Annotated in this window: 100 protein-coding genes, 1 tRNA gene and 1 pseudogene (1 of these 102 running past the window's edge); 54 read left to right on the forward strand and 48 right to left on the reverse strand. The window is 43.8% G+C overall.

All coding sequences use genetic code 11. The features are described 5' to 3' along the window. Window positions 1–362: 362 nt before the first annotated feature. On the reverse strand, window positions 363–749 hold the full coding sequence (gene apaG, locus AC1DU2_RS16525) for a Co2+/Mg2+ efflux protein ApaG (protein WP_147054231.1): 387 nt from the start codon (window positions 747–749) through the stop codon (window positions 363–365). A gap of 47 nt (window positions 750–796) precedes the next feature. Further along, window positions 797–1,789 (reverse strand): tRNA dihydrouridine synthase DusB, encoded by a 993-nt coding sequence (gene dusB, locus AC1DU2_RS16530; protein ID WP_477385352.1) that lies wholly within the window; start codon window positions 1,787–1,789, stop codon window positions 797–799. Between the two features lie 40 nt (window positions 1,790–1,829). On the opposite strand from dusB, the gene AC1DU2_RS16535 reads away from it, so the two are divergent. From AC1DU2_RS16535 to AC1DU2_RS16550, 4 genes and pseudogenes are all read left to right on the forward strand, one after another. Continuing rightward, window positions 1,830–2,777 (forward strand): lysostaphin resistance A-like protein, encoded by a 948-nt coding sequence (locus tag AC1DU2_RS16535; protein ID WP_477385353.1) that lies wholly within the window; start codon window positions 1,830–1,832, stop codon window positions 2,775–2,777. Then, the gene (locus AC1DU2_RS16540; protein WP_090651382.1) at window positions 2,777–2,989 is read left to right on the forward strand and encodes a hypothetical protein; all 213 of its coding nucleotides are present in this window, start codon (window positions 2,777–2,779) and stop codon (window positions 2,987–2,989) included. The genes AC1DU2_RS16535 and AC1DU2_RS16540 overlap by 1 nt, the downstream gene beginning before the upstream one ends. Then, a complete protein-coding gene (locus AC1DU2_RS16545; RefSeq protein WP_477355379.1) occupies window positions 2,986–3,792 on the forward strand; it encodes a phosphatidate cytidylyltransferase in 807 nt (268 codons plus the stop codon). The genes AC1DU2_RS16540 and AC1DU2_RS16545 overlap by 4 nt, the downstream gene beginning before the upstream one ends. A gap of 26 nt (window positions 3,793–3,818) precedes the next feature. After that, a pseudogene (locus tag AC1DU2_RS16550) lies at window positions 3,819–4,472 on the forward strand (phosphatidylserine decarboxylase family protein); the annotation flags it as partial. Window positions 4,473–4,750: 278 nt separating this feature from the next. Here the strand turns inward: AC1DU2_RS16550 and AC1DU2_RS16555 are convergent. Further along, the gene (locus AC1DU2_RS16555; protein WP_477385354.1) at window positions 4,751–5,845 is read right to left on the reverse strand and encodes an SGNH/GDSL hydrolase family protein; all 1,095 of its coding nucleotides are present in this window, start codon (window positions 5,843–5,845) and stop codon (window positions 4,751–4,753) included. Between the two features lie 38 nt (window positions 5,846–5,883). Here AC1DU2_RS16555 and AC1DU2_RS16560 point away from each other — a divergent pair, with 38 nt between their 5' ends. Further along, the gene (locus tag AC1DU2_RS16560) at window positions 5,884–6,102 is read left to right on the forward strand and encodes a hypothetical protein (RefSeq protein ID WP_477385355.1); all 219 of its coding nucleotides are present in this window, start codon (window positions 5,884–5,886) and stop codon (window positions 6,100–6,102) included. 97 nt (window positions 6,103–6,199) lie between these two features. Here AC1DU2_RS16560 and nadB read toward each other — a convergent pair whose 3' ends face one another. After that, window positions 6,200–7,792 (reverse strand): L-aspartate oxidase, encoded by a 1,593-nt coding sequence (gene nadB / locus AC1DU2_RS16565; RefSeq protein WP_477355370.1) that lies wholly within the window; start codon window positions 7,790–7,792, stop codon window positions 6,200–6,202. Window positions 7,793–8,199: 407 nt separating this feature from the next. On the opposite strand from nadB, the gene nadA reads away from it, so the two are divergent. Together nadA and AC1DU2_RS16575 are read left to right on the forward strand one after the other, a co-directional pair. After that, complete coding sequence (gene nadA / locus AC1DU2_RS16570; RefSeq protein WP_477355367.1) at window positions 8,200–9,192, forward strand: quinolinate synthase NadA; 993 nt, start codon at window positions 8,200–8,202, stop codon at window positions 9,190–9,192. A 230-nt stretch (window positions 9,193–9,422) separates the two neighbouring features. Continuing rightward, entirely contained in the window at window positions 9,423–10,049 is a 627-nt protein-coding gene (locus tag AC1DU2_RS16575) for a hypothetical protein (RefSeq protein WP_477385356.1), read from the forward strand. 95 nt (window positions 10,050–10,144) lie between these two features. On the opposite strand, the gene AC1DU2_RS16580 is transcribed toward AC1DU2_RS16575, so the two are convergent. Then, a tRNA-Gly gene (locus AC1DU2_RS16580) sits at window positions 10,145–10,217 on the reverse strand. 129 nt (window positions 10,218–10,346) lie between these two features. Here AC1DU2_RS16580 and AC1DU2_RS16585 point away from each other — a divergent pair. Together AC1DU2_RS16585 and AC1DU2_RS16590 are read left to right on the forward strand one after the other, a co-directional pair. Further along, the gene (locus AC1DU2_RS16585) at window positions 10,347–10,724 is read left to right on the forward strand and encodes a four helix bundle protein (RefSeq protein ID WP_477385357.1); all 378 of its coding nucleotides are present in this window, start codon (window positions 10,347–10,349) and stop codon (window positions 10,722–10,724) included. 199 nt (window positions 10,725–10,923) lie between these two features. Then, complete coding sequence (locus AC1DU2_RS16590) at window positions 10,924–11,433, forward strand: gamma carbonic anhydrase family protein (RefSeq protein ID WP_477385358.1); 510 nt, start codon at window positions 10,924–10,926, stop codon at window positions 11,431–11,433. On the opposite strand, the gene AC1DU2_RS16595 is transcribed toward AC1DU2_RS16590, so the two are convergent. The 5 genes from AC1DU2_RS16595 to AC1DU2_RS16615 form a co-directional block, all read right to left on the reverse strand. Beyond that, on the reverse strand, window positions 11,423–13,069 hold the full coding sequence (locus AC1DU2_RS16595; RefSeq protein ID WP_477385359.1) for an Ig-like domain-containing domain: 1,647 nt from the start codon (window positions 13,067–13,069) through the stop codon (window positions 11,423–11,425). The two genes, AC1DU2_RS16590 and AC1DU2_RS16595, sit on opposite strands and share 11 nt — an antisense overlap. Window positions 13,070–13,184: 115 nt before the next feature. Further along, complete coding sequence (gene mnmG / locus AC1DU2_RS16600; protein ID WP_477385360.1) at window positions 13,185–15,047, reverse strand: tRNA uridine-5-carboxymethylaminomethyl(34) synthesis enzyme MnmG; 1,863 nt, start codon at window positions 15,045–15,047, stop codon at window positions 13,185–13,187. Window positions 15,048–15,470: 423 nt separating this feature from the next. Further along, complete coding sequence (locus AC1DU2_RS16605) at window positions 15,471–15,716, reverse strand: CBU_0592 family membrane protein (protein ID WP_477385361.1); 246 nt, start codon at window positions 15,714–15,716, stop codon at window positions 15,471–15,473. Between the two features lies 1 nt (window position 15,717). Further along, window positions 15,718–17,586 (reverse strand): ABC-F family ATP-binding cassette domain-containing protein, encoded by a 1,869-nt coding sequence (locus AC1DU2_RS16610; RefSeq protein ID WP_477385362.1) that lies wholly within the window; start codon window positions 17,584–17,586, stop codon window positions 15,718–15,720. Next, window positions 17,583–18,239: an NAD(P)H-binding protein gene (locus AC1DU2_RS16615; RefSeq protein ID WP_477385363.1), complete on the reverse strand. Its 657-nt coding sequence runs from the start codon at window positions 18,237–18,239 to the stop codon at window positions 17,583–17,585. Before AC1DU2_RS16615 ends, AC1DU2_RS16610 begins: the two co-directional genes overlap by 4 nt. A 170-nt stretch (window positions 18,240–18,409) precedes the next feature. On the opposite strand from AC1DU2_RS16615, the gene AC1DU2_RS16620 reads away from it, so the two are divergent. From AC1DU2_RS16620 to AC1DU2_RS16635, 4 genes are all read left to right on the forward strand, one after another. Then, a complete protein-coding gene (locus tag AC1DU2_RS16620; RefSeq protein WP_477385364.1) occupies window positions 18,410–19,120 on the forward strand; it encodes a pirin family protein in 711 nt (236 codons plus the stop codon). Window positions 19,121–19,209: 89 nt separating this feature from the next. Next, window positions 19,210–19,986, forward strand: coding sequence for an MlaE family ABC transporter permease (locus AC1DU2_RS16625; protein ID WP_477355336.1), 777 nt, complete (start codon window positions 19,210–19,212; stop codon window positions 19,984–19,986). Window position 19,987: 1 nt separating this feature from the next. Then, window positions 19,988–20,779, forward strand: a complete 792-nt coding sequence (locus AC1DU2_RS16630; RefSeq protein ID WP_477355333.1) for an ABC transporter ATP-binding protein — start codon at window positions 19,988–19,990, stop codon at window positions 20,777–20,779. Next, window positions 20,776–21,564, forward strand: coding sequence for an MlaD family protein (locus AC1DU2_RS16635; protein WP_477355330.1), 789 nt, complete (start codon window positions 20,776–20,778; stop codon window positions 21,562–21,564). Before AC1DU2_RS16630 ends, AC1DU2_RS16635 begins: the two co-directional genes overlap by 4 nt. Before the next feature lie 344 nt (window positions 21,565–21,908). Here the strand turns inward: AC1DU2_RS16635 and AC1DU2_RS16640 are convergent, their stop codons facing one another. After that, window positions 21,909–23,333, reverse strand: coding sequence for a DNA/RNA non-specific endonuclease (locus AC1DU2_RS16640; protein ID WP_477385365.1), 1,425 nt, complete (start codon window positions 23,331–23,333; stop codon window positions 21,909–21,911). A gap of 526 nt (window positions 23,334–23,859) precedes the next feature. Here AC1DU2_RS16640 and thiL point away from each other — a divergent pair. After that, window positions 23,860–24,906: a thiamine-phosphate kinase gene (thiL, locus tag AC1DU2_RS16645; RefSeq protein WP_477385366.1), complete on the forward strand. Its 1,047-nt coding sequence runs from the start codon at window positions 23,860–23,862 to the stop codon at window positions 24,904–24,906. Further along, window positions 24,907–25,332, forward strand: a complete 426-nt coding sequence (locus AC1DU2_RS16650; RefSeq protein WP_477385367.1) for a hypothetical protein — start codon at window positions 24,907–24,909, stop codon at window positions 25,330–25,332. A 72-nt stretch (window positions 25,333–25,404) separates the two neighbouring features. Here AC1DU2_RS16650 and AC1DU2_RS16655 read toward each other — a convergent pair whose 3' ends face one another. The 6 genes from AC1DU2_RS16655 to AC1DU2_RS16680 form a co-directional block, all read right to left on the reverse strand. Next, complete coding sequence (locus tag AC1DU2_RS16655; RefSeq protein WP_477385368.1) at window positions 25,405–27,057, reverse strand: M28 family metallopeptidase; 1,653 nt, start codon at window positions 27,055–27,057, stop codon at window positions 25,405–25,407. Between the two features lie 159 nt (window positions 27,058–27,216). Next, a complete protein-coding gene (locus tag AC1DU2_RS16660; protein ID WP_477385369.1) occupies window positions 27,217–28,629 on the reverse strand; it encodes a glycosyl hydrolase 53 family protein in 1,413 nt (470 codons plus the stop codon). Between the two features lie 97 nt (window positions 28,630–28,726). Beyond that, window positions 28,727–30,067: an APC family permease gene (locus AC1DU2_RS16665; protein ID WP_477385370.1), complete on the reverse strand. Its 1,341-nt coding sequence runs from the start codon at window positions 30,065–30,067 to the stop codon at window positions 28,727–28,729. A gap of 104 nt (window positions 30,068–30,171) precedes the next feature. After that, a complete protein-coding gene (locus tag AC1DU2_RS16670; protein ID WP_477385371.1) occupies window positions 30,172–30,330 on the reverse strand; it encodes a Txe/YoeB family addiction module toxin in 159 nt (52 codons plus the stop codon). Between the two features lie 6 nt (window positions 30,331–30,336). Further along, window positions 30,337–30,540: a DUF2683 family protein gene (locus tag AC1DU2_RS16675; RefSeq protein WP_477385372.1), complete on the reverse strand. Its 204-nt coding sequence runs from the start codon at window positions 30,538–30,540 to the stop codon at window positions 30,337–30,339. Between the two features lie 96 nt (window positions 30,541–30,636). Beyond that, complete coding sequence (locus AC1DU2_RS16680) at window positions 30,637–32,439, reverse strand: M61 family metallopeptidase (protein ID WP_477385373.1); 1,803 nt, start codon at window positions 32,437–32,439, stop codon at window positions 30,637–30,639. 121 nt (window positions 32,440–32,560) lie between these two features. Here AC1DU2_RS16680 and AC1DU2_RS16685 point away from each other — a divergent pair, with 121 nt between their 5' ends. From AC1DU2_RS16685 to AC1DU2_RS16710, 6 genes are read left to right on the forward strand one after another with little or no spacing between them, the layout of a single operon-like run. Further along, window positions 32,561–33,016, forward strand: a complete 456-nt coding sequence (locus tag AC1DU2_RS16685; RefSeq protein WP_477385374.1) for a MarR family winged helix-turn-helix transcriptional regulator — start codon at window positions 32,561–32,563, stop codon at window positions 33,014–33,016. Between the two features lie 13 nt (window positions 33,017–33,029). Next, window positions 33,030–34,109 carry an efflux RND transporter periplasmic adaptor subunit gene (locus AC1DU2_RS16690; RefSeq protein ID WP_477355300.1) on the forward strand — a complete coding sequence of 360 codons (1,080 nt, stop codon included), beginning with the start codon at window positions 33,030–33,032 and terminating at the stop codon, window positions 34,107–34,109. A 4-nt stretch (window positions 34,110–34,113) separates the two neighbouring features. Continuing rightward, complete coding sequence (locus AC1DU2_RS16695; protein WP_477355297.1) at window positions 34,114–37,242, forward strand: efflux RND transporter permease subunit; 3,129 nt, start codon at window positions 34,114–34,116, stop codon at window positions 37,240–37,242. A 5-nt stretch (window positions 37,243–37,247) separates the two neighbouring features. Next, complete coding sequence (locus AC1DU2_RS16700) at window positions 37,248–38,567, forward strand: TolC family protein (protein ID WP_477385375.1); 1,320 nt, start codon at window positions 37,248–37,250, stop codon at window positions 38,565–38,567. Between the two features lie 45 nt (window positions 38,568–38,612). After that, window positions 38,613–38,993 carry a response regulator gene (locus tag AC1DU2_RS16705; RefSeq protein WP_477355291.1) on the forward strand — a complete coding sequence of 127 codons (381 nt, stop codon included), beginning with the start codon at window positions 38,613–38,615 and terminating at the stop codon, window positions 38,991–38,993. Continuing rightward, the gene (locus AC1DU2_RS16710) at window positions 38,990–39,844 is read left to right on the forward strand and encodes an N-acetylglucosamine kinase (RefSeq protein WP_477385376.1); all 855 of its coding nucleotides are present in this window, start codon (window positions 38,990–38,992) and stop codon (window positions 39,842–39,844) included. Before AC1DU2_RS16705 ends, AC1DU2_RS16710 begins: the two co-directional genes overlap by 4 nt. 129 nt (window positions 39,845–39,973) lie before the next feature. On the opposite strand, the gene AC1DU2_RS16715 is transcribed toward AC1DU2_RS16710, so the two are convergent. Together AC1DU2_RS16715 and AC1DU2_RS16720 are read right to left on the reverse strand one after the other, a co-directional pair. Then, window positions 39,974–40,489, reverse strand: a complete 516-nt coding sequence (locus AC1DU2_RS16715; protein WP_477355285.1) for a DinB family protein — start codon at window positions 40,487–40,489, stop codon at window positions 39,974–39,976. Continuing rightward, a complete protein-coding gene (locus AC1DU2_RS16720; RefSeq protein ID WP_477355476.1) occupies window positions 40,467–41,672 on the reverse strand; it encodes a sensor histidine kinase in 1,206 nt (401 codons plus the stop codon). The genes AC1DU2_RS16715 and AC1DU2_RS16720 overlap by 23 nt, the downstream gene beginning before the upstream one ends. Window positions 41,673–41,918: 246 nt before the next feature. Between AC1DU2_RS16720 and gltX the strand changes: the two genes are divergently transcribed. Continuing rightward, a complete protein-coding gene (gene gltX / locus AC1DU2_RS16725; RefSeq protein WP_477385377.1) occupies window positions 41,919–43,439 on the forward strand; it encodes a glutamate--tRNA ligase in 1,521 nt (506 codons plus the stop codon). A 32-nt stretch (window positions 43,440–43,471) separates the two neighbouring features. Continuing rightward, window positions 43,472–44,185: a peptidase associated/transthyretin-like domain-containing protein gene (locus tag AC1DU2_RS16730; protein WP_477385378.1), complete on the forward strand. Its 714-nt coding sequence runs from the start codon at window positions 43,472–43,474 to the stop codon at window positions 44,183–44,185. A gap of 28 nt (window positions 44,186–44,213) precedes the next feature. On the opposite strand, the gene AC1DU2_RS16735 is transcribed toward AC1DU2_RS16730, so the two are convergent. The 10 genes from AC1DU2_RS16735 to AC1DU2_RS16780 form a co-directional block, all read right to left on the reverse strand. Continuing rightward, a complete protein-coding gene (locus AC1DU2_RS16735; RefSeq protein ID WP_477385379.1) occupies window positions 44,214–45,854 on the reverse strand; it encodes a hypothetical protein in 1,641 nt (546 codons plus the stop codon). 90 nt (window positions 45,855–45,944) lie between these two features. Then, entirely contained in the window at window positions 45,945–46,475 is a 531-nt protein-coding gene (locus AC1DU2_RS16740; RefSeq protein WP_477385380.1) for a CPCC family cysteine-rich protein, read from the reverse strand. 30 nt (window positions 46,476–46,505) lie between these two features. Then, window positions 46,506–47,066 carry a cytochrome c oxidase subunit 3 gene (locus AC1DU2_RS16745; RefSeq protein WP_477355273.1) on the reverse strand — a complete coding sequence of 187 codons (561 nt, stop codon included), beginning with the start codon at window positions 47,064–47,066 and terminating at the stop codon, window positions 46,506–46,508. A 144-nt stretch (window positions 47,067–47,210) separates the two neighbouring features. Then, window positions 47,211–47,624, reverse strand: coding sequence for a YeeE/YedE family protein (locus AC1DU2_RS16750; protein ID WP_477355270.1), 414 nt, complete (start codon window positions 47,622–47,624; stop codon window positions 47,211–47,213). After that, on the reverse strand, window positions 47,621–48,181 hold the full coding sequence (locus tag AC1DU2_RS16755) for a YeeE/YedE family protein (protein ID WP_477355267.1): 561 nt from the start codon (window positions 48,179–48,181) through the stop codon (window positions 47,621–47,623). The genes AC1DU2_RS16750 and AC1DU2_RS16755 overlap by 4 nt, the downstream gene beginning before the upstream one ends. Window positions 48,182–48,208: 27 nt before the next feature. Continuing rightward, window positions 48,209–49,627: an MBL fold metallo-hydrolase gene (locus AC1DU2_RS16760; protein ID WP_477385381.1), complete on the reverse strand. Its 1,419-nt coding sequence runs from the start codon at window positions 49,625–49,627 to the stop codon at window positions 48,209–48,211. Window positions 49,628–49,707: 80 nt separating this feature from the next. Continuing rightward, window positions 49,708–50,505 carry a sulfite exporter TauE/SafE family protein gene (locus tag AC1DU2_RS16765; RefSeq protein ID WP_477385382.1) on the reverse strand — a complete coding sequence of 266 codons (798 nt, stop codon included), beginning with the start codon at window positions 50,503–50,505 and terminating at the stop codon, window positions 49,708–49,710. 72 nt (window positions 50,506–50,577) lie between these two features. Continuing rightward, the gene (locus tag AC1DU2_RS16770) at window positions 50,578–51,222 is read right to left on the reverse strand and encodes a Crp/Fnr family transcriptional regulator (RefSeq protein ID WP_477385383.1); all 645 of its coding nucleotides are present in this window, start codon (window positions 51,220–51,222) and stop codon (window positions 50,578–50,580) included. Between the two features lie 55 nt (window positions 51,223–51,277). Further along, entirely contained in the window at window positions 51,278–51,733 is a 456-nt protein-coding gene (locus AC1DU2_RS16775) for a DsrE family protein (protein WP_477385384.1), read from the reverse strand. Window positions 51,734–51,757: 24 nt separating this feature from the next. Further along, the gene (locus tag AC1DU2_RS16780) at window positions 51,758–52,777 is read right to left on the reverse strand and encodes a c-type cytochrome (RefSeq protein ID WP_477385385.1); all 1,020 of its coding nucleotides are present in this window, start codon (window positions 52,775–52,777) and stop codon (window positions 51,758–51,760) included. 204 nt (window positions 52,778–52,981) lie between these two features. Here AC1DU2_RS16780 and AC1DU2_RS16785 point away from each other — a divergent pair, with 204 nt between their 5' ends. Beyond that, the gene (locus AC1DU2_RS16785) at window positions 52,982–53,728 is read left to right on the forward strand and encodes a DUF4272 domain-containing protein (protein WP_477385386.1); all 747 of its coding nucleotides are present in this window, start codon (window positions 52,982–52,984) and stop codon (window positions 53,726–53,728) included. 70 nt (window positions 53,729–53,798) lie between these two features. On the opposite strand, the gene AC1DU2_RS16790 is transcribed toward AC1DU2_RS16785, so the two are convergent. Continuing rightward, on the reverse strand, window positions 53,799–54,644 hold the full coding sequence (locus AC1DU2_RS16790) for an N-acyl homoserine lactonase family protein (protein ID WP_477385387.1): 846 nt from the start codon (window positions 54,642–54,644) through the stop codon (window positions 53,799–53,801). A gap of 136 nt (window positions 54,645–54,780) precedes the next feature. On the opposite strand from AC1DU2_RS16790, the gene AC1DU2_RS16795 reads away from it, so the two are divergent. Genes AC1DU2_RS16795 through AC1DU2_RS16820 form a run of 6 tightly spaced genes read left to right on the forward strand, consistent with a single transcriptional unit; the run spans window position 54,781 to window position 58,485 of the window. After that, on the forward strand, window positions 54,781–55,107 hold the full coding sequence (locus tag AC1DU2_RS16795; RefSeq protein WP_477355246.1) for an ArsR/SmtB family transcription factor: 327 nt from the start codon (window positions 54,781–54,783) through the stop codon (window positions 55,105–55,107). A gap of 50 nt (window positions 55,108–55,157) precedes the next feature. Beyond that, a complete protein-coding gene (locus AC1DU2_RS16800) occupies window positions 55,158–55,718 on the forward strand; it encodes a DUF6428 family protein (RefSeq protein ID WP_477355243.1) in 561 nt (186 codons plus the stop codon). A gap of 58 nt (window positions 55,719–55,776) precedes the next feature. Beyond that, window positions 55,777–56,202 (forward strand): arsenic resistance N-acetyltransferase ArsN2, encoded by a 426-nt coding sequence (gene arsN2 / locus AC1DU2_RS16805; protein WP_477385388.1) that lies wholly within the window; start codon window positions 55,777–55,779, stop codon window positions 56,200–56,202. A 5-nt stretch (window positions 56,203–56,207) separates the two neighbouring features. Then, window positions 56,208–56,624 (forward strand): arsenate reductase ArsC, encoded by a 417-nt coding sequence (locus tag AC1DU2_RS16810; protein ID WP_477355237.1) that lies wholly within the window; start codon window positions 56,208–56,210, stop codon window positions 56,622–56,624. A gap of 44 nt (window positions 56,625–56,668) precedes the next feature. Beyond that, window positions 56,669–57,748: an ACR3 family arsenite efflux transporter gene (arsB, locus tag AC1DU2_RS16815; RefSeq protein WP_477385389.1), complete on the forward strand. Its 1,080-nt coding sequence runs from the start codon at window positions 56,669–56,671 to the stop codon at window positions 57,746–57,748. Next, entirely contained in the window at window positions 57,748–58,485 is a 738-nt protein-coding gene (locus AC1DU2_RS16820) for a metallophosphoesterase family protein (protein WP_477385390.1), read from the forward strand. Before arsB ends, AC1DU2_RS16820 begins: the two co-directional genes overlap by 1 nt. Before the next feature lie 453 nt (window positions 58,486–58,938). Here AC1DU2_RS16820 and AC1DU2_RS16825 read toward each other — a convergent pair whose 3' ends face one another. Continuing rightward, the gene (locus AC1DU2_RS16825) at window positions 58,939–59,520 is read right to left on the reverse strand and encodes an RNA polymerase sigma factor (RefSeq protein ID WP_477355228.1); all 582 of its coding nucleotides are present in this window, start codon (window positions 59,518–59,520) and stop codon (window positions 58,939–58,941) included. A gap of 138 nt (window positions 59,521–59,658) precedes the next feature. Between AC1DU2_RS16825 and AC1DU2_RS16830 the strand changes: the two genes are divergently transcribed. The 6 genes from AC1DU2_RS16830 (at window position 59,659) to AC1DU2_RS16855 (ending at window position 68,704) form a co-directional block, all read left to right on the forward strand. After that, window positions 59,659–60,825, forward strand: coding sequence for a FecR family protein (locus AC1DU2_RS16830; protein WP_477385391.1), 1,167 nt, complete (start codon window positions 59,659–59,661; stop codon window positions 60,823–60,825). 205 nt (window positions 60,826–61,030) lie between these two features. Further along, window positions 61,031–64,366, forward strand: coding sequence for a TonB-dependent receptor (locus AC1DU2_RS16835; RefSeq protein WP_477385392.1), 3,336 nt, complete (start codon window positions 61,031–61,033; stop codon window positions 64,364–64,366). 10 nt (window positions 64,367–64,376) lie between these two features. Beyond that, the gene (locus tag AC1DU2_RS16840) at window positions 64,377–65,897 is read left to right on the forward strand and encodes a RagB/SusD family nutrient uptake outer membrane protein (RefSeq protein ID WP_477385393.1); all 1,521 of its coding nucleotides are present in this window, start codon (window positions 64,377–64,379) and stop codon (window positions 65,895–65,897) included. A 243-nt stretch (window positions 65,898–66,140) separates the two neighbouring features. Beyond that, window positions 66,141–67,259, forward strand: a complete 1,119-nt coding sequence (locus AC1DU2_RS16845) for a Gfo/Idh/MocA family protein (RefSeq protein ID WP_477385394.1) — start codon at window positions 66,141–66,143, stop codon at window positions 67,257–67,259. Between the two features lie 229 nt (window positions 67,260–67,488). Continuing rightward, window positions 67,489–67,920, forward strand: coding sequence for a response regulator (locus tag AC1DU2_RS16850; protein ID WP_477355213.1), 432 nt, complete (start codon window positions 67,489–67,491; stop codon window positions 67,918–67,920). Between the two features lie 283 nt (window positions 67,921–68,203). Next, a complete protein-coding gene (locus AC1DU2_RS16855) occupies window positions 68,204–68,704 on the forward strand; it encodes a lipocalin-like domain-containing protein (RefSeq protein WP_477385395.1) in 501 nt (166 codons plus the stop codon). Window positions 68,705–68,727: 23 nt separating this feature from the next. Here AC1DU2_RS16855 and AC1DU2_RS16860 read toward each other — a convergent pair whose 3' ends face one another. From AC1DU2_RS16860 to AC1DU2_RS16885, 6 genes are all read right to left on the reverse strand, one after another. Next, window positions 68,728–69,417, reverse strand: a complete 690-nt coding sequence (locus tag AC1DU2_RS16860; RefSeq protein ID WP_477385396.1) for a pirin family protein — start codon at window positions 69,415–69,417, stop codon at window positions 68,728–68,730. 146 nt (window positions 69,418–69,563) lie between these two features. Then, on the reverse strand, window positions 69,564–70,292 hold the full coding sequence (locus AC1DU2_RS16865; RefSeq protein ID WP_477385397.1) for a dioxygenase family protein: 729 nt from the start codon (window positions 70,290–70,292) through the stop codon (window positions 69,564–69,566). 297 nt (window positions 70,293–70,589) lie between these two features. Beyond that, window positions 70,590–73,250 (reverse strand): hypothetical protein, encoded by a 2,661-nt coding sequence (locus AC1DU2_RS16870; protein ID WP_477385398.1) that lies wholly within the window; start codon window positions 73,248–73,250, stop codon window positions 70,590–70,592. A gap of 147 nt (window positions 73,251–73,397) precedes the next feature. Continuing rightward, window positions 73,398–75,842: a hypothetical protein gene (locus tag AC1DU2_RS16875; RefSeq protein ID WP_477355199.1), complete on the reverse strand. Its 2,445-nt coding sequence runs from the start codon at window positions 75,840–75,842 to the stop codon at window positions 73,398–73,400. 426 nt (window positions 75,843–76,268) lie between these two features. Next, window positions 76,269–78,074 (reverse strand): serine hydrolase domain-containing protein, encoded by a 1,806-nt coding sequence (locus tag AC1DU2_RS16880; RefSeq protein WP_477385399.1) that lies wholly within the window; start codon window positions 78,072–78,074, stop codon window positions 76,269–76,271. After that, window positions 78,061–79,695: an amidohydrolase gene (locus tag AC1DU2_RS16885; RefSeq protein WP_477385400.1), complete on the reverse strand. Its 1,635-nt coding sequence runs from the start codon at window positions 79,693–79,695 to the stop codon at window positions 78,061–78,063. The genes AC1DU2_RS16880 and AC1DU2_RS16885 overlap by 14 nt, the downstream gene beginning before the upstream one ends. 221 nt (window positions 79,696–79,916) lie before the next feature. Between AC1DU2_RS16885 and mutL the strand changes: the two genes are divergently transcribed. From mutL to cysS, 6 genes are all read left to right on the forward strand, one after another. Then, a complete protein-coding gene (mutL, locus tag AC1DU2_RS16890) occupies window positions 79,917–81,782 on the forward strand; it encodes a DNA mismatch repair endonuclease MutL (protein ID WP_477385401.1) in 1,866 nt (621 codons plus the stop codon). Window positions 81,783–81,803: 21 nt separating this feature from the next. Continuing rightward, window positions 81,804–82,526 (forward strand): rhomboid family intramembrane serine protease, encoded by a 723-nt coding sequence (locus tag AC1DU2_RS16895; RefSeq protein ID WP_477385402.1) that lies wholly within the window; start codon window positions 81,804–81,806, stop codon window positions 82,524–82,526. 48 nt (window positions 82,527–82,574) lie between these two features. Further along, window positions 82,575–83,450, forward strand: a complete 876-nt coding sequence (locus AC1DU2_RS16900) for a rhomboid family protein (protein WP_147054361.1) — start codon at window positions 82,575–82,577, stop codon at window positions 83,448–83,450. Continuing rightward, complete coding sequence (locus AC1DU2_RS16905) at window positions 83,440–84,555, forward strand: endonuclease/exonuclease/phosphatase family protein (RefSeq protein WP_477385403.1); 1,116 nt, start codon at window positions 83,440–83,442, stop codon at window positions 84,553–84,555. The genes AC1DU2_RS16900 and AC1DU2_RS16905 overlap by 11 nt, the downstream gene beginning before the upstream one ends. 9 nt (window positions 84,556–84,564) lie before the next feature. Continuing rightward, the gene (locus tag AC1DU2_RS16910; protein WP_477385404.1) at window positions 84,565–85,407 is read left to right on the forward strand and encodes an NAD-dependent epimerase/dehydratase family protein; all 843 of its coding nucleotides are present in this window, start codon (window positions 84,565–84,567) and stop codon (window positions 85,405–85,407) included. An 82-nt stretch (window positions 85,408–85,489) separates the two neighbouring features. Beyond that, complete coding sequence (gene cysS / locus AC1DU2_RS16915) at window positions 85,490–86,953, forward strand: cysteine--tRNA ligase (RefSeq protein ID WP_477385405.1); 1,464 nt, start codon at window positions 85,490–85,492, stop codon at window positions 86,951–86,953. Between the two features lie 149 nt (window positions 86,954–87,102). Here cysS and AC1DU2_RS16920 read toward each other — a convergent pair whose 3' ends face one another. After that, a complete protein-coding gene (locus AC1DU2_RS16920; RefSeq protein ID WP_477385406.1) occupies window positions 87,103–87,783 on the reverse strand; it encodes a hypothetical protein in 681 nt (226 codons plus the stop codon). A 319-nt stretch (window positions 87,784–88,102) separates the two neighbouring features. Between AC1DU2_RS16920 and AC1DU2_RS16925 the strand changes: the two genes are divergently transcribed. Beyond that, the gene (locus AC1DU2_RS16925) at window positions 88,103–88,975 is read left to right on the forward strand and encodes a hypothetical protein (protein WP_477385407.1); all 873 of its coding nucleotides are present in this window, start codon (window positions 88,103–88,105) and stop codon (window positions 88,973–88,975) included. Between the two features lie 94 nt (window positions 88,976–89,069). Here AC1DU2_RS16925 and AC1DU2_RS16930 read toward each other — a convergent pair whose 3' ends face one another. From AC1DU2_RS16930 to AC1DU2_RS16950, 5 genes are all read right to left on the reverse strand, one after another. Then, entirely contained in the window at window positions 89,070–90,668 is a 1,599-nt protein-coding gene (locus AC1DU2_RS16930; protein WP_477385408.1) for a C45 family autoproteolytic acyltransferase/hydolase, read from the reverse strand. A 412-nt stretch (window positions 90,669–91,080) separates the two neighbouring features. Continuing rightward, window positions 91,081–91,356, reverse strand: a complete 276-nt coding sequence (locus tag AC1DU2_RS16935; RefSeq protein ID WP_477385409.1) for an IS200/IS605 family transposase — start codon at window positions 91,354–91,356, stop codon at window positions 91,081–91,083. Window positions 91,357–91,625: 269 nt separating this feature from the next. Next, window positions 91,626–93,134, reverse strand: coding sequence for a phytoene desaturase family protein (locus AC1DU2_RS16940; protein ID WP_477385410.1), 1,509 nt, complete (start codon window positions 93,132–93,134; stop codon window positions 91,626–91,628). Between the two features lie 180 nt (window positions 93,135–93,314). Beyond that, on the reverse strand, window positions 93,315–97,157 hold the full coding sequence (locus tag AC1DU2_RS16945) for a 1-acyl-sn-glycerol-3-phosphate acyltransferase (protein ID WP_477385411.1): 3,843 nt from the start codon (window positions 97,155–97,157) through the stop codon (window positions 93,315–93,317). A gap of 11 nt (window positions 97,158–97,168) precedes the next feature. Then, the gene (locus AC1DU2_RS16950) at window positions 97,169–98,356 is read right to left on the reverse strand and encodes a DUF2062 domain-containing protein (protein ID WP_477385412.1); all 1,188 of its coding nucleotides are present in this window, start codon (window positions 98,354–98,356) and stop codon (window positions 97,169–97,171) included. A 258-nt stretch (window positions 98,357–98,614) separates the two neighbouring features. Here AC1DU2_RS16950 and AC1DU2_RS16955 point away from each other — a divergent pair, with 258 nt between their 5' ends. From AC1DU2_RS16955 to efp, 6 genes are all read left to right on the forward strand, one after another. Then, window positions 98,615–99,004 carry a hypothetical protein gene (locus tag AC1DU2_RS16955; protein ID WP_477385413.1) on the forward strand — a complete coding sequence of 130 codons (390 nt, stop codon included), beginning with the start codon at window positions 98,615–98,617 and terminating at the stop codon, window positions 99,002–99,004. A gap of 234 nt (window positions 99,005–99,238) precedes the next feature. After that, window positions 99,239–100,417, forward strand: a complete 1,179-nt coding sequence (locus AC1DU2_RS16960) for an acetyltransferase domain-containing protein (RefSeq protein ID WP_477385414.1) — start codon at window positions 99,239–99,241, stop codon at window positions 100,415–100,417. A 414-nt stretch (window positions 100,418–100,831) separates the two neighbouring features. Then, the gene (locus tag AC1DU2_RS16965; protein WP_477385415.1) at window positions 100,832–101,425 is read left to right on the forward strand and encodes a Crp/Fnr family transcriptional regulator; all 594 of its coding nucleotides are present in this window, start codon (window positions 100,832–100,834) and stop codon (window positions 101,423–101,425) included. A gap of 111 nt (window positions 101,426–101,536) precedes the next feature. After that, window positions 101,537–102,358, forward strand: coding sequence for an alpha/beta hydrolase (locus AC1DU2_RS16970; protein ID WP_477385416.1), 822 nt, complete (start codon window positions 101,537–101,539; stop codon window positions 102,356–102,358). A 7-nt stretch (window positions 102,359–102,365) separates the two neighbouring features. After that, window positions 102,366–103,334, forward strand: a complete 969-nt coding sequence (locus tag AC1DU2_RS16975; protein ID WP_477385417.1) for a zinc-binding alcohol dehydrogenase family protein — start codon at window positions 102,366–102,368, stop codon at window positions 103,332–103,334. 645 nt (window positions 103,335–103,979) lie between these two features. Continuing rightward, the gene (gene efp / locus AC1DU2_RS16980) at window positions 103,980–104,543 is read left to right on the forward strand and encodes an elongation factor P (RefSeq protein ID WP_477355133.1); all 564 of its coding nucleotides are present in this window, start codon (window positions 103,980–103,982) and stop codon (window positions 104,541–104,543) included. 152 nt (window positions 104,544–104,695) lie between these two features. Here efp and cphA read toward each other — a convergent pair whose 3' ends face one another. Further along, window positions 104,696–107,323 (reverse strand): cyanophycin synthetase, encoded by a 2,628-nt coding sequence (cphA, locus tag AC1DU2_RS16985; protein ID WP_477385418.1) that lies wholly within the window; start codon window positions 107,321–107,323, stop codon window positions 104,696–104,698. A 255-nt stretch (window positions 107,324–107,578) separates the two neighbouring features. Between cphA and AC1DU2_RS16990 the strand changes: the two genes are divergently transcribed. Both AC1DU2_RS16990 and AC1DU2_RS16995 read left to right on the forward strand, forming a co-directional pair. After that, a complete protein-coding gene (locus AC1DU2_RS16990) occupies window positions 107,579–108,499 on the forward strand; it encodes a cyanophycinase (protein ID WP_477385419.1) in 921 nt (306 codons plus the stop codon). A gap of 116 nt (window positions 108,500–108,615) precedes the next feature. Next, the gene (locus tag AC1DU2_RS16995) at window positions 108,616–109,458 is read left to right on the forward strand and encodes an isoaspartyl peptidase/L-asparaginase (RefSeq protein ID WP_477385420.1); all 843 of its coding nucleotides are present in this window, start codon (window positions 108,616–108,618) and stop codon (window positions 109,456–109,458) included. Window positions 109,459–109,472: 14 nt separating this feature from the next. Here AC1DU2_RS16995 and AC1DU2_RS17000 read toward each other — a convergent pair whose 3' ends face one another. Beyond that, window positions 109,473–109,829, reverse strand: a complete 357-nt coding sequence (locus AC1DU2_RS17000; RefSeq protein ID WP_477355122.1) for a bleomycin resistance protein — start codon at window positions 109,827–109,829, stop codon at window positions 109,473–109,475. 144 nt (window positions 109,830–109,973) lie between these two features. On the opposite strand from AC1DU2_RS17000, the gene AC1DU2_RS17005 reads away from it, so the two are divergent. Next, window positions 109,974–111,542 carry a M28 family metallopeptidase gene (locus AC1DU2_RS17005; RefSeq protein WP_477385421.1) on the forward strand — a complete coding sequence of 523 codons (1,569 nt, stop codon included), beginning with the start codon at window positions 109,974–109,976 and terminating at the stop codon, window positions 111,540–111,542. Between the two features lie 55 nt (window positions 111,543–111,597). Here AC1DU2_RS17005 and AC1DU2_RS17010 read toward each other — a convergent pair whose 3' ends face one another. From AC1DU2_RS17010 to AC1DU2_RS17020, 3 genes are read right to left on the reverse strand one after another with little or no spacing between them, the layout of a single operon-like run. Next, complete coding sequence (locus AC1DU2_RS17010; protein ID WP_477385422.1) at window positions 111,598–112,065, reverse strand: RES family NAD+ phosphorylase; 468 nt, start codon at window positions 112,063–112,065, stop codon at window positions 111,598–111,600. Next, window positions 112,049–112,579 carry a type II RES/Xre toxin-antitoxin system antitoxin gene (parS, locus tag AC1DU2_RS17015; RefSeq protein ID WP_477385423.1) on the reverse strand — a complete coding sequence of 177 codons (531 nt, stop codon included), beginning with the start codon at window positions 112,577–112,579 and terminating at the stop codon, window positions 112,049–112,051. Before parS ends, AC1DU2_RS17010 begins: the two co-directional genes overlap by 17 nt. A gap of 21 nt (window positions 112,580–112,600) precedes the next feature. After that, a complete protein-coding gene (locus AC1DU2_RS17020; RefSeq protein WP_477385424.1) occupies window positions 112,601–114,004 on the reverse strand; it encodes an MBL fold metallo-hydrolase RNA specificity domain-containing protein in 1,404 nt (467 codons plus the stop codon). A gap of 164 nt (window positions 114,005–114,168) precedes the next feature. On the opposite strand from AC1DU2_RS17020, the gene AC1DU2_RS17025 reads away from it, so the two are divergent. Beyond that, window positions 114,169–114,540 carry a BlaI/MecI/CopY family transcriptional regulator gene (locus AC1DU2_RS17025; RefSeq protein ID WP_090638409.1) on the forward strand — a complete coding sequence of 124 codons (372 nt, stop codon included), beginning with the start codon at window positions 114,169–114,171 and terminating at the stop codon, window positions 114,538–114,540. A 2-nt stretch (window positions 114,541–114,542) separates the two neighbouring features. Then, a protein-coding gene (locus AC1DU2_RS17030) for a TonB family protein (RefSeq protein ID WP_477385425.1) crosses the window boundary here: on the forward strand, window positions 114,543–115,343 show its 5' end (the start). It continues 1,209 nt past the right edge of the window; 801 of the gene's 2,010 nt are visible here — the first part of the coding sequence; it begins with the start codon at window positions 114,543–114,545; its stop codon lies beyond the right edge, outside the window.

The following is a 115,343-nucleotide window of genomic DNA, read 5'->3' on the forward strand; positions in this document are numbered from 1 at the left end:
AAATGAAGCTTTCAAAATTGATAAAGCTACAACACAAAATATATCTGGAGAAAAGGAGACGGAGCCTTCTTTCGCTTAGCCCAAAGGGCTAAAATAAGTAGCCCGGCAAAAGCCAGGCTACACAAGATAGTCATCCGTCGAATGATCGCCGTATGCCTTCTTTCGCAAAGGCAAAGTTAAATGAAAATATTATCGAAATAAACTTGTTTTTAATGACAGTACCTTGCGGCAGCGTTGATTTAGACTTGATTTGTTTCACCAATTCTGCTATCGTTTATTTTTCATCCTTCCCACAAAAAAGCCCGGACAATCACTCATCCAGGCTTTATATTTTCTTCCTCCCCCTTCAGGGGGCCGGGGGGCTAATTCATCCTATACGGTGCTATCAAATAAAACTCCGGGATTTGTACATTAAAGCTGGCGTTATCCATCAGGCGGGTCATCTGGTATTCGCCTTTCATGCTGCCCATGTCGGTTTTAAGGTTACAGCCCGAAACGTATTCGTGCGCATGGCCTGGTTCTATCACCGGTTGCTGGCCTACCACACCTTCGCCTTCCACTTCGCGCTTGGCGCCGTTGGAATCAAAAATATACCAGTGGCGGCTAATTAGCTGGATAGCATAATTGCTCATATTCTCGATGCTTACTTTATAGGCAAACATAAAATGATCATTAGCCGGGTTAGAATACTCGGGCTGATATATGGTTTCTATGGAAACCTTAACACCGTCTGTAATAGTGGTAACCATGAGGATTTTGTCTCGTTAAATTCAAATATAATGAAAGCGAACAAATATTAAGCCATTTCTATGGCATATTTTTCGTCAATCTCGGCCAGTATCTGTTGCACCTCCTCTAAATTGCCTGCCGTTACCAGCCTCATCCGGAATTCTTTAAAGTGATCAATCCCTTTAAAGTAGTTTGAATAGTGCCTGCGCATTTCAAAAATGCCCGTTTTTGGGCCTTTCCACTCTATAGATTTTTGCAGGTGGGTTGAGCAGGCTACAATACGTTCGGTAATGGTTGGTTTATCTAAATGCTGGCCGGTATTAAAAAAATGTTTTATTTCCCTGAAAATCCATGGGTAACCAATAGCCGCACGCCCTATCATCATACCATCTACCCCAAATTCCATTTTCCAGTCGGCCGCTTTTTCGGGCGAATCGATATCCCCATTGCCAAAAATGGGGATTTTTATACGCGGGTTTTTCTTAATATCCCTTATTAACGACCAATCGGCCACGCCTTTATACATCTGCGCGCGGGTACGGCCGTGAATAGTGAGGGCTTTTATGCCTACATCCTGCAGCCTTTCGGCCACTTCGTATACGTTTTTGGTATTATCATCCCAGCCTAAGCGGGTTTTTACAGTTACGGGCAGGTGGGTGGCGTTAACAACTGCTTTGGTCATGGCCACCATTTTATCAATGTCCTGCAATAAACTGGCGCCGGCGCCGCGGCAAGCTACCTGTTTTACCGGGCAGCCGTAGTTAATATCCATTAAGTCGGGCCCGGCAAGGGACGCTATCTCGGTAGCCTCGCGCATATGATCAATATCGCTGCCGAATATCTGGATGCCAATGGGCCTTTCGTACTCAAAAATATCCAGTTTCTGGCGGCTTTTCGCTGCATCGCGGATGAGGCCTTCGCTCGAGATAAACTCGGTATACATCATGTCCGCACCGTTTTGCTTGCACACGTAACGGAAGGGAGGATCGCTCACATCTTCCATCGGCGCCAACAACAGCGGGAACTCTCCTAAATCAATATTTCCTATTTGTACAGACATGCTTATCTTTAGCCCTGCAAAAATACGAAAATTACCCTAAATGATACAAGAACCTATAAAACAGTACACTCCGCAAACAAATACCATTAATCCCTTCCTGCAGTTTTTAACCATTACCGGGGTAACTGTTGGCCTGGTAATCGTTTTTTCGGCGATAGCAGCCGGCGTTATAATGGCTGTTTTTGGGATGAAAACCCTTACCGATACCTTCGCGTTTAATACCGGCAACCCACATCTGGGTTCGGCGTTGTGGATATTGCAAATAGTAAGCACAACTATCCCGCTGTTTCTGGCTCCGGTAATTTTCGCCCGCTTGATTATGAACAATACCCGCGAGTACCTGAAGCCCTCCTTCAACTTCAACCCGGTTTTTTTGCTGCTGATATTTACCATCATGCTTTTTTCGAACCCTATAATGGAGGCTTTAACCAATATTAATCAAAGGCTGGTTTTACCCGCTTCGTTAAAAGGACTGGAAGAGTGGATGCGGGCGGCCGAGCAATCGGCACAAAAAGCTACTGAAGCTATGCTCAGCATGAAAAACATCTGGAGCATGCTTTGGGCGGTGTTTGTGGTTGGCCTGCTTACCGCCATTGCCGAAGAGTTTTTGTTTCGCGGGGTTATCCAAACCATTTTTGTACGCCTTACCAAAAACAAACATGCTGCCATCTGGATAACTGCTATCCTGTTCAGCGCTTTTCACATGGAGTTTTTTACTTTTTTGCCGCGGGTGTTTTTGGGCGCCATATTTGGCTATTTTGTAGCGTATAGCGGCAGCATCTGGACGGGTGTTTGGGGCCATTTTTTAAATAATGGCTCGGCTGTGGTTATTACTTACCTGTATAATCAAAAAATAGTTAAGCTTAATCCCGATGATCAGCACGTATTTAATTTATGGGCCTATGCTTTTAGCTTGATAATTGTATTATTTTTGCTTTTTATATATAGAAATGTATCGATGCAAAAAAAACCGGCGCTGAGTAATTAATGGAAAAAAACTGGGTCAAAATTTTTAGTTCATCCAATTTTTATCAATCAGAGATTGTTAAACAAGTACTTATCCGCCATCATATCGATACCGTTTTATTAAACAAACAAGATTCATCGCACCGTGCCTTCGGCGATATTGAAGTTTACATTCACCAGGAGGATTTTAGCAAGGCCATCGAGATCATGATCCTCAATCAAATTAGTTTATGAAATTACGCGCCATCACCGGCTTTTTTTTTATTATCGTGATGATTGCCTCAAACCTGTTGGGCTCATACGTTTTCAGCGGGTTTTACCTTTTATTATCCGCCTTTTGCCTGTTCGAATTTTATAAACTGGTGCGGGAGGGAGGCATGACAGCCAGCCGCGAAACCGGCATTATCAATGGTGCCTTGTTTTTTTTGCTGGTTGCCGCTAATTTTTACTTCCCTGCCTGGCGTTTAATATTTTTATTACCCCTTACTTTCAGCGCCATTTTTATACAGGAATTATATAAAAAAACTCCTGCACCGTTCACCAACATTGCCTTTACTTTCCTGGGGATAATTTTTGCTGTAGTGCCATTCATGTTTTTCCACGCCATGGCTTTTATGGGCGCGGGCGCTGTTTTTAACTTCCATATCCCGCTGGCCTTCCTCATTATTTTGTGGAGCAACGATACCGGCGCTTACCTGGTAGGCAGCAAAATGGGCAAAACCAAGCTGTTTGAACGCCATTCGCCTAAAAAAACTTACGAGGGCTTAATTGGCGGTATCATCATCAGCGCCGTTGCCGCTTTAATACTTGGCCACTTTTATACCGAACTTACCTGGAAACAATGGGTAACCATAGCTATCCTTATTTCGTGTTTCGGTACCCTGGGCGACCTGGTTGAATCGATGTTTAAACGCAGCATCAACGTAAAGGATAGCGGCGGCATTTTACCCGGTCATGGCGGCCTGCTGGATAGGTTCGACGGATTATTAATGGCCGCGCCTATTGTTTATGCTTACTTATACTTCATTTCAAATTAGTAGTTTTGTAATAAATCATCTATAATATGACTTTTCATAAAGAAGGATACACCTCATTAGCCATAACGGTACTTTTTATTTTTGTACTTAACGCGGTTGTACAGTTTTACTTTCCGCAGGCGCATACGCTTAAATGGTTTATTTATATTTTATCCGGATTCTTTTTCCTGGTTATCGTACAGTTTTTCCGCAGCCCGTTTTTTGACATCAACACCGATGAAACCACCGTACTTTGCCCTGCGGATGGAAAAGTTGTGGTGATTGAAGAAACCGAAGAGACCGAATTTTTAAAAGATAAACGCATCCAGCTGTCGGTATTTATGTCGCCGGTAAATGTGCACGTAAACCGTAACCCAATTGCGGGTGTGGTAAGTTATTTTAAATACCACAAAGGCAAATACCTGGTGGCCTGGCATCCAAAATCGTCAACAGAAAACGAGCGTACTACCATCTGTGTACAAAATAGCGAGGGTGTGTCGGTTTTGTTCAGGCAAATTGCAGGAGCGTTGGCTCGCCGTATAGTATGGTATGTAAAAGAAGGTGATATTGTTGAGCAGGGCCAGCAGTTTGGCTTTATCAAGTTTGGCTCGCGCGTGGATGTATTTTTACCTTTAGGAACCAAAATTTTGGTAAATATTGGCGATGTGGTAAAAGGCGGCCGCACCATCCTGGCCGAACTGCCAACCGGCGTAGCCGCGGTTGCCGAAGAACAACATGCAAAAATAAACCGGCCCGAAAGTTTTGATGATGAACCAGCCGAAATAGTTAACGAAGGCCATCAGCAGGAATTGCCTTTGGTTATTGATCATCCCGAAGTTGAAAAAACCGAAAAACCGGCTAAGAAAGCTGCACCCGCTAAAAAAGCACCGGCCAAGCCGAAAGGGGACGTATAGTTATCCGGGTTAAAAATATGGAAAAGGGGAGGTCAAATTGGTGACCTCCCCTTTTTTTGCGACTGTCAGTTCGTTTTCAACAACCCTTCAAAAAATGGCTTAAGCTCCTCGGCCAGTATTTGATGATCGGCCACACTGGGATGGCCCGAGCAACCGTGAGCATCCATCGCCTTAAAAAAGAAGGTGGCTACCGGTTTATCACTAGGATAAATAATATCTATCTGCTTTTTGATGCTGATAAGGCAATGCTGTAAGATTGTGTTCGATGTATCCCGTATCATGGGGCTGCTCAGCAAAGCTATCTGCGCTTTGGGATATTTTGATTTTACCAGCTGCACAAATTTTACATAATCGGCCACAAATTGCATGGTATCAAAAGCCGCCCGGGCGCTGCCGTCACCTTTGCTCATATCGTTTGTGCCTAAGGCTATGCTTACAATTTTAGGGGTATAGGTATTAAAGTCCCATTTCTGCGGATTGTTTACCTGGAAATCAGCATGCTCATATACCTGTGGCATAGATGGGCCATTCCTGTTCCAGGTACGGTAAATGCCAATACCGCTTACGCTGGCCAAAACAAAATTGGCATTTAATGCCCGGCTTACCCTTGGCCCGTAAGCCATATAGGCGTTGTGATGGTCATGATATTCGCCGGTTCCGCAGGGTATTTCCGAATCATCGGCCGCAGCGCCGCAGGTAATGCTGTTACCTATAAACTCAATTAACGGAAATTTGGGTATCGCCAGGCTTTTTATACCCGGGGCAGCTATTTTTGAAATGATTATTGCACCGGTATGTGCTTCGGTTGCTTTATATACCCAAACACTGTGCTTACCAGGGTCATCCGCCTTTATGATAACCGGCGCGGTTACACCACCGTCAATCCTGATCCTTTTTTGGTAAACACCATCCAACTCATATTGCAGGTAATTATGCTGGCCGGTTGCAGCAATTGTGGCATATATCGCGCATGCTGTCCCCTTAAAGCTAAAGCCAAAATGTGCTGCCGATGTAATCAGCTCCAATTGATTCTGCCCGTTGATTATGGTACGCCCGATAGGTTTTAACTGCGCTGCAAAAATGGTATCTGTTGATTTTGCGTACCCATAGCTTTCGCCCGCGGCCAGTATAATAAACGCTATTGCTAATCTTATTTTCATAAAAGTTGTATTGAACAGGCAATATTGATCATATTTTGATGAAATACAATATTGGTCAAATTATTGGCATAAAAGGCTATAAAAATACCAGGGCGGAAAAAACCGCCAGGCCGGTAAATGCGATATCCGCCGAAGGCGGGAAAAATTTTTTGGGAAAAAGGGGACTACAAATACCCAATTGTCATTTCGACAAACCGAGTGGGCTTGCGTGCTGGAGTGAGGAGAAATCTTATACACCCTGCATTACGAAAGGCTAAGGCGATGCACAGCGTACAAGATTTTTCGCTACGCTCAAGATATAGTTTCTCACTCGTACCTCGTTTCGAAATGACAACAGTTTTATTAGGATTCCCCCTAAAACACCGTATCCTTAACCTCCTCCGCATGCACGGGGTAATCTGTAGTATAATGCAGCCCACGGCTTTCTTTCCTTAACATGGCCGATTTTACTACGATGAATGATACCTGGATCAGGTTACGCAACTCGCAGAGTTTTACAGATAGCTTGGTTTTTTTATAGAATGATTCTGTTTCTTCGTACAATAAACCTAAACGACGCATGGCGCGTTCCAGCCTGAAATCGGAGCGGACGATGCCCACGTAATCATTCATCAGCTTTTGCATTTCGCGCACGTTGTGGGTTACCAGGATGTCTTCGTTTGATAGTTGTACGCCATGCTCATCCCAATCAGGAATATTTTCGGGGATCACAAAACTTTCAAATTTTCCTATCGCATCTTCATAAATACGGTGCGCAAAAACCAAAGCCTCTAATAACGAATTGGATGCCAACCTATTGGCACCATGCAAGCCGGTTGATGAGCATTCGCCGCAGGCATATAACCTTAATATAGATGATTGCCCTACATGATTAACCATTATACCACCACACATATAATGACAGGCCGGCGCAACGGGTATCATATCCTTGGTCATATCTATCCCAATTTCCAGGCATTTGGCATATATATTAGGGAAATGGTTTAAGATATCTTTTTTACTGCGATGGCGGATATCCAGGTACACAAAATCCTCGCCCGATTTTTTTATCTCGGCATCAATGGCCCTTGCTGTTATATCCCTTGGAGCCAATGATTTACGCGAATCGTATTCCTGCATAAACTCTTCGCCATTGGTACGTTTTAATACGCCGCCAAAACCACGCACCGCTTCAGATATCAGGAACGACGGATATTCACCCGGGTTATATAACGCAGTTGGGTGAAACTGGATAAATTCCATATTCCTTACTTTACCCTTGGCGCGGTAAACCATGGCAATACCATCACCGGTGGCAATGGTAGGGTTTGTGGTGATAGAATAAATATGGCCGGCACCGCCCGATGCCATTACGGTTACTTTCGACAGGATCTTTTCCACAACATTACTTTCGGTGTTAAAAGCGTAAATACCATAACACGTAATATCGGTACTCGATTTACCTACCAGCTGGCCCAAATGGTGCTGGGTAATCAGGTCGACAGCAAAGTAATGTGTTAATATCTCAATATTCGGGTTCTTGTGGATCTCGGCCAACAACGACCTTTCAATTTCCAGCCCGGTTACATCCTTATAATGTAATACCCTGAATTCGGAGTGGCCACCCTCTTTTGCCAGGTCGTAAAAGCCTTCGTTGGTCTTGTCAAAATTGGTTCCGTAATCAATAATTTCGTTAATCCGCTCGGGACCTTCTTTAACAACGGCTTCCACAACTTCGCGGTCGCAAAGGCCGTCGCCGCTTATTAAAGTGTCTTCGATGTGCTTTTCAAAAGAATCTTCCTTTTTATCAACAACTACTGCTACACCGCCCTGGGCATACTTCGTGTTCGATTCGTCTTCGTTTGATTTTGTAACTATCAGCACCTTACCGTGTTTGGCTGCCTTAAGGGCAAAACTTAATCCGGCGATGCCTGATCCTACGATCAGAAAATCAACATTTCGGGTCATATTTTATGTATATATGTGTAAAAGTACACTTTGTGTTAATAACCGGTATAAAACATGTTAATTTCGTGTAAACAAATAGCTAACAAATAATCAAAGTGTGGAGAACTCCACTTTTGATGCTGAAAGTGAATAATTTTTCAGCGACTTTTGCGCAGTTTAAACACTAAAGCTAACATTTTACAGGTTACCTAATTATTAACAAATAACTTTTTAAATTAAAATTTGATTGTCATACAAATCACAGGATCAATTCAATAGAAAATAAAAACCTGTGGAAAAATGTTAATAAAAAGTGAAAAACAACTTTTAAAGCATTTTTTTAAATGACTTTTGCACATAACTAACACCATAACAAACAATAGTTTTATTTATATATAAAATTAGTTGTTATTAATTGATTTGTTGAAATGGATATCTTCGAAGAAATAAATGTGACAGGATTTGTGGACGAATACATCGACCCAACCCTTGACTTGTTTGATGAAATTGAAAAACTCAAAAAGGAAAAAAATGCAGTCATTTTGGCACATTACTACCAGGATCCCGATATACAGGATATTGCAGATTATATTGGCGACAGCCTTGGGCTATCGCAGCAGGCTGCCAAAACCGATGCCGATGTTATCGTTTTTGCCGGGGTACATTTTATGGCCGAGACTGCCAAAATACTTTCGCCTGCAAAGAAGGTTTTACTACCCGACGTAAAGGCAGGTTGCTCATTAGCAGATAGTTGCCCGCCACATTTGTTTAAAAAGTTTAAGGAAAACTATCCCGATCACCTGGTGATCACCTACGTAAACTGTACTGCCGAACTGAAAGCTTTAAGCGATATTGTGTGTACATCAAGCAACGCGGTGCAGATTGTAGAAAGCCTGCCGAAAGATCAGAAGATCATCTTCGGCCCAGATAAAAATCTGGGTGCATACGTAGCCAAAAAAACAGGGCGCGACCTGGTATTGTGGAACGGGGCCTGCATGGTGCACGAAATTTTCAGCCGCGAAAAGATCACCAAACTGAAGGAGAGGTACCCCGGTGCAAAGCTGTTGGCGCACCCCGAATGTGAAGAAGTGATATTGCAAATGGCCGACTATATAGGCTCTACAACGGGTATTTTAAAGTACGCAAGTACTCACCCCGAAAAAGAGTTTATTGTGGCTACAGAGGCCGGAATACTGCACCAGATGCAAAAAGAGAACCCGGATAAGATATTTATTCCGGCGCCGCCAAATAACAGCTGCGCCTGCAACGATTGCCCGCACATGAAACGCAACACACTTGAAAAATTGTACCTGTGTTTAAAAAATGGATATCCTGAGGTTACCGTACCACAGCATATTATTGAAAAGGCTGTGAAACCAATTGAGAGGATGCTGGAGATATCGGCGAGGTTGGGGTTGTAAAGGGTGGAATAAATTCGTGATCTGCAATTCAGAAATGAAAAGATAAAACTATGTCATTGCGAGGAACGACGCAATCGCGAACTATGCAAATTCGCTATGCCCGCTACTAGATTGCCACGCTATCGCTCGCAATGACATGTTCAATTTCCTGTCATCCTTCGTACCCAGGATTGGCAGTCTGTTATTGTTAGTATGGGTGGTAATATGACTACTTACAGTATAAATTTTTAATGAAACCACTACTACTACCGCCTACCATACGTACTGCCCGGCCTGATGAGGTACCAAAGGATGAAAAAATACTAAACCGTATTGCCGAGCGGGAACATGCCAATATTGTGGAGGGATATACCTTGAAGCTTAATACATCCGATGAGCTCCCCTTCGAGTTTTCGGCCGAGATCAATATAGATAATAACCGGCTGTGGCTTTTATTTAAAACACTTACACTGCAATTACCTGAAGAAGTTGCCTGCATTTATCATCATATTGATGACGAACCTACTTACGGCATTTATACCGATAAATTTACCCTGCTAAACCATTTAGAGCAATACAAAATTGAAATAGCGCAGGATGGATTTATAGAAATAGGCGTAATATTTAATAACGAAGAATTTTTAGAAGAAGCATTTGTTAAAAGGGCCAAATACATCCAGTACTGGGGTATGGATCAAACCCGTTTTGAAAATACCATGCATGAGTTTGAACTATATCAGCTGGATGATATTAACTTTATGGATGAATACCCACTGACCACTGAATCGCTAAAAATGTATAACCCGGCCGTACATGATACAGATGAGTTTTTGGAGAAGTTGGATAAATTGTTTGTAGAGGACGGAGATTTTGAGTAGTATGTGTATCGAATATCGTCATAACGATTTTTTTCAGGTTTTACCTGATGATTACTCGCAATGAAGGTAGTTTAGGATATTGGTTTAGGTATAAGAGCGGAAAACGGGATTCGAACCCGCGGCCTTCAGTTTGGGAAACTGATGCTCTACCAGCTGAGCTATTTCCGCTAATTTTGTAGTCAAACATAACAATAAAAAATAATTATTGAATTATTGAATTATTGAATTATTGAATTATTGAATTATTGAATTATTGAATTATTGAATTATTGAATTATTGAATTAGCTTAGGTATACATGAATGATGTTAGCAGAATTGAGTTTGCCGAGATGTTTAAAAAACGTACAAAGAAATTTGTCGTCGATAATATTAAGCTTTTCAAGTCTTTACCCAAAACAGAGGAAGCGAAACTAATAGGGAGACAGTTATTACGCTCGTCTTCATCGGTAGGTGCAAATTACAGGGCTGCTTGCCGGGCGCGGTCTCAGGCAGAGTTCCATGCCAAGTTATCCATAGTAGTTGAAGAAGCGGATGAATCTGTATTTTGGATGGAGGTATTAGTCGAAGCTGAAATCATTAAACTTTCCGATATTGCAGTTTTGATAGATGAAGCTAACCAAATTCTGAAAATAGTGTCAGCATCCAGAAAAACGGTTACAATCAATAAGTCTTAATGTAAGTAATTGAAAGCATTTAATTATTTTGATAATTAGCTAAGAGTGCAGTTCCAATCAATAAATCAATAAATCAGTAATTCAATAATTAGCTAAGAGTGCAGTTCCAATCAATAAATCAATAAATCAGTAATTCAATAATTAGCTAAGAGTGCAGTTCCAATCAATAATTCAATAAATCAGTAATTCAATAATTAAAATGGTCATACTTCCTGTAAAAGAGAAAAGCCCAGTCTGGGGCGAAGATTGTTTCATCGCCGAAAACGCGACTATTGTTGGGGATGTGGTAATGGGCAGTAATTGTTCGGTTTGGTTTAATGCGGTTATCCGTGGCGATGTGCATTATATCAGGATAGGGGATAACACCAATATCCAGGATGGTGCGGTGATACACGCTACATATTTAAGGGCGCCTACCAATATTGGCAGTAATGTATCTATAGGCCATAACGCCTTGGTGCATGGCTGTACACTGCATGACCATACCCTGGTGGGCATGGGTGCCATTGTAATGGATCATGCGGTTGTTAACCAGTTTGTGATCATAGCTGCCGGTGCAGTAGTATTGGAAAATACCATTTGCGAGTCGGGTTTTTTATATGCCGGGATGCCCGCTAAAAAAATAAAACCGCTGACAGATCAGCAAATAGAGCTGCTTAAGCAGCTTCCAAAAAACTATATCATGTATTCGGGTTGGTTTATGGAGTAAGTGGCTCCCTGGGCACTACAATAGGCTCCTCGGCCTCCCAGTTGGGTCTCAGGGTAATCTCTTTTTCGTTTACCCAGGTATTTTCGGGTTGCTTTTTTAGGTGCACGTTACCACTGTCCCAACGGCCGTTTTTATTTTCATCGTAAATTACCCGGATGAAGTATTTGCCGGTTAAAATAGTTTTATAAACTACAGGGCCGTTCCGCCTGATGGGGGTTGTTTCCAATACTACCTTTTGATCATTCAGCAACTCAACAACGTAGGCTTTTGAGGTATCGGGTAAGGTAACTTTCAACGTAAGCGAGCTATAGTTTTCGGGCTTATCAGGCTGGAATTTTTTTGAAGTAAATTTATTTTTATCGCCGTATATATCCGTGAATGCACCGGGATTAAAAATAAGCTCGTATTTGGCGTTTTGCCGCCAGCGGTATTTAAGCGTTAAACTCTTAACATTACCGGTATCTTTTTGCAAAGTATAATCGGATGAGCCCAGGCCAATAGAATCCTCCTTTAGTGTGATCTGCGCATTGTCAATAACGTCTACCGGCAGGTTACTGGTAATTTTAAGATCGTTACCTGGTTTCAGCTTATCGTTTGATATATTGTATTTAAAATTGAATACCCTGGTGAAGGTTTCTTTTTTCTGCTTTAGCAGGTAGGTGGTATCAACCGGTTTATTGTTATCATAAACAGCCACCCGGATAGAATCGAAGTTCATGTATTTTACAAATACTGATGCAGTATCCTTGGTCTTACTAAACTCAACGTATTTTTGGTTATTGATATCTGCCGGATAAATTACTTTTAAAGATGGGTTTTGCAAGGCCTTGTTAAACACGAACAGCATTTTTCCATCCACGTCAAATCGTTTTTCTGAGAACCTGAATTTTTCGGGGAATTGCTTAAACAGGTTTAGTTTGATATTTGCCGTATCAGATTTAAGGTTGATAGGTTTCTTTAAAAAAGCGATGAGTTCATTATCGTTGTTAAAAATTTTATCAGGGCTTGCTTCTTTTAACGCGTAGATGCGGTACTGGTCTTCATGTAAATTATTCAAACTAAAATTTCCCGATGAATCTGTAGTGGTAAAAATTGATGGTTTTTTTTTACCAAACAGGAGGGAGTCTTGTTTTAGCGGGAAAAGCATTACGGTTACGTCTTTTTCTTTTTCCTGGGTCAGGGTGTTATTTACGTTGCCGGAAATGCTGAGCGAATCGATATGCGGACCGGTTGAAAAAACGTAGGTGAAATTTTTCATCACGTTACTTTCGTTTACATCCTGGATGCCTTTTCCAAAATTGATAACGTAGGTTGTATTTTTTTTAAGGGTGTCTTTAAAAACTATGCGCAGGTGTTTTTTGTTGGCGGTGTACTCCGGTTGTTTTTCCATGGTGGGGCTCATGGTAATTTCGGTGTACTGGTTGGCCAGTTTTATAAACTCGTCAAATTCCAGGTTAATTTCTTTGGCGGCAAAATTACGGGTCTTGTTGGCCGGCAAGGCCTTCACCAAAACCGGCGGTGTTACATCCCTGGGGCCTCCCTGCGGTTGTTGCTGGGCTGCGCAGCCAAAAATGACCAAAGCGACAAAAATGTAAAAGAAAAAATTGTAAAAATTAGCCGGTTTTTGATTTAACATGGTTTTTAGGCGATATAAGCGATTTTTATATTTTTACGAATCCTGCTATTAAAAATCTAAAATAATTGATTTAAAAAGACTTTTTGTAAATTATTAATTATCAGTTAGTTATAGATTATCTGGACACGTGAACCATTAAAACCGAAATATCCGACGGCGAGACGCCCGAAATTCGGGATGCCTGGCCTAAAGTGCGTGGTTTTATCTTCATCAATTTTTCGCGGGCTTCCTTTGATAATGAAACTAAAGTGTGATAATCGAAATTTGGATTGATCTCGCGGTCTTCCATTTTTTTCATCCGGTCAACAATTTCCATTTCTTTTATAAAGTAACTCTCATATTTGATTTTTATTTCAGCCTGCTCAATTGTTTCTTTGTCATAGGCCGATAATAATTCTTCCAACCCGGTGTCCGCTTTTTTAAGATCGTTGAAACCAACCTGCGGGCGGCTTAGCAAATTGAAGAGTTTGGCACCCTGGTTTATGGCCGATGTTCCCAACTCATCCAATAAACCATTTACTGCAGATGGGTCGATTGATTTGGTGCGGGTGTAGGCAACAATATCATCCGAGTTTTTAATCTTCTGATTTACCTTATCCAAACGTTCGTCGCTTATCAAACCTAAATCATGGCCCATAGGGGATAGGCGGATATCGGCATTATCCTGTCGTAATAACAAGCGGTGCTCGGCCCTTGAAGTAAACATGCGGTATGGCTCTTCGGTGCCTTTGGTTACCAGGTCATCAATCAACACGCCTATATATGACTCTGATCTTTTCAGGATTAGCTCGTGTTTATCATTTATTTTTTGATGCGCATTGATACCTGCAATGAAGCCTTGCGATGCTGCTTCCTCGTATCCGGTGGTACCGTTTATTTGCCCGGCGAAGTAAAGATTGCTGATCAGTTTGGTTTCTAAAGTGAGCCCTAACTGGATAGGCGGGAAGTAATCATACTCGATGGCATATCCCGGGCGGAACATTTTAGCTTTCTCGAAACCTGGTATCTGAATTAATGCTTTATACTGTACATCTTCGGGCAGGGAGGTTGAAAAACCATTTACATAAATCTCTACCGTGTTCAATCCTTCAGGCTCAACAAAAATCTGGTGACGGTCGCGCTCTGCAAAACGGTTAATCTTATCTTCAATAGATGGGCAATATCTTGGGCCTAATCCTTTGATGCGGCCGGTAAACATTGGCGATTTTTCGAAGCCTTCTTTTAACGTTTCGTGTACATTGGTATTGGTATAAGTAATCCAGCAGCAGCGTTGCTGTTGTATCATTTCAACATCGGTGTAGGAGAAACGACCACGTTCTTCATCGCCCCATTGTTCTTCCATCAGGGAGTAATTTAGGCTGCGTCCGTCGATGCGGGGAGGGGTACCGGTCTTCATCCGGCCGGCATCAAAACCTAATTCAATCAGTTGTTCGGTTAGGCCGGTTGCCGATTTTTCTCCGGCCCGGCCACCACCAAATTTCTTTTCGCCTATGTGAATGATACCATTTAAAAAGGTACCATTAGTCAATACAACTGCGTCGGCTTCTATCTCGACACCTAATGAAGTACGTACGCCTGCAATGGTATTTCCTTTGATTAAAAGGGACGAAACAGTATCCTGCCAGAAGTCGACATTGGGTGTACGCTCCAATGCTAAACGCCATTCTTCGGCAAATCGCATACGGTCGCTTTGCGCTCTTGGGCTCCACATAGCAGGGCCTTTTGATTGATTGAGCATCCTGAATTGGATAGATGTTTTATCGGTGATAATACCCGAGTAGCCGCCCAATGCATCAATCTCGCGCACTATCTGTCCCTTGGCAACACCGCCCATAGCGGGGTTACAACTCATCTGTGCAATCACGCCCATGTTCATGGTGATGAGTAAAACAGACGATCCCAGGTTGGCTGCTGCTGCCGCTGCTTCACAGCCTGCATGCCCTGCACCAACCACAATAACGTTATATTTCTTAAACATTTTATACCTCCATGTTCCACGTGGAACAATCAAATTTGTAACACTAATTGTCTCGAATTTTCCGAATCACACGAATAAAACCTGAATGAGTTATACGCTGTAATTAGTTTTAATCGGTGCCGATTAGTATCTATTTAAACTACAGTTGGTACCTCTTTTGCTAATACCGAACTAATGATGGTATCCTTTTTATGTTCCACGTGGAACATAAAATTATCAGGATTAAAACTGAATATATCGTGACAGGACGGCTCTGTTTTGTACTCATGTTCCACGTGGAACATGAGTATCTATATCATCCTGTCGCTTGTAATACTTGTATTAAAAAGTATCAGTTTATTACATAAAAATGCAACTTTATTGTTTAATAGTATCTCATTTGTATAGCATTTGTGTGTTATAGTAGCTATAAATAATATCCTTTTAAACTGACGTTCCACGTGGAACCCGTAATAAAGAAACCAGTGCCACAGTACCCCAAACACCCTCTAAAACAACAAATGGGTAAAAACTTACCATGTACGATGCGTAGCAACAAGTGCTTGCACCAATAAAGTTCAATAGCTTGTAAACCCTGCTGTCTGACGACAGTTTATTCAGTAAATTAAGTACAAAGGCTATCAATAAAATGATAACACCAATAGATGCTATGATATCTGATAGTTTCATTTTATACTCCGCTTAATTCTGTTAGTTCCATCCAGCGGGCGCTTTTAGTATCCAGTTTTTTATTCAAATCAGCTATCTGCGCTATGGTTTCATTTAGCTTTGCCAGCACAATACCCACCTTGTTTAACTCATCGGTTTTAGCTTTTATACTGTTTTCTATAACGGTAATTTCTGCTTCTATAGTCTCCAGTTCCTTAGCTTCTTTAAAGCTTAATTTACTTTTTTTAGCAACAGGAGCAGCAACAGGAGTAGGGGCGGTATTGCCTTTTTTATTCTGTTGTTTGGCTTCATCCAGCTCAACCCGGTATGATGAATAGTTGCCGTTATATATGCGCACCTTACCTTGTCCTTCCATAATAAATAGCTGGTCGGTTAGTTTATCAAGCAAGTACCTATCGTGCGATACCATCATTAATATACCCGAATAGTTGGTTAAAAACTCTTCCAATACATTCAAAGTATCAATATCCAAATCATTGGTAGGCTCATCCAGGATCAGGAAATTAGGGTTCTTCATCAGGATGCTCATCAGCTGCAAACGTTTCTTTTCGCCACCGCTTAGTTTGGATATAAAACCATACTGTTTGGCAGGAGGGAACAGGAACAAAGTGAGCAAGGCCGAGGCGGAAATCATTTTACCATCGGCCATGGTGATAAACTCGGCCACGTTTTTTACCACATCTATCACGCGGTCGTCTTCTTTAAAAACAATTCCCGATTGGTGAAAGTAGCCGATAACCGTGGTTTCGCCTTTTACAATGGTTCCTTTATCGGGTTGTAACCCCCCGGTGATTAAATTCAGCAGGGTTGATTTACCTGTACCATTTTTGCCGGCTAAGCCAATCCTGTCGCCTTTTTTAAATACGTAGCTGAAGTTTTCGATATAAGTATTGCCATTGAAGCCTTTATACAGGTGCTCCATCTCCATGATCTTGTTTCCCTGGCGTGCTGTTTTAACGCTCAGTTCAACCTTTTCACGGGCTCCACCCTGTTTGGTTTTATCTTCCAGGTCGTAATAAGCATCAATACGGGCTTTTGATTTAGTACCGCGTGCTTGTGGCTGGCGGCGCATCCATTCCAATTCTTTCCTTAAAAGGTTGCTGTTTTTCTGGAACGATGCTTCGTCAGCTACATCCCGCTCGGCCTTCTTTTCCAGGTAATAGGCGTAGCTGCCGTTGTACGGTACTATCTTACCACGGTCAATCTCCAATATCTCGTTACAAACGTTATCTAAAAAGTACCTGTCGTGCGTAACCATCAATATGGTTTTCGATCCGTCGGTCAGTAACTTTTCCAGCCACTCTATGGTATCAATATCCAGGTGGTTGGTAGGCTCATCTAAAATATAAATGTCCGGGTCTTCAATCAGCAGCTTGGCCAAAGCCAAACGTTTCTTTTGTCCGCCCGATAGGGTGCTGATATGCTGGTTAAGATGGTGGATATCCAACCGGCCTAAAATGGTTTTTATTTTGTACTCGTACTCCCAGGCGTCAACCTCGCTCATCTCTTCCATGATCTTTTCAAGCGCCTTGGCATTGTCAGGGTCGTTTTCCAGCAATTCCTCGTATTTGCGAATCATTTGCTGCTGTACATCATCAGCATGAAAAATATAATCGCTGATGCTTACGGCATCCTTAAAGCCGGGATCCTGTTCAAGGTAGCCCATATTCAGGTCGCGCGCCTGCACCACCTTGCCTTCAGTCGGTTTTATATAGCCGGCAAGTAATTTTAATAAGGTTGATTTGCCGGCGCCGTTAACACCAACCAGTGCAACCCTGCGGCCGCGGTTAATGCCTATGGTTATATTTTTAAATAACCAGTTGTCATGAAATTGATGGCCAAGGTTCTCGGCAGATAGATAAGTACTCACGATAGTTGCTTTATTTGATCAGACTCGTATATAAACGTGTCAGTATTGTTTTTTGTTGATTGTTTGTACATGGCCATCGCCACCCTTTCGGCGGCTATGCTGCTGTATTTTTTCCAGCTGCCAAATAACAGGGGATCTATTATTTTATAGAAAGCGATCAGCGCTTTTTCCATTGATCGTTTTTCCTGCCTGTTGCCAGTTAACATCGATGGGCGGTAGATATATAACCCAGGTAACCCTAATTGCCGGATATCTACTTCTGTTTCGCCCTTGGTTTTAGTGTAAAAAAACGACGAACCGGTATCTGCACCTATGGATGATACCAGGTGATACTGCCCGATACCATTCTTTAAGGCCAATTGTGCCAGGTGAACAGGATAATCATGATCGATATGCCTGTAAACTGTTTTATCCGGCGTTTTGGCATTGGTTGTACCAAGGCAACTGAATAAAGCATGCCCCGTTAGCGCATCGGCATAGCTATCCAACTGGTCGAAATTGACCACCAGCTGCGTTAGTTTTTTATGATCGAGATCGATTTTTTTCCTCACAAGGATCAAAACTTCGTCGTAAAAGCTTTCACGCAGCAAAATTTGGAGCAATTTACTGCCAATAAGTCCTGTTGAACCTGCAATAATAGCTTTATTTGCCATTGATACTTAATTTTTTGCAAAAATACACATAATTAAATCAGTGTAAATAGGAGGCGGTTTGAACGGCGGCTAAGACTCACCCGACGAGGCTGCGCCGCCCTATTAACCTGCCAAGCCGGCCTCTTGGCACATATATTGATGTTTAAACATATAAAAAGGAAAACATAACAATGAAAACAATATTTTATCCCGAAAACGAACGTGGAAAAAATGATATAGGCTGGTTAAAGGCAAATTTCTCATTCAGCTTTGGCCCTTACTATAACCCCGAACTGATGAGTTTTGGAGCTCTTAGGGTTTTAAATGACGATATTATAGCCGGAGGCAAAGGTTTTGGCCTGCACCCGCATGATAATATGGAAATTGTGACTATCCCGTTGGAAGGCGGCCTGGAGCACCAGGATAATATGGGCAACAAAGGCGTTATTGATGCCGGTGATGTACAGGTAATGTCGGCCGGAACCGGTGTTTATCATTCAGAATATAATGCGTCGAAAACGGCAATAGCTAAAACCTTACAGATATGGTTGTTTCCGAAAGAGCGAAATGTAACACCACGATACGATCAAAAGAGTTTTACTGATCAGTTTAAGCTAAATGAACTAACCGTCCTGGTATCACCGGATAGGAGCGACGGCAATCTTTGGCTGCACCAGGATGCCACTTTCAGCATGGGTACTTTCGAGGCCGGAAAGGCTTTAAATTATGCCATAAAAACGCCAGGCAACGGCGCTTATGTATTCTTGTTAAATGGCCTTGCTAAAATAAATGGCATCCTGTTAAACAAACGCGATGCTATAGGTGTTCATGATAGTAGTTCATTTACAATTGAAGCCGAAGAAGAATCCCGTTACCTGATCATTGACGTACCCATGTCATAAATCCTGCAAGCCGACCGCCAAGAGCCAATTTTTTCTGAACTGCAAAACATTTTGACAATACGTTGTTGTATGTCAAATTATAACCTAATATGGCAGAACAGGTAATTACCGGCTGGCGCAAGTGGATGTTAAACATTGGCGAACAATGTGTTTTCTTCGGCAGATTTTTTAGAAATATTTTTGCAGGCGGCTTCGAATGGTCGGAGTTTGTGCGGCAATGTTACGAAATTGGCTACAGGTCCCTGATGTTGGTGGGCATTACCTCCTTCATCATGGGCTTTGTACTTATTCTCCAGCTCAGACCATCGCTTGTTGCCCTTGGAGCAGCAAGTATGCTACCTAAAACCCTAGCAGTATCTTTTATCCGCGAAATGGGCCCCGTAATTACTGCCATTATCTGCGCAGGCAAAATAGCCTCCAGCATCGGCGCCGAACTGGGCAGCATGAAAGTTACCGAGCAAATAGACGCCATGGAGGTATCGGGCGCCAACCCTATACAGTACCTGGTGGTAACCCGCATTATAGCAACCAGCTTAATGGTGCCATTATTATCGGTAATTGGCGACGTAATAGGCTTAACGGGTGGTTTCCTTGCCCTTAATATTAACGATAAAATAAGCTTCACGCTGTATTTTCAGAAGTGTATAGGCTCTCTTGATTTTTCGGATTTTTTGCCGGCGGTTATAAAAACCATCTTCTTTGGTTTCGCCATCGGTTTTGTGGGATGCTATAAAGGCTATCACTCCAATAAGGGTACGGAAAGCGTAGGTATTGCGGCAAATTCTGCTGTGGTAACCGCTTCGCTTTGGATCTTCGTTATTGATGCCATCGCGGTACAAGTCACCAGTTTACTATTTTATCATTGAGATGGCAGCAAAAAAAGAAGATATCGAAACTAAAGAAAAGCCATCTGCATCAAAAGATGAAGTGGTTGTACACGCAAAAGGACTCAGAAAAGCTTTTGGTGACAAGGAAGTATTGAAGAACATCAACTTCGACCTGAAACGGGGCGAAAACATGGTAGTACTGGGCAAATCCGGGCAAGGCAAATCGGTAACCATACAATGTATTGTAGGTATGCTTAAACCCGACGGCGGCGAACTTACCGTTTTTGGAGAAGAAGTGGCCCAGATGAGCGACGAGGAATTAAAGCAGCTACGTATGAAAATAGGTTTCCTGTTCCAGAGCGGGGCTTTATATGATAGCATGACGGTGCGGGATAACCTCGAATTCCCGCTTACCAGGGTGCTTAAGCTTAAAGACCAGGCCGAGATTGATAAAAGAGTAGAAGAGGTATTAGACAACGTGGGATTGCTTGATGCGATAGATAAAATGCCATCAGACCTATCGGGAGGGATGCGCAAAAGGGTAGGGCTGGCCCGTACGTTGATTGTAAACCCCGAAATTATGCTTTACGATGAACCTACCACCGGCCTTGACCCGATAACATCGCGCGAGATAAGCGAGCTGATATTGCACATGCAAAAAAAATATAAAACCTCGTCCATCATCATTACCCACGACCTGGAATGTGCACGTATTGTGGCCGATCGGATTGTAGTAATGAACGATGGCGAATATATAGCCGAAGGCTCCTGGAAAGAACTCCATAAGTCTGATAACGAACTTGTAAGATCATTTTTTAACGAAACAACATGAAAACCACATCATCACAAAAAATAAGAATAGGCCTTTTTACCTTCCTTGGGTTGGTGATACTGGGACTCGCAGTTTTTTTTATCGGGAGCCAGAAAAGTATGTTTAACTCCACCTTTACCGTTTATGGCACCTTTAAAAATGTAAACGGCCTGCAGGTGGGCAACAACGTACGCTTTGCCGGTATTAACGTTGGCGTGGTACAATCTATCAACATTGTAACCGACAGCTCGGTTAGAGTTGATCTTACCTTGAACGACAAGGTAAGGCAATTTGTAAAAACCGACTCGAAACTAAGTATCGGCAGCGATGGTTTAATGGGCGATAAGCTGGTGGTTTTAGCTCCCGGCGGCATCTCCAGTAACCAGCAGGTTGCAGATGGGGGCCGGCTGGCCTCAGTAAACCCGGTTGATGTGGATAGGATAATAACCAAACTAACCAGGGTAGCTGATAATGCCGAAGAGATGACCGGCGACTTGGCAGAGATTGTAGGTAAAATAAATAGTGGAAAAGGTAGTATTGGCCGGCTATTAAATAACGATAACCTATCCAGGAGCCTGGAAAGTACTGTGCGGCAGGCCAAAACAACGATGCAAAATGTGCATGCAACCACCGGTACTTTAAATGAAGACCTGAAAGCGGCGCAATCAAATTTCCTGCTAAAAGGGTTCTTTAATAAAAAGAAAAAGGCAGCCAAAGCCAAACAAGATTCCATCAAAAAAGCGCAGGAAAAATTGCAAAAGGGCCAGGATAAGGGTGCAAAAGATAAGGCAGACGATAATAACTAAAAAATTCCGTTAAAAGGGGCCATGCTTATACTGTAAGAGGCATTAAGCGGAGAATGTAACCACTTCAGCACTAAAAGCTAAACCGACTATAAGCGAACATGTAAAAAATATTTTGGAGAGGCCGAACTTAATGAAAATTTAGTTGTTCGGAATTTCCGAACAACTGCCCCGGATGGTAAAAACTACGACACTTTTTTTATAACCTGGAGGTAATTATATCCGTTGGTTATCGGGTAAAACGATCGAATTAAAGCCAACAATAATGATTTTTTAATTAAAAAGGCCCCGCTTTATAACTAACTTTAAAGTACAAAGGAGGGCCTTTTTTGTGTTTGCGAGTATTGTTACAGGTTATCCTTTTTAGTTTCTACGGCATCCTGCACCGCTTGCGGCAGGTTTGATAGCAGGTTATAACCGGTAGCCTTCTCAATGTCCCGCACGGTTACGCGGTATTGTTTCCAGTCGGCATTAATGGTGTTAACGTTGGGTGTATTAACGGCTATTACCCTTGTGGTTGTTGTAATCCTGTTAACATCGCCATCGCCGGTTGGCACAACAACTGCCACTTTCCAAACGTTACTTGGCACCGTTACATGGCCGCTGGTAATAGTACTTACAGAGCCATTTGAGCCAGTTCCGCCGGTTCCGTAACTCCCCATTACTATATACACTTCATTCCCGGCTACAACCTGCTCGCGCAGGTAATTTTCAAGGTTAGCCCAGGTTTGCTGGTTGTTTTGCGGCGCCTGCGGTATCATATTGGTCATTAGGAATGTGGCCGAATTGGCATTAACCGAACTTGTCCGATCGGCCGAAGGGCAGTTATGCCCTCTGTCAAACCCCGAGCCAGAATAGCTGTTGCTTTCTACCTCGTAAAAGCCTGTAGGTAAGCCGTTAAAACCGGCAAAATTATCCAGGCGGGCAGAGGCATTGGTAATATTGGTAGCATCAAGATGCCAGCTAACCCAATTTGGCGTGCCGCGTGTGCTATTATATGATTCTTCGTAATATTTTTGATCGATGAGGTAGTTATTGGCCATAACAATAGCAGGCTGTGCATCTGATGGGTTGCCCAGCAAAATGTTGCTATTGTCGCCGGTTGTTGGCTGTGCATCGGTACCGGCAATAACCCCTCTGTCGGGCGCTGCTGTACCGGTGTTGCCCGTAGTATCGCTCCCGCCGGTATCGGGCGGGCCGACAATAATTCCCGGATCGCCAAGTCCTTTGAAGGTAATATCATCAATGTTTATGCGGGTGGTACCCAGTTTCCTAATCTGAAAACGGACCTTTGCTGTAGTGGTCACTTTAAATGAGTCGGTAACCAGGCTGGTGCTGTTTTCGGCGATGTCTGTTCCCAATTGCGTAAAGGTAGCTCCGCTATCTGTCGACATCATCAGTTGCCAGGTTGATGCTGCATCATTCCCATATTTGGCATGTTTGATGCTGATTTGCTTTAAGCCTTTTACATCAAATTTCATGGTGATATCGCCGGTGCGCAGCCTTACTGCTTTATTGCCATCTTTAACATCAGCAGCCAGGCTGCCTATCAATGCGTCGTTAAAACTCCACAAACCGGTACTCAGCTGAACGTTTGCAATGGCATAGGCCGTTTTGCTGCCGTTTTCAAAATTTTCAACAACGGTATATGGCACCGGCTGCTGGATAACCGTGGTATCGCCGGGCGGGATGTGCGGGTTTTGCAGGTCTTTTTTACAGCTGGCCATCGCCAGCATTAAACCCATACAGATAAATAAATTTCTTAATTTCATAGGATAGTTTTTAATGAGGCAAAAATCGGCAATTAATATTAACTAAACATTAATAAACTATAGTAATACTATATTGTCGAATTGTCTATCGTAATAATTACAAATTCAAGGCTTTACCAAGGCAAATGAATCTAATTATTTAGCGCGATGAACCGTTATTTAATGGTAGTTAACGGAATAGGCTTAGGTGGTGAAGAAAAGATAAACATCAAACAATAACTTGCATTATTCCCTAATGCTGATTAAAAAATCAAGGTCCATTCGGCATCTGTTTTAACCAACAACAGGCGCAAATATTTGTATGCGTTTAAATTGCATAAGGCGTGAGTTTAGTGTTAACCTTGCAAAACCAGTAAATTATTGATTATTAAATATTTATGAAGGCGTTCACTTGAAATGTGTTAAGTTATGTTAACCCAATTTAGATGCGTTTTCCCAGAAACCCTTACCTTCCGTCGCTTTACCTAATGGGAATAATTGTATTTTTGCTGATTGATGGCAAGATGCCGGCGTAATTACAAAAAACATGTTTGAAAATCAGGAAAGAACAAATCTGGAAGAATTAGGCGAATTTGGCCTGATAAGCCATTTAACCAAAAATATAAAGCTAACACAGCCAAGTACCAAAAAGGGAGTAGGGGATGATGCCGCTGTGCTTGATTTTACCGGTAAAAAAGTGCTGGTAAGCACAGACATGCTATTGGAAGGCATTCATTTTGATTTGGCTTACACGCCCTTAAAACACTTGGGTTATAAGGCGATACAGGTTAACCTGAGCGATATTTACGCCATGAATGGCACGGCTTCGCAGGTTACAGTGTCTATTGGCATGTCGAGCAAATTTCCGCTGGAAGCAATTGAAGAACTGTACGAAGGGATTTACATAGCCTGCGAGAAATATAATGTCGACCTGGTTGGCGGCGACACCACCTCATCAAAACAGGGGCTGGTAATCAGCGTAACATCAATAGGTTATGCCGACGAAGCCGATGTGGTTTACCGCAATGGAGCCGGCGAAGGCGATTTGATTTGCGTATCAGGCGATTTGGGCGGTGCTTACACCGGGCTGCAATTACTGGAACGCGAAAAGCTGATTTATTTGGAAAACCCCAATATTCAGCCTGACCTGGAAGGCAAGGATTACATCGTAGAGCGCCAGCTAAAACCGGAAGCCCGCCGCGATATTGTGGAACTGCTTAAAAGCATCGAGGTAAAACCTACAGCAATGATAGATGTATCTGACGGCCTTGCCTCTGAGATACTGCACATTTGTAAGCAAAGCGACAAAGGCTGTAATTTATACGAAGAAAAGATCCCACTTGACCCGATGACCTACGAAACAGCCCGCGAATTTAACCTTGATCCAACAGTGTGCGCGTTAAGCGGCGGCGAAGATTATGAACTGCTGTTCACCGTAAAACAAACAGACTACGATAAGATAAAGTTTAAAATGGATATCACTATTATCGGGCATATTACCGAGGCTTCTGCCGGGTGTAACCTGATCACCACATCAGGGAACTCGCACCCGTTAAAGGCGCAAGGATGGAACGCGTTTAAAAAAGCCGAATAAATGTTGAGCAAGCTTTTAAACAGGTTTTATTTAAATAATCACCCGGAAGGCAATGTTCCTGCTACCGTAAAAAGAGGCGTAGTGTTGCTTTATTTAGCATTGATTATTCAAATGGCCAATAACTCGCTTGATCGTATCCACCCATTTGAGTTTATTGCCGAATTGCTTTTGGCTATATACATTATATTTGCTACAGGCGAGGGGCGCAAATGGGCCAGGATAGTAACATTGATTTTTATTGTTTTTAACCTGCTATCGTTCATATGGGCTTCGGTAGTTTTCTTCCAAAAAAATCCGGCTGTAAAATTAAGCCCGTTAGTAATGGGGTTGTTTCTAGGAGAGATCCTGTTAGAAGTTACTGCTATCATTATGCTTTTTTCAAAGAGCGCGGCCATTTGGTTTAACAGGCCAAGGGTTGCCCTATAAATATAAAATGGCCGGGCGCTATAGCAGCCGGCCATTTTATGTTGCTTTAAGCCTTCGGCGTTCTGCAGAAGTTTATTTACCCATAGATTTATCCCTTGCTGCTTTAAACTCCGAACCGGGTTTCCAGCCGGGGAAGGTAGTTTCGTTACCCAGTTTGGTACCTATCCTGAAAAGGATATCGGCTATCTGGGCCATGCCTGTAGCATCCATATCGGGCGTGTAATTATCGGCTTGCTGATGATAGCGGTTTTCGTTATAGTCTTTTTCTTTATCAGCACCATAGGTACCATCATGTGCTTTGCTGGTATTGCCAATGTTGATATCAAGCGCGGGTACGCCCAGTTTGGCAAAATTGAAATGATCTGACCGGTAGTAGCTTCCAGAGCCGGGTGTACGGTCGCCAACTGTGGTAAGGCCATCTTGTTGTGCAATTGCACCAACATAATCTTCCAGTTCATTTTGCCCTTTGCCGGTTATGGCAATGTCTTTGGTTTCGCCATAATCGCCAATGGCGTCGATGTTCAAATCGGCAACGGTTTTGTTAAGGGGATAAATAGGGTGCGTTGCATAATACTCAGAGCCTAATAAGCCCTGCTCTTCGCCCGTAACCGCTAAAAACACAATGGAACGCTGCGGCTTTGCCGTTGATTTTTTAAACGCGTTGGCTATCCCGATAATTGAGGCCACACCATCGGCATTATCAATTGCCCCATTGTAAATGCTATCGCCCTTTGCGTTCGGTTTGCCAATACCTAAATGATCCCAATGGGCGGTATACAACACGCATTCGGTAGGCCTGGCGCTACCCTTTAAAATGCCGATGACGTTATGAGATGTAGAATATTTTAGTTTGGTGTTAACAGTTAAGTTAACAGCCCTGTTAAGCAAAACAGCCTTAAAATTTTTATCGCGGGCAATGGAGCGAAGATCTCCGTTGATGCCGGCATCTGCAAAAAGCTTTTTGGCAGCATCTTCGGTAATCCATCCCTCAACCTTACAGCGGTTCATGTGCTTGTCGGGTTGTGTCAAATAAAGTTTTGCTCCCGAGTTACTGTTCGAAACAACACTCCAGCCATAGCTTGCCGGCGCAGTTTGGTGAACTATGATAACCCCAGCTGCACCCTGGCGGGCGGCTTCTTCAAATTTATAGGTCCAACGGCCGTAATAGGTCATGGTATCGCCCTTAAATAAACCTTTCCGCCCCGATTTAAAGCCCGGATCATTTACCAGCACCACTACCGTTTTTCCTTTTACATCCAGCCCAGCATAATCATTCCAATGGTATTCGGGTGCGACAACACCATATCCTGCAAAAACCAAAGGAGAGTTTTTAAGCTCAACATTAGCCACCTCGCGACGGGTGAAAGCCACAAAATCGCTGGTAACATGCAGACTTAATGGCGATTTTCCTCCGCTGATCTCCATGGTTGGCGATGGCGTGCTGGTAACCTCAACCATAGGAACATCCTGGTAGTAACTGCCATTATTTCCCGGCTCTAACCCGGCCTTTTTAAACTCAGATGAGATGTAGGCAATGGCTTTGTTCTCCCCGGCGGTAAAAGGCTTGCGGCCCATCATCGAATCGGCTGCCAATACCGCTATTTTTTCTTTGATTTCTTCCGGGCTGACGGCCTTGGCGGCCTCTTCCGTTTTTTTATCGTGTTTACAACCCGTAAATACAACGGCGCCGGCTAATAATAAAAAACAAAATTGTTTAATATTCATATAGGTGGTGTTTTTTCAAATGTAATTAATTGAGGTTGATTATAAAAGCCGCCTCTATTAGGGTATCAACGATAAATTGGCGGATTGTATTAGCCCCAAGCCCTAAGTTCTAATTCAAAAAAATCAACTTTAGACTTATGAGTTACTTTAGACTTAACACTATGGCTTAACGCCGTATTTGCGCGCAATTTGCGGGTACACATCAATCAGCGCGTTTGATTTGCCGTCCCTGTCAAAAATCTGCTCCCAGGTGCTCAGCGGTTCCCATATGAATGATCCAATACCTTTGCCGCCAGGTACTGTAAATGCAATATCGTTAACTTCTCTCTTTAGTTGAGTGTACTCGGCAACCATAACCTGTTTATGATAACGTTGGGCCATATCGGCCATGTTGGCTTTCAAATCATCGGGGGTGCCATGCCATTTGGGATAGTACGACAGCCCTATCACATCAAACGGTAAATTTCTTGCCGCCATGTTGTCCATGAAAAACCGTGACTCGAGGTTTTGGCCACCTAAGGCAATATGCACCATGATAATGGTTTTCGGACTAACGGCTTTTACTCCTTTTACACCGGAGTAAATCAATTGCGCCAGGCTATCCAGGTTGTTAATCTGCCCGTCGGGCCAAATCATGCCATGATTAATCTCGTTGCCAACCTGCACCATATCGGGCGTCGTATTTTGGTCCTTCAGTTGCTGAATTACCATCGTGGTATAATTTTGAACCGATTTTTTTAGGGTGATAAAATCCTGCCCAACCCAGGTGGCCGGTTTGTTTTGCTGCTGCGGATCGGCCCAGTAATCGCTGTAATGAAAATCGAGCAGCAGCTTCATGCCCGCAGCTTTTACACGTTTAGCCATTTGCTTGGTATGCTCCAGGTCACAAAATCCCTTTGTTGGCGAATATCCTTTGGGCCTGGCAGGGTCATTAAAAATACGAAGGCGGATGTAATTGAAGCCATGCTCCTTCAATATTTGAATAGCGTCTTTTTCAACGCCTTTATCGCTGAATTTAACCCCTTTTGCTTCCAGCTCGGGCAGGAAAGATATATCTGCACCCAATATTTTGTCAGTCACCTTTTTGGCAACGTACTTATCGTTGGTTACCTTATGTGGGCTTCCGGGCTGTACGGTGTGAATTTCGGTTGATCCGGTCCATAAACTATCGCTTTTTGCCTCAAATTTTATATGGCCACGGGTACGGCCGGCAATTAGCTTTACCCAAAGTTGGCCGTTTTTCATATTGGCCCGCGCCGATGTATCGGCTATAGTAGCTGCAGCATCCGCTTTGCCAGACGTTGTTATTGCCGCTATCCGCGCATCACCCTGTACCGAAAAATGGATAAGGTTACTGGCCGTTTTTACTTCGTCACCCTTACTGTCAATTACCACCACTTTAATCATTACATCGTCGGTACCATTGGCAATAACGGTGGTTTTATAAGGTGTAATTTGCACCTCGGCGGGCTGACCGGCTGCCTTCACCACCCGGCGACGCTGTGCAAACGAAGTAGAACCGAATAAAAGCAAGGAACCAATGATAGTAAAAGAGAAAAGGGATTTTTGCATAGCTTTATAAATGGTTAATAAAGGTAAGGCTTTGGCGGTGGCGATGTGATGGATAACATGATCTTTACAAAAGCGCACGTATATATAGCAAGGCTATTTACGACCAGTTTCTTTTATACCATCGTTTTAGCCGGGCGAAAAAGGCAATGCGCTGCCAGGCAACCTCGGCACTAAGCAGTGCGATAATGGCGAATACAGACGCCTTTACGGCATCGCCCTCTGAAGAGAAGGTTCCGGCCAGGGCTATCACATATACCAGAACAGGAAGCATTAAAAGGATACAAAGCCCCGGCACGCCCAGGGGGATCTTGAATGGCCTTGCCCTGTCGGGTTCTTTTATGCGCAGCTTTACCAGCGAAATATATTCTAACGAAAGGCCTGCCCCATATACGGTTACGTCGATAATAAACAACTCGCCCAGTTTCCATAATATCATGAAGCTCACCACCAGCGAGCAAATAATGATGGATACAAAGGGCGTGTTAAACCATTTATGTAAACGGTTGATTCCTGCCGGCAGCAACTTGTCCTGGGCCATTACGTGCGGCACCCGCGAAACGGATAACAGCACGGCAGCATAAATACCTAAGGAACTCGCCATACCTCCTACGGCAACCACAACGCCGAGCCAATGCCCGGCTATCAATACGCCCAATGCCGGCATCCCTTCATCCGTAAATTTGGCATGATCGATGCCCGATTGCTGGGCTATCCAGGTAATAAAAAAGTAAACAACTATAACCAGGACGAATGCAATGGCCATTGATAACAAGTATGAGCGCACCGGCTGCTCTACCTCCTCGGCATAGGTTGTTACGTTATCCCAGCCCAGACAATTCCACATCACCGTATACAAAGCCATCCCGAACGATGGAAATGTAAGGCCTTTAAAAGTAGGTGCAGGCAGCGTTAATGGCCCGGTATGGTGATGAATGGCCAGCACAATTACAATAACAACTGGCGCCAGCACAACGGCGCTTAAAAACAAGCTTGCTTTACCCACCGGTACAATGCCCAATATATTTAAGCCCGCTGATGCCCAGATGACGAGCAAACAAACCTGTATTTTATATTGAGCCAGTTCGGGATAAAAAAAGGAGGCATACATTACAAACAGCACAGGGTAAATGGCAAGGTCTACAAATGTATAAAGCCAGGTCCACCAGCCTTCATAAAAACCCCAGCGGGTACCAAGCGCATGTTTTACCCATTTATAATAGCCACCGTTAACCGGCATCATACTGTTTAATTCCAACACGGTTAATATGGCGGGCACATCCCACAAAAGCGGCGTAATTAACAGGATAATCAATGCGGCATGATTGCCGGCATAGCTTAACAACGGCTCCAGGCCGTAAGGCCCACCAGATACGGTAAAGAAGATAACAGCAATAAGCTGTATAGGCCTTATCTTTTTTAATGCGGCGGGTGATGGCATAGGGTATAAAAATATAACTTAAGTGGTAATAAGCATATTTTTAAGTACAACTTCTATCTAAAAAATAAAAAAGGTTAAACCGTCCAGGTATGAAAAGAGCCCCGTTATTCGTAATGACCACGAAGAGAATATATGTTTATAATTTCATCCACCACATCGTATATTATTCGATGTTCGGAGTTTATGCGTCTCGACCATCTGCCGGTTAGTTTGTATTTAAGGGGCTCTGGTTTTCCTATACCTTCAAAAGGATGAGCTTTCATATAAATCTATTTCCATAGATTATCGGTATCGATCCTAGTACCCTTTTTTCCGGCTTTTCTCGCAGCTACACCTTCCAGTACTTGTTCTACAAAAGCGGGATTGTAAGTGTCTTTATCATGTTTCTCAAAATTAATTTTGAGGGCCTTTAAAAACGCCTTGATTGCTGCAGATTGTTCTTTGTTTTCGGGATGCACAACAATTGTTTCCATAAACAAATTTAGTTATTTTAATATGTAAATACCATTCAGGGATATCACAAAAAAAGCCCTGATATTCCGGGGCTTTCAAAAATCTGAATAGCGTAATTACAAACTCAGCCACTTCGTGCGCACCGCTAATTGCTGTGCCGAAGGGCTATCAACGGGTACTACCTTATATTTCATCCTGTTGCTTTTCAACAGTGTTATTGGCAAGGTAACAGATTGCCCATCGCGGTTAATGGTTACCTGTATTTTATCGCCGGGGTTTTTGCCGGTTATCAGGTTTGAGCCGTCGGATATGGGGTTGCCGTCAATGGCTGTTATTTCGTCGCCAACGTTAATGCCATCAATATAAGCCGCGGTGCCACGGGTTACACTGGTAACCATTACTTTTTTGGCTGCGGTGGTGCCGGTGGTAATACCCAGGGCAGCATCATTGTTACCGGCCAGTTCGTCAACTATTTTGTAGCCAGCGTAACCCAGGTATTTGTTGTAGTCAACAGGGTCAAGTCCGTTAATGTATTTTTTATAAAAATCATCCAGCTTTTTGCCAGCAAACATTTCAAATCCTTTTTTAAACTCAGCATCAGTATAGCCTCGTTTTTTGGTTTTGTAATAGGTTACATACATGTACTTCATTACATCGTCAAGATTGTGTTTTTGGGCCGAGTTGTTGATGATCTCCAAATCCAGCATCATACCAATTATAGCACCCTTGGTATAATAAGAAATAGTGGTATTGTTTGAGTTTTCGTTGGGACGGTATCCTTTTATCCAGGCATCAAAGCTTGATTCGGCTACGGTTTGTACGTTTTTGCCCGGCAGGTTTTCTAGCACGTTAAACTCGTTGGCTATCTGCTCCAGGTAGTTTTCGGGCGGATAAAGATTGGTGCGGCGAACTGCTATCTCCTGGTAATATTCTGTGAAGCCTTCGGCAATCCAAAGATTGGTGGTGTAATTTTCGTTATCGTAATCAAAGGGACCTAAAACAATAGGCCGCAAACGTTTCACGTTCCAAAGGTGAAAGTGCTCATGAGCTACCAGGCCCAGGAAACCCTGGTAACCTTTTTCGCTGCCATAATTATCGCGGCCAATGCCCAAAACAGTAGAGCCAAGATGCTCTATCCCACCTCCGCCACGCAAATGATTATGGATAATAAAAGTGTAATGTTTATTGGGGTTTTCGCCAAATATGGCTGCTTCCTGCTGAATAATGGCATGCATATCTTTTTTAATGCGTTCTTTATCGTAGTTGCCGCCACCGTACATACATACTTCATATTTAACACCGTCAACATCAAAACCAAAAACATCCTGGTTGCCTACTTCGATAGGTGAATCGAACAAAATATCAAAATTGGGCGAGTGGCGTACAAATGGGTTGCCGTTAACCATCTCTAAACTGGTTGAAACTTTAGCCCAGTCTTTATATGGGGTAATGGTAATAGTTGATGGCGAGTGCAACATATTTGCGGGATAAATAAATATACCCGTTGTTGAAAGGAAAGCATGTGTTACATCAATATAGCTGGTACGTACAGATACTTCGTTGGCATAAACACGATACTTGACAGTAACGGCCGCCACACCTTTTGTAGTAATGCGCCATGTGTTTTTATTGATTTTGGGCGAGGCTACAATTTTGCCATTGATGCTGGCGCTAAAGGCCTCGATGTTTTTGGCAAACTCTCTAACCAGGTATGATCCGGGTGTCCAGACAGGCATTTTAAGATCGAGCGTGTTTTGCTTAAGCCCGGTGATATTCATCTCTATTTCGGCATAATGGGCCTGGGCTTCGGGGAAGGAAACCGTATATGATATATCCGATGGGGATTGCGCCTTACTGGCGTTTACATTCATAAAAAGTAAAATTAATGATACAGTCGCGGTCAGCTTAATTGGTTTCATGTGTGCAAGTTATAAAAATTATATTTTTTTAAAATATCGGCCTTGTTTACACGTGTAAAATGGTTGATACATGCAACTAATTAACCTTGTGGGTCAGTATGTTTGCTGCCGCTTATTTAAGATGCAACTGATAGAACCCATATCCCGGAAACTGATACGTTTAGGTAAGTTATACCTGAATGTACTGACAAAGCATACCGCCCACCTGGATGTTACCCGGTACCACTTCATTCTATCGCTTATATACTACCACGACGGGCAGCTTACCCAGAACGCGCTGGCGCAAATCCTGGATAAAGATAAATCGGCGATGGTAAGTATTATTAACATGCTTACCGCAAAGGGCTTTGTTTACCGCGAGAGCAACCCGAATGACCGTCGCGAACACCTGCTGAGGGTTACCGAAAAGGCCAGGCTGGCCGTGCCGCAAATTGTAGAAACCTTTGAGCACATCAACGCTGATATCACCAAAGGCATATCTGCGCATGAGTTGAAAATATTTGAAAGCGTACTGCAAAAAATGCAGGTAAATATAAAGCCCTTTACAACCGAACCCAATTTAAAGATCACAAAATGATTGTTGATTAAATATGAAAACAAAATATATTATTTACACGGCGCTGGCACTGCTGGTTGCTTATTTAGTTTACAACAAGTTCTTTAGCAAAAGCGCCAAAGAAAGCGCGGCAGCACAAGCCGGCGGTAAAAGCGGCAAGAAAAAGAACGGCCCGGTAAACGTGAACATCATGATTGTGAAAGATACCGCCGTAAATAACATTATTGATGTAACCGGCAGTATTGATGCTAACGAAAAGGTGAACCTGGTAAGCCAGACAGCGGGTAACATTACCGGGATTTATTTTAACGAGGGCAGCAAAGTGCAAAAAGGCCAGTTGCTGGTTAAAGTATATAACCAGGATTTAGAAGCCTCATTGGCTCAAAACCAGTACCAGGTAACACTGGCCAAACAAGTTGAGTATCGCAATAAGGTATTACTGCAAAAGGAAGCCATCAGCCAGGAAGAGTATGATACTTCGTTAACCTCGCTAAACTCGTTAAAAGCGGCTGCTGATGTAATTAAGGCACAAATATCCCGTACCGAGATCCGGGCGCCGTTTTCCGGCACTATCGGGTTGCGTAATGTGAGCCCCGGCAGTTATCTGTCGCCGGCATCGCCTATTGCGCAGCTGGTAAATATCGACCCTGCGAAAATCACGTTCTCGGTTCCTGAACGATACCTGACCATACTTGGCGTAGGCAGCAAAATCAGGTTTAATACCGAAAGTTCAAGGGAAAACTTTATAGGAAATGTTTACGCTATTGAACCTTCTATTGATGTTAACTCGCGCACAATCACTGTACGGGCCAAAGCGCCAAATCCCAAAGGCTTGTTAACCGCAGGCAGCTTTGCCAAAATTAATTTAACGCTCGACCAAATCCCCAAAACTATCCTGTTACCTACGGAGGCAGTTATCCCCGATTTGAAAAGCAGTATTGTTTACGTTGCCCACAACGGGATTGCCGTTGCCCGCCCGGTAAAAACAGATTTGCGTACAGATACAAAAATCCAGGTGATTGATGGTTTAAAGCCTGGCGACAGCGTAGTGGTTTCGGGCCTGATACAAATGAGGGCGAAAGTTCCTTTAAAAATTATTAAAGTAATAAAGTAACGCCATGAGTTTATCCTCAGTAAGTATAAAAAGGCCGGTATTGGCAACAGTAATGTCAGTAGTTATTGTTGTATTTGGCATTATCGGATACAAATTTTTAGGGGTGAGGGATTTCCCGTCGGTCGATCCGCCAATTATTTCGGTATCTACCAGTTACTCGGGTGCGAATGCCGATGTAATTGAATCGCAGATAACCGAGCCGTTGGAAAAATCGATCAACGGTGTGCCCGGTATCCGTAATATATCATCAACAAGTTCGGTTGGATCAAGCAATATCACAGTAGAGTTTGACCTGGACGCTGATTTGGAAACAGCGGCTAATGACGTTCGCGATAAAGTAGCGCAGGCACAGCGCCAGCTGCCGCAGGATATTAACGCCCCGCCCGTAGTAACCAAAGCCGATGCCAGCGCCGACCAGATCATCACCCTTACCGTGAGCAGCGACAAGCGTAACATTACCCAACTGGATGATTATGCCGAAAACGTATTGCAGGAAGGCCTGCAAACCATACCCGGTGTAAGTACTATTAATATACAGGGCCAGCGCCAGTACGCCATGCGCTTATGGATAGATCCTAACAAACTGTCGGCCCTTGGCCTTACGGCTACCGATATTGGCGCCGCCCTGGCCAAAGAAAACGTGGAGCTGCCTGCCGGTAAAATTGAGGGGAATAACACAGAAGTAACCATTAGGGCGCTTGGTAAATTATCAACCGAAAAAGATTTTAACAACCTCATCATCCGTGCCGATAGCAGCCGGGTTATTCACCTGAGCGATATTGGCTACGCGGTTTTAGGATCGGCCAATGAGGAAACCATATTTAAAGAATCGGGTGTACCCATGGTGGGGCTGGCCATTGTACCGCAGCCTGGAGCCAACTATGTGCAAATTGCCAAAGATTTTTATGCCCGTTTAAAACAGATCCAGAAAGATTTGCCGCCCGATATTAAAGTAAAGGTAGCACTGGATAATACCCGTTTTATTAATCAGTCAATCACCGAGGTGCAGGAAACACTCATTATTTCCTTTGTCCTGGTGGTTATCATCATCTATCTGTTTTTCCGCGATTGGCTAATCGCTTTCCGCCCGCTGATAGATATTCCGGTATCGCTGATCGGGGCCTTTTTTATCATGTATGTGTTTGGCTTTTCTATCAATATTTTAACCCTGCTGGGCATTGTACTGGCAACGGGGCTGGTGGTTGACGATGGTATTGTAGTAACTGAAAACATTTACAAAAAAGTAGAGGCAGGGATGGCTATCCGTAAAGCAGCATTTGAAGGATCTGCCGAAATTTTCTTCGCGGTAGTATCAACTTCGGTAACGCTTGCTGCTGTGTTTTTACCCATTGTGTTTTTACAGGGCTTTACAGGCAGGCTGTTCCGCGAGTTTGCGGTGGTAGTTGCCGGGGCGGTTTTAATATCGGCCTTTGTATCGTTATCGTTAACCCCGATGCTGAACGTGAAGCTGATCCGTAAGAACAATAAAAAGTCGAAATTTTACGAGCGAACCGAACCGTTTTTTGTGAACATGACCACATCATACACCGAAACGCTTATTAAGTTTATGAAAGTACGCTGGGTGTCATTCGTTATCCTGGCAGCGTCGTTGTTAATCATTGGTGTATTGGTGAAAGTGATTCCATCCGAGTTGGCTCCGCTTGACGACAGAAGCTTATTGCGTTACAGCGTAACCGGATCTGAAGGCGCGACATACGAGTACATGACCCGGTACATGGATAAGGTTTCAAATATGGTGGCCGATTCGATACCGGAAGCCAATATTAACCTCGAGATCGTTTCGCCTTCATTTGGCGGCGGCGGCGCAGCAAACACCGGTTTCGGCCGCGTTGGTTTGGTAGCGCCCGACGAGCGTACGCGCACCCAACAACAACTTGCCGACTGGATGAACAAAAAACTGAGCAAAATGCCCGACGCCCGGGCTATTGTTGTGCAGGAGCAAACCATAAGCGGTGGTGGCAGCGGCGCGCGTACATCATTGCCGGTACAGTATGTTATACAAAACCAGGATTTTGAAAAGATAAGAAAAGTACTGCCAAAGTTTTTTGCCGAGGTTTCCCGTAGCCCTGTTTTCCAGGGAACGGATGTGAACCTTAAATTTACCAAGCCCGAATTAAGGGTGGTAACCGACCGTGACAGGGCACGTGATTTGGGTGTTTCTGTAGATGATATAGCGCAAACGCTGCAATTGTATTATAGCGCCGGCCGCCTGGATTACTTCCTGATAAACGGAAAGCAGTACCAGGTAATAGCCCAGGTTGACAGGGCCAACCGTGATCAGCCGCTTGATTTGAGATCGGTATACGTGCGCAGCACCAAAGGGAACCTGGTGCAACTGGATAACGTGGTTAAAACTACCGAAGGTGCCACGCCGCCGGCTATTTATCACTTTAACCGTTATAAATCAGCAACCATACAGGCTGGTTTAGCCCCTGGCAAAACAGTTGGCGATGGTATTGCCGAGATGGACCGCATCTCCAAAAGCCTGCTCGACGAAACATTCAGCACCGCCCTTAGCGGCCCTTCGCGGGATTATGCCGAAGGATCATCAAATATCTTGTTTGCTTTCGGCTTTGCACTTTTGCTGATATACCTGGTTTTGGCTGCACAGTTTGAAAGCTTTATGGATCCATTCATCGTGATGCTCACCGTACCGCTGGCTATTTCGGGGGCATTTTTATCATTGTGGCTGTTTAATCAAACACTGAACATTTTCAGCGAAATAGGTATCATCACCCTGGTGGGGCTGGTAACCAAAAACGGGATCCTTATTGTGGAGTTTGCCAACCAGCGCATGGAACATGGTGTCGCCAAGTACGAAGCCGCTATTGAAGCTGCGACAGCGCGCCTGCGCCCAATACTTATGACCAGTTTGGCCGTTGTATTAGGCTCGGTGCCAATTGCCTTCGCGCTGGGTTCGGGTGCAAAAAGCAGGGTGTCGTTGGGTATTGTTATTATGGGCGGTATGCTGTTCTCGTTAGTATTAACCCTTTATATTATACCATTGATGTATGTGATCTTCGCATCAAAAACCCGCCGCGATCCGGATGAAGAGCCTGCAGAAGAAACAGAGCCAGAAAAAAAAGAAATGAAATTGATTGAAAATCTTTAACTGATATGATCATTAAAAAAACAGCTTTCCTGCTTTGTTGCTGCGCCCTGCTGCGAATGCACACCTGGGCGCAGGAAGCACCGCTGCTTACGTTAAAAGACGCGGTAGAAATAGCTTTAAAAAACAACTATAATATAAAGCTTTCGCAAAATAACAAAACCATCGCCGCCAATAATGTTACGCTCGGTAACGCCGGTGTTTTGCCAAGGGTCAACGGTAATTTTGCATCAACCAACAGCCGCTTAACCACCAAACAAACCCGCTCAGATGGCACGGTTAATAATATCCATAATGCCCCCAACACCGGCATCAATTACGGCGTTGCCCTTAACTGGACAATTTTTGATGGTTTTAACATGTTTGCCACTTATGACCAGTTAAAGCAACTTGACCAGCTGGGTTCGTTGCGCTTGCAGGACACCATACAGCGGACGGTAGCCAACGTGATAACTACTTATTATGACCTCATCAGCCAAAACGAGCAGATAAAGGCCCTGAAGGGTGCGATAGAAATTTCGCGTACGCAGCTGCGCTATGCCAATGATAAGTTTCATGTTGGCCGCGCCTCAAAGCTTGATGTGTTAAACGCCCAGGTAAATTTAAATACAGATACCGCCAACCTGGTTACCCAATACCAGGTATTTAAAACGAGTAAAATCCAGCTTAACCAAATCCTCATCCGCGATTTGCAAACCGATTTTTCGGTTGCCGATACCATCGTGGTTGATGATAAATTGTTGTTGGGTAATATTTTAAGTAGCGCGCAATCGCAGAACCCAACCATATTATCAACCCAGATAAACCGCCGCCTGGCCGAGATTAACCTTAAGCAGGTAAAATCAACCCGCTATCCGCAAGTGGCTGTGACAACAGGATATACTTTCAGCGATAATAAGACCCCGGCCGGCTTTACGCTACAGCAAAACCAGCATGGTTTAAATTACGGCCTTACTGCAACCATCAATATTTTTGATGGCTTTAACCAGACCCGCAAGGAGCGAAACGCGAAGATCCAGATAGATAATGCCAACATCAGCGCTAAACAGGTGCAGCTTAATATCGAAGCCCAGATAAATAGTTTATATGCCTCATACGTTTCGGGGCTCGACCTGATTGCTTTAGGTCAGGCAAACGTGGTTATAGCTAAGAAAAACCTGGATATATCGCTTGAAAAGTATAAACTCGGCAATATTACGCCGCTCGAAATCCGGGAAGCGCAGCGCAATTATCTTGCGGCCCAATCAACTTTTTTTGCTGCCCAGTATCAATCAAAACAGGCAGAAATTACTTTAAAACAGATAACAAGCAGCATAAATATTCAATAGCGGGATTATTTTATTTTAAATATAAAAACACATATATTTGAAAACATGTCCAATCCCTACAAAACCTGTCTGTTGATTGATGATAACTACATCGACAACTTTGTTACGCGCAAGGTTTTGGAGGCAAGTAACTTTGCCGAAACGATAGTTGTGCGCCAATCGCCAACAGAAGCGATTGATTCCCTGCGATTTGGAATTATTACACCCGATGTAATTTTCCTCGACATCCGTATGCCTACTATGAGTGGTTTTGAGTTTTTAAGGGAGTTTGATTTGCTGGATATCGATAAAAAAAACATCAAAATATTCATGCTTTCGTCATCGCTTGATCCTGTTGATATGAAACAATCGGCAAACAACAAATATATTACCCAGTTTATCCATAAGCCATTAACTTTAAAGGCCCTCGAAGAACTTAGTGCATGATTTTAGTAGCCGATAGCGGATCGTCAAAAACAGACTGGTTACTACACATTCCTGATCAGCAACCAGTAGCATTTAAAACGGCAGGGTTAAACCCATACTTTTTAGGCGAAAAAGAGATAGCCAAAATAATTGCCGACCAGGCGCCCGCCATGCTGGCATATGGCGACACAATTGAAGAGATTTATTTTTTTGGTGCGGGCTGTTCCAGCCCCGATAGGCATGAGATTGTTTCCAATGCCATCAGTCAGCATTTTCCGAAGGCCTACATCTGTGTGGATAGCGATCTTTTGGGCTGTGCTTACGCTACCTGCGGCCATGAAAAAGGGATTTGTTGCGTTATGGGTACCGGGTCAAACATCTCGTTTTTTGATGGCGAGGAGATTTTTGAGGGGCAGCACGGCTTAGGCTATGTGTTGGGCGATGAAGGATCAGGTACCTGGTTTGGCAAAACCCTGATAACCGATTTTTTGTATGGCCGAATGCCTGCCGAAATTAATTCGAGATTTGAAAGCGCCTATCACCTTAATAAAGATATCGTTATAAAAAATGTATACCAAAAGCCCAACGGCAATACCTACCTGGCATCGTTTTCAAAATTTGTAAGTGAGATAAAAGCAACGGCGTATGGCCAGGAGATATTGGAACGGGGCCTGCTGGAGTTTATCCAAACCAATATCAAATCGTACCCTGAGTACCACAAATATAAATGTCATTTTGTTGGGTCAATAGCTTTCTTTTTTAAAGACGAACTTGCCGCACTTTGCCATTCGCAAGGTGTAAAAACCGGCAAAATCATCAAACAGCCAATTAATGACCTGATGGCCTTTATTTTGAAACGGAACGAGGGATAGAGCTGGAGATGTGCAGATTATAGATTTCAGATGTGCAGATGGAACCTCCGGACACTTTTTTGTAATGGCGCTTAACTATGTTTTGTGGTTTTAGTAGCATTTGCAAAGCCGATTTTCAAATTCCATCAATTACCCAATCCCGTATCTATCCCTGAAAATATTGAGGTGATGCAGCTCGTGCCCGGCCAGCATATATACAAATGCCCGTACGGTAAAGCGGCTGCTGCTGGCAATGCCGGCGCGCAAGAGCTGTTCTTCGCTAAACCCTTTGACCAGGTAAACATTTGACAGCCGTGTGGCTTTAAATTCTTCTGCCAGGTCTTTAATACTAATGTGGCTTACGTCGGTATTGGCTACATAAACGTCCTGGTCAAAGCCGGGCAATTCAATATGGTTACGCGAGAAAACCATAGCGCGGTAGGCAAATGTGCGTTCGGTATCAATCATGTGCCCAAGCGCCTGTTTAACTGTCCACTTGCCAGGGGCATAGGCGTAGGCACCCTGTTCTTCGGTAAGGCTGCTAAATAATTGGTAGCTTGATTCCTTTAGCTGTTCCAGCTTTTCAATCACATTTTCATCAGGTACCAATCCTATGTAACCGGTGGCGAATGGTGAATACTCATCACTTTTGGGTCTGCTTATCATTGCGCGTGTTTTTTAATACGATCCTAAACGTTGTGCCCTTGCCCAGTTCCGAGTCCTTTACAAAAATTTGCCCGTTATGGTAGTTATCTATCATTCTTTTGGTGAGCGAAAGGCCGAGGCCCCAGCCACGCTTGCGGGTGGTATAGCCCGGCTGAAAAACAGTATCAAATTTAGAGCGGGGGATACCTTTACCCGTATCTGTAACATCAATAAATACCTGGTTTTTTACTTTGTTGCCGCTAATCTCAACCTTAATACTGCCTTTGCCGTCAATAGCGTTAACCGCGTTTTTTAACAGGTTTTCAATTACCCAATCAAATAACGGAATGTTAATGCCTGCTTTCAGGTGAGGGTTGCCGCTCATTTCAAAAGTAATGTTTTTGCTGACGCGTACTTTAAAATAATCAACAAAATCCTTAACCACGGCATAAACGCCATGCTCTTCCAACACAGGCTTCGAACCGATTTTTGAAAAACGGTCGGCAACAATTTCAAGCCGTTTTACATCGTTTTCCATTTCGGCAACCAAGACGTCGTCCTCTGCGTTAAACTTCTCTTTCATCAGCTCAATCCAGGCCATTAATGATGATATGGGAGTACCCAGCTGGTGAGCTGTCTCTTTGGCTAATCCCACCCAAACCTGGTCCTGCTCCGATTTTCGCGACGAGCTGAAGGCCGTATAAGCCATTAGTAAAAATACGGCGATAACAGACAGCTGTACGTATGGAAAAATTTTGAGTTGTGTTAACAGTGGCGAATCTTTATAATAAACAAAGTTTTCTTCGCCCAGTATTTGCAGCCTGATGGGTTCATGCTGCCCTTTCATGTATTCCAGCTCGTCCTTAAAATACTTCAAGTCGTATTTTTTACCCGGCGAAGGCAAATCGATATACGTTTTGGTGGTATCCAATCCGCGGGATAAGCGGATATCTCCTTTGGCATCGGTAACAATGGCGGGCACCACCAGGCTATCGCGAACGGCAATGGTGTATTTTAAGAAATCATTGTCGTCGGAGTTAAGGATCTGCCGCATGCTCATGGCCCAAACCTGCGCGCGGGTACGCTCGGACCGGGCTATGTTTTTAACCAGGTAACTGGTGTAAAATAACGAACCGCTGGCAATAACACACGCAAATGCGAGCAGTAAATACTTCCACCTTTTTTTTTGCTGATACGGGTTTATACTGGCCACGGTTCAAATAACGGGATTTTTATTTAAATGTGCAGATTACAGATGTGCAGATTTTAAATGTGAAAAAGCATTAATGATAACTAATCCTTAACGTAAATTATTAGATTATTATTTAAAGGCCGAAAAATAAAGAGATATTCTATCTTGCGCGGCCCGGCCATCTGCACATCTGTAATTTGAAATCTGCACACTTGCTTCATATTTGCACATCTAAATTAACCTTATCTTTGCCAAACTATGACCGATAAAAAAGTAAGAGTACGTTTTGCACCGAGCCCTACAGGTGGTTTGCACCTGGGTGGCGTACGCACCGTGTTGTTTAATTATTTGTTTGCCAAAAAACACCATGGCGATTTTGTTTTGAGAATTGAAGATACCGACCAAACCCGCTATGTGGAAGGTGCCGAAGAATATATTTTAGATTGCCTTAAATGGTGTGGTCTGCATCCCGACGAAAGCCCGGTTGCCGGCGGCCATTACGCCCCCTACCGCCAAAGCGAACGCAAAGCCATTTACCGGGAATATGCCGAACGCCTGGTAATGCAGGGCCATGCTTATTATGCCTTTGATACTGCCGAAGAATTGGACAAAAACCGAAAAGAGATCCCCAACTTTCAGTATGGGCAGGCATACCGCAGTACATTACGGAATTCGGTATCGTTGCCCCAGCATGAGGTTGATGCACTGTTAGATGCACACACACCGCATGTTATCCGCATAAAAATGCCGGCCGATGAAACGGTGAGTTTTACCGATATGATTCGCGGACATGTGAGTTTTGAAACCAACCTGGTTGATGATAAGGTATTGCTGAAAGCCGATGGTATGCCAACCTACCACCTTGCGGTGGTAGTTGATGATTACCTGATGAAAATCTCGCATGCTTTCCGCGGCGAAGAGTGGCTGCCATCTGCCCCTGTGCATTTGCTGCTTTGGGAGTATTTAGGCTGGAAAGCTGATATGCCGAAATGGGCGCATTTACCGCTGATATTAAAACCGGATGGCCACGGCAAGCTAAGCAAGCGCGATGGCGCCCGCCTTGGTTTCCCAGTATACGCCATGAGCTGGTTTGATGCCAAAACAGGCGAACTAACACCCGGCTTTAGGGAGCTTGGCTTTTTGCCCGAAGCGTTTTTAAACCTGCTGGCTACCCTTGGCTGGAACGATGGTACGGGCCAGGAGTTATTTACACTGGATGAACTGGTAGAGAAATTCTCGATAGACCGTGTGAGCAAAGCCGGCGCTAAGTTTGATTTTGAAAAGGCCAAATGGTTCAATGCCGAGTGGATAAAGAAGTCTGAAGTCTCAAGTCTGAAGTCTGAAGTTGTCCGGGTGTTGGGTGATAAAGGTATCGTTGTAATTGATGATGCTAAACTGGAAACAGTAATTAACCTTGTAAAAGACCGTTGTGTTGTATTGCCTGATTTTTACCAGCAGGCCGGTTACTTTTTTGAGCAGCCGAAAGAATATGACCTTAACGCTGTAAAGCCTAAATGGACAGATGCCAAAACCGATTTTTTTAACGCGCTTATTACTCTGTTAACCGCCGAGGCCGGCATCGAAGCCCACGACTTTGAAACTAAATTTAAGGCCCTTGCCGAAGAAAAGGTGCTGAAAGTTGGCGATGTAATGCTTCCGTTCCGTATTATGCTGGTTGGCGGCAAATTTGGCCCGCATGTGTTTGATATAGCAGCTTTGTTGGGCAAGGCAGAAACCATTAGCAGGATAGCGACGGCGTTGAAGGCGTTTACCGCGTAGGGCGGCCATCATATTAAAGGAACAGCAGAGCCATGATATTTACGAATAAAGCTATAGCCCCCAAAATTGGGTTAATAATCGCGTTGATATTTTTTTCGCTATCTGCATTTTCGCAGAAAACGATAGCCCAGGTAAGAAATATTGATATTGCAGGACTTGTTGTAGATGCGCAAACCCTTTTGCCTGTTGAGGGAGCGGCCATTTATGACGCGCAAAATACTGTATTGGGCACCAGCGATGCAAAAGGGTATTACAAAATACAGCTTACGTATAAACAAAGCGGCCAGTTAAACTTCAAACTAACGTTGGTAAAACCTGGTTTTGTGACTTTTCATCAGCATGAAAACTGGGCCGATATGCCCGGCAACAGTAAGGGGCTGTTTTATTTTGGACTTAAAAAAGTGCACGGACGAACGGCCTCTTTTTCTACCTTACAACATGGCGATTTAAGCTATGACAATGTAAATGCAGGCTTTGAGAAAGTGCGGGACGAAAGGGGCTTTTATAATAAGCTGGCCGCCGCTAAAACGGGCAATCAAAAAGTGTTTTTACGCGTAGATACCGGCTTATATATTGTTGATAAAACAGGGTGGATTAAAATAAACTCAGAGAAGGATATTGTTGCATTAAACGGCGTACAACTAGTTACGGCCGATAAGCTTAATTCCCTGATTAAACGCAAAGACATTAAAGGGATGACGCCGGTTGCCGGTAAACAGGAAAAGTTTGCTATCTATACCCGGTAAATTAGCCGGATATAGATAGCCGACTAATTTACCGGGTGCCGGACTGTAAGGCAGTCCCCAAATCCAGCACAATTGCACCCCCTTCAGGTGTTAAGCGCCAGGCAGAACCGTTGGCCGGTTTCGAAAACTTTCCTTGCAAAGCCTTTAATTTATAATTTGTGTTTTCAAACCTGCAGTTCAGTTGTTTAGGGGTAATGTTAGTATAGGGTGTTGCAGCACCGGGGGCTACATCCATATCCAAACACCAATTATACGTAGCCTTGCTATCCATGTATATTTTAATTTGCTTCTCGGTCAAATCCATTTCCAGCATGCCGCCTTCATTCAGTCGCCATGATATATGCAGGCTGTTTTTGCCGGTGTTTTTAAATATGGGCGATTGCCCGGTTGCCAGGGTCTCTTTTCCAAGTTCCACTCGTTTAAGCCGTAAGCCGGCAATATGATCGGGTTTACTCCAAATATAGCCGTCTACTACAGGCAGGGTAAAAAAGGTACACTCATTTGATGTAGCCACCTGTTTTTCATAAACCGACGGGAATTTTTCATCAAATAAATGAATATCGCGGATGCGCAGGCTGCCCTTTTCCCAAAGCAGGTTAATTCGGTAAAAGCGGCTGTTATACCAAAGGGTTTTCAAATCGCTGCCGGGTATATCTTTTGTTACTGTAAATGAAGTGGCCGGTGTAACGGGGTATTTCATTTTAAACCAACGGCCCGATTGCTCCAGGGTTTCAACCCTTACTTTATGCTCGTCGCGTAGTTTGGCAATCAGTGGCATCTGTATTTCTAAGCCTTTGGCCATGGCATCCCAGGTAAAGGAGTTTTCCTGTCCGGCTTGTGTATAATTAAAACCGAGCGAAGGATCATCGGTAAATGATTTAAAAAACCAGTTTACCCAGGTCGAATCGCCGCCGCCAAATTTGTAAACAGGCTCCAGTGTAACCACGCCTTGCCGGGTTGTGCCAAGGCCGTTATCGTACTGCCGCACCGGATCGCTGCCCAGCATCCGGAAGATGGGAACAGGGATCTGATTTTGCGCGTGCTGGGCGGGCATATATGAATTTATTTTGCTTGGATAATAGGCCTGGTTCCAGTAACCACCCCAAAGTGTATAGCCGTCCGTACCGTATTGGTCCTTGCAATTTGCTGATGCCACAATATGGTATTTTTGATACATGTAGTTAATGCTATAAGCATCAATAAACCACGAAGCCACCGATTTGGGGTAATAGCCAAAAATCTTTTTAAAACCGCGGAAGTATACATCTATCAGTTTTTCGCGCTCCTTTGGTGTATAGCCGGTAGAAAAGCCAATGTTGGCCCGCCAGTCCCAGGGATAACGGCCGCGCCATTTAAGGCCTGCGTTTTCCACCATAGGTTGCGGTATCTCCCACCAGGCACCAATCTCAAAAGTTCCTTTTGGAAGGGTTGCCAACAGTTTTTGATATCGCTTATCCATCAGCGCATCATACTGTAAAAGGAATGTACCGCCCAGGTGATATTTTTTCATGATCTCTACCTGTTTTACCACTGTTTGGTACAATACGTCTTCGGTAATTGCCGGATCCCGTGGTTCCAGCAGGCGAATGAAGTTAACGATGTTAACAATTTTGGGCGTACTATCGGCGGGTGTTGGTTTTTTATTTTGGGCGATTGCAGTTATCGCCATTGAAATAAACAAAGTGCAAAAAATGAATTTGCAGGCTGCCTTAGCTTTTGTAAAAATCATAGGGTAGGTAATGTGTGGTCAAATTGGATATTAACTTACTAACGTAGTAAATTGATGGGCGTTTGGCATCCTTATCTGTCTGATGAGGGCATTATTTTGCGAAACGCAGGAAGCGATGTTTATGTACGCTATCAAGAAAAAGTCTTGCATTACGCCAATTTCTAAAAAATTAAGCCTTGCTTCACCCAGATGCATATGGTTTACTGAGCTTAATTTTGAGGGATCGTTCTCTCCATCGTCCTCCCAAAAGCAAACAGCACATATGTCATAGTGGGCCCTGCTTGATAAGGTTTTATATCCGCAACAAGGGCAGGGATAAAGCCTCGGCTGGCGGCCTTTTACCCTGACTTCTTTTTTTAACTCAGCAGTTAGATATAATGCCAGGTATTGATTGGTAAAGGATTTAAAGGCATACACAACGTGTTTTCTGCCATAAAAATTTGACACCTCTTCTGTGGCTTCTTCAATTATCTCGCTTTCAATTATCTCGCTCTTTTCGCTGGCGGGAAGGTTCAAAAAATGTATAAAAGAGGATAAGATAATAGCTTCTTTTCTTAACAATATCATATAGGCAGTAATTATTGGGGCTTTTTATTTCAACATCAAAAACAAATAAAGATATACCCACAAAATATCTATAAAATGCCAAAAGGTGGCGCTCATTTCCATGCGGTATAAAACCCTGTACCGAGGCTTGTTTTTTAACGAACCGGATAGGGTATACCCTAATAAAGCTACGCCGGTTATAATGTGTAAAAGATGAACGGCCACAAAAACATAAATGAACGATTGGTAGCTTTTGTGCATATCAAAATAAACTTTTTGATGAAGCAATGTACCCCAGGCAACAGCCTGCAGCAACATAAACAATAGCCCCAACGCAATCGTGAGCTTTAGGTACAAGTGGAATTTAGCATTTTGCAGGCCCTTTAAACATTTGCCGGCTACATTTAAAGTGCCACTGCTGCCGAGTATAACAACCGTACTGATGATAAACACAAAGGGCAATTGAGTGTGTATGGCATCACCTGCTGAGGTTGAAATAAGGAACACGCTGGTTAGCCCGGCAACCAGCATAAACGAAGATGTTATGGCTAGCCAAACCATAAACTTGCGGGCATTCAGGTTTTGCATATCCTTGCGGTCGTTCATGCCGAAAATTAGTGAATTCTCGCTTTAAAGTTAACAGCCGGGTTGTGTAAAAGACTTGGGCATAAGAAAATGTTTTTTAGAAAAACACCATCATCATAATGGCATCGGGATGATTACCTTAAAAGCGCTAAAACAAATTGGGTTTTAATGGGGCAGCTTACGCCGCAACAAACCATATAGGAACGTACCTGTCAACGCGCCAATAACCACAATGATAAAGGATGCATAACCGTAGCCGATATTTACAAACATGGGACCTGGGCAAGCGCCGGTAAGCGCCCAGCCAAGGCCAAATATCAGGCCGCCGATGATATAATTTGCCCTGGTTTTTTCTTTATCGGTAAATATAATGGGGTTGCCCTGCGAATCTTTGATGTGGAGCTTTTTAATAAGGTAAACGGCCAATGCGCCCAATACCACAGCGGTGCCAATAATACCATACATATGAAACGACTGGAAGCGGAACATCTCCTGGATGCGGTACCAGGACACAGCTTCAGACTTGGTCATGATGATGCCGAAGATAACGCCGGCGATAATAAATCTTAATCCTTTCATATCGATAATATCAGGGGCAATAAAAAGTGTGTCATGATAAGCCCGCCGGCAAAAAAGCCAATGACCGCTAAAAGAGAAGGAAATTGCAGGTTCGACAGGCCACTGATGGCATGCCCCGATGTACAGCCGCCCGCATACCTTGAGCCAAGGCCTACCATTAAACCACCGGATAACAGGATGACGATGTTTTTGAAAGACAGGCTATGGATCCCAAAAAGCTGTGCCGGATTTAGTTGCCCATCAAAGTTTATCCCGATGGCTTTTAGGTCGGTTACCGTAGCGGTGGCCAGCTTTAATGGCGCGTCGTTTTTTAACAGGGTGGCAGATATCAGTCCGCCTAAAACCGAGCCCACTAAAAACAGCAGGTTCCATTTTTGAGCCTGCCAGTTAAAATCAAAAAACGGAACTTTTTTACCGGCACCGGCCATGGAACAGATGGTGCGCAGGTTTGATGAAAAACCAAATGATTTTCCGAAATAAAGCAATAAAACCATGATAGCGGCAATTGCAGCCCCCGAAGTATACCAGGGCCAAGGTTGTTTGAGCAAATTAAGCATCGTTGTATATGTTTTCTTATTGTAAAATCAGGGCATTGTGCTTGGGCACACATAAGCACTTACATTAAACCTGCCAGAATCTTTTATGGCTTTAAAACCTCCCTGAACATCAACCAGGTTAGTAAAGCCCCGCGCCCTCAACATCGAATTGAATATCATTGAACGATATCCCCCGGCGCAATGCACATAGTAGGTTTCATTTTTATCCAACTGGGCCATGTTGCTGTTAATGTCATCCAACGGCAGGTTTTCGGCGTCTAAAATATGTTCCGCATAGTACTCCGGTGCTTTACGCACATCAAGAATTTTTACCGGGCTATGGTTGCTTAATTTATCCGCAAGTTCATCAGCAGTTAAGGATACAATACTGTCTGTCTCGTTGCCGGCAGCTTGCCACGCAGCAATTCCGCCTTTTAAATAACCAATGGCATGGTCGTATCCCACACGGGCCAGGCGGGTAACAACCTCTTCTTCGCGCCCTTCGTCGGTAATCAGTAAAATTTGCTGGTTAATATCTGGCACCAATGCGCCAACCCAGGGGGCAAAGCTCCCATCGATGCCAATATTGATAGAGTTGGGCACAAATGCTTTTGCAAAAACCTGGGCGTCGCGGGTGTCAAGCAAAATGGCGCCGGAGGTGTTGGCCGCGGCTTCAAACGCTTCGGGGGATAATGGCTGGGTTCCCTGGCTCAGTACTTTTTCAAAGCTTTCGTAACCTTCCTTATTCATTTTAACATTTAACGGAAAATATACCGGCGGAGCGGTTAATCCGCGGGTTACTTCGGCTATAAATTCATCGCGGGTCATGTTAGGCCGCAGGGCATAGTTATATTTCTTTTGGTTGCCCAGGGTATCGGTGGTTTCCTTGCTCATGTTTTTGCCGCAGGCAGATCCCGCACCGTGTGCAGGATAAATAATAACATCATCGGGCAATGTCAGGATACGGGTGCGCAACGAATCGAACAATATACCTGCCAGTCCTTCTTGAGTTAGCCCTGACGCTTTTTGCGCAAGGTCGGGCCGGCCAACATCGCCGATGAATAAAGTATCGCCAGAGAACAACGCGGTTTCTTTGCCAAATTCATCGCTTAAGAGGTAACAGGCCGACTCCATGGTATGGCCGGGCGTGTGCAGCACCTTTATGGTGAGTTTGCCAACTTTAAAGGTCTCGTTATCTTTAGCTATGTGCGCTTCAAAGCCAGTTACCGCATTTGGCCCATACACAATCTGTGCGCCGGTTTCCCGTGCCAGGTCAATATGTCCCGATACAAAATCGGCATGGAAATGAGTTTCAAAAACATACTTAATGGTGGCCCCGGCCGCTTTGGCTTTAGCTATGTAAGGCTCCACCTCTCTTAGGGGATCAACAATGGCAACCTCATTTTCTGATTGGATGTAGTACGCCCCCTGGGCCAGGCATCCGGTATATATTTGTTCAATACTCATGATATTTTCTTTACTTTAACAAAGGTGCAGTTTAGCAAGCAAGCAGATGGTAACCAACGTCACCACCCCATCAAAATTATTTAAAAAAACAGTTCTTTAGCCAATATATAAATACCCATTACCAGTACAAACCAGCCAAAACCCTTTTTTAGTTTGTTGCCGTCAATCCGGCGGCTGATTAACCCGCCTGCAAATATACCGGCTATGGCTATCGCCGTTATTTTTAACAGGAATATCCAGTTGATTGCAAAATGGCCCAGGTCGCCGGTAAAGCCAATGAGTGAATTCATGGCGATGATAAGCAGCGAAGTACTAACAGCTTGTTTCATGGGCAGGCCTACTAATAAAACAAGGGTAGGTATTAGCAAAAAGCCGCCACCAGCACCTAAAAAGCCGGTTGCCAGTCCTATACCTACGCCATAAAGCAATAGTTTAGGAATGTTGAGTTTTTTGTCGCCAGTGTGGTTCGGCGTCTCCATTTTACTGCCGCTTTTGATCATGGCTGTTGCTGCGGCCACCATCAATACGGCGAAAAACACCATGGTAAGGATGTTTTGGGTGAGTTGAAAGCTGCCTATTCGCAAAATGTTATGAGGTATCAGTGGTACCAGGAACTTACGCGTAATAAAAACAGTGCTGATAGATGTTAACCCAAAAAGCAGCGCTGTTTTAATATTCACCAGCCCCTTGCGGTAATTGGTAAAAACACCCACCATGCTGGTTGAACCAACAATAAATAAAGAATAGGAGGTTGCTAAAAGCGGGCTGGTGCCAAAAAGGTAAACCAGCACAGGAACTGTAAGGATAGAGCCGCCGCCGCCAATAAGGCCAAGCGAAATCCCAATTAAAGCTGATGCGAGGTAAGCGAAAAACTGCATGTTTAAATAATTAACAACGCAAAAGTGCTTGTTTTACCCGCCCGCAACGGTGACTTATGTCACCACGGTTTTTTATTTTTTCCACTCAATAAAATTGCGGTTCAGCACGATATCGCCCCGCTGCTCCATTTTTTTAAGCAAGCGGGAAATAACCTCGCGCGACGAGTTCAGGTCGGCGGCAATCTGGCTGTGGGTTATTTTTAGTTCGCGTGTTTTTAGCTTTTGATATTGATTTTGCAGGTAATAGTATAAACGCTCGTCCATTCCCTTAAAAGCGATATGGTCAATTACTATCAGCAGCTCTTCGTACCGGGAGCGGTAGGTTTCCAACACAAAATAGTACCATGTTTTGTAGGTGGTCATCATTTGGTCCATTAAGGCTAAAGGCATGGCCAAAACGGCGGTATCTTCAATGGCTTTACCCATCACCTCGCTGGTTTCCTGTTTGGCGGCGCAAATCATGGTTAGGGCACAGGCATTGCCCGGTTCCAGGTAGTACATAAAAAACTCGCCCCCATCATCGCCTTCGCGGTATAGCTTTACCCGGCCGTTTAAAATCATCATGGTTGATTTGATGTATTGACCGGTGCGCAACACAACCTCGCCGGCAGGGACATGAATAACCGATGCGTTTTGAACTAAAAAGACCTTTAATCCTGGCTCAAACTGAGGGAACAGGCGGTCTAAATAGTCCTGGATAACGGATTGATCTTTCATAAAAACGGGTAAAAACAAGAATGATGTTTAGTTTGCCAAAAGGAGCGGGGTAGGCTTAGGGATGAATAGTTGCCCATCCATCGGCCTGGCGGATAATAATTTCGCCATTGCCACTGGGCACATAGCTTATAAACGAAAAAAGCGTAGCCTTATCAATGTGCCGTTCCCTTACCGTATTGCTGCATTGCGCCAGTATCACTCCTTTTTGTAATAGTTTTTGCAGCTCGGCTTCGTATGGTCCTGCTTTATCGTAAACGACAACACCATCAGCAAAAGCAATAAGTTCCATTTCCAGTTTGCCTTTTAGCCGGGTGTCTTCCAGGGCATTGTCCATGTTACGGAGGGTTTGTTTAATCTTCTTCGGGTCCGATTCGTCAAGGTAATAAAGCGCTTTATAATGGGCTTGACTGGCTTCGGCGCCTTTAAATTCCGATGCTGCTGTTTGGGCGAAAGCTGGTTTAATAAAAAGCAAACCGGCAAGCACGAAGAGTAAGGAAAAACGATTTTTCATGGCTATAGATTTAAAGAGGTTAATTTATACTTTTTTATGATGGAATTGTTGAATGGGGCCAAATGGCCCGTATTTATGCTGACGGGCGGTAAAGCCATCGGCATACGGCCCAAAGGGTAAATCTATGGGCTTTTGCTGTAAGTCGGGGTAATCTTTGTGTTGATCTTTGTGTGGCCGGGGTTGCGAGTTGATGAACGCTGCAACATCCCAGCATTCTTTATCGGTTAACTGCGGGCTTTGGTAGGTGGCGCCAAAAGGCATATTGGCCTTCACAAAGCCAGCCAAATTGCCTATCCTGTACATGCCCGCACCATCGTTATAACTGTCCGGCCCCCATAAGGGTGGGTAGGTATATGATTGTTTATCTACCGCCAGCAACCCCTCGCCGTTTGCACCGTGGCAACTGCGGCATTTTTGAATGAAAACAGCCTTTCCGCTTAACGGATTGGCTGCGCTATCCGTAAATTTTAAACGTGGTGTAGTACTACCGAATAGCACCTTTCCCTTTTTTGCATTTTTGCCCAACCATTGCATGTAAGCCATTATTGCCTTAATTTCTTTAGTCCCGGTATCGGGCATGGTGCCATTCAGGCTGCGCTCAAAACACTCCGAAATTCGCACAGATGCCGATATAACCACGCCGCTACGGGTGCTTTTTTTAGGATAGGATGCCGTAAACCCGGCGAAGTTGTTGGCAAATAACCGGGTGCCCGCATCCAGGTGACAGTTTTGACAGTTCATGCCGTTACTGATGTGGGCAACAGACCCATTGGGGCCAAAATATAAGGCCGTTGAAGTAATTAACATTCGGCCATACCTTATCAAATCGCCCTTTTTACCTGCAGGTATATTTTGTGTTTGCGGCGGTAGCCCGGCACCAGCAATATCTTCCTGTTTTTGGCCGGCTTTGAGAGATGTATCAACTGCCACGTCTTTATAATCACCCTTTTTTTCCGGCCTGTTGCATGCGGAAACAAGCGATACTATAACAGCGACAACCAGTAATAATGAAACCGATATTAGGTCACGCGAAACTTTAGTCATGGCTTTTATGTTTTTTTTGTGGCATCGGTATTCATATCGGGCTTTATACAAAACTGCACAATTTACAAAAACATGTTGGTGATTTAAGTCACCAAAAACAGTGTACTGCACAGAAATAAACCGGCCATTTTTTTGATCTCAATTTTCTTTACATTAGGAGGGCTGCTTTTTATTTAGCTGCCAAAGAATTACTAATTTCATGATATGATAAGAAGGCTCATTATAATTGCTTCGATGTTGTTTTTGTCGTGCAACAACCGTAAGGGCGCTGCTATCACAAAGCAGGTAGAAAACATAAAACCGACTAACGATCAGGCCGAACGCCGCCGCCAATCTGAAACTTATTGCAAAGCACATCACATACCTCTTTATAGTAATCCCAACGCTTTATTTGTAGACCCGGAATCGCAGGCAGCTATACGCACAAAAGATGAAGTGACAGACAGAGCGCTGGCATTGCTATATATAGGTTTAAAAAGCGAAGGGATAGGGCAAAAGGACTTGGACGAAATAAATAAAAACCTGGATGCGCTATCAAAATTAACCCCGGCCGAAAGAGCTTATATAATAAATCCCCAGCCAACAAAGCAACAAACCACTGATGCCAACTGGCGCTACGAAGATTTACACGTGATGCTTTGGGCATTAGGGTTTATTGACTCGCTGGCTTACCCCGACCAATTGTGCAATGTAGCCCAGGATGCAAAGATATTTCGGGGCCTGACCGGCCGGCAGTTTAAACAGCGAGCCCGGTTACGAACAAAAAAAGAGATTCTCGACCAGGCCGATCTGATCCTGCGGCTGGACTGGGCTTGTGTAGATGCCCGCACCAATAGGCAGCCGGCTCCCGGAAAGCTTGATAGTGGCGTAGTTTATGAAAGGCACTACGCATTAAACTGGCTGATAAACTACATGAACCAAGGCTGGGATGATATAACGACAGATACGTAACAGCATTAGCGCACAATGGACCTACATAAACAGGTATTTATTGAATGCCAAACGGCCTTATGAGTACACGCTACTTAATTTCTACCACGCCCGCAGTAACAGCCGGAAACCTGGAAAACACGGCGGCATCATGCCCCGGAACAATGAACCTTACATCGGTAACCATGGTTTTCATTCTTTGCATCGCTTTTACATAGCCTGCCGGGTCGAGCGTTCCTCCATCTGCCGGTGGCACCAAATGGTCAAGGCTGTAGTATATCCAGATATTGTCGGATGCCAGTACAATCCTGTTATTTCCTGTATTTACCAATACGTATTCTGAATTAAAGGTATGTCTTGATCCGGTGAATACTTTTATGCCGGGGATAATTTCCTTGTTGTCGCCATCTACCAGCGTCACCTTTCCGGCTAAATTTAAATCAATCATCATCCGTACGTCTCTTTTGTTAAATCCACCGCTACCTTCGCCTTTTTGCCAGGCCGCCCCCACAAAATAATTAAAATCATCTTTTTGGATCCAAACATGGGCATTGGGAAACAATCCCACACCATCTATATGGTCCCAATGTGGGTGAGATAGGATAATGTCTGTGATATCACCTGCTTTTAAACCCAGTTTATATAATGGGCTGTCGGGCCGAATGTAATTAATAACCTTAAACTCTTTGGCATCCTCAATATCATTTAAAAAGCCCGCGTCAACCAAAATATTGCGGTCATTGCCTTTTATAAGCCATACCATAAAATTGAACTTCAGGCTATCGGTAGCCGGGGCTCCCTTGGCCCAGTCGGCAGCGGTAAAAGGGTAGGCCGAACCAGCAAATTTAATGGCATAAACTTTATAAAGCGGTGCTTGTGCCCGGACGCAAAGCGTGCCGGATAACACCAACAGGGAGAGCAGAAAAAGTTTTTTCATTCCCTAAAGATAAGGCGGAAAGCGATAAGTTAAAAGCAAGGATTGACAATAATAAAGATGTGCGAACAGGACGCCCTAAAAATTATTTTTATTTCGCTATTGCATTTTAAATATTAATCGTAATATTGCAATATATATGGGCTTAACAAAAACAGAAATATTTACTGACGAGCAAAACAGGCTGGCTGTTATGCTTAAGGCGATGGCTCATCCCGCACGCATAGCTATTTTGCAACAAATACTTAAAGCTAATGCCTGTATTTGTGGTGATCTGGCCGATGAATTGGGCCTGGCGCAGCCTACCATTTCGCAACATTTAAAGGAGTTAAAAATGGCCGGGTTGATACAGGGAACCATTGAAGGTGTAAGCGTTTGCTATTGCATTAATCCAGTAGTATGGAATATGCTTAGCAACGAATTAAAGGACTTTTTTGCGGCTTACGAAGCCCCTAAGTGCTGCTAAAAAAATTTGACCAAATCAATCGCAATATTGCAATAATAAAATTAAAGATTATGAATAAGATAGAAACCATCAGCTGGAAAGTGTTTAAGGATACGTTGTTACAACACCCAGATTTAACCCTGCAGTTTCAATATGCCGAAAACCAATGGGTGAACGCGGCTTACCATATCACCGAAATAAAACAGGCGCCCATCACATCGGTAGATTGCGGCGGTGTAATGAATGCCTGGACAGAAATTATTGTACAATTATGGGAGCCCGAAGGCCAACAGCAGGATAGGGCGATGGCCGTTGGCAAGGCCCTGTCAATTGTTAACCTGGTAGAAAAAGCGTTGCCTTTAAACCCTAACGGCATTGTGAAAATTGAATTTGGCAACTCCGAATTTGATACCCGCCAAATGCTGCCGAAAACGTTATTGATAGATGGCGATAACCTGGTTGTTGACTTAAGGCCAGACGCCGTACAGTGCAAAGCTATAGAAAGAGGCGGTAGCTGCGGCACCAATGATAAAGGAGAAGAATGCTGCGCACCAGCAGCAAAACCTAAAATTCAATTGAAAAACCTGGTTACCGACGCTGCCTGTTGCACCCCGGGTTCCGGCTGTTGCTAATTGGACTAAAGGCACAAAGCGGAAATACTATTCGATACGAATACTTAGTTAATAAGCCATGCAAATAGAAAAAGCAAAAAACTACAGGGCAAAAGTGATTGCCCTGCTGGCAAATGAAAAACTCCCTACCGATGACTTGCCGCAAACACTTGAAAATTTTGTGGTAGCCAAACAGGGCGAAGAGGTAATAGGCATTGCTGGCATCGAGATTTATGATAGCTACGGCTTGCTGCGCTCTGTTGCGGTATCTGCGGCAGAGCGTGGTAAGGGTATAGCTAACCGGTTGCTTGACAATGTAGAAAAGCTTGCCGCCGCCCAATCGCTGCAGGCAATCTTTTTACTTACCGAAACTGCCCCCGAATATTTTAGCAAAAAAGGCTATCAAAAGATTACCCGGGCCGAGGTGCCGGCCGAAGTTCTGCAATCAACGGAGTTTAGCCATGTGTGTCCGCAATCGGCTATTGTTATGAAAAAAATATTATAAAAAGCATGAAAAACATTTTAGTATTATGTACCGGCAATAGCTGCCGCAGCCAGCTGGCCGAAGGTTACCTTCGTTTTTTTGCCGGCGATAAAGCCAACATTTACAGCGCGGGGATAGAAACCCACGGAGTAAACCCCAAGGCTATACAGGTAATGGCCGAAGACCATATCGATATTTCAAAACACACCTCAAACCACGTGGATGAGTATATTAACATCCCGTTTGATTACGTGATAACCGTTTGCGATAACGCCAATGAGGCCTGCCCGTTTTTTCCGGGTAATGTACAGCGCTTTCACCATAACTTTCCCGATCCGGCAAAAGCCAAAGGTACACCAGAGGAGATATTGAATGAATTCAGGGCTGTTAGGGACATCATCAAAGCCTATGCGGCCAACTTTGTAAAACAGCATGTCGGGTAAAACCGGCGCCCTCGCTTTTTAATATCCATTACAGTAAAATCAATATGTCAGCAAATAACTGCGCCCCAGTGGCCGAACGTAAAAAATTAGGTTTCCTTGATCGTTACCTTACCCTGTGGATCTTCCTGGCAATGGCCATCGGGGTTGGCGTGGGGTATTTTATCCCTTCGTCGTCGGGCTTTATCAACTCGTTTTCCAGCGGGACAACTAACATCCCGTTAGCCATAGGATTAATCCTGATGATGTACCCGCCGCTTGCTAAAGTGAAGTACGAAAACATGGGCGAGGTATTTAAGGATACCAAAGTATTAAGCGCATCCTTAATTTTAAACTGGATAGTGGGCCCTATCCTGATGTTTGTTTTAGCCATAACCTTACTGCGCGATCATCCTGCTTATATGGTTGGGCTAATCCTGATAGGCCTGGCCCGCTGTATTGCCATGGTAGTAGTTTGGAACGAACTTGCTGAGGGCAACCGCGAATACGCAGCCGGGCTTATAGCGCTGAACAGCATTTTCCAGGTATTACTGTATAGCGTTTATGCCTATGTGTTTATTACCTTATTACCGCCGCTATTTGGCCTCAAAGGCTTAGCTGTAAATATTACCATTGCCGAAATTGCCAAAAGCGTGGGCATTTATTTAGGTATTCCCTTTGCCGCCGGCATCATCAGCCGTTATACACTTATCAAAATGAAAGGCGAGGCCTGGTTTCAAACCAAATACGTACCCTTTATATCGCCGATAACACTGGTAGCCTTGTTGTTTACCATTGTGGTGATGTTTAGCCTGAAAGGGAACCTTATTGTTCAAATTCCTTTTGATGTTATCCGCATAGCTATACCGTTGGTTATTTACTTTACCATTATGTTTGTGCTGAGCTTTTTTATCGGCAAATCATTTGGCGCCGATTACTCGCGCAGCACATCTATCGCCTTCACAGCTACAGGCAATAATTTTGAATTAGCTATAGCTGTTGCGATAGGCGTTTTCGGTATTAACTCGGGCGAAGCATTTGCCGGGGTTATTGGTCCGCTGGTTGAGGTACCCGCGCTTATTGCCCTGGTTAACCTGGCCTTTTATTTCCGCAAAAAGTATTATACCGCAAAAGTATCCGTACAATAATGAAAATTGCTCTTTTTTCAGATGTTCACGCCAACCTGCCGGCGTTTGAAGCCATGCTGAACGATTTGGACAGCCGCCAGGTTGATGCTGTTTACTGCCTGGGCGATTTGGTGGGATACAACGTTTGGCCCAATGAGGTAATTGCCCAAATACGTAAACGCGGCATCGCAACGCTTGCCGGCAACCACGATCTGAAACCGAAAAAAATGGTTACAACATCACAAAGTTTAACTGAACCGGGGAAAAGCCACGCCTATCATTTGATTAATGATGAGAACCGCAAATACCTTGCAACGCTTCCGGCACACATCAGGCTTGAATTTAAGCTGACTGATGAGCCGCTAGATGTGGTGCTGGCCCATGGCAGCACCCGCAGTGTCGACGAATACGTTTTGGAGGACTTGGACGAGACTTACGTGTTAGCAATGATGGAGGAAGCCAATGCCGATATATTGTGTGTTGGCCATTCGCATAAGCCCTACCATCGTGTTATTAAAACAGGCGGTCAAAAATTCAAACACGTTATCAACATTGGTTCGGTGGGCAAACCAAAAGATGGCAACCCCCACGCCTGCTATGTCATATTAAGCCTGAACGAAAATAGTAGCATCAGCAACAATAACAGCATCTACACGGAATTTATCCGGGTTTCGTACGATGTCGAGAAAGCAGCAGCCGCGATAGAAAAAAGCCCCCTGCCGGATGAATTTGCAGATAGACTGAGAAAAGCTTATTGATGCGCTGATATGTTCCATGCTTCTTCGTATTCATTGTAAACCAATTCGAGGATTTGCTGTAAGCGATACCCTCTCCTAATATTATCAAGCTTCGGCGAGCTATGCCCCGAAACGCTACTCATCGATATAAAAGGCCTGTTCGCCGATATTTGCTGTTTTACGAATTCACTTTGGCCTATTTTCACTGCTGAAAATTAAAACGGCTAATTAACACTGCATGAATAAACTAATACTATAATCCCAAGGGGAGGTTTGCGTTGGCAAATCATCACACTCTCGTCGTTCTTTACCAGTTTCTTCATACTTGTTAAGAAGATACTTTCAGTTAATAGTTAATTAATCAGCGCCTGCTCAGAGTGCGGCGCTTTTTATTTCTCTCTCCACTCAAACAGGGGATGTTAGCGCTTTCGCCATGAAAAGCCTGCTCCAATCCGCAGACACTCAATAACCGACTTACTTTAATAGGTACATCATCAACATAACAGATGATACATGTTTAAGGCAAACCCTGAGGTGCTTTAGGGCAACCGTAATCTGGTTTTCTACGGTACGTTTTGATATACCCAACTGGCCGGCAATTTCCTGGTTCGAGAGTTGTCTTACCCGGCTTAAGTAAAATATTTCCTGGCAGCGCCTGGGTAGTTGTACCAGGTATTGGTCCAGCTCTTGCTGAAACTCCTGTATCATAATATGACTCTCGCCCGCGTTGCTATCCAGTGGCTCGCTTATATCCAATCCTTCGGGTACTAAAATAACGGGCGATTTTGCCGATCGCATCCGGTTATAAACCTGGTACCTGGTGGCAGTAAGCAAAAAGCCTGGGAATGATTCGATCTCGAGCACGTCCCTGCGGTTCCAGATATTCAGGAAAACATCGTGAACAATTTCTTCGCTTACCTCATGATCTTTAATGTAAACCTGCGCGGTTTTGTAAAGCCTTACCCAGTACCGGTCAAAAAGAGCGGTAAAAGCGGCTTCGTCATTACGGCGGATAGCAGCCCAAAGTTCAGCGTCGCTAAGCGTGGAGTTAAGCATAATTGGTTGGGTAAAAGTATGAAAAGCAGGCAAATAATGTCGAGGTTTTACCTGTTGCAAAATAAAAGTTACAAAAGTATGTGTGTGATTAAATGTTATCTACACATATAATGTATAAACCTGTAATATACATTCCTGATGATAACCAAAGATGAGTTTGTGGTTTTGTACCAAAAGTACATGAACGGGCAATGCAGCCCCATGGAAAAGGAGCTGCTTGACGCCTACAGCGACGAAATGAAATTGCTGGACGACACCTGGGCCGATGATTTGGTTAATCAAAATGACGCCCGCGACCGGATTTGGCAAAAATTAAGCGATAGCCGCAAAGTGGTTGAAATGGCACCGCGCAAAAACACCCGCTACCGCTGGATGGCCGCTGCCGCTGTTTTACTGCTTACTCTGCTTGCCAGCTTATTTTACATGAAAAATGAAAAGCCAGAACAACACGCATCTGCGGTGGTAACCAAAGTGAACCCCAAGCCAATAGTGCCGGGTGGCAACAAAGCCTATCTTACCCTGACCAATGGCACCAATATTATTCTTGATGATGCTAAAAACGGCGAGATTGCCGCAAAAACCGGGGTTAAAGTAAGCAAAACCGGCAACGGCATGCTGGTATATCACTTTGAAAATAAGGCAGGCGAGACAGCTGTAAATGCAGCCCCAGAGTTTAATACCATAACCACGCCACGGGGCGGGCAATACAAAGTTGAACTGGTAGATGGCACCAAAGTGTGGTTAAATGCAGCATCGTCAATAAAGTTTCCGCAGGCTTTTACTGGTGCCGACAGGGAGGTTGAATTAACGGGCGAAGCTTATTTTGAGGTGGCAAAAAATAAGGCAAAGCCTTTCATAGTAAAAGCCAATGGCACACAGGTGCAGGTATTGGGTACCCACTTTAATGTAAATGCCTACAGCGATAATGCCAATATAACCACAACGCTGATAGAAGGATCGGTAAGAATGTCGAACGCCGGCTCGGCGGTTATGCTTTCACCCGGCCAACAAGGAACGACAACCGAAAAAGGAGCAGCCATTAAAGTTAGCCGGGCTGATACCGAAGAAAACCTGGCCTGGATAAAAGGCTTTTTTGTGTTTCATGACGAAAGCATAGTAAACATTATGAAGCAGGTAAGCCGCTGGTATGATGTGGATGTGGAGTACCGGGACGATGTACAACAGAACGAGTTTGGAGGTACCATATCCCGGTACAAAAACATAACCGAACTTTTAAATAACATGCAATTAACCCGAACTATTCACTATAAAATTGAGGGAAGGAGGGTAATCATTATGAAGTAGTTGTATCTGCCAATAATGTTAACCTGTATATAATAACCAGGAGCGTTCGTACCGCCCCTGGTATTAAGCTGTGAAGCTGCCAGGTAAAAACCAATGATCATTTTTCTCATAACCAATTATTTAACCTAACATTCAAATGTATAAAATTTTCGCTGCAATTAGATGCAGGGAGCTCCCCCGCGTCCAATCTAAATTATTTCTGATTATGAAATTGTCGGTCTTTTTATGTTTGATTTCTATACTGCAGGTTGGTGCCGCCACTACCTATGCACAAAAAATCAGCATGAACAAAAGCAATGCTTCGCTATCCGAAGCATTAAAGGAAATTCACAGGCAAACCGGCTTTAGCGTGCTGTACAATGCCAAAATGCTAAAAAAGGCAGTACCTGTAAATGTAAACCTGCAAAACGCCGACCTGGAAGATGCCTTAAAAAAATGTTTCCAGGACCAGCCGTTTACTTACATAATCAATAATACCACTATTGTGGTAACACCAATAACCGAAGAAAATAAGCAAGTGGCGGCAATTACCATTACCGGCCAGGTTAAAGATAATAAGGGCCTGCCCTTACCTGGTGTTACCATTAAAATAAAGGGATCTGACGTTGGCACCCAAACCGGAATTGATGGTAATTACAACGTAAGCGTGCCCGATGGCAAAGCCGTATTGGTATTTAGTTTTATTGGTTTTGTTACCCAGGAAATTCCCGTTGGCAGCCAATCAAAAATTGATGTGGTATTAAAAGAACAAACATCGGCGCTTAATGAGGTTGTGGTTGTGGGCTATGGTACGCAAAAAAAGGTAAACCTGACCGGCGCGGTTTCGTCTGTTAGCGGCGAAACGCTGAACAAGCGCCCGGTTGTTAATCCTGCCTCTATGCTGGAAGGCCTGGCGCCTGGTGTGCAGATCAATACCGGCTCGGGCGAACCCGGTAACGAGAACGTATCTATCCGCATCCGCGGTAACGGAACATTCAGCGGCGCGGGCTCAGACCCGCTAATATTGATTGATGGTGTTCCGGGGAATTTCAGCGATCTTAACCCTACCGATATTGATAATGTATCCGTTCTTAAAGATGCGGCCTCTGCCTCCATATATGGTTCAAGGGCGGCAAATGGTGTAGTACTGGTTACTACAAAACAAGGGAAAGCCGGGCAACTGTCCGTTACCTATGACGGTAACGTGGGTATTTATAAACCCACTAAAATGTTTAAACTCATCACCAATTCGGCACAGTATATGGAACTTTTTAATGAGGCCCATATCAACAGTGGAATTACCGATCCGGGTTCTCTTTATCCGCAGGATCAGATAGACCTGTACCGCAACAGTACAGACAAGCTGCATTATCCTAATACCGACTGGTTAAGCCTGATATTTAAAACGGCGCCTACCCAAAACCACAATGTTACCTTTAGCGGCGGTACCGATAAAACAACCTACAATGTGTCATTAGGTTATATCGACCAGAATGGTATCATGAAGGGTTTTAACTATAAAAGATACAATGCCCGCATAAACTTAACCTCCAGAGTTAACGATCATATAAAATTCGGGACAAACGTACTGTTAAAATCGGGTACAAGAGATGCTGTGGCGGGTAATCCTTCATCAGCCAGCCAATGGGATGGTTCTTCCATGGACCTTTTCCTTTCGGCCATGTCGCAAGCACCTACTTACGGGCCATATTTAACTGACGGCAGCGGACGCTACACTTATAAAGCCTATGATTTTGAATACAACAACAAAAACCCTGTTGCCGAACTGGACAAAAACTTTACACGTGTAACAAATGATTATGCAGTAAATGCCCAGGGATGGTTCGAAGTACAATTTAACAAAGACTTTTCCTGGTACACCAAAGGTTCGGTAAACATGAATATGGATAAGTACAAGGACTATAAATCGACCATAGACGAGTACAATTTTAAAACCAACCAATTACAAACATCGCTGGATCTGGGGCGTGGATTAACCGATCAGGATGAGCAAACCGTATACACAAACCTTTATAGCTACTTAAACTATGGGCATGATTTTCATGGTCATAACATTAAGGCACAGTTTGGCTACAGCATTGAGCAAAGCAAGTATCAATATTTGCAAGGTTACCGGAAAAACTTCTCAAGCGATCAGCTTCAGGAATTAAACGCGGGCGGCGCGGATATACAAAGCGCCTACGGTACATCAAATCAATGGGCTTTAATGTCATATTTCGGCCGTTTGAATTATGATTATAAAGGTCGGTATTTATTAGAGGCTAATATTCGCGATGATGGCAGTTCAAGATTTCCCGATGCCAATAAATGGGCCATATTTCCATCATTTTCTGCCGGCTGGCGCGCTACAGAAGAGCCGTTTGTAAAAGCGCTAAATTTAACCTGGCTGGATAACTTTAAATTAAGAGGGTCGTGGGGCCAGCTGGGCAATCAAAACATTGGTAACTATCCTTTTCAGGCACTGCTTAATTTAACCGGAGCCTACTCTTTTGATAACTCAACCTTAACAACCGGTGTAGCCCAACAGGCATTAAATAACCCATCTATTAAATGGGAAACAACCACCATGACAGATGTGGGTTTGGATGTAACTATTTTCAGGAATTTCAACTTAACAGCCGATTGGTACAATAAAACAACATCTAACATTTTAAGGTACTCTCAGGTAACGGGTGTTGTAGGCTTAAGTCCGCCAATAATTAACGATGGTATTGTTAACAACCGTGGTGTAGAGCTTGGCCTTGCTTATAATAACGTGATACGCGATGGTGCTTTAAACGGCTTTGCATACAACGTAGGTGTTAATCTTGATCATAACACCAATAAGCTGGTGCAATTTGGCCAAACAGAAATTGGCGGTTACACCATTAACCAAAACGGCCAGCCCTGGAATTCATTTTATATGCTGCAGGTGGTGGGTATATTTCAAACAGCGGCAGAAGTTGCCAGCTCGCCCAAACAGTATAATGATAACACCTTACCCGGCGACTTAAAATATAAAGATGTAAATGGCGACGGCAAAATTGACCAGAATGACCGCACCATCATAGGCGGTGTTTACCCTAAATTAAATTATTCGTTTAACTTATCGGCCAGCTTTAAAGGCTTTGACCTGACGGCTATGATGCAGGGCGTTTATGGCGATAAATCATACGTATCTGGCTGGGGAACCTTGCCTTTTGTACAAGGTACTGCCCCAACAACAGATTGGATAAACCGCTGGACCCCCGCAAATCCTTCAACCACTATGCCGCGGATATATTGGGGACAAGGTGCGCCGGATAAAATTACCCGCCCATCAACTTTCTTTTTACAGGATGCATCGTACTTAAGGCTTAAAAATTTAGTGTTTGGCTATACACTCCCGGCTAAGATGACCAAAAGTATAGGCATCAACAGGGTAAGGCTTTACTTTGCCGGCGACAATTTATTTACCATAACCAAATTCAAAGGTCTTGATCCTGAACGTTATGGCAGCGGCGACTTAGTACAGTACCCGCAAAATAAAATATACTCTTTTGGTGTAAATGTCACTTTTTAATTAGCCCCACATGAAAAATCGTATTATAATAACAACCATATTAATAACATCCCTGTTTTTAGGAGCATGTAAAAAAACGCTGGAGTTAAATCCTTTGGATCAGATAGCCACCGCCACATTTTATAAATCTAAAGGCGATTTTGACCAGGCCCTTGCCGCGGTTTACGCCGCGCTGCAACCAGAAGAGTTTGCCGTTGGCATGGGTTTCAGAGATTGCTTTACCGATAATGGCTATAACCAGTTTAATTCGGGGAGCTCAAAGGATTTTGTTCAGGGGAACTTTAATCCCACTACAGGGGGCTATGAAACAGCCATCTATAACGATAGTTATACGGGTATTGCCAGGGTAAATTTGTTCCTGCAAAATTTGGGCAACTACAACGGCTCTGATATCTCTGACGCCCAGCGAAAAGTGTATGAAGGCGAGGTAAGGTTTATCAGGGCGTTTTTCTATTTTCAATTATATAGTATTTATGGTGATGTGCCCTTGGTTTTACAGCCACTTGATCTGTCTACCCAAAAACAGCCCAAAGTACCTGCCGCCCAGGTGCTGACCCAGATAACGGCCGATCTGGATTATAGCATTGCCAATTTAAGCACCAGTGCGTATTATGCCAATGGAGGGCACGCGGCTGCTTCATCGGCAAAGGCGTTAAAAGCACGGGTACTGTTATTTGCTGCTTATGGCAAAACCGGAACGCCAGATCCTGCGGTTTTAACCCAGGTAAGGGATATTTGTCTGGATTTGATGGGACAATATAAACTGAGCACAAATTTTGAAGATGTATTCAGAGACGCCACACAAAAAAACAATACCGAGATTATTTTCTCTGTTAATTTTTTGTCGCCTAATAATACTGCTCCCTGGGATTTGTATTACGGAGACTACGATGCCTGCGCCCCGCTGCAAAACATGGTTGACGCTTTTGAATGTACCGATGGTTTGCCATATGGCACATCGCCGCTTACCGATACAAAAAACCAGTTCAATAACCGCGACCCAAGGCTACGTAAAACGGTATATGCCGATTCTGTTTATTTTGGCCCGGGAAAAGTGTACCATCCTTCAAATCAGCGGCCTACCGGTTATGGTACCATTAAGTTTTTGGAACCTAATAATATGCCGTATGGTTTTTCTACCCTTAGCCAGCAGGATGCTGTTATACTGCGCTTAGCCGAAGTAATGCTGATGTATGCCGAGGCGCAGAACGAAGTAGTAGGCCCCGATGCAAGTGTTTATAAAGCAATGGCCGATTTGAGGGGGCGTGTAGGGATGCCTCCGTATCCGGCCGGGTACACCCAGGCGCAAATGCGGGAAAGGATAAGACATGAGCGGAGAATTGAGCTTGCGTTTGAAGGCCTGCGTCATTACGATTTGTTGAGGTGGCATATTGCAGGCGATGTTTTAAATAATGTTAAAACATCCCTGATTGTTTATCACTTTGAAGATAAGTTTTACAAATGGCCGCTGCCGCAAACAGAAATTGATAAAAGTGGCGGCGTATTGGTCCAAAACCCTGATTATAAATAGTCAGCTTTAATTTTTTTATTTTAGATGATTGCAAAGCGGCGGGTAAGTTTCCTGCCGCTTTGTTTTTGTCAACTCCTCTATTATTTCCCCGGGGTACGACTCACTTTAAACTACAAATGTTGCGGGCTATTATTTTCAATTGTAAAAAGGTAATAGCATTAGAAACATATACACAACCATAATGTTAAAGTATTTAAAGAAATGAGTAATTTGTGATCGCCAAACAAACTAAACAACCTGGTTATGAATTCACGCCGCGACTTTTTACAAAAAATTGGGCTATCGGCCCTGGCTTTGCACCTTGTACCCATTTCGGGATGGGCAAATGGTGCAGATCATCATAACGAAGCCTATGACGGGCCGGTACTGCGCGTGGCCATTATGGGCCTTGGCAGTTACGGAACCCGCGTTGCTGAAGCCATGCAAGCATGTACCAAGGCCAAACTGGTTGGTGTAATTAGCGGCACGCCATCAAAAGTTAAAGAGTGGCAAAGTAAGTATGGGATACCCGAGAAGAACTGTTACAATTACGAAAACTTTGATAACATAAAAAGCAATCCCGACATAGATGCGGTTTATGTGATAACACCAAACGGACTGCATCATGACCAGGTAATACGTGTGGCCAAAGCCGGTAAGCATGCTATTTGCGAAAAGCCAATGGCCGTTAATGCCCGCGAAGGGCAGGAGATGGTTGATGCCTGTAAAAAAGCAAACGTGAAATTACTTGTAGGCTACCGGATGCATTTTGAGCCCAAAACACTGGAGGTTATCAGGATGAGAAAAGCCGGTGAGTTTGGAAAAATTCTTTTCTTCCAGGGGCTATGCGGATTTACCATAGGCGACCCTACGCAATGGCGGTTAAACAAACAACTATCAGGCGGGGGATCTATAATGGACATTGGTATTTATGCCATCAATGGTTCGCGGTATATGACCGGCGAAGACCCGGTTTGGGTTACGGCGCAGGAAACTAAAACCGATCATGTAAAATTTAAGGAGGGCGTTGATGAAACTATTCAATTTCAGCTTGGTTTCCCAAGTGGGGCTGTTGCGTCCTGCTTATCAACCTACTCCATGAACAACCTCGACCGTTTTTTCCTGAACGGAGAAAAGGGATTTGCCGAGTTATTGCCATCTACCGGTTACGGGCCTATTATGGGGCATACCCATAAAGGCGAACTGACCCAGCCCGTTACCGTTCATCAAACCGTGCAGATGGACCAAATGGCGGGCATTATTTTCGAAAACAAACAACCCGTTGTACCAATAGACGGCGAAGAAGCGGTAAAAGACCTGAAGATAATTGACGCGATTTACCTGGCGGCTAAAACAGGAACAAAAGTTAATATTAAGCTTTAATGCGTTGCTCATAAATAAATCATGCTTGTATTTTAAAGGGCATTCGGCTTTATTTCAAAGGGCTCCTGTAAACCCCGATCTATAAATAACGATTGCAGGGCAAAACGGCATGCGGGAATTTATTTACCCAATAGTTAAACTTTATCCCGGTATCCACACATTACATCAACAAATTCAGCTTAAAAACGGGCATATTTAAATTGGTTCGCTTTTTGAATTTAAGGTCAACATGTATGATTTTAACCTTGCTTGTGTAATTGACGACGACAGCATCGCCCGCCTGATGTCGGAGATTATGATCTTCAATTATAAGATAGCAAAAAAAACCGTCACCTTCGAAAACGGGAAAGCAGCGCTCGACTACTTTAAGTTGTTTAAAGATAAGCCCGATATGTTACCTGAGCTTATCCTGCTGGATATTAACATGCCTATACTTAACGGGTGGGGATTTATTGAACGTTTTGCCCGGCTGGCACCGGATCTGTCCAGGAAAGTTGTAATTTATTTAGTGAGCGCATCTATAGACCCACATGATCACCAGCGGGCAACCGATCTTGAATTGGTTTCGGGGTTTATTATTAAACCGGTTAACAAAACAGCGTTAGAACAGGTTGTTAAAGCGGCAATGGCCGATAAGTTGCCCGTTTACATCAGCAAATAATACTTTACAACAGGTACATGAGGCCGGTTTGTAGCCGGTTTGTATGTTTATGTTTTCACATCTCTTCCAATTCCAGGGTTTTTAGCTGAATGCGCAGTTTTTATTCGGCTGGACTATTATTCCCGGCAATCACCTTAAAACGTAAGGCGCCTGGCCACGACGCGGCTGAAAGTTCTGGCGTCGAATAAATGGTGGTATCCGTAGAAGATAAAAGTAACCTGGTCTAAAATATTATTAGGACCGGTTTGTAATAGACAGCTTTGGTCAATAAAAAAGCAATGTCATGAAAAAACAAACCAATGCCTTAAAAAAAGGCTTTTTATTAATCGCGTTGGCCTTTGGTACAATGCCGGCCTTTTCACAATCCAAGCTACTTGTGGGTACCTGGCGCCTGACCGCGGCCGACAAGATACTTGCTGACGGTACCCGGCAGTCCGACTATGGCCCCAATCCTCACGGCATCGCCATTTTTACTGCTGATGGGCACTATGTGGTAGAAATATTCCGGTCGGACCGGACTAAATTTGCCTCGGGCGACCGGGCGAAAGGCACTCCGGAAGAGTACCAGGCGGCCATTTTAAGTGCCAGCTGCCATTTTGGTACCTACACCGTCGACCCGGTGAAAAACACCATCACTTTTCATACCGACCGGGCTTCTTTCCCCAACTGGGACGAAACCACCCGTGTAAGTAGCTTTACCCTCGATGGCGATAAACTAACCTGGCATGTACCGCCCCGTCCCGATGGCGTTATCCCGGTATCCGTTTTCAACCGGGTGCCATAACGGGCGGGCAAGCTGCGCAATACTTATTGTGGTGCAATTTCAATCAGCATAATGATGGCGTTGTTTGATAGCGCTTCCAGCCCGGCCTGTTCCAAATCCCATAAAACCAGCCCGTCCCTGGCGTGCATCAGGCGGTACTGAACTTCAAACGCACCCTCAATAACGTAGGCAAACAGGGCGTTTCCCGGTTTGCCTACTCGGAGAGTGGTTTCGGCTCGGCCATCAAACTGGCCCATGTAGCCAATAGTGTTGCCAAGCCTGAAAATTTCGGTCAGCTGGCTCCGGTTTGCAGGTAAATCGAAACTGAAATCCTGGTTTGCCGGGGTTTTTATTTTGATCCAGAGTTGCAAAAAATTAACCAGGTCGGTTTCTTTTTTGTACGGATTATTAACCTGGAACCCCGAACCGGGCGGAAGTGCCAACAGCTGTACCATTCCGGGTTCTATCATGGTGTGGTCGCCGTTATGGTCCCGGCACCCTATGGCACCAATAACCGGGATGAGCAAAACGGCCGTGTGTTCTTTTACACTCATCCTGATGCTTTCTTCGGCGGCCAGTGTATCGTCATTTAAAACATATAAGTTGCTGAACGGCTGCTTATGGCCGTTATAATAATTGCCGAAATTGAAAGTGTGATAACTGCGGTACCAATCATGCTGGGTTAGTCCGCGTTCGTCTGATAAAAACATCTTGCCTTTGGATTGCGGGATCATATGGCTTTGGTGCTAAGTTAAATGGCTGATTAAGAAATAGGTTTTTGCAGGTGTTGGTAAATAGCCGCCGGGGCGATTGCAAGATTCTTGCAATCGCCTTTTTTAGGGCTTACAAACAGGTAGTCGGTTTTAATATTTACCGGTAATCAGGCGGCAACGCCTATGCTTATGGTAAGCACGTAGCCGGCCGAAACGCTGCCCGTAACGGTTGATAACTCGGTGGCAAGCGAATCGCTGAAAACCATATCCGCAGTGTTTGCCGTATCCTGAACCCCGCGTGCCTTGTAATCGGTTGCGGTGGTATAAACGGTATTGCAAACATCTGTAGGGAAAGCAATCTGCGTGATAAGCAACGACGTGCCCGACGAGTTATATACGTGCACGTGGATGTGCGGAGCCCGCGGAGAGTACCAGCCCGGAAAAATACTGGTAAACGTAACCAGGCCATTACTATCGGTGGTTTGCCGTCCGCGCAAAAAATGCGACGATGTATAATCAATAGTGGCATAGCCGCCGCCGGGGGTATCGGTATATTCAGAGTAGTAGCCCAGCGAGGTACAATGCCATATATCTACCAGGGCACCCGTTAATGCCGCGCAACTACTGTTGGTATTGGTAAACGTGAGTTTAATAGTTAACGGTACCCCCGACTGCCCATCAACAATATTGCTCCTGACGTAACTTGATGGCGTAATGGTAGGGTAGGGCCCGGCAGTTTCTGAAGCCCCGGTAGTACAGGTCCCGCTTGTGGTAGTGGTTGTTGTGCTGGTTGTTGAAGTGCTTGTGCTTTCCTTTTTGCACGAATTGGCAAGGGGCGCAATAGCGGCAAAGCCTAATGCCGCAAGCCCGCTGGTTAAAAAAGTTTTTCTTTCCATGATATGGTAATTGTTTGAGCGTGATTATTAGCTGAAAGTATCCATATACAAGCTTCCGGGCTAAAATGTATCGCCCAATTGTAGATATCTGTCGACGAAGCGTTGAAAACAGGGAGAGGGCATAGCGTGGCCGTGAAAAATTAGCTCAATGCCCCGAAAAAATTAAGAGAAAAGACCGCGGGGACAACTATAGCAATGGCCACAATTTTGACAAAGGCGAAGAACAATACGAAGTTTTAAAACTTCGTATCGTTGCGGTGTTTATAACTTAACAAGGCTCACAAACTATCGAACGCCTCACTTTACCCTGTGTGGCGAATTAAGTATAGTTGCAATTGGTATATCAATTAATATACTGACATTAAAGACGTTTCTGGGGTCAATCACTTTAAAAGTATTATCGCTTGCCGAAAAGAATAGTTTCGGTGTCCTCCTCCAGCCAAATCCAACTGCTATTGGCCATTTGGGTATATCATAAAACAATTGTGCCGATGGCGATATAATGCTTTCCAGCCGTACATCCTGCTTAAGCTTACTGGTGCTATCCGCTTTTAAATTATAGGATGCCAGGCTGCCCACATCAATTACCGAAGCGAAAAGAGTGAAGGCGCCGCTATTACCTTTACATAGGCCTAAAGTGGCCGAAAAGCCAATCGGCGCATAAATGCCATTTGCAAAAAGATACTTAGATTGCAGGCTCACCTTGTCGTAATCAAACGCGTACCCAATATAACCATTCAATGATATATTGAACGCCGATTTTTGCTTGATGGAGTAACTGCCTACCGGTAAAGCTGCAGCTTCAATGGCATTTTCAACCTCATCGCTTGTTTTAGCAGTGGCCACGGCAGCCATAAAGCTGGTGTATTTTATAAACTGGTTTTGTTTGGTTTTGTCAATCCCGCCCGAGTCAATAGCGGTTGCCGCAACTGCTTTGCCTTTAACAGTTATTGCTGCAGTTTTGTTGGCCCATATCTGCTGTAATGAATCGGTTGTTGTTTTAAGGGCAGCTATCTTATCGGCTTTTCCATCCCCCTTTTTTGCCGGCGCCTGCGGCGTTTTTACAAGCGCTTCCGATACAGGTACAGTTGCATTTCTTACTGTGCCTGCGGTGGCGCCATCTCTGTTTGCTGATCCATTGACGTCACTACCATTACCGCCTGGTGCTAACGGGGCAGCAACCTTCGTTTTACTTTTAGTTGCATCTGTGGCCGGAAACTTCGCCATTATTTCGTTGTAAATAAACACAGCGTTGTTAATGGCCGACGAATAGTTTTTACGGCTTATATCAACAGTCATATCTGCTATATAGTTTGATATATCAAAGTAGGGCTTAAAGCGCTCGTTGAATTTTTGGTTACCAAAGGCCATATAAATTGACATCGGTTGCCCATTAACCCGGGGCAAAGGTAAATTTCCCACTTCGCCCGCTTGTTGCAGCAGGCCAACTGTTGCTTTGAAGTAAGCCGCGTATCTTTCTACCGATGCCGAATCGGGCTGGTTTTTACCAGCCTTTATCATTTTGTTTAACTGATCGGCCCGGATACCAAAGTCTGTAATAAACTGCTTATAGGTATTATAAGTTTCTTTTTCCTCATTCATTTTAAGCGCAACCAGCTTTAAAACGCTCACTAACGAATGTCCGTTATCGTCATAAGCTATACCATTGTACGGGCTATTCATGGCCTTTTGGTACAGCAGGGCCATAAAAATTTTAAATGTTTCCTCGTCCTGTGTCAACTTCCTGATTTTTGCGATACCAACCCAATATGGTGCATCATCGCCCGATGCTGTATCGCGCAGCGCGCCATTTAATAATTGTAATGTTTGAATTGAACCTTTGAAATAGTGTTTGGTGGAGTCTTTTGAAAACCCATCAAACTTATTAAGTATATCATCTGGGATATTTGCCAGTATGTCGCCAGGGTGGGCTTCTAATTGTACCTGGGCCGCAAGATAACAGGCGCCTAATAATTCGGCCTCCAGTTTCTTATGCTTTTTAAAATAGCCAGGGTGATTATCAACAATACCCGGGAGGCTTTTAGGCAGCGAATTGATATCCTTTTTAAAAGCCTCCCTTAGGTTTTGCAGGTAAGCGCTATAATTATAAATATCCTTATCGATAGCCTGGAGTAGTGGATACGTAGTTGGAAATAATGTTTGCAGATCGGGATAGCCATCAATAGCTTTTTTAAACTTTTCAAAAAAGCTTAAGCTTAGCTCCTGCTTACCTCTTTTTATCAGGAATTTAGATATACCGTCTGCGATGGTGGTTACACCCAGGCCACCTATGGAAGCGCCAACGCTTGATACAAGGCTTTCCCCACCCTGCGCTGTCGCCCCCTTTGTAGGATTAACTGCATTTGCTAACTTGTTTAACGAATCTTTTTTCCTCAAAGAGGTCTCTACCGCTATCAAACGATTTTGAACCCCTTTTGCTTCCATTAAAAAAGGGTTGGTTTTAATCATTTTTATAACGGTATCGTGCGGAACCGTTTCGCTACCAGCCAAATCATAGCCCTGTATATAAGTTTTCAAGATCGAATCTATGAGAGAGTCACGTGTTGTTACGGTGTTTTTAAGAGCAAACACATCATAGTAAGTAAAACCAAGTTGATACACCGGGGCAACTTTAGTGCCATCAGTTTTTTTGAGTGGAGATACGGGATTTGGGGGGAGAATAGCTTGGCTGGTACCTGCAACGGTAGTAACAGGCCTTGCGCTATTTACAACTTTGAGATTTATGGTTTTTTTAATTGGGGTACCATCAACGGACATTTTAAAAACGCCGGCTAGGTTTAGTCCTTTGTATTTTAGTGAGTTATCTATTTTAAAAGAATCATGTTCAAAAGCAATATTTTTTAATGTATCCTTTTTTCCGCCTGCTTCTAAAATAACTTCAAAAGGTTTGTCTTCCGTGTTTTTTATTTGAAATTCGAGATAATTTCCTTTTGTCATCGAAATATTTATATAGTCGGAACTTGAAGGGGGATCATTACCAATCGCAACACTTTTATTTTTTATATCAATTGTAATTTTCGTTTGTGCAAATAAACACTGAGCAAATAATAAGGGTAGTAGAGCGAGGTATGTTTTTTTCATAATTTAAGATAAAAAAGGGATATAATAGTCTTTTAAGTCATCGTCGGCAAATACATTTGTCAGTTTCACAGCATAAGAAAAATTCGCATCTCCTCCCACAATAATGCCAAGCGGATACCCATTTAAATCAACAACAAGGGCACCTGAGTCGCCTCTGTCTGATGGGGCAACTGGAATTTCACCCTCGTACCTTGTAATGCTGAATAAATCGTTCATTAAATAATAGTCTTCGGTATACGGATGATAAATATTTTGAGGGCCAGGCGCATTGTTATAAATTTTAACTACCCCGGTTGATATGCCCGTTTTTGCACCATGAAACCTAACCTTGGTTTCCTCTTTGGCATCGTGCAGGCTTACTTCACGAACAGGGAATTTAAGGCCTATTGAATTATTGCTGAAAGGTGGTTTTACAACAAGTTCTGCAAAGCCGACATCAAGGGTGCCGGTTAGTTTCCCATCGCCAACCACGGCTATCTTTTTCCCTTTATTGTTTATATCGTTTCCCTTTTCCTGTAGTACATGCCAGCACGATAGCAGATAATCCTTGCCTGTAAATACCCTGTTTTTGACAAAACAGCCCAACGTACCGGGGCCAATTCTTGAATTTGCATTAATTATACCATCACCGTCGCCTAAATGGGCTGTAATTATTGTATTCTCTATAACATGAACCGGCGCGTTGCGATAGCCTTCTCCAACCTTTGTTTTTATCTCGTCAAATTTATCCTTGATTACATGTATTTCAACAGCTTCCACTTTTGTCCCATCAACCCATTTAAAACCCGGCCCAATGCTTAATACTCCTGGAAAACTCCCATACCTGTAATTCAATTCCTGTACAGCGCTTGCAATATAATTGGAACTAAGCAGCCTGGTTGGGGCTAACGATTGTGCAGCGTTTGCATTGTTGCCTTTTGCCACAGCATCGGTAAGTAAATCCGTATCGTCCTTGGGTTTTGCACCAGCGCCCCTTAGCGCAATGAGTTTATTTAACAGCCCGAACCAGAACGGCGCACCCAGCGATAAGGCAAAGCCCGTAATAATAAACCCCCAGAAACTCCAGCTTAAAAACCCAATACAAAAAAAACGCCCGGTCTTTTCCCAAAAAGTAAGGTGCCGGGTGCCGGTAATAACAACAGTTTTATTTTTATACTCAACAGATTGCAGACTTATATAATCTTCTTTCGCCTTTTGATTGAATGCATCACGTGCGCTGTCCAAAATCCGTATTTGCGGAATGATGTCGTCAGAATCTTTTTTTATTGCCGATTGGCTGTCGAAGATCTTGAGATAATAAGTGCCGATATCGGAAATCTCGCTATTAAGTCTTTCTTTAAACGGAACCTGTTCTTTCCCGTCAGAAATATACTTCAGTTGCTGCCTCTTTAATAAGGTGTCCTGCGCTATACATTGAATTGATACCCTTAAAGCTGCGATGTTTTTCCTTTGCAATGCCGCATCTTTACGGATAGCCTTTACTGCACTGTCGGCCAAGCACACTTTCTCCTGATAAATTAAGTAATCTCCAAACTTGCCTGTATCTTTTATCGTGGTCGAGGCCTTTTTTATCTCCGAAAAGTCCCACCCTAATCCCAAAATAAAATTAGCCGCACCAATATCTTTTGATACGCGGGCAAAGCCGCTGTCTATCACCGCGCGCGAGGGTATGGTATCGTTTCCACTTACAAAGCCTTTGTATCGTGTACTATCCTTCGATAAGGCTATGCCCATATTTACCAGCTGGGTGCGGGCATCTTTATCCTTTGATAGGATGTGGGCTATTTTAATACTATCCACATTGAAGGCGAAAGCCAATAGGAAGCCCGCCCAAAACAGTATAAAACTTATTTTGCGCTTATACCAGCCACTCGTACGGTCCTGGGTTTCATTATACCAGACTATGAGGCCTGCCTTATAGGTATCCAAATCCTTGCCCGATGAATTGTAAATGTTCCGTAGCTGTTTAATGCTTTCCGGCTCGATGGATAGGGTGTTGTTTTCGAGGCTGAATACCAACTGATCGTATTTGGTGGTGCCGGCACCGTGATCGCACAATATATTGATAACCGTTGCCGCGAAATTGTCGGGTGTAATATAAGATGGTTTGGTTTGCCCGAAGATAAAGGTCTGGCCAGGCTCAAGTTTGGCCAGATATTTAACAGATGGATAATTATAAAAAAGACCGGCAAAACTACTGTTAAAGGAGGGCGGCTCTTTTAAAAAGAACCGCGCCAGTGCCGAGGATACTTTATTGTGCCATTTATCACCGGCTCTTTTTAGGTCAAGGCCATCGTTGAGCATCCTTTCGATGGATATACGCAAAATACGGGCGCGCAGGCCAAACCAGGCGGCCAGTAATTCGCCAAGAATGGTTATTAACAGACTGTATAAAAGGTATACCAATACCAGTCCAATTACTACATCGAGCGCGGTGTTATTAAACATGATAAATCAAACGATAAGGAGGTTTGTAAAGGCATTGTTAAGCAAGTGGTTAAGGCTTTTAAATATAAAAAATATTCTTAAAAGTTTTCGGAACAATTTTATATTAAAAAGGAACGGTTAGGCAGGAATTACCTTGCTGCCTTGCAGGTTGAATGTTACCTGCTGGCATTGCAAAATAGGGTGCGGTTATTTGGCAAACCCGGTATAAGCCATGGAGCAAAAGAAGGCTGAGTTTAAAGGGGTTGCCAACGGAGCAGTAAGTGACTAACGATTATGTGGCAACAGGTTGGTGAGGTGTGGTTGCATGTGAGGGCATAATGGGGGGCCTTTTTTACCCTCGTTAAGGGCTCTAAAAAGAGGCCATGGCAGAATCCGAATTTTGAGAAAACGGTGTTCGGGCAAGCTAAGCCCCGAACACCGGCTTGCTTACATCCCCTTATTGATAGCCTCATACACCACGTCCTGTATTCTTGGGCGGATGTTGAGGCTGCCCAGTTTGCTGCCCACATTGGGGTTTACCCGGTTGGACAGGAAGATGTATACCAGGTTGTACTTAGGGTCAACCCATACGCAGGTGCCTGTAAAACCGGTGTGGCCAAAAGTTTGGTCGGAAGCCAGTTTAGATGGGTAGTGCCTGTCTGCAATTGGGTCCCAGCGGTCAAAACCTAAGCCACGCCTGCTTACTGGCGATTGTTTGGAGGTAAACAGGTCTACCACCTCGGGTTTAAAGAATTGTACGCCGCCGTAGGTGCCCTTGTTCAGCAGCATCTGGTATAATATGGCTACATCGTTGGCACTCGCGAACAGGCCGGCATGGCCGGCAACGCCGCCTTTGAGAGCGGCGGTAGGATCATGCACATAGCCGTCCAATAAACTCATGCGGTACTCCTGGTCGTTTTCGGTAGGGATGATCTGTGCCGGGTTAAACCTTTGCAGCGGTAAAAAACCGGCTGTTTGCATCCCCAGCGGGGTATAAAACTGCTGCTGTACATACACATTCTCGGGGATAGAGGAAATGCTTTCTACTACCTCCTGCATAAACAGCATGCTTACGTCGCTGTACACGTACTGCCCCCGGGTTTTCAGTGGCGAATTGAGCATGTCGGGCAGCATTACATCTTTAAAATAATCCTTTCGCAAAAAGTAATGTTCAGATACCCTGGTAGGGTAGGCGGCCGATGAATCGGTACTATGATCGGACGGTTTTACCTTTTCAAATGATTGGATATCGGGAATAAAACCGGCCTGGTGTAGCAATACCTCGCGCAGCTTTACATCGTTTTTATTGCTGGTGCGCGCCAGGGGCAGGTAATCGCCTAAGGTGTTTTCAACACTCAGCTTGCCCTGGTCAACCAACTGCATTGTTTCCACGGTGGTAGCCGATATTTTTGTCATGGATGCCAGGTCGAAGATATCGGTCAGCTTGTCGGGCATTACATTATCGTAGGTGTGGTAGCCATAGGCTTTATTAAATATCACCTTTCCATCTTTGGCAACCAGTACCACGCAGCCCGGAGTGGCATGTTGGGTAATGGCCTCGCGGGCTATCTGGTCAATCTCCTGTAAGTTATTGGAATTGATGCCTACGTCCTCGGGCACGCTGTATTGCAGCCTGGTTTGCTGGGTAACAAACCCCATTCCGCTGCTATAAACAGGCGAGTATGTTTTGACTAATTTTTGCGTAATGGCCACGCCGCCAAATACGGCCTGGGCAGCATATGAAGCCGATACCGGCGATACCCTTTCGGACCAGATTACCGGCACTGTTGCATTATTTAGCTTGTTTAACAGTGCGCCATTCCCAAACGCGGCGATGATAACCCGCTTTATTTTTTGGTTGGTAATAATAAAATCTGCGAGCAGCGGATTACTCAGATCTGCATCATTTACCTGCAAAATAATGGTGTTGTACCATTTTAAATCGGCAGCAAGGGCGTTCAGGTTTTTGCCATTGCCGTCAAACACCTGAACCTTGCAGTATTTGTTAAGCAGGCTATCAAAAACGCCGGCGTACTGGTTGGTAAAATGTACGCTGGCAATTTTTAAATCTTCCAGCTTTTGCAGCGGAATAGTATATTGAGCGTTGTTGAGCAAAACGGTTGAGTTTTGAACCAATCTTTCTTCAGCAACATAGGCACGCCCGGTAAAAGGTGGATTTTGTGCGCAGGCGGTATTAAATAATGCAAACCCTAATAGTACTACAGAGACACAGCCCCATTTATTTTTTATCATATACTTTAACTCCGTTTATATAGGTTTGGGTTACTTTGGTGGTTGGTAATTCGGCGCCTTTTACCTTCATGATATCCTTATCCAGTATCACAAAATCGGCGTACTTACCGGGTTCAATACTGCCTTTTTCTTTTTCTTCAAAGTTGGCTTTTGCAGCCCATATGGTTATCCCTCTTAACGCTTCGGTACGGCTTAAAGCATTTTCCTTCTGGAAGCCGTGTTCGGGAAACCCCTTCAAATCCTGCCGCTCTACCGATGAATAAAACGTATACATAGGGTTAATGTTTTCTACCGGGAAATCTGTGCCCAGCGGAATCCATCCGTTTTGTTGTAACAGCGTTTTATAAATATAGCCCGATGACTTCAGCCTTTTATCACCCAGCCGCTTGCCAGCCCAGTACATATCTGATGTAGCATGCGTGGGTTGTACGGATGGGATAATGCTGTTATCGCCAAAAAGTTTAACATCCTCCGGCGCAATAATCTGCGAATGCTCTATCCTCCAGCGGCGGTCGTTTTTGCCTTTTAAAACAGATGCATATATTTTTAACATTACCCGGTTGGCCGAATCGCCGATGGCATGGGTGCACATCTGAAAGCCTTTGGCAGCTATTTTCGTTGCCACCTCCTCAAAGTGGGCCTGGCTGCTCAACAAAAAGCCACTCCATTTTGGCTGGTCGGCATAGGGTTTTAGTAAACAAGCGCCCCTGGACCCAAGGGCGCCATCGGCATAAACTTTAAACGCGCGAACATTTAGGCCCGGCGTTTTAAACGCGCCACGTTTAAACAGGTAATCGTAATTCTCCGGCCTGTCTGATAACATCACATACATGCGCATTTTTAATGATCCTTTATGCTGCAAATCGGCAATAGTGTTAATCATGGTATAAGGCAGCCCACAATCATCAACCGTGGTTAAGCCAACAGCAAAACAGTTTTTTTGTGCCGATAGCAGGGCATTCTCTACAATAGGAGCCGTTGGCTCGGGCACTTTTCGGGTAACAATACCTACCGCGTTATCAACCAGGATGCCGGTGAGCTTTCCGTTAATGGTTTCTATCTCGCCGCCGGTTATGGCTTGACCGGGTTTTACACCTGCTATGTTTAACGCCGCCTGGTTAGCAATAATGGCATGCCCATCAACCCGGCTCAATATTACAGGGCGTATAGGGAACAGGCTATCCAGTTTAGCTTTGTCCGGAAACTGCTTTTTAACCCAATCGTTTTGGTCCCAGCCCCGGCCAATAATCCAGCCATCGGGGTTGCGTGTGGAGTAAGCCTGTACTGAATCAACTACCTCGCCCCAGCTTTTGGTGCCATCCAGGTTTACTTCCTGCAGGCCTAATCCATATTCATAAAAATGGGCGTGGGCGTCAATAAAGCCAGGATAAACGGCAGCGCCTTTGGCATCAACTACTTCATGGGCCAGGTATTTTTGTTCTAACGTATCTGCGTTGCCAACGGCTACAATTTTACCTTTGCTTACCACAAATGCGTTGGCTGTAGTAAAAGCGCTATCAACGGTATAAACAACCGCGTTTTTTATCAGCAGATCGGCATTATAATCTTTTTGTTTGCAGGCTGCAGCCAGGAGCAGCAGCGCCGGCAATAGTTTTTTCATAGGCGTTTTAAGTATCAAGTAGTTAGTATCAAGTATCAAGACCGAATGCAAATTTGAATAACTTGCAAATTACCAGTTAAGTTGTATTAAACACAAAGTTAAGGTATTCCAAACCAAAAATCTTGATACTTGATACTAACTACTTGATACTACAATCATAAAGTTATGCCTTCAAATATTTAATTTAGCATCGAAAACGAAATTGAAGGGAATTTTTTTAAATGTCAGATATAATTCAGCTTTTACCAGATGCCGTTGCCAACCAGATTGCCGCTGGCGAGGTGGTACAACGACCGGCATCGGCGGTAAAAGAATTGGTGGAGAATGCGATTGATGCCGGAGCGGGTAAAATTCAGCTCATTATTAAAGATGCCGGAAAATCATTGATACAGGTTATTGATGATGGCTGCGGCATGAGCCTTACCGATGCCCGCATGTGCTTTGAACGGCATGCTACATCAAAAATTCGCAAGGCCGAAGATCTGTTTGCCATCCGCACCATGGGTTTCAGGGGCGAGGCCATGGCATCGATAGCCGCAATTGCGCAGGTGGAATTAAAAACCCGCCGCCATGAAGATGAGTTGGGTACCTGTATTTTTATCGAAGGATCGGAAGTAATTAGCCAGGAGGCATGTTCGGCTAATACCGGCACCTCTATATCTATCAAAAACCTATTTTATAATACACCCGCCCGCCGTAACTTTTTAAAAAGTAACCCGGTAGAAATGCGTCATATTATCGACGAGTTTCAGCGGGTTGCGCTGGCCAATCCACAAATATTTTTTACTTTGCACCATGATGGTCAGGAAGTTTATCATTTGCCTGGCGCTGCTTTAAAGCAACGGATAGTACACCTGTTTGGTAATAACTATAATCAGCGACTGGTACCGGTTGAGGAAGATACCACCATTATTAACCTGCGTGGGTTTGTTGGCAAGCCCGAGTTTGCCCGTAAAACACGGGGCGAGCAATTCTTTTTTGTAAACTACCGCTTTATCCGCGATGCGTATTTGAACCATGCGGTACTTACAGCCTTTGAGGAATTGTTGCCCGATGATTGTTACCCGTTTTATGTGCTGTTCATCGATATCGACCCATCAAAAATTGATATTAATGTGCACCCTACCAAAACCGAGATTAAGTACCAGGATGAGAAGGCCATTTACGCCATCATCCGGTCGGCGGTAAAACGATCTTTAGGCAGGTATAACATTACCCCAAGTTTGGATTTTGACCAGGAAAACAGCATTGAGCACCTGATAACCCCCAAACCTTTTGAGGAGATTATTGCGCCCACCATTTCCTTTAACCCGGATTTTAATCCCTTTGCTGCAGAGAAAAAATCATCTGGAACGAGAGAACAGCATCCTTTCTTGAGGGACAACAACGATTACCGCAATACACCAATACCCAATAACTGGGATACCCTGTACGAGATAAGCAAAAAAGAAACCAACCAGCAGCAGCAGATGCACGATGAAAAAAGCATTGCTGTTGACGAGCAGGAGGTAAGCAAACCCAGCGAACGGCAATTGTTCCAGATCCATAACCGGTTTATTTTATCGCAAATTAAATCGGGTTTTATGTTGATAGGGCAACAGGCCGCGCACGAGCGTATTTTGTATGAGCGTTTTTTACAACAATTGCAGCACCATTCGGGCGTAAGCCAGCAAAGTTTATTTCCGCAATCGGTAACACTAAACGGCAGCGATTTTGAGTTATTGAGAGAGCTTTTGCCCGATATTAAAGCGCTGGGCTTTGACATCCGCGAGTTTGGTAAAAACACCGTTGTTGTTGACGGCATACCGGCCGATTTGAGCAATGTTGACGAGCACGAACTTTTAGAACATTTACTGGAAGGGTTTAAAAACAATATGGCCATTTTAAAAGTAGATAAGCGGGATAACCTTGCAAGGTCATTAGCCCGCAATGCCGCGCTTAAAACCGGCACTAAATTGTCTTTGGAAGAAATGAACCAGCTTATCGACCAGCTTTTTGCCTGCCAATCGCCCAACCAGGCATTGAACGGTAAGCCCGTAATCAGTACATTTACGCTGGCCGAATTAATGGAACGCTTTGAAAAATAGCCACGGGGCTTTAACTATACTATGAACGGATACAACCAATCGCCTTTTGCCAATATCACACCGGTAGTAAAAAACCTGCTGATTATAAATATCGTTGTTTTTATCGGGGCTGTTTCTGTCGGTCGATTTTTTCCGAATGTGATGCAGTACCTGCCGGTTTACTACTTCAATTCGCCAAATTTCAAGTTGTGGGAAATCATTACATACATGTTTATGCATGCTGGTTTGGATCAGCCGCAACATATCCTTTTTAACATGTTTGCTCTTTTTTCTTTTGGGCCAATATTGGAGTATTCTCTGGGACCTAAAAAATTTTTGAATTTGTATTTCCTTTGCGGTATTGGGGCGGTTATTTGTAATCAGGCAGTGCAGGCTTACGAGGTGCATGCAATAACCGGCTCATTTACCATAGCGCACCCTGAAGCTATTTCATCTTTTGAGGCTTACGGACCGGTGCTTGGCCAGAAGCTTTATGATATTTACACTACTCGGGTTGTTGGAGCATCTGGTGCCATTTTTGGTTTATTGGTAACATTCGGCATGATGTTTCCTAATATGGAGCTTATGATGTTATTTATACCGGTACCAATTAAAGCAAAATACATTATACCAGGATATATATTACTTGAACTCTGGCTGATTTATAAACAAAGTCCAACGGATAATGTTGCCCATTTTGCCCACATTGGCGGTGCACTAATTGGTTTTATTATGGTAAAAATTTGGCGATTGCAGCATAACTGACAATTTTTATGAACAAACAGGAGTTATCAAACTAATAATGGTTTTATTATGAGCACCCTTTGGCAAAATATCCAATACAAAATGTTGCGGTCGGGCAATAAGCTCAACCTGCTTATTGGTATTAATGTGATTGTTTTTTTAGCGATCAATTTATCTGCAATTGTCGAGCAGCTTTTTACGGGCTTTGGCAATAGCGCCATACTAAAATATACCACCGAATATCTTTTGCTGCCAGCCGCACTGCCGAAAATGCTAACCCATTTTTGGACGCTGCTTACTTATATGTTCATGCACGCTGGTGTCTTGCATATATTATTTAACATGCTATGGCTGTATTGGATGGGGCAAATATTTGAAGAGTACCTGGGCAATAAGCGCACCATAGGCTTGTACATTATGGGAGGACTCGCGGGAGCACTGCTTTATTTACTTTGTTTAAATGTACTGCCCGCTTTTACCAGTTTAAACGCCGCGGCCAACAGTACCATTGTCGGTGCATCTGCCAGTGTTATGGCTATAGTGGTGGCCACAGCTACATTATTACCTAATTATACCATATCCCTCATATTTATTGGCCCGGTAAAACTAAAGTGGATAGTGCTTTTTATACTGATAATTGACTTTTTAAATATTGTTGGCCCTAACGCCGGTGGCGAAATTGCCCATATCGGCGGAGCTTTAATTGGTTTCATTTATATCAAGCAGCTTCAAAAAGGGCACGATTGGATAACCGGTATCGCCAATATTTTCAAATCAAAGTCAAAATTAAAGGTGGTATACAGTAATACCGGTAAAAACAGCGCCGAATATCCCCGCCAGGACGAAATTGACCGTATATTAGATAAAATATCACAAACGGGCGTTGATAGCCTGAGCAGACAGGAGAAAGAGACATTAGCCCGCGCAAGCAAGAATGAAAAATAAAAAAAGTGGATTAGGTTTTATTGATAAAGTATTTTTATGGATAAACCTGCTGCTTTGCGTTGCTTTATTACTTAGTTATCTGGCACCCTCCGTTAACCCCAAAACTTTTTGGCTGATTGCTTTTTTTGGCCTGGCCTACCCGCCAATACTTTTGCTTAATGTAATCATGATGCTGGTTTGGCTGTTGCGCTGGCGCTGGCCTGCGGCGCTTTCTATGATCACAATTTTGATTGGCTGGGGTGTGCTCAATAACAATGTTGGATTGCGTACGGCATCAACATTTTCGCCGGCGCCGGGCATCAACTCGGTAAGGTTGATGACTTATAACGTGCATAACTTTAAACGTTATGGTGCAAAAAATGATATATCTACCAAGCACGAGATCCTGGAACTCATTAATGATCAAAAGCCGGATATAATCGGTTTCCAGGAGTTTTATACCCGCTATAAGGGCGAGTACGATATGCGCGACTCTATTGTAAAAATAATGGGCGCTAATAATTACTATTTCGAGCCACTTAATTTCAATAGTTCGGAGGCAATCGGGATGGCTGTTTTCTCAAAGTATCCCATTGTAGCCAAAGGCTTAATCCAACTGGCTGCCGATAGGTCATCGGCAAACCAGTGTTTGTACATCGATGTAAAAAAAGGCGAAAAAACATTCAGGGTTTACAGCCTTCATTTACAATCAATAAAATTTAACCCCGAAGATTATAAATACCTGGATAGCGTATCAAAAAAAGGGAAAACAGATATGCAATCAACCAAAAGGTTGGGCGGCAAATTAAAAGCTGCATTTATAAAGCGTAGTGAACAGGTTTTTAAAATAAAAGCGCATGCCGCGCAATGCCCATATCCCTATATCATATCCGGCGATTTTAACGATACACCTACATCCTTTGCGGTTAACCAAATGGCAAAAGGACTTAAAAACGCGTTTCGCGAAAAAGGTGCCGGTTTTGGGCGCACCTATAATGGCGACTTCCCTAATTACCAGATAGATTATATTATGGCAAGTCCGCAATTTGATGTGGCATCGTACCTGATTATAGAGAAAAAGCTTTCTGACCACTTTCCGCTGCGGAGCGACCTGGTTTTAAATTAAATATCGGGCATGAAAGTTCTGGTTACAGGTTCATCCGGTCAGTTGGGTTCGGCCACCGTAAAACATTTAAAGGCGTTTGGCCACCATGTTACCGGTATTGATCTGATACCCTCGGCTACTACCGACAACATTATCGACATAAAAAACAAAAGCGAGACCGAAAGCCTTTGCCGCGGGTTTGATGCCATTATCCATACTGCAGCCGTACATGGCAAGCACTATGAGCTTAATTACCCAAGGGAGGCTTTTATACAAACAAATATTATAGGTACGCTTAATTTACTTAACGCCTGTGTTAAACATGGTGTTAACAGGTTTTTGTATACCAGCACAACATCCATTTATGGGAGCGCTTTAGTTGACCACGCGAAGGCAGTTTGGGTGGATGAAAACCTGCCCGAAAAACCACGCGATATTTATGATATCACCAAGCAAACAACCGAGCAGCTTTGCAAAGATTTTTTTTATAAAGAAGGCCTGCAAACATCAGTATACCGGGTTGGGCGGTTTTTGCCCGAGGAAGATAACCTTAAAATAAATCACCGGATTTATAGAGGCCTGGATGAGCGCGATGGCGCCGAGGCTTTACGATTGGCATTGGGTATTACATTTGCCGATTTTGAAATTTTCAATATATCCAGCGGGTCGCCATTTGTTAAGGATGATCTTGTGCAGCTTAAACACAACCCCGAAGAAGTTATCCTTAAATATTTCCCCGAAGCCAAACATATCTATCGACATAAAAACTGGGTATTCCCCGGAAGTATTGATCGTGTTTATGTTTGCGATAAAGCAAAACAGGTTTTGGATTACCGGCCCCAATTTGATTTCGAATATTTATTGCATCAATAAAGACTGTATCACTGGGGTGTAAGCTTTAATAATCGGGCTGCGTGCATTAGCTAAAAATTGAAAAAATCGTAAGTTTGCCCTCATGAAACAAAAATTGTTTGTTTACAATACGTTATCCCGCAAAAAAGAAGAATTTAAAGCCCTTAACGCCCCGCATGTGGGCATGTACGTGTGCGGCCCAACTGTTTACAGTGATGTACATTTGGGAAACTGCCGTACCTATATATCTTTCGATCTGATGTTCCGATATCTTAACCATTTAGGGTATAAGGTTCGCTATGTGCGTAATGTAACTGATGCCGGCCATTTGGAAGGCGATGCCGGCGACGAAGGCGAAGACAAAATTTCGAAAAAAGCAAAACTGGCCCAACTGGAGCCTATGGAAATTGTACAAAAGTATACTGTAGGTTTTCATGACGTAATGCAGATACTGAACACGCTGCCGCCAAGCATTGAACCAACGGCTACCGGTCATATTATTGAACAGATAGAAATGGTAAAAGTTATTCTTGAAAAAGGATATGCTTATGAGGTAGACGGCTCGGTTTATTTTGATGTTGAAAAATATAACAAAACCAAAGATTACGGCGTGCTAAGCGGCCGCAACCTGGAAGATTTACTGAACAACACCCGCACGCTGGGCGGCCAGCAGGAAAAACATGGCAAGCTTGATTTTGCCCTATGGATAAAAGCCAAGCCGGAGCACCTGATGAAATGGCCGTCGCCCTGGGGCGTGGGCTTCCCGGGCTGGCACCTGGAATGCTCGGCCATGAGCCAGAAATATTTGGGCGACCAGTTTGATATTCATGGCGGCGGGCTCGATCTTGTGCCAACCCACCACACCAACGAAATAGCCCAACATGTGGCCTGCTGCGGTAAAAATCCAGCCAATTACTGGGTGCATACCAATATGCTTACGGTGAACGGCCAGAAAATGTCGAAATCCCTGGGGAATAGTTTTTTGCCCCACGAACTTTTCAGCGGCGAAAACTCTATCCTGAATAAGGGTTACAGCCCCATGACTGTGCGTTTTTTTATGCTGCAGGCACATTACCGCAGTACGCTTGATTTTGGCAACGATGCCATGGAGGCCTCTGAAAAAGGGTTTAAGCGATTAATGAACGCCTATGCCTTACTGGATGGCCTAAAGACATTAGGCAGTACTGAAATTGAAATAGAGCCCCTGCTGGAGCGTTGCTATGCTGCAATGAATGATGATTTTAACAGCCCGGTATTGATTGCCGAGCTTTTTGAAGCATCGCGCATCATCAACTCGGTACATGATGGCAAAATGAAGATTGACGAGGTTAATCTGGGCTTGCTTAAAAGCCTAATGAAAACGTTTGTGCAGGATGTTTTAGGGCTTAAAGATGAACAGGCCGATAATGATGATCTGCCTAAAATACTGAACCTGATAGTTGAACTGCGTAACGAAGCCAAGGCAAATAAAGATTATGCCACCAGCGATAAAATTCGTGAAGGCCTGTCAAAAGTTGGGTTTCAGCTAAAGGACAGCAAAGAGGGAACGCTCTGGAGCAAAAATTAGAATAGAGTCAAGAGATAATGGAAGAGTCAAGAGATAAGAATCAAGAATTAAGACCTTTTTCGGTTATACGAGCATAACGAACTAAACGATAGATAGCAATAAAGTTTTCCTCTCTTGACTCTTGATTCTTATCTCTTGACTCTTTTTCCCTACAACGAGTTATAGTACGTAAACAATTTGGCCAGGTCCCGGTCGCTTTTAAAATCAATTTTATTGGTTTTTATGAAGGTTTGTACTTGGTCTGTTTTGTCGGCCAAAACGGCAGCAACTGTTTTTTGTGCAGGCTTAAGCCGGGTTATTTTATTGTCGGTAACGGTATAATAAAAGGGGCCTGTCATTTCAAAGGTTTTCGTTACCGTTGCCGAGTTAAATGCCTGATCGGTACGGATGCGTTTTTGGTAACGTTTTAACAGCTTAACCTTTCCATCGGCAATCACCTGGTAAAACGAGGCCGGAGTTTGATCCTCTACCGCCGGGTATCCGCTGCTAAAGATGAGTGGAGAAAGATTGCTCTCGTCAATTTTAAATGGCCCCAAGCTAAACCCCTTAACGGCATTAACAAAAACCATGGCCGACGAATCTTTTGGGTTTTGAAACAGCAATTCGTCTTTCACCAGGTCATATTTCAATTTAGCACTTATTGGTTTATTGCCTGCAAGTTCAACCTCGCCATCAACCCAATTGGATAAAAGGTAAGGCTCGCCCTGCACGTCGGTATAGCTTTGCTCAACATAGGCTTTGCCCTGGTAATCGTGTATATATTGCGCATTAACTTTAATGCCGGTAAACAATGTTGCTATTGCAAAAAAACAAAAAACGGGTATTTTCATAATTGCGTAAATTTATGAGCTAACGGCGTAACATGGCTTTTAAACGAAACATTATGCATATTATTGGGTTACTTGTTTGCGAACTTATGCAATGGCATTGTGTTTGAAGCCTTGTTAACTGATAAGATAATTACATGAATGAAACAAATTTTTAGATGCATAAACCCGCTTCGCCCACAATTAAATATAACGGTTTTCGTTTCACATTAAGCAGGTAAGCTGCAAATAGCATATACCTATTTGTATTTAAAGCAATTTGTAATTGCATAACCGACTTAAAATTTATTACTAAATTGCCTCCCCAATATCCCATTAAAACATGAAGAAAGTATTATTAGCCGCCACATTTATGAGCTATAGCGTTTTAGCCATGGCACAGTCAGCACCGGTTAAAGTAAGTAAAGTTGTAAATGCCGAAGAAGCATTTAATAAATTAGTTGAACGTAAAGGGATAAAAGACGGCTTTTTGGCCGTTGCCGCACCCGATGGTATTGTATTTAAACCAGATGCAGTTAAAATAGTTGATTTTTATAGCAATATTGATAAACAGGCCGGTAAATTGAGCTGGCAGCCAAAATTTGCGCGGATTTCTGCCAATGGCGATCTTGCTTTTACCGCAGGCCCCTACGTTTATCAAAATGGCAAAACCGATGATGATAAAGTTTTTGGCGATTATGTATCCATTTGGCGCGCCGATGTTGACGATAACAATAAATTAAAACTGCTGGTAGATTTGGGTATACAGCACCCCGAACCTGAAGGAGAAGTAGTAACTGATTTTAAAGAACCGGATGCTACCACAAAATCGGCCCCAAGTAAGGACCCCTTTACGGCCAAAAGCGTTATAGTAAACACCGATAAGATATTTAACCACTCGCTTACCATATCAACCATGGCAAGCTATAAAGAGTTTTTGAGCGCCGAAGGTCGTTATTATTTTCCGGGCTTTGAGCCAATGACCGGCCCTGATGTTATCATGAAGTTTATTAACAACGAAGCGATAAGCATAACCGCCGAAACCACTGATGCCGGCAGGTCGGTAAGTAACGATTTGGCGTATAGTTACGGCCATGCACGTATAACCAAAGGGAATGTTGTTGGTAATTATAACTATGTACGCATTTGGGAAATAGACCAAAACAAAAAATGGAATATTTTACTGGAAGTTTTTTCGGCAATAGAAAACGAATAAGGGTTAAAAAAATCCAAAACAAAAACAGCGATGGGACATACTCATCGCTGTTTTTGTTTTGGAGCCGCTGTATAAAACCAGCCGGGATATTCTATTAGCTGTTTTTCTGTTTCTCGTTACACTTTTTAATTTGCATTTTAATATGCTCTTCCTCTTTTTTGGTGGCTATTACTTTGCTTAGCGCCCTTTTATAATATCCCAATGCTTTCTTATAATCTTTCAGTTTAAAAGTATAATCGCCGGCTATCACGTAAGCAAAGTAATATTGTGGATTTGTAGCTACCAGGCTATCGGTATTGATGGTTTCGCCATCGAGCACGCGCTGGCGCATCTTGCGAAAATTCACAAAATCTTTGTATTGCGCGGTTGACAGAAAAGTATCCGCCGGCACAGTAAGGTTTTGCTCATTAATCTCCCGGTCCTGCTTCATGCCACTAAGGCCGAATACTTTTTTCAGGTCGTAGCATACATATTCGCCCAATTGCCAGGGTGAGGTGCTTACCCAGACCAGCAGCTTTTTAGGCTCAAATACAATGCTGTGGTGGCTCATCAGCTGGTTGATGGCCTTCTCATTACCCATACCTATATTCTCGCCGTGCATGCCCTTCTGGTCGCGCAGGATGGCTATGGTTTTTTGTACTGTGTTTTTGCCATTGGCATTCAGCAATTCCATCAAACGGTTATAGCGGTATGGCGAGGCGCTTTCGGCCATCTGAACTTTATTTTCTTTAGATTGACTGAGGCCCTTACTCTGAAAATGATTGGCGCAAACAATGTAATCCTGGTGTGGATCATACATATCCAGGGTATCGGGCGTTTTTTCAATTACAACAGCTTTATTATCGGCGGCAGATGCCACCAGGAACGCCTCGGATACAAACATCTTTCGTTTTTTGGCAATAGCATAAGCCTCCTGTGTGTTTTTAGCGTATTGCAAAATCTCGCGGGCAACCAATGATACAGGGGTTGCGGCCCCGGTTGGGATATTGGTTTTATCGGCATTAATAGTAACGCTTACACCTTTCTCATTCATACCGCTTACCGCGCCAATAAAACCACCCCAGGTAACGGTCATGAATTTATACCCATCGGATGGGGCAAAGAAGGCTACAATTTTATCCTGCGCAAATTTATCCCCCACGTAAAAATCAAAATTACGACCGATGATCATGGTGCTGTCCTCGCTTTTTACACCCCAGGTACCAAAAGAAGTACAGCCTACCAATGCCATGCTTTGCAGGGCGTGGCCAATATCATGAGCCGCGTGATAGTTTAAAATACGCTGGTAATTGGAGCCAATGTATTGGTATTTATCCGACGCGGATTTAGAGGTGCCGTAAATCTCCTCTTTATATTCTTCGGTAACGTTTTTATCAAGGTTGCGGTTAAACCAGGCGATGAAATACTTTAAAAAATGACGGTAAAAGTTAGATGGTACAATACGGCTTATCTGCTCCACAAAATGATCTTCCTGCGCTACCACCAGTTCCTGGCTCAGCTTGCCGTTAATAACGCCACGTTCAAAAGGTTTGCCTTCTACATACATCTCAAACAAGCCGCTTTTGCTTTTGCGGAACCAGCTGTTGTTGATGGTATAAAATCCTTTGGATGGCTGCTCTCGTTTGAGGTTAAGGCTGCTTTGGTCCTTAGGTTCGGGCGGGTAATCAATGGCTACAATGTACAGGTACACCATGCCGATAATAATAAGCCCGAGAAAGCCAAGGAAAGCATATAACGTCCTTTTTCCAAACGTTTTCCAGCTGAATTTTTTATAATGTTTCAGTTTTAAATTATTTAGTGTTTATATAAATGTTTGATACATTAACGCCAGGACAAAGTTACTCTTAGAATATTCAACCTGCAATCTTTTGGGCGGGCTTTTCACTGCCGTTTTTGAATATTAAGGCCTGCCCCGGTAGGGGCAATTCATTTGTAGCATCTAACCGTTGTTCGTTTGTGCCCTGTAAGGGCGCTTCATTAGTCGTCTGACAATTCGTGAAAAATATACCTTTCGTCGTATTCTATGGCGTAATCCTCTAGTATTTCCAGGTATTCTTCCCTGAATGTCTTTTTTAAATGGTGATGTTTTTGATTCAGTATATATTTTACCACTCCATCAATTTGTGACCGGCTGTTACAAAGGCACCATAGCCATCCTGCCAATGAAACTTCCGTTTAGTAAGGCCCTCGTTATTAATAAATACCAAACTGCCGGTTTTTACAAGTCGCAGCATATCTGAAATGGATTGATCAGGACTCAGGCCGACAAAAAAGTGTAAATGATCTGGCATGGTGTTTATTGCCAATAATTTATGTTTATTGTTTTGCAAAATGCCCGTAATATACCTCTGAAGCCTGTCTTCCCACTCGGTCTGTATCATTGCCTGCCGGTATTTTACAGCGAACACACAGTGAATGTACAATTGAGTGAAGGTATTTGGCATAGAATTTAAAGTCAGGCATAAATGTAATGAAGCGCCCCCAAAGGGGTGCAAATATTCTTCGCTTTTTTTCTACAAATGATTTACCCCAAATGGGGTAAGGAAGAATAAGGAGCAGTTTTAAAATTCAAGAATTAACTAATGCTATACACCTGCCGCATGTGGTAAAGTTGTTTATTCAACGCACATTGGCAATAATTGCATCTCTTTTACGCATTCCGTATTTTTCCTATAATGGAATCGTCGCCAAGTAATGTGGTGCAGGTAACAATAGCGCTCATGGCCGTGCCTAAAATACCATGCAGGTTAAGGTTTTGACCGGTAAAATACAAGTTAGGTATTTTGGTGCGCGGCGATATAAAAGTTTTTAAAGTGTGCTTATAATCTTTTACAATGCCATAAAGTGAACCATCGCCATTGCCGATGTAATCGCGGTAACTAAGCGGCGTTGCCGAATAATAAGATTTAACATGGCTCCTGAAACCGGGGAACTTCTCTTCCACCATATCCAGCAGTTTCTCGCTTTTTCTGATCTTGAATTCTTCATACGTTTCGCCGCGTTCATTAACGTTTGATACCGTGTTAAAGGTATCCTTCCAGGGTTTCATCTCCTCAAAGCGCATATATGTAAGGATTGACGCGCCATCGGCATAATTTGGCGATTTAGACGATGGAGCCATAAAATAGGCAAAACCCAGCGGCCAGTTCTCTTCGGTATACTCGGCAATATCCCACACATGGCCTTCTTTACCAATATAATAGTTGGTGTTAAAATATGGGAAGCTATCATTTTTAAAAACCACATTTAAGGTAAATGACGATACGGAGTTTTCAAGCCCTTTCAACCGGTTACGGTAAGCCAGCTTGATGATATCACTATCGGTCATCTCCAGTGTTTGCACGGGGTGAATATTGCTGATAAACTGTTTGCCATAAATTTTACCGCCGCCGGCTATCTCCACGTGCGATACCTTGCCATCTTCAACTACAATGCGTTTTACCTCGCAATGGCGTTTAATAACACCGCCTCTTGCCCGGATATTTTTGGCAATATACTTAGCTATCTGCGAACCGCCATCCACACATTTATACGAGCTTTCAATATAGCTGTTCAGGATGAGTGCGTGTACATAAAAGGGGGTTTTATCGGCCTGCCCGGCATAAAGCGCGTTGTTGCCTGCAAGCACCGCCTGTAAACGGGGGTCATCGGTTACCGATTCAATAAAACCTTTGGTGTCAATTTCAAGGACGGCAGATTTCTCGTTAAAATCGTCGCCGCTGTTAAGGTTGTACAACGAAAATTTGCTGCAAACTTCTTTGATCTTGTCGCAGTAAGCGTTAAGCGCGGCTTCCTCACCGGGAAAATGTTGTAATATATGGGAAATGAAGTTATCATAACCCTGCGCATATTCGTACTCAATGTCTTCGCCGTGGATGCCTATCTTGTCAAAAACAACATCCTGTTTTTGCAGCTTCAGCTTATCAATAATGTCGATGTATTTGAATATCTGGTATAGGTTTTGGCCCTCGTCCAGCCCGCCAAGGTAATGTACGCCCGAATCAAAGATCACTTTATCGCGCACATAAGTTTGCAACGAACCACCTATCTGCTGGTTTTTTTCAATGACGCAAACTTTAAAACCTTCTCTGCCTAATAAATCGGCGCTCACCAATCCCCCCATGCCACTGCCGATAATTACGGCATCAAAAATCTCCATTTATCTAATCCCTGTTTTTATATAGTCAGTTTAAATCCGTTATGGTTTAAAACGGGCACCGGGCGCGGGATCCCCTCTTGAGAGGGGCAGGGATGTGTTATCGCGCGTTTAAACACACCCCTGCTATTTCGCTATCCCGGCCCGCCCCCTCTCAAGAGGGGAATTGAAACCAAATCGTCATTATTCAATTACAAAAATAATATTTGACGTGAACTTTGTCTCATCTATTATTTTGCAACTCATGTTGTTAGCTGCTGCAATCCCTTCCACCAGTTGTGCTGATAAAAATGATAGCCCCCGGCTTGCCTTGTTAAACTTGATGAACCTGGTCGAGAAAAACTCGGTCAGCTCTGTGCCACGGTGCTTTTCCTTCAAATCTTTATTGCCATCACGAATGATCAGTTTGCCGCCGGCGTTAAGGCTTTTCATACACCTTTCTATAATCAGTTTTTGATCATCGGGCAGCATATAGTGCAGCACATCGGCTATAATAATGGCATCGTATTTTTCAAATTCAAAGCCTAGTACGTCGGCATGCTCAAAATTGATGTGCGCATCTTTATTAAAGGAGTTATTGGCTACTTCTATTTTATCCTCATCATAATCAATGCCGGTAAACTCGCGCTGTGGTGCGGCAAAGTGCAGCATATAAGGCATAAGACCATAACCGCAGCCAATATCAAGCATCTTGCCTTTGGCCGGCAATAAATCATGAAATTGCTGGTAGTTTTTCTCTAAACTTACCTTTACACGCATGTACCATTCCAGCACAGGCCCTTTGTACAGGTAATTGTAAATAAGCTGCTCGCGGTAGTATCGTGGCTGTTGTATCTCCTCGCTTAGCTGCTTAAACTCGGCCTTGAAATATTTACTGATGGCTTTGGTGCGTTCGGCGTAACCGGTTCCAAAATTGGTATCGGCGGGTTTTATGCGGGGCAGGTATTTCAGGGTGATCTTACCGTTCTTCAGCAGGAAATCGCCCTTGGTCATGCAATAGCCTGTGCCATGGATCAATATGGGTTGGATGTCCGTTTTCAAAGCCTCGGCCAGGTAAAACGCCCCTTTATGGAAACGCTTGATCTCGCCGTCTTCCGACCGGGTACCTTCGGGGAAGATGACTATAGAATACCCTTTTTTTACCCTGTCGGCCAATACATCAATACTTTCTTCGGTGCCCTGCGCTACCGGGAAATAATCGGCCATACGCACCACGGCGCCAAATACCGGCGAATTCCACACCCAGTTATTGGTAAATAAAATAAGCCTTGGGTTCAGCATCACCAAAATCAAAATATCTAAAAACGACTGGTGGTTAGCGATAATAACCGCAGGGTTTTTAAAATCGGCCAGTTGCTTATTGATGATCTCTTTTTTTACATTACCCATAATGTAAATCATCGACCAGGAGAACCGCGCTAAAATAGCATGGTACACCAGCTTGCCTTTTTCTTTGCTAAATGGGTTTAGCCGGAATAAAAAACCTAATGTCGATAGTATCAGGCAGCCGGTAACAAAATACGCAAATGCGAAAATGCTGATCACGAATCCGCTGATGGTCCAGGGGAAACGTTTCTTTTCTGCCCGGTTTTTAATGAGGATATTGAACAGGAAGGGGATTAGTATCTGCGACATGATAACTACGCAAACAATCCCGATGATGGATATAGCGGCTATTGACCGTAATGCCGGGTGCCTGGCAAAAATCAAAACCCCAAGCCCGGTTATGGTAGTAATGGCCGATAAAAAGATAGATGATTTGTAGGATGATAATACCTTTTTGCCGGTTTTGTACTCCTGTAACAGGCCATCCATTATGTACAGGCTATAGTCATCGCCCAGGCCGAAAATGAGTGCTGATATAATGATGTTTACGATATTGAAGCCAATGCCGAGGATGCCCATCAGGCCCAAAATCCAGATCCAGGAAATGGCCATGGGGATAAAAGAAACCAGCGCCAGCTCCATGCGGCCATAGGTAAGCAGCAGTACCACAAATACCAATAAGGAGGACATGACCGCTATTTTGGTAAAATCGGCGTTGATGATCTCTACCAGTTTATTGGTAAGGTATTGTTTATCAATAACGGTAACATTCGGGTCGTTTTCAAAAGCTTTGTATATGGCTGCTTTTTTTTCGGGCGACGTTTGTATTAGTGTTACTACTGTGGAATGGCTCGGATATTCGTTAATAAAATTATCCAGGAAACTCTTCCTGATCTCGGCTACGTCGTCGTCGTTGGTGTGCGAAAAATCTTTGTTCAATAATACTTTAAACTTTTCGAACGCCGATGCGCTAAACCCTTTTAGCTTTCCTTCGTTTTCGAGCGTGGCAAAAAGTTGTTGTTTCTTCTCGGCGGTCCAGTAATTATTCCAGCGGTTAACCCGTTCTTTCTGGAGCGAATCGGAGATAATGAAGGAGGATACATCTGACGATTTTTTGACAATGCCCTGCGCTTTGAGCTTTTCAATCTGCCCGGCCAGCTTTTCGTTATTTACCAGCGCCCTGTCCAGGGTTTTTCCTTCGGATACCAGGTACACCGATTGCAGTGCGTATTGGTTAATTTTATTGAGCTTGTTTTGCGATTGCTGCAGCGCAGGCGACATGTAGTTCATTTTGGCTACATCAAACTCAAAGGTTACATCATTGGCCTTGTAAAAAAACACGCCTGTAAGCAGGATGATGCCGATAACAATGTATTTGTTGTACTCGGGGTTAAATGAGGCCAGTTTGTCAATCCACGATAGTTGGGTAAAAGTGTGGTTTTCCTGCTCTTTTTTTGTCGATATAAATTGCGGCAAAAATACCAGCGAACAAATGGAAGCGCCTATTAAACTGAAAGCCGCGAATAAACCCAGATCTTTCAACATTTCCGACTCTACAAACTCCAGGCACAGGAAACCACCTATTGTTGTAAAACTGCCTACGGTAAGTGGTAGGGTAAGATCCCGGATAACCTGCTCCACACTTTTGGTATGCCGGTAATGGTTAAACACGTGCAGCGAATAATTGATGGCGATACCCAGCACCACCGAACCCGTGCCCAGTGCAATAACAGAGATACTTCCCTTTAAAAAGTAAATAGCGGTTAAAGAGAATAGCGAACCAAACAAAACCGGGATGAGGATAATGATAGGTGCCCTTTTTTTACGGAAGTACAAACCTAAAAACAAGATGAGCACAACTACGGTAGCTCCTTGTGTAAGTGCTGTATCACGCCTTAACTGCTGTGCGTTGCCATGATAAACAGCTGCCGAACCAAAGTAGGTTGCAGTCGCGATGCGTTTTGGCTTGTTGCTAAGGCTGTCGATCAGTTGGTCGAGTCGCTTTATCAATACCGAATTTTTTCCCGTATTATTTGGCGGATAAGCCGGCGTGATAAACATCAACAAGTTTTTATGATCCCTGGTTACCACGTAATTATCGTACAGTTCAAAATTTTTATCGTACTGTAGCTGCTGTAATTTTTTAAGACCGATAAACGAGATGCCAACCGGATCATTACTAATAATGCTTTTGAGCGCTATGCCCGCAGGCGATGTAAGCGTGCGGTAATCATAAGCCAGGGTTTGCTTAACTTTTTCAGGAGTTATAAGCGTATCGATGGTTTTGTAATCCTTCTCCGTTAAATAAATGGGTAAACGCTGGCTTATAGTGCCAAACAGTTTCATCACCACATCATCATCTACTTTAAAATTGGCTTTGCCTATATAGGGTTTTAGTTTGGGCTCAATAGCAGCGGCAAACCCATCGGCATAGGCAACCAGGCTATCCGGATTGGCAACGGCTGTACTATCTTTAAGCGACACCATGATCACCAGCTTATCCAGGAACTTGGAGTTTTGAAAAACCTCGTTTAGCTTGGCAATCTTTTTATCCTTTGGGATAACCTTGCTGATATCTTCCTCAAACTTTACACGCGATGCAAAGTAGCCCATCGCCAAAAAGCATGCGGCGAATAGGGTATAAAAAACAAGCTTGTGTTTATAAAAATAATGATATATGAGGATTAGGCCTTTTTCCATTTAAATGGGAACTATAATGCAGCAGGTGACTTTTTAAGCAGTTTTAATAACCCATAGGTTATCAGCCCAATACTTAACGAAGCCACAACAGCTAAGGTTAAACTGCCATAAATATACTGCTCTAAATGTGCCCCGATAGATTTAAAAGAAATATGCGAACTGAAAGCGATATTGGCAACCCTGTCGCCCATCCAATACTCGCCGGCCTTATAGCTTAAAAAGAGAATAATCGGGATCATGGGCGGGATACTGATATGTGCCGAGAACACCACCAGCGCCTTGTTTAGCTTAAATATAATAGAAAGGAATATGGCCACAGCAAGCTGAAAACCCCATATAGGCACTATCCCCATAAAAATACCAAAGCCGATAGAGAGGGCTTTGGTCTCATCCGAATCGTTGGGATTATACAGGGTGGCTAATATTTTTTTACGGCCTTTTTTTTTAATTAAATCGCGGAAGAAGTTGCGCGGCTTAATCCAGGCAAAGGCGATGACTACCAAAAAGGCGTTCAACACACCCACCCGCGAAAAATCAGTGAAGGGACGGAAGTGCGATATCCGGGTTTCTTTAGGGGCATAGTAAACCGTAACGGGTACCGAATCCATATGCACGCCACGCCAAACGGCCCGAACGATCACCTCGATCTCAAACTCGTACTTTACGGTGTGAAATTTCATGCCCTTCAGCAGATACAATGGATAAAGCCTGAAACCAGATTGGGTATCGGGGCAATGAATGCCGGTTTCTACCCAAAACCAAAAGTTGGAAAACTTGTGGCCAAAGCTGCTTTTGCCCGGTACGGCCGCCTGGTTCATATTGCGGGAGCCAATGATGATGGCATCGCGTACATCTTCCAGTTTATTTAAAAAGTTGGGGATATCTTTGGCAAAGTGCTGCCCGTCCGAGTCGATAGTTAAAGCATATTTGTAGCCTTTTTCCATGGCGTAAGCAAATGCCTGGCGTAATGCCCAGCCTTTACCCACGTTTTGAGGATAGCTGATGAGTTGAACCTGCGGGAATGATTTTACAATCTCTTCGGTATTGTCTGTTGAGCCATCGTTAACTACGATGATGTGGTTACTATAGGCGGCCACGTCGGTTATTACACCAGCCAGGGTAAGATGGTTATTATAGGTAGGGATAATAACACAAACCTGCAATTCCTCAAAGCGCTTACTTATACCCTTAAATTCCATTAATTACCCCTGATCTGTAATAAATTCAACACAACATTTTTATACATAACAAAATTAGCGTTAATGCTGACAAACCAATTAAATAGTTTCAAATTAATAAAACAGGAACTTTCGATTAACATATGAAAGTTATGCCGGAAGTAATTAATATACGGAAACATATATTGCCCACAGCTAAAAAGGACGATATATAATTATATATATTTTTTTCGGCACGGCGCTTGTTGCTTATATTGTGGATATTTAATAATTAAAAGAATGAAAATTATTTTAACCATAATATTATTGAGCGCCCTGTTAAGCGCCTGCGAGAACGGAAGCGGAAACCCACCTGTAGATATTGAAACAAAGGGCGGGTTAAACGGCGTTGAAATTGTGGAAACCAGCGATAAATATGATGTTACCGAAGGTTTGTATTATGTGCATGCAACCATAAAAGCAACTGGTAAACAGGTGTTTAGGAATGTTTATGTAGATGCCACCTATTATAATGCTATGGGCCACGTGGTGGCGCAATCAAAGGGCGAAGCCGATTTGGTATTAAACCCCGGCGATAAGGACGTTGTTGAAACGGCTTGTTTTTTCCCAACATCATCAGATATGCCAACCAGGGTGGTGTTAACTACCAGGGAAGAGTACTCGAAGTAATTTTCCCCCGTTGGGATTTGGCAAAGCAACCGGCGCTTGCCCGTGGAAATTTTGCCCGAAAAAGCCGACCTCTCATTGGTTATTTCGCTCCCCAAAATACCCCAAAGATGTGATACCCCATTTTTTAAAACCGGGCTAACTTGCAAATAGCTTATACCGGATAATAGGCGCTGCTCCTGTGTTTACGGGCCGGTTGTTTGGTATGCTCTATAACCAAATAAACACCACAGCACGATGACCGCCATAGCAGCAAGTCCGGTAAAACAGCGCATAGCATCAATTGATATTTTACGCGGAGCGATCATGCTGATTATGGCAATTGACCATGCGCGCGATTATTTTCATTTGGGCATTCCCGACGCAACCAACCTGGCTATCACCACGCCGTTTTTATTTTTCACCCGTTTTATAACTCATTTTTGCGCACCCACATTTGTGTTTCTGAGCGGCATATCGGCTTACCTTGTGGGTACCCGGCGTACCAAACGCCAGCAAAGCTCCTATCTCATCAAACGGGGAATCTGGCTCATTTTTGCGGAGTTTGTTATTATAAACTTCGCCATGACCCTTGATGTTGGTTACCATACCCAGGTGTTCCAGGTGATTTGGGCTATTGGCGGCAGCATGATAATCCTGGGACTGCTGGTATACGCGCCCCTGCCGGTTATCGGCATTATTGGTGCAATTATTTTTTTTGGCCATAATATACTTGATATTATAAATGTAGGCCCTGTTGGCCAAACACTCTGGTTTAAACTGATCCTATCGTCAAATGGTTTTGGCAACTGGTGGCCTTACGGCCCTGGTCGCAACCTGATTTTGGCCTACGCCCTTTTACCATGGACGGGTGTTATGCTTATAGGCTATGTGTTTGGCTCGTTATACCAAAAACAGGTTGATGTTTTCAGGCGGCAAAAAGTATTGTTTTTTACAGGCTTAGGCCTGTTATTATTGTTTGTGATATTAAGGACATTCAATATTTACGGCGACCCGGCCTCATGGTCGGTTCAAAAAACAACGGCGCTTACTATTATTTCGTTTTTAAACGTGAGTAAATACCCCTGCTCGTTGCTATACCTGTGCCTAATGTTAGGCGTGTCGACAATTGTATTGGCATTTACCGAAAGTGTGGGCAATAAGGTTACATCCATATTAATGGTTTATGGTAACGTGCCGTTTTTTTACTATGTATGCCATTGGTATCTTCTCCGTATAATCAGCTTGATTGCGTTTCCTTTGCAGGGATTTAAATTAAAAGATGCAGTAAGTTTTGATCCGCCTGCAACCTTTGGTTATTCGCTTGGCGGCGTTTACCTCATCTGGTTTTGTGTTATTGTTGTTTTATATTTTCCCTGCCGTTGGTTTGGCAAATACAAAAAAACGCACACGCATTGGTGGCTAAGCTATTTGTAAGAGATTCTTTTTTTGTAGAGGCGCATCTCATACGTCTTCGGCATGCAAATCCATGCCACCTTAATGGGCTTCACCATCAGGGCAAACACATCTAAATAGCTAATGGAATGAACGATATAAACATCAAACAACACCTTGTTTTTATTGGCTGACCCAAGATAAATGATCCGGCTACCAAAGGGAATGTATTGGCCAACAACAGGCAAAAGTATTTGGATACACCTAAATCGCGCGACAGTTTATGTTAACCATGATAAAATATAAAACATTGATTATTAAGTTATTGAAAATTATTTTTTTGAAATGTGTTAAGTTATGTTAACCCAATTACATGCATTTTTCCCTGGCTTCACCATCAGGAAATGGATTGTTGTAAATATCATTCTGTATATTAGTGCCTCGTAATATTACATAGTGTCTATCAACAAGCTCCTTTCCTGTTTCGATAAATACCTGCCCCTGGATGCGGAAGAAAAGGCCGACCTTGCCCAACGGGTAACCGAGCGGAAAATTAAACGTCGCCAATTCATTCTGCAGGAAAACGACATTTGTCGGCATTATACCTTTGTTGCCGAAGGCTGTTTCAAAAAATTCCAGGTTGATAAAAAAGGAACGGAGCATAACCTGCAGTTTGCCGCTGAAGGCGACTGGCTAATGGAGATAGATAGTTTTTATTTTGAAAAACCGAGCCGCGTTTATATCGAGGCTATTGAGCCCGCTGTTATTTACCAGTTAAACAAGGCCAACCTGTTTTACCTGTTCACCAACAACCCCAAATTCGACAGAAATTTCAGGGTAATTGTAGAGGATCGTTTTGTTGAGCAGGAAAACCGCATCCTGCAAACCATCAGCTCAACAGCCGAAGAGCGCTACCTGTCGTTTATTAAACAATATCCCCATTTATACCAGCGCCTGCCGGGTACACAGATAGCATCGTACCTGGGCATTACCCCCGAGTTTTTGAGCAAGGTGCGTAAAGACATCGCCAAAAAACAACAGCATTCTTAAACTACATTAAGGGTATTTCTTAAGCTACTTTATAGGTAACTCCCCGTGTATACCGCCACCTTTGTACAGCACAAGAGATGATTTTTCATCCATAAAAAAAAGCACAAAGCAATGGAAGATATAAAAAAACGAAGAGAACGGTTTGAAACCCTGGGCGCAATTTATCCTAAAGCACCATCGGTAAAAACAGAACAAGTATTGATAGCCGGCGTTAATTGTTATTGGCTAACCCCGGTTAATGCCAACCCTGAAAAGATAGTTGTGTACCTGCACGGCGGCGCATTTGCGGTTGGCTCCATCCGCTCGCACGAGGCCCTGGTAAGCCATTTTGCCGTGGCGACAGGCGCAAATATCTTGTTTGTCGATTATTCGCTGGCGCCCGAAAACCCATTCCCGGCAGCACCCGATGATGTTTTTGCCGTGTACACAGAACTGCTTAACAGCTACCCCGGCTACCAGGTTGATTTTATCGGCGATAGCGCCGGCGGCGGTTTAATTGTGTATGCCGTTGCTCAAATGCTTAAACAAAAAGTTCAACCTCCCAATGCGGCAGTACTGATTTCGCCATGGATAAGTTTGCACTGCGATAATCCATCGCATGAAGAAAACCGCGCCATTGATCCGGTGCTGAGCCGTGAATATGCAAAGGCCTCGGCCGCCGATTATATTGGCGATTCGCCCATCGAAATAGTAAGCCCCGAAAACGCGCGGTTAAACAAATTCCCACCGGTGCTTATTGTTGTTGGCAGCAATGAGATATTGCTGGACGACAGCAGGAACTTTTATGATACGGTAAAACAAGTTCAGCCCGATGCAACTTTAACCATTTATGAAAATCAAAACCACGTTTGGCCGTTATCGGGTATCGATACCGATGCATCACAAAGATTGCTTGGCCAGGTGGCAGAATTTTTAAACGCTCCTAAAAACTAACAACAGCATGAAAGCAGCAGTAACCACACAACCCGGTATGCCCGGAGTTATACAAATACAGGACCTACCCATACCAGCAGCAAAAGAAGGCTGGGTGTTAATTAAAATAAAAGCCTTTGGCTTAAACCGGTCGGAGTTATTTACGCGGCAGGGCCACTCGCCGGGTATCATGTTTCCGCGCGTACAGGGTATTGAATGCGTAGGCGAGGTGGAGAATGATCCGTCGGGTACTTACCACAAAGGCCAGAAAGTGGCTGCCATAATGGGCGGCATGGGCCGCGAATTTGACGGAGGATATGCCGAATACACGCTTGTTCCCAATACCATTGTTTTTCCGTTTGAAAGCGATTTGCCCTGGGCGGTGCTTGGCGCCATCCCCGAAATGTTCCAGACTGTTTCGGGCTCGCTGAATGAAGCATTGGAAATAAAAACAGGTGAAACACTGCTCATTCGCGGTGGTACATCATCTATTGGTATGCTGGCCTGCCAACTGGCGAAAAGTATGGGGTTGACGGTGATTTCAACTACCCGGGATGAAGCTAAAGTTGCCCACCTGAAAGAAAATGGCGCCGATTATGTGGTCATTGACGATGGCGATGTTAATTCAAAACTAAGGCAAATATATCCGCAGGGCGTTGATAAGGTGCTTGAACTGGTTGGTATTGCAAGCCTTAAAGACTCGCTTAAATGTATCAGGCCCAAAGGCGTAGTTTGCATGACCGGTATACTGGGCGGCAGCTGGACGATGAACGAGTTTACCCCCATGGGCGATATTCCGTCACTGGGCCGCCTCACAGTTTACATGGGCGATGCCTCCAACCTTCATAAAGACCATTTACAGGAATTTATAGATGCCGTAGCTGGTGGAACAATTAAACTCAACATTGATAAAGTGTTTAAACTTAACCAGGTTGCCCAAGCACATACCTACATGGAAAGCAACCAGGCTAAAGGAAAAATTGTGGTAGAAATTTAAAAGCGATATAACTGTAAAGTAGGCTGATAATTGTTGCCAAACCCCGTTTTTACGAGCCTGGATTTAAGGCCGAACTACAGGAACATGCCAAAGTAATGAGCTTTAATAAAGGGTGATGTAATTGTGTATGATGGGCAGTTTGTAAAGTTTCTGCCTATTGTTATTAGAATCGCCGTCAGGCTGTTCGGCAAAAGGAGGATATGGGATTTTGAAGGCCGAAGAAACTTGCTCCATGTCGCTTGCGGCAGTTTGCTTTAATAATAAACACATTGCATAGGGGCTGCTCTGTCTTCATATAATTATCCATGAAGGATTTTTTTACTTGTTTTCAGCAACAACGCTTATGGTTTTGGCGAGAATTAGATCAAATAGAATAATGATTTTTCTTTTATTTATGCCGTCCGGCGGCTTGTTTGTAAAATAGGGTTGAAAATAGCCGGTTTTAAAACTATGCCCATCATAGCGGGCGCAGTAATGTTGTCCACTTAAACTTCTCAGTTTGGTTCAAGTAAGCAAGTCGTTTTGGTTGTTCAAAGTCCCAACGTTCGGGGCTTTAACCTCTTGATTATCTCCGGTATAAAAATCTTAAATCTCATATCCCACATCTCAAATCTAATTTTTAGTTTTGCGCCTCAATATTATTTTATGGCCAAAGCATCAGATGTTAAAAATGGAAATGTGCTTCGCTTTAATGGCGAGTTAGTGCAGGTAGAAGAATTTTTGCACCGGACACCAGGTAACTTGCGTGCATTTTACCAGGCCCGTATGCGTAACGTAAAATCGGGAAAATTGGTTGAATACCGCTTCCGCACTGACGAGGAGGTTGATATAGCCCGTGTTGAAACCAGCGATTATCAATATTTATATGAGGATGGCGATTCGTTAGTAGTAATGGATAACGCCACTTATGATCAGCATAACGTTCCCAAAGCTTTATTTGGCCCGGCGGTTAAGTTCTTAAAAGAGGGGATGAACGTTATAGTAGCCTTTGAAAGTGATGAGCCTATCATGGGCTCAATCCCCGGATCGGCCGAGCTGGAAATTACATATACCGAGCCTGCCGTTAAAGGCGACACCTCGAGCGGCGCTCAAAAGAACGCCACTGTAGAAACCGGCGCAGAGATTCGTGTGCCACTTTTTATTAACATTGGCGACAAGGTAAAAGTTGATACCGCTACCGGAACCTATGTAGAAAGAGTGAAAGGGTAGGCCCCCTCTGCCCCCTGAAGGGGGTACTTTTTGATTGGTACGTTTTGCTTCACATTTATTAAATATATTTAAACATCAAAGCCCGATTCGAAAGAACCGGGCTTTGATGTTTACGCCTTTTAAAAGTACCCCCTTCAGGGGGCAGAGGGGGCCTAAATATTAAACAACCCGTTCCTTTCCTGCTCCTGGTAATTTTGTACCGTTTCGATGGCGTTATCAACGACATCACTAAGGGCGGTTATAAAACTGCCTGGTTTGGCCATGCTCATAGCGTGTTTAATGGCGTCAATTTCTTTTGATACTACTTCGCAAGGCTTATTGGCGTCAACAGAGTAAATACCCTCTTTAAGCAGGGTCAATATGTTTTCTTCGGTACGGCCGCGAAGGTGTTTTTCTTGCCGCAGGATGATGTAATCAAACATTTCGGCTGCTATTTTGCCAACTTCGCGGATGTCGTCGTCGCGCCTGTCGCCGGTGCCGGCTATAATGCCAATTTTCAATGGCGAATCGATATGCCTTAAAAACTCCTTGATGCCGTTAAAGCCGTCCGGGTTGTGCGCAAAATCAATCATGAACCTAAAATCTTTAAACTCAAAGATGTTCATACGCCCCGGCGTTTGCGCTGCAGAAGGAATAAACGTCTCTAACGACATTTTGATATCCTCGGTCTTGAACCCCCATAGGAAGGTTGCCAACGTAGCCGCAAGTACATTCTCGATCATGAACGGTACCGTACCGCCAAAAGTTAAGGGGATAAGGATAGTGCGTTGTACGCGGATTTTCCAATCGCCTTTTTGGATGGTGATAAAGCCATTCTCGCAAACGGCAGCTATCCCGCCTTTGCGGCAATGCGCCTTGATGATAGGATTGTTTTCGTTACGGCTAAAATAGGCTATGTTGCAATCGGCCTTGTTGCCTAAACGAACGCAATACTCGTTATCGGCATTTAAAACGCCCCAGCCATCTTTTTTTACTGAATTTAATACAGTGCCTTTTACCCTTGCCAGGTCGTCGAGTGTATGAATATCGGCCAGGCCAAGATGATCTGCCTGGATATTGGTAATTACACCAATATCGCAAAAGCCAAATCCCAAACCCGAGCGCAGGATTCCGCCGCGGGCGGTTTCCAATACAGCAAAATCAACGGTAGGGTCTTTCAGGATAAACTCCGAACTTACCGGCCCGGTAGTATCTCCTTTAAGCATCATGGTGTTTTGCACATAAATACCATCAGATGTGGTAAAGCCTACCCGGTGCCCGTTATTTCTTACAATATGCGCTATCAGGCGGGTTGTGGTGGTTTTGCCATTGGTGCCGGTGATGGCAATAATAGGGATACGAGCCGACTTGCCCGGGGGATAAAGCATATCCAACACATGCCCTGCAACGTTGCGTGGCAGGCCCTCGCTTGGAGCAATGTGCATCCTGAAGCCAGGCGCGGCGTTAACCTCAAGTATTACACCGCCGTTTTCGGTAAGGGGCTCATGCAGGTTTTCGGCCATAATATCAATACCGCAAATATCAAGGCCTATTATTTTTGATATGCGTTCGCAAATAAAAACGTTTTGCGGGTGCACATGGTCGGTAACATCAACAGATGTGCCGCCTGTGCTTAAGTTGGCGGTCGACTTTACAAACACTTTTTCACCTTTGGCAGGCACGGTATCAAGTGTGTAACCCTTTTTTTCAAGCAGGTCCAAAGTATCCCGGTCAATAGAAATCAGTGTTAATACATTCTCGTGTCCGTATCCGCGGCGTGGGTCGGTATTTTCCTTGTCAATAAGTTGCTGTATGGTTAATACACCATCACCTGTTACATGAGCCGGATCGCGTAGGGCGGCGGCAACCATTTTGTTATCAATTACCAGCACCCGGAAATCATAGCCGGTAATAAAACGCTCCACAATAACCCTTCGCGATATTTTGGCGGCATGCTCATAGGCAGCAATAGCTTCTTCTTCTGTCCGGATATTGATAGAAATGCCCCTGCCATGGTTGCCATCCAGCGGCTTAAACACCAACGGAAAGCCCACTTTACGAATAACTTCGGCTACGCCGGCAACAGATGATATGGTCATGCCCTTAGCAACCGGGATGGCTTGCTCCTGTAGCATGCGCTTGGTTTCATCCTTATTGCTGGCAATATCAACGGCTATACAGCTGGTTTTCTCGGTCATGGTAGCGCGGAAACGTACCTGGTTTTTGCCATAGCCCAACTGTACCAATGATTGATTGTTGAGCCTGATCCATGGGATATCCCTTGCAATGGCCTCTTCTACAATTGATCCTGTGCTTGGCCCTAAACGGGTGTTTTCACGAATTTCGCGCATCTCCTGTATATCGGCCTCCAGGTTGTAGTCTTCGCCTTTTATCAAGGCTTCGGCAATCCGCACGGCAGATTCTGCCGCAAAGGCGCCAACCTTTTCTTCAATATAAGCAAACACCACGTTGTAAACGCCTTTTGTTTTAGTTTCACGCGTACGGCCAAAGCCGGTGTCCATGCCGGCAAGGGTTTGTATTTCAAGCGCTATGTGCTCAATAACGTGTCCCATCCAGGTGCCGGCAATAACCCGCTGAAAAAAGCCGCCTGGTACTCCGGGCGAACAGCGGTGCGAATATAACGAGGGAAGCAGTTTTTCTAAACGCTCATAAAAGCCATCAATTTCGTTAGTTGGCCTGTGTTCCATTTCCTGCAGGTCAAGCCGCATCTGTATTAATTTTTTGCGGTTTATGCTCCAGATGTTCGGGCCGCGCAACACTTGTATATTCTCAATCTTCATAGGCTTGCTTCAAAATTCTTTAAGGGCTTAATTTCTTTAAAACTATAAAACTTAACACTGTAAATAAAACTTTTAAAGGTAAAAAGGCATTATTTGTTCATAACAGACTGTGTTTTTGGTTCATTTTATCGTAATTTGTGGTTTTATTAGTTGATTGGGTTGGATTAGGTTGATTGAGAGAATGGTTGCTTTTGTTTTTGGGCAAACTAAACTAATCAACCTAATCCAAGCCAATCAACCCAAAACTTAAAAGAAATGATTGTCCCGAAAGGAAAACTAATAATTATAGGCGGTGCGGTTGATATGGGGAGCAACGTAACCATACAGGAACACATTTTGCAGCCTGACTATATTAAATTTTTTGAACAGGGCATTTTAAAGCGGATTATTACCGAATCGGCTAAGCACCATGGCTCGTTAGTTGAGGTTATTACCACTGCGTCGCAGATTCCGGAGCTGGTGGGCGAAGAGTATATTAAAGCGTTTGGGCAGCTTAATGTTACCCACGTTAACGTGTTGCATATTAAAAGCCGCGAGGACGCAGCAAAAAAAGAGTATTTAGACCGCATCCGCAAAGCAGACGTGGTTATGTTTAGCGGCGGTGACCAATTAAGGCTGACCGCTATTTTTGGCGGAACGGAGTTTTTACAGATCCTGAAAAAGAGATATCTGCATGAAAACTTTGTGATAGCAGGCACATCGGCAGGGGCTGCAGCGGCATCAACGCATATGATTTACCGAGGCCAAAGTAACGAGGCGCTTATTAAAGGCGAGGTGCAGATAACTGCCGGATTGGGTTTTGTGGACTCTGTAATTGTAGATACCCATTTTGTACAACGCGGCCGCATAGGTAGGTTAATGTACGCCGTAGCAACCAATCCCGGCATTTTGGGTATTGGCCTGGGCGAAGACGCCGGTTTGCTGATAACCGAAGGCAACATCATGGAAGCCATTGGTTCGGGCTTAATTATTTTGGTGGATGGCAGGAATATTGTAGCTACCAATATTTATGATGTCGAAATTGGCTCGCCGGTTTCTATTGAAAATTTAAAAGTGCATGTGATGTCTATATATGATAAATACGATTTGGCACAACACCGCTTAATGATTAAAAAGACAGTTAAGGTGGAAGAGGGTATGTTTATACACGCGCCCGACAGCGACCTTTTGCAATAAGAGCCTCACCCAATCCCTCTCCAAAAAAAGAGAGCTTTAGCCAGGCTGTTTTTTAATAAACCTATCCCAAAGCGTTTATTTTACACTAAATTTTTGAATCATCTAAATTATTCAAAATGAAGATTATTATCCATGGCGGTTTCTTTAGCGAATCGCAAACTAACCAGGAAGTAAAACAAGCCAAACAACAGGCTTTAAAAGATATTGTGCAGGCGGGTCATAAATACCTGTTAAGCCATACCGCGCTGGAAACCGTTGTTTACACCGTTAGGCTGCTGGAAGATTGCGACCTGTTTAATGCCGGTACCGGTTCGCAAATACAAAGTGATGGCAAAATTCGCCTGAGTGCTTCATTAATGGATGGTAAAACGCAAAAGTTTTCTGGTGTTATTAATATCGAGGATGTGAAAAACCCAATATGCATAGCCGAAAAGCTAATGGCTTATGACGACCGTGTTTTAAGCGGCAAAGGCGCAAAAGATTTTGCTACAGAAAATGGTATAGCCTATTACAACCCCGAAACCCCGCAACGCAGGCATGAATACGAAAAAAAACTGAGTGACTCGATTAGGTTAGGCACCGTTGGCTGTGTGGCGCTTGATCTTTATGGCAACCTGGCCGCTGCCACATCAACAGGCGGCAAAGGCTTCGAAATCCCGGGCCGGGTAAGTGATTCGGCAACTACCGCCGGTAATTATGCCAATGGTTTTGCAGCGGTATCCTGTACGGGCGTTGGCGAAGACATTGTAAGTGGTTCGGTAGCGACAAAAATTGTCACCCGGGTTACTGATGGTTTGCCAATTTCGGTTGCTGCCGGGAAAACGTTAGACGAAATGAAACCCTACGACGGCTTTGCCGGCATTATCGGTATTTCGGCCGATGGCCATATTTACCATGCCGATACCCATCCCTATATGGTTTGGGCGCTGCATGACGATGATGTAGAGGTTTTTGATTAACGATCAGTTTACTTTTATACTTCGACCGAAGTATCCTCTCCAAAATGAATAATATTACCGTTGTTATCCAGGATGCTAAACTGGCGCCTTTTCCAGGGCATGTTTTTGAGTTTGCCATTGGGGTGCACTACGCCTTGAGGCGTGTATTCGGCGTATAGCTTATCAACCTCGGTTACGTTGATGTAGCAGCCGGTATTTTTAGGAAGTTCGGGGTCGTCAGTAGGCCAAAGGTGAATGGTGATTTCGTCCCGGTTAAAAATAACATATCCATCCCAATTAGCCACTAATTCAAAGTTTAGCTTTTCGGTATAAAATTGTATGGTTTCTGCTGCATTCAATGATGCCAGGATGGGGATGGCTTTTTGTAACATGGCTTAAAAATTGGCTTAATTCAGGGATAAACCCAAATATACCTCAAAAACTTTTACATGTAACAACTTTGTTAAGGCGTGGCCGCGGTTTTTTGTTGATTAATAAATAGGTTTGTTATTAACTGATCTTATTAATTATTAACTATGAAACTAAAACTACTTTTTTCATGCCTGCTTTCTGCGGGCATAGGCGCACAGTTGTTCGCACAGGAAACCGTTGATCCGGCCATGGTTCAAAAAATTCGCGAAGAAGGCCTTAACCATTCTAAAGTGATGGAAACCGCCTTTTACTTAACCGATGTATCCGGCCCACGTTTGGCAGGGTCGCCGGGTTTAAAACGCGCTCAGAACTGGGCAGTTGAACAGTTGAAAACCTGGGGCATAGCCAATGCCAAGCTGGAATCGTGGGGTAAATTTGGCAAGGGTTGGGAAGTTCAAAAAAACTACGCGGCCATTACCGTGCCATACTATCATGCCATTATAGCTATCCCTAAAGCATGGACCCCAGGTACAGGTGGCTTGATAAAAGGCGACGTAATGGTAGTAAAAGCCGATTCGGCCGCCGACCTGGAAAGGTACAAAGGTAAGCTGGCCGGTAAAATTGTAATATTTGATACCAAACCACTCACCGAACGGACATTTAAATCAGATGCAGCCCGTTACACCGAGGAGGAGCTTGATAAGATGGAAAAGGCCACCATGGCCCCTGCCCGCCAGCGTACTGCATTTGATCCAAACTCGCCGCAGTTTGCAGCAATGCGTAAACTGCGTGCGTTCAGAACTTCGTTAGGTGCATTTTTGCAGGCCGAGAAAGTCGCCCTTGTACTAAGCCAGGCCCGGGGCACAGATGGTACCGTATTTACCACCAACGGCGCATCATATGCTGATACCGCAAAGGCCGTTGCGCCTGAACTGGAAACCAGCAGCGAAGATTTTCAACGTATTTTACGCCTCGTAAATGCAGGCAAACCAGTACAGCTTGAAGTAGATATTAAAACCCAGTTTTTTACCGATGACCTGCAAGGCTATGACGTGGTTGGTGAAATACCGGGTACCGACAAAAAATTAAAAGACCAGGTGGTAATGATAGGTGGTCACCTTGATTCGTGGCATGCCGCTACCGGCGCAACTGATAACGCTGCCGGCAGCGCGGTAATGCTGGAGGCTATGCGTATACTGAAAGCTATTGGCTTTAAACCAAAACGCACCATCCGTATAGCATTATGGAGTTCGGAAGAACAGGGACTGTTTGGTTCACGGGGTTATGTTCTTAACCATTTTGGCGATCCTAAAACTATGGAATTGAAACCTGAGCAGGCCAAGCTATCGGCTTATTATAACCTTGACAATGGTACCGGTAAAATAAGAGGTATCTATTTACAAGGCGACTCTGCTGCCGGTCCGATATTTAAATCATACCTGGAGCCGTTTAAAGACCTTGGCGCCACTACGGTTACCATTAGCAATACAGGCGGTACAGATCATCAGTCTTTTGATGCGGTTGGCATTCCGGGCTTTCAGTTTATACAAGATGCTATTGACTATGGTTCGCGTACTCACCACAGTAACCAGGATACCTATGATCGCCTGATTGAAGATGATTTGAAACAGGCTGCAACCATCATAGCATCGTTTGTGTACAACACCAGCCAACGGGCAGAAATGATACCACGTAAAGAATTGCCTAAGCCACAACCGGCGCGGGGATTTTAATTGATCGAATTATATCAAACAGCATAAAAAAGCGATGGGTTATCTCATCGCTTTTTTATTGCTTTATCCGTTTATCAAACGTAAAGGGCTCTGTTTTAATTAGCAGGATAGCTTTAAAGTCGTCGTGTTTTGGGTTGATGAGGTAGTTTATTTCTTCTTCAATTATCGAGGATGGTACAGCTAATATGGCCGAGCGTTTTTCGTTGATCCAGTTTTCGCCCAATTGCTGGGTATACAACATTTGGTCATATTCCTGCCAGTTAAGTTGTAAATCTTCCTTTTTTATATTGAGTATGGTTAACTCATCCGGAACTGCAATTGTCATCACGTTGAAAACAAGGGTAAGCCCTGCCTGGCTTCGGTGAACAACATTCTCGAGGCAGGCAAGCGAGCGGGACGATGCGGTATATATCATTTCCAAATCATTAGGATTCCACCGGGCCGCCCTGCCCGAGGCGGCAAGTTTGTGCGCATATTTTTGGAGGGCAATACGATAAACCAGCATCTTAAGCCAAATCGCCAAATTGTAAGCGGATAAGCTCTTCTTCGATAAGTTGGATGCCGGTAATAGTATCCATCATATCAAAAGGCAACCTGTTACCAAGCCCATAAGCCGGAGTAGTAAGCCATTGATGAAAAGCCCGGCCAGATCCAAATATTTCAATGCCGGTATCAAATAGCGCAAATGATTTAAGCAGCTTTTCGCTTAGGGAGGCGTCCAGTTTTAAATCCTTGTTAACATGGTTTTGGATAGTTTTAACTGTGGTTTTAAATGTTTCCTGGAATTCGTCCTGTGTAAAACCCGATAATGCCAAAAAATCAAGGGCGGTTTTTGCTTCCAGGCCTTTTTTTGAGGTATTGAGCAAGCTGATCGCATCTGTATACTTTGGCTGGCGGATATAGGCCCCTTCAAAGTCATTTACAACGCTTACCATTTCGGTGTCCTTATAAATTACAGGAGTTTTCTGTTTGCCTGTTTGTAGTTTCTCTTTTGCCATCGTTTTACTATCCAAACCCAAATATAGAAAATTTTCCAAAAACAAAAGAATTTTTTCCTGTTAATTTAATTCGATCTTTTGGTGCTGGTAAGGTATTTCAACATGGTTAAAACCTTTGTCTTTTAACTTGCTGCTAAAATGTTTTTGAACTTCATATTCGCCGTGAACAAGGAATACCTCTTTTATTTTCGCCGGATCCTGGCAGGCCAAAAAGTGCAGCAAGTCGTCATAATCGCCATGGGCGCTCATTGATCTTATCGAGCGTACTTCGGCATTTACAGGGTACATTTCACCAAAAATGCGTACCTCATGATCGCCGGCAAGCAGGTGTCCGCCAAGAGAGCTTGGTTCGCAGTAGCCTACCATCAAAATGGTGTTTTTATTATTGTTGATGTTGTTTTTAATATGGTGCTTAACGCGCCCGGCCTCGGCCATACCCGATGAGGAGATGATAACGCACGGTCGCGGGTCATCGTTCAGCGCCTTTGACTCTTCGGTTGACTGGATAAAACGCAGGCCCTTAAAACCGAAAGGATTGGCATCAACTTTTAATACGGCTTTAACCTGTTTATTATACACTTCGGGGTGGTGCATTAAAACCTCGGTAGCTTTTTCTGATAGGGGGCTATCTACATAATAGTGCAAATCGGGCAATGAGTCTTTTAACTCCAGGGCGTTTAACGCGTAGAGTAGTTCCTGCGTGCGGCCAACGCTAAAAGCCGGTATTATAACTTTGCCGCCTTTAACCTCGCAGGTTTGTTTAATAATTTCCAGTAAAGTTTCCTCAATCGGGCCCTGGTCCTTGTGTAACGAATCGCCATAGGTAGATTCAAGTAAAATATAATCGGCCTGGTCAAACGGTTGCGGATCGTTCAGCAGCATATCATCATAACGGCCAACATCGCCGCTGAAGGTAATGTTGGTAACTTTGCCATCCTCGGTAATTGCCAAGTGCACCGCCGCACTGCCCAAAATATGCCCGGCATCGGTAAGCTTTAGTTTTATCTGTGGTGTAATCTCAAACTCTTCGTTGTATTCAACAAGTTTAAAAAGCCTTAGTGCATCCATGGCCTCTTTATCTGTATAAAGCGGCTCAAGCAGGGGTAAGCCTTTGCGTGCGCGGTGCTTGTTGCTATACTCGGCATCCTGCATCTGGATATGTGCCGAATCCATCAGGAGGATGCGGGCAAGATCCATAGTGGCGGGGGTGCAGTAAATAGGGCCGTTGTAACCTTCGGCAACCAGCCGGGGTATTAATCCGCAATGATCAATGTGCGCATGCGATAATACCATATAATCAACCTTTTTCGGATTAAACCCGAAATGCTCGTTCAGGTTGTCGGATTGATCGCCCATGCCCTGGAACATGCCGCAATCTAGCAATATGGAGGTGTCATCTTTTAGGCGGATAAGATGTTTGCTGCCGGTAACGTTACGTGCAGCGCCATGAAAGGTTATATTCATTTATAATTGGGTATAAAGTAACATAACGAAGATGAGGATTTAATGTTTAATAAAACAAAACTAAGCCTTTAGTTGTTATTTTGATTTATAGTTTCTAACTTAGATTAACCAATTGGATAGCCGGTGTAATTTAAAAAAACATTGGCATTTTTTACACAACGCACATGGAAATTAAAGAATTAACCCGCGCCGAAGAACAACTAATGCAGGTATTATGGCAGCTTGAAAAAGCATACGTAAAAGATGTTATTGATATGCTGCCCGAGCCAAAGCCGGCTTACAATACGGTATCAACCATTATCCGGATACTGGAAACAAAGGGTTTTGTGGGGCACACCGCATTTGGTAAAAGCCACCAGTACCATCCCATAGTAAGTAAAGACCAATACCAGGATTTTGCATCGGATAAATTACTGAGCGGATATTTTGATAATTCGGTTAACCGGATGCTTTCCTTTTTTGTAAAGAAAGAGAAAATTGATCTTAAAGAGGCTGATGAGATCATGAAACTGATTGAAAAACTTAAAGACAAATAGTTATGAGCTGGTGGCAATATTTATTACTGGTAAACATTTACCTGGTTTTATTTTATGCGTTTTATGTTTTGTTGCTGCGTAAAGAAACTTTTTTTCAATTAAACAGGATTTATCTTGTCACGGCCGCTCTTCTTTCATTTTTTATACCCGTTATACAGGCCGATTGGGTTCAAAATCTTTTTATAACCCAGCAGGTAAAATACACCATTTATAGCCTCCCAGCTATTCAATACCAGCTTAATGCAACGGAAACCAGCCACATTAAAATGGGCGAAATATTGGCCTCGCTGTATTTATTGGGTATTTTGATTTTATCGGCAAAGCTTACCCTGCAGCTGTTTAAACTGCGCCGGGTTATGCGGATGCCCAAAGCTGAGGTTCCCTATTCTTTTTTTAAAACGGTAAAGCTAAGCGAAGATGGCCCGGATAACGCTGTTATTGAAGCGCATGAACAAGTACACGCGCAGCAATGGCATTCGGCCGATGTGCTGCTTGTAGAAATGGTAATGATCATTAACTGGTTTAACCCGGTTGTTTATCTTTATCGTATTGCAATTAAACACATTCACGAATACATTGCCGACAGGCAAGCTGTACAGGCCGGCACCAGCAAAGCCGAATACGCTTTGTTACTATTAAGCCAAACGTTTAACACGCCAACCCACCGGCTGGTGAACCCCTTTTTTAACCATAGTTTATTAAAACAACGCATTGTGATGCTGCAAAAAAACAAATCTCAGCGCATCAGGCTTATTAAATATGGTTTATCTGCACCGCTGTTCATTTTAATGTTGATCCTGTCA

It is taken from the genome of Mucilaginibacter sp. P4_C11, from assembly GCF_056402115.1.

Bases quoted from the DNA above. Each gene is read 5' to 3' on its own strand.
- AC1DU2_RS16655 (WP_477385368.1), bottom strand. From the start codon at position 27,057: ATGAATATTAAACAATTTTGTTTTTTATTATTAGCCGGCGCCGTTGTA.
- arsN2 (WP_477385388.1), top strand. From the start codon at position 55,777: ATGCAAATAGAAAAAGCAAAAAACTACAGGGCAAAAGTGATTGCCCTG.
- AC1DU2_RS16970 (WP_477385416.1), top strand. From the start codon at position 101,537: ATGGAAGATATAAAAAAACGAAGAGAACGGTTTGAAACCCTGGGCGCA.
- cysS (WP_477385405.1), top strand. From the start codon at position 85,490: ATGAAACAAAAATTGTTTGTTTACAATACGTTATCCCGCAAAAAAGAA.
- AC1DU2_RS16735 (WP_477385379.1), bottom strand. From the start codon at position 45,854: ATGGCGATAACTGCAATCGCCCAAAATAAAAAACCAACACCCGCCGAT.
- AC1DU2_RS16765 (WP_477385382.1), bottom strand. From the start codon at position 50,505: ATGCAGTTTTTCGCTTACCTCGCATCAGCTTTAATTGGGATTTCGCTT.
- AC1DU2_RS16560 (WP_477385355.1), top strand. From the start codon at position 5,884: ATGAAATACAATATTGGTCAAATTATTGGCATAAAAGGCTATAAAAAT.
- AC1DU2_RS16625 (WP_477355336.1), top strand. From the start codon at position 19,210: ATGGCAGAACAGGTAATTACCGGCTGGCGCAAGTGGATGTTAAACATT.
- AC1DU2_RS16640 (WP_477385365.1), bottom strand. From the start codon at position 23,333: ATGAAATTAAGAAATTTATTTATCTGTATGGGTTTAATGCTGGCGATG.
- cphA (WP_477385418.1), bottom strand. From the start codon at position 107,323: ATGAAGATTGAGAATATACAAGTGTTGCGCGGCCCGAACATCTGGAGC.
- AC1DU2_RS16715 (WP_477355285.1), bottom strand. From the start codon at position 40,489: ATGATAAGCAGACCCAAAAGTGATGAGTATTCACCATTCGCCACCGGT.
- AC1DU2_RS16930 (WP_477385408.1), bottom strand. From the start codon at position 90,668: ATGGTGTACCTGTACATTGTAGCCATTGATTACCCGCCCGAACCTAAG.
- AC1DU2_RS16825 (WP_477355228.1), bottom strand. From the start codon at position 59,520: ATGCTTAACTCCACGCTTAGCGACGCTGAACTTTGGGCTGCTATCCGC.
- AC1DU2_RS16710 (WP_477385376.1), top strand. From the start codon at position 38,990: ATGATTTTAGTAGCCGATAGCGGATCGTCAAAAACAGACTGGTTACTA.
- AC1DU2_RS16745 (WP_477355273.1), bottom strand. From the start codon at position 47,066: ATGAACGACCGCAAGGATATGCAAAACCTGAATGCCCGCAAGTTTATG.
- AC1DU2_RS16755 (WP_477355267.1), bottom strand. From the start codon at position 48,181: ATGCTTAATTTGCTCAAACAACCTTGGCCCTGGTATACTTCGGGGGCT.
- AC1DU2_RS16870 (WP_477385398.1), bottom strand. From the start codon at position 73,250: ATGACAAAAGGAAATTATCTCGAATTTCAAATAAAAAACACGGAAGAC.
- gltX (WP_477385377.1), top strand. From the start codon at position 41,919: ATGACCGATAAAAAAGTAAGAGTACGTTTTGCACCGAGCCCTACAGGT.
- AC1DU2_RS16850 (WP_477355213.1), top strand. From the start codon at position 67,489: ATGTATGATTTTAACCTTGCTTGTGTAATTGACGACGACAGCATCGCC.
- AC1DU2_RS16535 (WP_477385353.1), top strand. From the start codon at position 1,830: ATGATACAAGAACCTATAAAACAGTACACTCCGCAAACAAATACCATT.
- AC1DU2_RS16820 (WP_477385390.1), top strand. From the start codon at position 57,748: ATGAAAATTGCTCTTTTTTCAGATGTTCACGCCAACCTGCCGGCGTTT.
- AC1DU2_RS17025 (WP_090638409.1), top strand. From the start codon at position 114,169: ATGGAAATTAAAGAATTAACCCGCGCCGAAGAACAACTAATGCAGGTA.
- AC1DU2_RS16800 (WP_477355243.1), top strand. From the start codon at position 55,158: ATGAATAAGATAGAAACCATCAGCTGGAAAGTGTTTAAGGATACGTTG.
- AC1DU2_RS16605 (WP_477385361.1), bottom strand. From the start codon at position 15,716: ATGAAACTATCAGATATCATAGCATCTATTGGTGTTATCATTTTATTG.
- apaG (WP_147054231.1), bottom strand. From the start codon at position 749: ATGGTTACCACTATTACAGACGGTGTTAAGGTTTCCATAGAAACCATA.
- AC1DU2_RS16785 (WP_477385386.1), top strand. From the start codon at position 52,982: ATGATAAGAAGGCTCATTATAATTGCTTCGATGTTGTTTTTGTCGTGC.
- AC1DU2_RS16575 (WP_477385356.1), top strand. From the start codon at position 9,423: ATGAAACCACTACTACTACCGCCTACCATACGTACTGCCCGGCCTGAT.
- AC1DU2_RS16675 (WP_477385372.1), bottom strand. From the start codon at position 30,540: ATGGAAACAATTGTTGTGCATCCCGAAAACAAAGAACAATCTGCAGCA.
- AC1DU2_RS17005 (WP_477385421.1), top strand. From the start codon at position 109,974: ATGAAACTAAAACTACTTTTTTCATGCCTGCTTTCTGCGGGCATAGGC.
- AC1DU2_RS16860 (WP_477385396.1), bottom strand. From the start codon at position 69,417: ATGATCCCGCAATCCAAAGGCAAGATGTTTTTATCAGACGAACGCGGA.
- nadA (WP_477355367.1), top strand. From the start codon at position 8,200: ATGGATATCTTCGAAGAAATAAATGTGACAGGATTTGTGGACGAATAC.
- AC1DU2_RS16895 (WP_477385402.1), top strand. From the start codon at position 81,804: ATGAACGGATACAACCAATCGCCTTTTGCCAATATCACACCGGTAGTA.
- AC1DU2_RS16875 (WP_477355199.1), bottom strand. From the start codon at position 75,842: ATGTTTAATAACACCGCGCTCGATGTAGTAATTGGACTGGTATTGGTA.
- AC1DU2_RS16830 (WP_477385391.1), top strand. From the start codon at position 59,659: ATGATAACCAAAGATGAGTTTGTGGTTTTGTACCAAAAGTACATGAAC.
- AC1DU2_RS16960 (WP_477385414.1), top strand. From the start codon at position 99,239: ATGACCGCCATAGCAGCAAGTCCGGTAAAACAGCGCATAGCATCAATT.
- AC1DU2_RS16775 (WP_477385384.1), bottom strand. From the start codon at position 51,733: ATGAAAAATCGTTTTTCCTTACTCTTCGTGCTTGCCGGTTTGCTTTTT.
- AC1DU2_RS17020 (WP_477385424.1), bottom strand. From the start codon at position 114,004: ATGAATATAACCTTTCATGGCGCTGCACGTAACGTTACCGGCAGCAAA.
- AC1DU2_RS16920 (WP_477385406.1), bottom strand. From the start codon at position 87,783: ATGAAAATACCCGTTTTTTGTTTTTTTGCAATAGCAACATTGTTTACC.
- AC1DU2_RS16940 (WP_477385410.1), bottom strand. From the start codon at position 93,134: ATGGAGATTTTTGATGCCGTAATTATCGGCAGTGGCATGGGGGGATTG.
- AC1DU2_RS16885 (WP_477385400.1), bottom strand. From the start codon at position 79,695: ATGAAAAAACTATTGCCGGCGCTGCTGCTCCTGGCTGCAGCCTGCAAA.
- AC1DU2_RS16670 (WP_477385371.1), bottom strand. From the start codon at position 30,330: ATGAAAGCTCATCCTTTTGAAGGTATAGGAAAACCAGAGCCCCTTAAA.
- AC1DU2_RS16975 (WP_477385417.1), top strand. From the start codon at position 102,366: ATGAAAGCAGCAGTAACCACACAACCCGGTATGCCCGGAGTTATACAA.
- AC1DU2_RS16680 (WP_477385373.1), bottom strand. From the start codon at position 32,439: ATGAAACCAATTAAGCTGACCGCGACTGTATCATTAATTTTACTTTTT.
- AC1DU2_RS16545 (WP_477355379.1), top strand. From the start codon at position 2,986: ATGAAATTACGCGCCATCACCGGCTTTTTTTTTATTATCGTGATGATT.
- AC1DU2_RS16590 (WP_477385358.1), top strand. From the start codon at position 10,924: ATGGTCATACTTCCTGTAAAAGAGAAAAGCCCAGTCTGGGGCGAAGAT.
- AC1DU2_RS16555 (WP_477385354.1), bottom strand. From the start codon at position 5,845: ATGAAAATAAGATTAGCAATAGCGTTTATTATACTGGCCGCGGGCGAA.
- AC1DU2_RS16990 (WP_477385419.1), top strand. From the start codon at position 107,579: ATGATTGTCCCGAAAGGAAAACTAATAATTATAGGCGGTGCGGTTGAT.
- nadB (WP_477355370.1), bottom strand. From the start codon at position 7,792: ATGACCCGAAATGTTGATTTTCTGATCGTAGGATCAGGCATCGCCGGA.
- AC1DU2_RS16905 (WP_477385403.1), top strand. From the start codon at position 83,440: ATGAAAAATAAAAAAAGTGGATTAGGTTTTATTGATAAAGTATTTTTA.
- AC1DU2_RS16955 (WP_477385413.1), top strand. From the start codon at position 98,615: ATGAAAATTATTTTAACCATAATATTATTGAGCGCCCTGTTAAGCGCC.
- AC1DU2_RS16840 (WP_477385393.1), top strand. From the start codon at position 64,377: ATGAAAAATCGTATTATAATAACAACCATATTAATAACATCCCTGTTT.
- AC1DU2_RS16635 (WP_477355330.1), top strand. From the start codon at position 20,776: ATGAAAACCACATCATCACAAAAAATAAGAATAGGCCTTTTTACCTTC.
- AC1DU2_RS16540 (WP_090651382.1), top strand. From the start codon at position 2,777: ATGGAAAAAAACTGGGTCAAAATTTTTAGTTCATCCAATTTTTATCAA.
- AC1DU2_RS16615 (WP_477385363.1), bottom strand. From the start codon at position 18,239: ATGGCAAATAAAGCTATTATTGCAGGTTCAACAGGACTTATTGGCAGT.
- AC1DU2_RS16630 (WP_477355333.1), top strand. From the start codon at position 19,988: ATGGCAGCAAAAAAAGAAGATATCGAAACTAAAGAAAAGCCATCTGCA.
- AC1DU2_RS16900 (WP_147054361.1), top strand. From the start codon at position 82,575: ATGAGCACCCTTTGGCAAAATATCCAATACAAAATGTTGCGGTCGGGC.
- AC1DU2_RS16950 (WP_477385412.1), bottom strand. From the start codon at position 98,356: ATGGAATTTAAGGGTATAAGTAAGCGCTTTGAGGAATTGCAGGTTTGT.
- AC1DU2_RS16595 (WP_477385359.1), bottom strand. From the start codon at position 13,069: ATGTTAAATCAAAAACCGGCTAATTTTTACAATTTTTTCTTTTACATT.
- AC1DU2_RS16660 (WP_477385369.1), bottom strand. From the start codon at position 28,629: ATGCAAAAATCCCTTTTCTCTTTTACTATCATTGGTTCCTTGCTTTTA.
- AC1DU2_RS16695 (WP_477355297.1), top strand. From the start codon at position 34,114: ATGAGTTTATCCTCAGTAAGTATAAAAAGGCCGGTATTGGCAACAGTA.
- AC1DU2_RS16780 (WP_477385385.1), bottom strand. From the start codon at position 52,777: ATGACTAAAGTTTCGCGTGACCTAATATCGGTTTCATTATTACTGGTT.
- AC1DU2_RS16585 (WP_477385357.1), top strand. From the start codon at position 10,347: ATGAATGATGTTAGCAGAATTGAGTTTGCCGAGATGTTTAAAAAACGT.
- arsB (WP_477385389.1), top strand. From the start codon at position 56,669: ATGTCAGCAAATAACTGCGCCCCAGTGGCCGAACGTAAAAAATTAGGT.
- AC1DU2_RS16845 (WP_477385394.1), top strand. From the start codon at position 66,141: ATGAATTCACGCCGCGACTTTTTACAAAAAATTGGGCTATCGGCCCTG.
- AC1DU2_RS16730 (WP_477385378.1), top strand. From the start codon at position 43,472: ATGATATTTACGAATAAAGCTATAGCCCCCAAAATTGGGTTAATAATC.
- AC1DU2_RS16770 (WP_477385383.1), bottom strand. From the start codon at position 51,222: ATGAAAGATCAATCCGTTATCCAGGACTATTTAGACCGCCTGTTCCCT.
- AC1DU2_RS16910 (WP_477385404.1), top strand. From the start codon at position 84,565: ATGAAAGTTCTGGTTACAGGTTCATCCGGTCAGTTGGGTTCGGCCACC.
- thiL (WP_477385366.1), top strand. From the start codon at position 23,860: ATGTTTGAAAATCAGGAAAGAACAAATCTGGAAGAATTAGGCGAATTT.
- mutL (WP_477385401.1), top strand. From the start codon at position 79,917: ATGTCAGATATAATTCAGCTTTTACCAGATGCCGTTGCCAACCAGATT.
- AC1DU2_RS16795 (WP_477355246.1), top strand. From the start codon at position 54,781: ATGGGCTTAACAAAAACAGAAATATTTACTGACGAGCAAAACAGGCTG.
- AC1DU2_RS16835 (WP_477385392.1), top strand. From the start codon at position 61,031: ATGAAATTGTCGGTCTTTTTATGTTTGATTTCTATACTGCAGGTTGGT.
- AC1DU2_RS17000 (WP_477355122.1), bottom strand. From the start codon at position 109,829: ATGTTACAAAAAGCCATCCCCATCCTGGCATCATTGAATGCAGCAGAA.
- AC1DU2_RS16935 (WP_477385409.1), bottom strand. From the start codon at position 91,356: ATGATACAGACCGAGTGGGAAGACAGGCTTCAGAGGTATATTACGGGC.
- AC1DU2_RS16665 (WP_477385370.1), bottom strand. From the start codon at position 30,067: ATGCCATCACCCGCCGCATTAAAAAAGATAAGGCCTATACAGCTTATT.
- AC1DU2_RS16995 (WP_477385420.1), top strand. From the start codon at position 108,616: ATGAAGATTATTATCCATGGCGGTTTCTTTAGCGAATCGCAAACTAAC.
- mnmG (WP_477385360.1), bottom strand. From the start codon at position 15,047: ATGTTTAAGAAATATAACGTTATTGTGGTTGGTGCAGGGCATGCAGGC.
- AC1DU2_RS16750 (WP_477355270.1), bottom strand. From the start codon at position 47,624: ATGAAAGGATTAAGATTTATTATCGCCGGCGTTATCTTCGGCATCATC.
- AC1DU2_RS16790 (WP_477385387.1), bottom strand. From the start codon at position 54,644: ATGAAAAAACTTTTTCTGCTCTCCCTGTTGGTGTTATCCGGCACGCTT.
- efp (WP_477355133.1), top strand. From the start codon at position 103,980: ATGGCCAAAGCATCAGATGTTAAAAATGGAAATGTGCTTCGCTTTAAT.
- AC1DU2_RS16705 (WP_477355291.1), top strand. From the start codon at position 38,613: ATGTCCAATCCCTACAAAACCTGTCTGTTGATTGATGATAACTACATC.
- AC1DU2_RS16945 (WP_477385411.1), bottom strand. From the start codon at position 97,157: ATGGAAAAAGGCCTAATCCTCATATATCATTATTTTTATAAACACAAG.
- AC1DU2_RS16855 (WP_477385395.1), top strand. From the start codon at position 68,204: ATGAAAAAACAAACCAATGCCTTAAAAAAAGGCTTTTTATTAATCGCG.
- AC1DU2_RS16760 (WP_477385381.1), bottom strand. From the start codon at position 49,627: ATGAGTATTGAACAAATATATACCGGATGCCTGGCCCAGGGGGCGTAC.
- AC1DU2_RS16700 (WP_477385375.1), top strand. From the start codon at position 37,248: ATGATCATTAAAAAAACAGCTTTCCTGCTTTGTTGCTGCGCCCTGCTG.
- dusB (WP_477385352.1), bottom strand. From the start codon at position 1,789: ATGTCTGTACAAATAGGAAATATTGATTTAGGAGAGTTCCCGCTGTTG.
- AC1DU2_RS16685 (WP_477385374.1), top strand. From the start codon at position 32,561: ATGCAACTGATAGAACCCATATCCCGGAAACTGATACGTTTAGGTAAG.
- AC1DU2_RS16810 (WP_477355237.1), top strand. From the start codon at position 56,208: ATGAAAAACATTTTAGTATTATGTACCGGCAATAGCTGCCGCAGCCAG.
- AC1DU2_RS16690 (WP_477355300.1), top strand. From the start codon at position 33,030: ATGAAAACAAAATATATTATTTACACGGCGCTGGCACTGCTGGTTGCT.
- AC1DU2_RS16650 (WP_477385367.1), top strand. From the start codon at position 24,907: ATGTTGAGCAAGCTTTTAAACAGGTTTTATTTAAATAATCACCCGGAA.
- AC1DU2_RS16620 (WP_477385364.1), top strand. From the start codon at position 18,410: ATGAAAACAATATTTTATCCCGAAAACGAACGTGGAAAAAATGATATA.
- AC1DU2_RS16865 (WP_477385397.1), bottom strand. From the start codon at position 70,292: ATGGAAAGAAAAACTTTTTTAACCAGCGGGCTTGCGGCATTAGGCTTT.
- AC1DU2_RS16925 (WP_477385407.1), top strand. From the start codon at position 88,103: ATGAAGAAAGTATTATTAGCCGCCACATTTATGAGCTATAGCGTTTTA.
- AC1DU2_RS16880 (WP_477385399.1), bottom strand. From the start codon at position 78,074: ATGATAAAAAATAAATGGGGCTGTGTCTCTGTAGTACTATTAGGGTTT.